We start from the raw sequence: 115343 nt of genomic DNA on the forward strand, positions 1-115343 counted from the left end.
ATGGTGAAAACGGAGCTAGCCCTCGACGGCCGCGCCGCGATCGTTCGGCTGGCGCGACCGAGCGCGCTGAATGCGCTCAGCGGGCCGTTGCTCAACCAACTGGATGCCGCCCTGGACCGGCTTGCCGACCTGCCGGAGTTGCGCGTCTTCGTCCTGACCGGGTCAGAGGCGTGCTTCTGCGTCGGCGCTGATCTCAAGGGACCGCTTACCGATGTCGGCGCGCGAGTCGATCGCATGCACCGGCTGGTCGAACGATTGATCCAGTTCCGCGCCATCTCGATCGCAGCCGTAGAGGGCTGGGCGCTGGGCGGCGGGCTGGAACTGGCGATGGCTTGCACATTCCGGGTCGCCGCGCCCGGCGCCAGGCTCGGCCTTCCCGAAATTCGACTGGGCGTGATCCCGTCCTACGGCGGCACGCAACTCGCGCCACGCATCATCGGCGCCGCCCGAGCGTTGGAACTGCTATGCCTCGGCGAGCCTGTCGATGCGGAGCAAGCGGAGAGGATCGGCCTGGTCAACTGGGTTGCGCCCGAGGCGGGCGGCGCGCTGGCGTTGGCGCTCGACCGCGCGGCGGTCCTCGCCGAACGATCGGCCGCCGCGCTTGGCGCGGTGGTCCAGGCCGTCCGCGCGGGACAGATGCTCTCCCTGCGTGATGCGCTGGCGGTGGAAGCGGACCTTGGCGCCCGCTTGATCGCGAACGGAGCCGTCGACCCTGCCGGCGCCTTCCGGTCCCGGAAAACTAGGTCCCGGTAAAATCGGGTTTACGCTTCTCGCGGAAGGCGGCCACCCCTTCGCCGAAGTCATGGCTGTTGCCGGCAATGCGCTGGTTGCGGCGCTCGCGTTCGAGTGCTGACGGGAAATCGGAAGTGAGGCCGTCCCTCATCGCTTGCCGGGTGAGATGGTAGGCGACGGTCGGACCCGCAGCAAATTTCACGACGATTGCCTCCGCTCGGGCCTCCAGCTCTTCGTCGTCCACGACATCATAGATCATGCCCCAGGCCGCCGCCTTTTCGGCGGGAATGCGCTCGCCCAGCAGCATCATCGCCGATGCGCGGCCCACGCCTATCAGCCGGGGCAGCCACCAACTGCTGCCCGCGTCCGGAATGAGCCCGATATTGACGAACGCCTGAAGGAAATAGGTCGAGCGCGAGGCCACCACGACATCTGCCGCCAGCGAAAGCATGCATGCCGCGCCGACCACCGGGCCGTGCAAAGCCGCAACCACCGGGACCGGTAGCGCGAACATCCGCTCCATGATGGGGTTGTAATAATCCTCCAGCACGGCTCCGGCGTCGAAGCCGGGCGAGCCGACCGGAGACGACCCGGCCGACAGGTCCGCGCCGCTGGAAAAGGCGCGCCCCTCCCCGCTCAACACCAGCACGCGGGCGTCGGGCGATGCGGCCGTCTGGTCGAGCGCGTCGCGAAATTCCCCGAGCAGCGGTCTGCTCAGCGCGTTGAGGAAGCTCGGCCTGTTGAGCCGCAGGCGGGCTACGCCATCCTCGATGGAGAAAGAAATATTCTCAAAGGACATGCCGTTTCGACCTCCGTCCGGTTGGACGCTCCAGGGGATGGGATGCGCCATTACTGGCCGCCGCCCCACTTGTTCCGCGCGCGTCGAAGGTGACAAGACCCATGCTGTCCTTGTGCATGACATGGTGCAGGATCAGACAAGGCGATGGCCATCGAAGAGCAGGATCGCGTCGTCCTGCCGCCATCTTGTAGGCTTTGCTCGCCGATGCGGCGACGTTAGAGTATGTCGTGCGATCCGTTGCTCGGCCAAGCGCTTCCATTTTGCGCGCCGGCCTTCATGCCTGAGCCTGAATATTGTTCGCTCTTGGACGGCCAAACACACAGTTGCACTCGACACCACATGGTCAGCTCCCCCAGAATGGCTTCATCTCTAGCAGCAGGCGGCATGGGACGTTCCATCCCCTTCCGCCCAGCAGGTGGAACGCCTAAGCCATGATCCGGCACATCGCCACATCGCGTCTCTCGATCGCCTATGAGGAAAGCGGGCCGGCGGACGGTCCGCCCGTCGTTCTGTTGCACGGTTTCCCCTATTCGCCGCGCGCCTATGACGGCGTGGCGGCGATCCTCGCCGCGCAGGGACTCCGCACGATCGTTCCCTATCTGCGCGGCTTCGGCCCGACCCGGTTCCTTCACGCCGATATCTTGCGCTCGGGCGAACAGGCCGCGCTCGGGACGGACCTGATCGAGATGATCGCCGCTATGGGGGTCAATCGTCCCATCGTCGCGGGCTATGACTGGGGCGGCCGCGCCGCTTGCGTCGCCGCCGCCGTGCGGCCGGACCTTGTCGGCGCCCTCGTGACGGCCGGAGGCTACAATCTGTTCGGTCGTCCGACGACCGAACCGCTGCCACCCGAAACCGAGCATGTGCTGTGGTATCAATATTATCTGCATACCGAACGCGGACGCACCATGCTGGAACGCAACCGGCGAGGCTTCTGCCGCCTGCTTTGGACGCTCTGGTCGCCCGCCTGGCCCTTCAGCGAGGAGACCTTCGAACAGTCGGCGGCGAGTCTCGACTGTCCGGATTTTGTCGAGGTCGTGTTGCATTCCTACCGCCATCGCAGCGGTCTGGCGGCGGGCGATCCGACCCTTCAAGACCTGGCCGACAAGCTGGAATATGAGCAGCCACCCATCACGATCTCCACGATCGCGCTTCATGGCGACGCGGGCGCGCTGCCCGCTGCGACCATGCCGGCCGGCGACGCAGACCTGTTCCGGTCAAGCTTCGATCGTCGCATTCTAAAAGGGATCGGCCACAATATTCCGCAGGAGGCGCCTGCCGCCTTCGCGCAGGCAGTGATCGATCTCCTGCCGGCCGCGCGGTCATGATGACCGACATGCCGGCTGATCCCAGGCGATGTTGCGCTCCGATCCGACCTCTGGCGCCTGGCGGGCGCGCATCAGTACAAGGCTAATGTCGTTGCGATGTGAGGCTTTGACATCGCGTCGATGATCCCGGACACGAAGCGTTCGGGGTGTTGCCCGCCGACGCCCGTTCCCATCGGGCGGGCAGGCACCGTAACCTGCTTTTCACAGGAGAGTAAGTTTGGCCATGCTGCAAGACAAAGTCTGTGTAATCACCGGCGGGTCGGGAAGCATCGGGCTCGCGACAGCGCGCCTGTTTATCGAGCAGGGCGCGAAGGTCCTGCTGGTGGATCTGTCGCAGGCGGCGCTGGATAGCGCGGTGGCTGACCTGCCGTCCGACGGCGTCGCCACCTGCGTGGCCGATGTGGGCGACGTGGCGCAGACGCGCGCCTTCGTCGACCAGGCGGTGACGCGGTGGGGCCGGATTGACGTGCTGTTCTGCAACGCCGGCAATTCCGGCGTTATCGGCGGGATCGAGGACTATCCCGACGATGGCCTGGACAACGTCTTTCGCGTCCATGTGCGCGGCGCGTTCCTGGGCTGCAAATATGCGGTTCCCCACATGAACGCCGGGGGCTCGATCATCATCAACTCCAGCGTCGCCGGGCTCGGCGGAAGCCCGGGCATCTATGCTTACTGCACCGCGAAACATGCGCAGATCGGGCTGATGCGATCATTGGCGAAGGAACTGGCGGCCAAGCGCATCCGGGTCAACAGCCTCCACCCCGGACCGATCGACAATGCGTTCCAGACGCACATAGAGGACTCGTTCAGCCCGCTGATGGGCGGTGGTGACGCGACCGCGCTGATGAATTCGATGATCCCCATGGGTCGTCACGGGCAGCCGCTCGAGATCGCCAAGGCCGCGCTCTTCCTGGCGAGCGACATGAGCAGCTTCACGACCGGCAGCATGCTGGTCGCCGATGGTGGCTTCACCGCCTGACCCCGGTTGTGCCTGAAGGCAGGCGGCCCGCCCATCGCCACGTCGCCTCCTGCCATCGTTGGCCCCGGTTCAAGCGCCGATCGGGCGACATGCCATCATCAGCGTGCTGAGATAGGTCAGCACGACCTCGTCCTTCTGATTAAAGACCCGGGTCACATAGCGAAGCAGCCCCCTCCCCGGCTTGGACTCGAGCGGCCGCGCTTCCCCGATCTCTATTTCCATATGCAGGCTGTCGCCCGGGAAGACGGGTCGGGACAATCTGAATTCATCCATTCCCAGACCGGCGAGCACCTGGAGGCCGACCTCCTGGAAGCCGCCCATCTGCAAGCGATGCGCCATGGCCATCGTGTGCATTCCGCTGGCGCAGAGGCGACCGAACACGGACGTCGCCGCCGCCGCATCGTCGATATGGAATGGCTGTGGATCATATTTTCGGGCAAAGGCGACGACCTCGTCGCGCTCCACGGCATAGTCACCGAAGCGAAACGTCCGCCCGGGCGCCATGTCTTCCAGCCAGAGTGTGCGGCGCCCACGCGCGGCCTGCCCTTCGATGGCATCATCGCTCACGCCGGCGTTTCCTCCCCGAACGCGTCGGCCGAGCCTTCGTCATAGATGATATATTCGAGCAGCGAACCGTCCGGATCGCGAAAATAATAGCTGCTGCCCGTCCCGCGCGCACCTTCGCGCGTTTCGGGTCCCACCGTAATCGTCACGCCGCACGTCGCAAGGTGGGCCAGCAGTTCGTCGCTGGTGCCGGCCCAGGCAAAGCATAGGTCGCTGTTGCCCGGCGAGACGGGAACCCTGGCCACCAGATCCGGCGGCGCGAGCGCGACAAGGCCGGGTCCATGGACATTCAGCATATGGGCACCGATCCGGTACTGGCGGAACAGCGGCATCGGCTTTTCCACGACCGCGCCAAACACCGCGCTGTAAAAGGCATCGGTGCGATCGAGATCGCTGGAGGCGATCACGCAGTGATCGAGCGCCACCAATTCCCTGATATTCATGGCTTCCCTTTCGTGCCCGGCCGGCGCCTTGGAGAATGCGACACTGGCGACGCGAAACGTTGACCGAGACCGAGGTCGCGCGGCGCTCGCTCGACGCGCAACGGCCGTCGGTAGGACGGATCGGAGCGGTCCCAGGCGCCGCAGACGAACAGCGTCGGATCGAGAGGGGCCTCCCCCGGCCGGCCCTCGATATTCCATTCGACCATGCAGATCCGGTCGGCCACGGCCCAGACGCCCGATCGCTTGTCGATCCGATCGATGTAGCGGCCACCGACCAGATCGCAGATGCTGTCGGACCTTTTGAGTATGGCGAAAAAATAGCTTTCGCAGTGAGCCGTCTCGCCGTCGAGATCGATCAGTTGATTGGTGACATGATGCTGGTGGGTCCCCCAGTTCTGCGCATGCGTCCGGTTTGCATAGTCCACGAAATCGGCGCCCGAGCCGATGAACGCGCCGTGATCGTCGCAGGCGTCGGCATGATAGGCGGATCGCAGCAGGTCCGCGTCATGGCGATCGATCCCGCGTGTGTAGCGCAGCGAAACCTCTCGGATCGCCTCCTTGTCCAGCATCGCCTGGACAGCGGCACCATCAATATCCATTCCGCCTCTCCTTCAGCGGCTCCGGTCAGCTCATGCGCGGTAGCAGAACAGGTTCAGGCTTACCGTCCGCACCAGCTCGTCACGCTGGTTGAAAAGAAGGTTCTCACCCGAGGTGAAATAGCCTTCGCCCAGCCGGGTCTTGCGCAATTGGCTGCACGTCGCAAGCCGCTGCTCTGTCCGCAGCGTGTCTCCGACCCGCAGGGGACGATAAAAATTATAGACTGCGTTCACCACCACGGTCTCCGGGCAGTCGGGCGGCGGAAAAGGCACCCCGCCCCGGATCATTTCCTGGCGCAGGGCCGACATCAGTTCCATGCCGTGCAGGCCCTGCACGATGGGCGCGGGCACGTCCGCGCCGGGCTTGCGATAGCCCAGCCCGACGCCCAGACTGCTCCCGGCACCATAGAAGAGACCAATCGGAGGAGAAACAAGACCGCCCACGAACGATTCGATCGCAAAGTCTGAGTCCCAGTAGAGCGGGTTCCAGTCCTCCAGCGCCTCGCACCACAGATGCACGTCGCTCGCCTCCAGAGGCTCGCGCGGCTCCCAATTCCCCTCGCGCACCTCGCCCATATAAGCTTTGGCGAAATCGGGCATGTCATCGTTAGGCACGACGAGGTCATCGGGATCGCGGCCGCGCTCGACATGAGGCAGGCTGCCGTCCGCAGACGGCAGCGCGACCGTGACCTTCGCGCTCGCCACGCTCGGGCTGCTGCCGTTGGCGATATTGAGGTCGACATCGACGATCGCGCTGCCATCATCCAGCCGCCGCTTGCCCACCACCGATCCGCTCACCTGCAACAGGTCGTTCCGCAGGCATTGGCCCGTCATCCTGAATTCCATGCGCCGGATCAGGCCGAACGGCCCGGTCCAATCGGTGACCGCGCGGCTGAAGAGGCCGCCGATATGCGGCGTGGCGGCGAAGGCGTCTTTGATGCCGACCGCGCGCGCATAGTCCGGATCGAAATGGACATAGTCATAAAGCCCGGTGGCCCGCACGAACGCGACAAGTCGGAGCAGACTGAGTTCATATTCGAACCCAGGCAGTTGCTGCCCTTCCGCCATGTCTTCCCATCGCAGCATCGGATAGTCGGTGATCGGCATGTCAGTTCATCTCCGCGCCAAGGCGCAATCGCAGGAAATCTGATGTCAGATCGAGGCCCGAGGCGATGCGGGCATGTCCCAGACGGGCGCCCCAATAGCTTTCGGAACCGAAGGCGAGCTGGCACAGCTTGAGCCGCCGCGTGTAGAGTTGGAGGTCGAATTCCTCGGTCGCGCCGATGGCGCCGTGAATGGCGTGAGCGATGTTGCAGACATGAGACGCCGCTTCGTTGGCGCGACATTTCGCCGCAGCCACGCGCGCCAACTCAAATGTCGTTCCGACGAACGCGTTCCGCGCGGCAACCTGCGCCGACAAGACCTGTTCGGCAAGGACGGCCAGCTGCTGCTGGATCGCCTGGAACTTGCCCAGCGACCGCCCGAACTGCTGCCTTTCGCCGGCATGGCGCAACGACATTTCGAGAACCCTCCCCATCGCACCCGCCATCAGCGCGGAGGTCACCGCTGCGGCCGACAGCATCAGGCGGTCAGCATCGGGCGCGAGCAGGCCAAGGACTTCGCCCTGCTCGATAGCGGTGGCGCAGCGCAGGCGGAACAGGTCGTCACCGCTGACTTGGATCGCCACCAGAGTGGGAACCCCATCGCGATCGACCAGTGCATGACTGGCGAGCCCGGCGCCGGGCAGGACGGCGGAAGCCGGCGCGAGCAGGATGGCGGCGCCGGAAGGCGGAGCCACTCCCTGCTCCCCCAGCATGGCGCGCGCCACCATGGTTTCGGCGAACGGCGCCGGCACGCAATATTCGCCGGCCGCCAGGATGAGCGGAAAGGCCTGTGCCAGGCCTAGGCCCGCGCCCCCGGCGCTTTCAGGGAGCATCGCATCGGCGAAGCCTGATTCATCGAGCGAACGCCATAATTCCGTCGCGTCGCTTCCCCGTTCGATCGCGCGGATCGCCTCCGGTGTCACAAGCCCGCCAAGCTGGCGGCGGAAGGCGTCGGTCAGGAAATCATCATCATCGGTCATCGCAGGCCGAGCCCCCTTGCGATCATGCCCCGCAGGATTTCCCGCGTCCCGCCGCGCAGCGAGAAGACATGGTTCAATTGCATCAGATAGGCCAGCGTCCGCAGAAGCTCCGGATCGGCGGCTAGGTCGGGCCGCGCCGCGACAGCGTCCGCGATCTCCGCAGGAATCTGCTGCTCGACTTCCGTGCCCATATCCTTGAAAAGCGCGGCCTCGGTAATGGGGGATCCGCCTTTGGCGAGCAGCGCCGTCATCGCGACGGACATTTCGCGGAGCGGCGCCAGCCTCGCGACGATCCGGCCAAGCCGGGCGGCGGACTCCGCATCCGTCGCATCGCCCAGCAGGCGCGCCCAGAGGTCGAGCAGAACGAGGCTCGAATAGATGCGCTCCGGCCCGCTGCGCTCGAACGCCAGTTCGGCATTCACCTGCTTCCAGCCATTGCCCTCAATGCCCACCAGCGCATCCTCGGACAGGTGGACATCCTCGAAAAACACATCGTTGAAGTCGGTGTCGCCGGTGCCGATCATGATCGGCCGCACGGTGACGCCGGGCAGGGAAAGATCGATCAGAAACTGGGACAGACCGTTCTGCCGATCTTCCGACGTGCCGGAAGTTCGCACGAGCGCGATCATGTAATGCGACTTGTGCGCGTAGGTCGTCCAGATCTTCTGCCCCTTCAGCGTCCACCCTCCGCCCGGCGCCCGATCCGCCCTGGTGCGCACGCTAGCGAGGTCCGAGCCGGAATTGGGTTCGCTCATGCCGATGCAGAAGAACAGTTCGCCATTGCATATCCGGGGCAGGATGCTGCGCCGTTGTTCCTCGGTGCCGTAGTGCAGGAGCAGGGGCGCGCTCTGGCGGTCGCCGATCCAGTGCGCCGCGACCGGCGCGCCGGCGGCGAGCAGTTCCTCGACCAGAACGAAACGGGCGAAGGCATCAAGGCCGGCCCCGCCATAGTCGCGCGGGATGGTGACGCCGATCCAGCCGCGCGCGGCCATGGCCTTGCTGAAATCCGCGTCGAAACCGGCCCATGTGCGCGCCCGGATGTGCGTGGGCACGCCCGCCAGCTTCTCGCGAATGAAGGCCTTGACCTCGGCGCGCAGCGCCTCCGCGTGCGGCGGCATGACGGCAGGGGGGAAATTTTCTAGTGTCAGCGGCATGCGCTTGTCTCAATCATGGTGGCGTGGATCCGCTTGTCTGGATTCGTCCGGATCGCCATAGCGGATCGCTGTTAGCCGAGCCTGCAGAACGACTAGTCTGCAATGGAACCGCGAGCCCCTATCGCACGCCTCAGTCGCTCAGCAGAGCAGACAGGCCCCCGATGTCCTGGAGCGCCCGCAGCATGTCGTTGAGATGGGTGCAGCCAGCCGTGCCCCGTAACCGTGCAAGCACCTGGCGGCGCAGATCCGCCACGCCGCACCCAATCAGCGCCTGCGCCGTCGCCGGCGCCGCATGGCACGTGACGTAGGGCAGAACATGGGGCATGACCGAAATGGAACGAAGCGTCATCGCCGCGCCATCGAAGCGCGCGGCCAGTCCATATTCGTGAAAGATCACGCGGCGGGCTTCCTCTCCAGGTATCCCGCTGCTGTCCTGGAACCAGGCGTCGACCACAATATCTTCCGCCTCACGCCAAAGATCCGTCCGCCTCAGACGCCATTCATTGGGATCGGCCGTTTCCACAAGTTCATGAAATCCGAGGGCATCCGAAGTCGGCACGGCTGGAGCGCCCCAGGGATGATCGGCATTTTCGTCTATGCCGCGCCCGTCTGCGGTCATCACTGGAGAACCGGGTATATAGCTGAGGCACACGCCCTCCACCGGCCGGCTGGTTCTCGGCTCGCTGCCCGTCCGCTCGGCATGGCCCTGGATACCGCCGTCCCAGGCATACCAGGCGGCGACGGACATGAAAACTGCGCCGGCCAAATCATCCAGGAGACGGAACAGCCTTGTTTCCCGCCGTTCCTCCTCCGGCATCGCAACGGCGAGCGCCTTGCGCAATTCGCCGCCCGGACGTAGCCCGGCAAACTGGTCCAGCCTTCCGGCGGACGCCATATCCGCAAAAGCCGCGATGCGGCCATCGCCCGTGATCCGGGTTTCGATCCTGTCCTCGCCCAGGATCATCGCGTCGCCATCCAGCCCCGTCGCCAGGTCGCGCGCCCGGCCGAATATCCGGCACCCGCTTTCTCGATCCATCGTCCAAATGGCCTGTTGCGAACTGGTGCGTCGAACCGAGCCGGGGCGGCGCGGCGGCTGGGGAGCCGACGGACGATTGCGCGCCTGCGCCTCAAGTTTAAGCGGATTAGGTTCGTCGAGCACGCAATCTTCCATTCTCCGGTCGCGGATGACCGATTCGCCATCATAGGAGGACAGCGCCCGCTAAGACGTCTCGTTTTTTTCCGATGCGGTTGAGACATTTTCATCCGTCATCTCGAACCGTCCGGCGAGCCAGGCCGCGAAGGCGCGCGCCAAACGCACATTGCCACCTTCATTGACCAAAATGCCCAGCGGTGGACCCAATTGACATTCAATCGAAAATGGCTCGATCATCAGGCCGCGCGCGGCATAGGCCGAAACGAGGCTGCGCATGCCGATCGCGACGCCGTGACCCTCCATGACGGCCGGGTAAACCAACGCCTGGTTGTCGAGCGTTATCGCTGGGGCCGGAACCTCCTCCTCGATCCCCGCCGCGTCGAACCACGCGCTCCAACCTTTCAGATTGGGTATGGTGTCGATGAGGGGGATCCTCAGCAGGTCGGCCGGGACGTTGACAGAATGCTCGGCAAGGAAGGCCGGGCTACAGATCGGCGATATCCTGATCGGAGCCAGGAATATCGCGCCATCCCGCTGCGTGGCGGGCGTGAACGCGACGACACTGACATCCACGCTGGCCGAACGGCGGCGACCGCTGCTCAGCAGTTCCAGCCGAACCTCCGGGTACAAGGACGTGAAGCCGCCCATCAGGGCAAGAAGCCAGCCATTGAACAGCGGCGGCGCCGCGACCCGCAGGACCGGGCGCATGGCCCTGTCGCGCGTCAGCATGGTCGCCTCCCTCAAGATCCGCATGCCGGGCCGCAGCCGTTCCAGCAGCGCGCTCCCCTCGTCGGTCAGTTGCAGGAGGCGATGGCCCCTGTCGAACAGTAGAAATCCAAGATCCTGCTCAAGCGCCTGGATGCGATGGCTGATCGCCGACACCGTGACGTTAAGACGTTCGGAAGCAAGACGAAAGTTCAACACTTCCGCCACGCACAAGAAAGTCTCGATGCCACGCAGGGAGGGAAGTCGGCTTGCCATGGAGATCTTATCCGCGGCGGCCACGCTCTTGGCAATCGCGCGAACGTCACCGCGCGCCTTTACGCCCCAGGCAAAATGATCGCGGCGACCATGACGTTTGCCTCTGGCTGCGATATCGCCGCCAGGGTCGCATGTCGAACCGATATGGGCGCAAGTCGTGGCGATATCGCAGGCAAGAATCGTGCCGCAGCCGCAGAGCCCAAAAGGAGAATCGCGATGCTGAAAATGGTCATTCTGATCAGGAAAAAGCCCGGCATGAGTCGGGAGGACTTCATCCATCATTACGAGACGAGCCACGCCGTGATCGGCAAGCGCCTGCTCGGTCACTTGTGGACCAGATATGTCCGCAACTATCCGCTGTCGCTCATGGACTATCAGCCAGAGGAAAACAGCGTCGAGGACAGCTACGACGCGGTTACGGAAATATGGTTCAGGGACCAGGCGGCGGTCGATGAGATGGCGCGCATCATCAACATTCCGGAAAACAACCGCCTGATTCTGGAGGATGAGGAGAAGTTTCAGGACCGCCTCAAGACCAGATTGCTGATGGTCGAGGAAGTCGACAACGGGACCACGCTGCCCTGATCGGGCCGGCCGCCGGCGACCTGCCTGCCCAGGCTGTAAATGGTTCCGGAAGGGCGGTGCGCCACGCAATTGAGTGAGGGTTTTGAAAGTCTTCACCGCCATTTCATTTTGCGACAAGCGGCGCACCATCTGTGGGCAAGAGCGGGCTTTCCACTCTAGCGCGGGCGGATTACCATCATTTCCACAAGGCGCGTGCAGACGCCGACGGATCGGAATTGCCGATAGCGTAGATGAAATGCATGAAACCAGCGGCCTGTGTCTAGAGCCGACACTGCCTTAGCCGCCGTCATGATATCGGATCACGCAAACGGTCATATTCAGCGCCTTCGGTCTTCACGCAACTATCCTATCGACCGGTGGCCGAAAGGTTCGCCGCATAAGATCGAACATATAATCCGAGAGGCGCCTTCCAATGAATCAAGCAGTCGATATCACCAAATATGGCAACCGCAGCTATGTCCGAGCGGTGCACGGCACGCAATTCGCCGACATGCCGCAATATGTCGATTATATCACGCAGGCGGGCGAAGATGTTCCCTGGACGGCGGCGGAACGGGGGACGCACACACCCGAAAACCTAGCGCTTCCCTACGAATATTATCTCGATCCCAAATATGTTCCGGAAGAGATCGAGAAGATCTGGAAGAAAAGCTGGCAGGTCGCCTGCCGCGAAGAAGACATTCCCAACATCGGCGACCGGATCGCCTATGATGTCGGCACCCTGTCTTTCCTGATCGTGCATTCGGGGGACAATGAATTCAAGGCGTTCTGGAACAGCTGCCGCCACCGCGCGCGTCGCCTGTGCAGTGACAAGGCCGAGTCTGGCGACATGATCCAGTGCCCCTTCCATGCCTGGAGCTACGACCTTAACGGAAAGCTGACCTGGGTGCCGCGCTGGGAAGAGTTTTCGCAGGTGACGCCCAAAAACTACAGCCTCCGTCCCGTCCAGTGCGACAAATGGGGCGGCAACGTCTTCATCAATCCAGACCTCAACGCTCCTTCGCTGGCGAGTGCGATGGGCGTGATGCCCAAGCATTTCGAGGACTGCCCGCAGGAGGACCGCTATACCGCCGCCCACATCAAGAAAAAGGTCAAGATCAACTGGAAGTCGGGCCTTGAAGCGTTCCTGGAAGGCTATCATGTGCTGACGACCCACCCCAGCGGCATGCCCATCTTCGGGTCGACCTATACGCAGACCGATTGCTGGGATGACGGGCAGGCTGCGGTCAGCCGGCTGACCACGCCGGCCCTGGTTCCCGATGGCTGGGTGCAGGGCGAAGTGACGCCCCGCCTTTCGCTGGAACTCTTCTGCAATACATACGGCCTTCCCCTGCCGCCGGAAGATCGTGGCGACACAGTCGCCGACGCGCGCGCCTATGCCGCAGAAAAGACGATCGAATTTCACCGCGAACATACCGGCGTCGATTTCACCGGCCGGTCGATCTCCTATCTCGTCGACATGCACCAGTGGTTCATGTTCCCCGCTTTCTTCCCCTGGTGGGGGGAAGGCCTGTCATGGTGGTATAATTTCACACCTCTGGGCGACAGTCCGGATGAATGCATCATGGAAATTCGCCACCTTCGCCCCATCGTCAAAGGCGCGCCGCCGCCGACCAGGGCGGAGACCGTGTGGATCGACTTCGACGAGAAGGGCCGGGACTACCCCGAAACAGGCCAGGTCGGGTACATCATGGACGAGGACATGGAGAATATGGAGGAGGTCCATCGGGGCATGAAGGCGGCGGACCCTCAGGCCGCGCGCCCCGTTCTCGCCGCCGAACAGGAAATCCGGATCCGCCATTTCCACGAGGCCTATATGCGGGCGATGGGTATCGCCATCTAATCCTTCGACCGCTGCGCCAGCGACGTTCCGCCTTCCCTCCCGCTCCTATGCGGCTGTCGGAGTAGCGAGAATTGTCTGCTGTCGCAGCGGCGACAGGTGGTGCTGGCGCGTCTCGGTCTGGTCGGCATGATCGACTGAACGATTCGTCAACAACCCACGGAGAATTCTAGCGCCATGGATTCCTTCGACATCGCGAAGGCAGGCCGCGCGGTCGTGCCGGATGCTCAATGGCCCTGGTCCCTGCGCGCCGGAGCCGGCGGCGGTTCCCGGCGGGTTGGCTTACGGCGTGGCGGCCGGTTCACGGAACGTGAAACGATCCTCGCCGCCCTTCAATAAGAACAGTTCTCGGAGAGTGTCATGGTCAAGATCATCTATTTCCTGAAACGCAAGGAAGGCATCTCGCACGAGCAGTTTCGCGAGCATTACGAGAACAGTCATGTCGTGCTCGCCAAGAAATATGTCGGGCACCTGATGAAGGACTATATCCGTAACTACCCGACTTTCGCGCTTCTCAACCCCAGCAACCATCCGGCGGGCTCCGTGCCCGAGCCCTATGACATCGGCTACGACTGCATCACCGAAATGCATGTCGAAGATCAGGCCGCGGTCGACGAGATGGGCCGCGTGTTCAACCATCCCGACGTGAACCCTATATTGGTCGAGGACGAACTGAAGTTCCTCGATCGCGACAAGATCGTCATGATCATGGTGGACGTCGTCAACAACGGGACCCAGCCCGCATGAGCGAACCGGCTTCTGCCTCTGCATATGGCCTGGCGCGCCGCGATACCATGGTCGAACTGCTGGAACGGGCGGCCAAGGCCCATGTCGACCGGCCGTTCCTCGTCATCGACGGCGTGCCGTCCACCTATGGTGATATCGACCGGCGCTCAAATGCCCTGGCGCGCGAACTGGCGGGGCTCGGTGTGCAGAAGGGCCAGTGCGTCGTCACACTGCTGGACACGAGCGCCGACGTGTTCGACTGCTGGTTCGCGATCAACAAGCTTGGCGCGATCTGGGTGCCGATCAACACCGCCTATCGCGGAGAATTCCTGCGCCATCAGGTCGCCGACACCGAAGCGCGGATCGTGATATGCGACGACAAATATCTCGAACGCTTCGTCCACATCGCTGATCAGCTAACCGATGTGCAACTGATCCTGACGCGCGGCGGCGCAATCGACGCCGGCTGCGCCATTCCCATCAAGCCGCTCGACAATTTCCGTGGCAGCGACCCCAGCCCGCTGCCGCTCGCGGTCATACCTTCCGATCTTGCCGCCCTGATCTACACGTCGGGGACCACCGGGCCGTCCAAGGGCTGCATGATCTCGCACAATTATCTCGCCGCGGCAGGGCGGATCAACCGGCGTCACACGATCCTGGAAGAAGGTCGCACATTGTGGACCTGTCTCCCGGTGTTTCACGCCGCCGCCCTGACCGCGGTGATATCGGTGATGGATGAAGGCTTCGCCATCGCCGTCGCCAGTCAGTTCTCTGTCAGCCGCTTCTGGGAAGATGTCGAGGCCGCCAATGCGGTTTCGGCGATGCTGATGGCGTCGATCTTCCAGTTCGTCGCCGAAGCGCCGGAATGCGAGGCGGAGAAGCGCTATCGCGGCAAGCTCAAGATGGTCTTCGGCACGCCGATCAGCCCGCCGGTGCGGCAGATCTGGCATCAGCGCTTCGGCGCACAGATCGTATCGAGCTGGGCCTATGGCCAGACCGAAGCGATCCGCATAACGGGCGTGCCACTGGACGAAACGCCTCCCGAGTTGTGCGCCGGGCGCGCCGTGGACGAGTATGAGATCAAAATCTTCGACGAACTCGACCAGCCTGTGCCGGATGGCGCCGTCGGCGAAATCGTCCTGCGCCCGCGTCACCCCGACATCATGTTCGCCGGTTACTGGAAACGCCCCGACGCGACGGCGGCGGCATGGAAGAACCTGTGGATGCACACGGGTGACTTAGGCCGGATTGAGGGCGGCCATCTCTTTTTCTGCGACCGCGCAAAGGACTATCTGCGGTCACGGGGAGAAAATATCTCCAGCTTCGAGGTTGAACGTTCGTTCCTGGCGCATCACGCGATCGCCGAAGTCGCGGTTCACGCGATCGGTGTCCAGACGGGCGAAGACGACATCAAGGTGACCGCCGTGCTGCGCGAGGGCGCCCTCGTGACAGAACACGAACTGTGCCTATGGACGCTCGACAACCTGCCGCACTTCGCGGTGCCACGCTACATCGAGTTCCGCGGACAGTTGCCCAAGAACCCGACGGGGCGCGTGCTGAAATATCAGCTGCGGGACGAAGGCTGCACCCCCACCACATGGGATCGGGAAGAGGCGGGCATCATCGTCCGCCGCCGGAAATGACCGACCGAATTTCTGAACAAGGATGATCTGACGATGCGTGCATGGAAAATCGAGCAGCAAGGCGGCACGGGTGCCCTGAAGCTTGTCGATATGGACAAACCCACCGCCACGGGGACCGAGATACTCGTCCGCATGACTGCACCGGGGGTGGTCCCGTTCGACGTCGCCGTCATCAACGACGAGAATGAAGCGAACTTCCCCCCCTGCTCGCTGCCACTCGTACCAGGCAACCAGGGCGCCGGCATCGTTGAGGATGCGGGCGGCAGCACCCGCCTCAAGGTCGGCGACCGGGTCATGTTCGGCGCTTTCCCCTATGGCTTCATGCGTGCGGGCAGTTGGGCGGAATATTGCGCGGTCGAGCAGGATCATGCGTGGAAAATCCCGGATTCCGTGAGCGACGGCGCCGCCGCGCAGGCGTCCGTCGCCTATCCGACGGCCTATCGCGCGCTCATCGAAGCGGGTTTCGAAGCCGGCAAGACGGTGCTCGTCCCCGGCATCGGCGGCTCTGTGGGCAATGCTGGTTATCAACTCGCGCGCGCACTCGGCGCCGCGAAGGTGATCAGCACGACAAGCTCGAGCGCAAAGGCGGAACAGGCGCGGGCGGCGGGCTTCAACAATGTTATAGACTTGTCGACTCAGTCGATGGTCGAAGGCGTCCACGCCCTCAACGATGGCGAAGGGGTCGACATCGTCATCGACTCCCTGGGCGGGAAAATTCTGGCCGAAGCCGCCAAATGCATTCGGCGCTACAGCAAGATCATCTGCCTGGGCTTTGCCGCCGGCCGGGAAAGCACCATCACGCTTGCCGACTTGATCCTGTATCGGGGCAGCATTCAGGGATATGGCGTCTACACCTGCACGCCCGAGGAATGGGCCGATGCCTGGACGGTGTTCACCGGTCTCGCCGATGCGGGCAAGATCGCGCCCCTGTTCAATCGCAGCTTTCCGTTCGAACAGGCGGCCGATGCTTTGGAGTATGTGGCCAAGGCACGGCCTTTCGGCGGGGTCGCGCTGGAAATCTGATCGGGCGGTCACCGTCGGGGCGCAGCGTGAACGGCACGCCAACCCTCGCGCCGCCGGCATCCAGGTTTCGCCGCTTGGCGGCGCACCGCATCACGCTGAGGAGGCATGGATGGACTTGATCGAGACCTTGGCGGCCATCGCCGAAATACGGGATCTGAAAGCGCGATATTTTCGCGGCGTCGATGAAAAGGACGAGGCCCTGCTCCGCGACGTGTTCGCCGACGATATCGAAATCGACTATCGCGGTTCCACCACCGATCCCGTGACGGGAACAGGCATCGCGCCCGAAGCGACGGACGATATTCTTCGCGGTGGTGAAGCCTCCGCCCGGCTGGTGGCCAGCGCGCTCCAGGGCGTCGTTTCCGTCCATCATACGTCGGAGCCGGAAATCGAAATCATCGATGCGGAAAATGCGCGCGGGATCTGGCCGATGGTCGATCGGCTGAAATTTTCAGGCGACGGCCCCTATGCGGAGTTGATTGGCTATGGTCACTATCATGAGACCTATGTCCTGGAGCGAGGGCGCTGGCGTATCCGCACGCTCCTCCTGACCCGATCGCGTCTCGATTTCATACCACGAGCCTGAGAATGGGGCCTGAGGCCGTGCCTCACTTGCCTTGAAAGCGCGGCGGCCGTCGGTCGATGAAGGCCGCCGTCGCTTCCTTGTAATCCTCGGTCATCGACGCCAGTATCTGTGCGCGGTTCTCCAGTTCGATCGCGGCCGTGAAACTGGGCGCATCGACATTCTGCCAGACGAGCCGCTTGGTATGTTCGGTGGCGAAAGGGCTGTTGACGAGAATTTGCCGCGCGAGCGCTTCTGCCTCGTCCATGAGTGCTTCATCGTCGGTCAGCCGAATGACGAGGCCGATCCGTTCCGCCTCCTCCGCCTCGACGGTCCGGCCCGTTATCAGAATCTCGAATGCCCGCGACGCCCCGATCAGTCGCGGCAAGAAATAGCTCATGCCCGATTCGCCCGCCGTCAGCCCCAGCCGCACCGCCGCGTTCAGAAAGCGCGCTGAGCGCGAAGCGAGGCGAATGTCGGCCGCGAGCGCCAGCGCCATCCCGACTCCGGCACAAGGTCCATTGACGGCGGCGATCACCACCTGCGGCATCGCGCGAATGCGATCGACCAGGCCGGCAAACTGCTCCTGCCAGTAATAGCGTTCGACCAGGCCGCTGGGCGCGGTTCGGTTGCGCGCGTCCGCCGCGGCGACATCCTGGCCCGCACAGAAACCTCGGCCGCTGCCCGTCAATATGACCGCGCGAACGGTCCGGTTGACCGCGATCACCGCCAGCGCCTCGTTCAGTTCGACCACCATCTCGCGCGTCAGGGCATTAAGTCGCGCGGGACGATTGAGTCGGATTACCGCGATCGCTTCATCCAGCTCCTCCACGAGGAGCGACGCCTCTGGCCCATCAGTCACTACGACACACTTTCTGATCGCCCGAGAAGATGTCAGTGTGCGCTCGCCAGCGCCTGTCGGCACACGTCCGTGGCGATACGGTCGCGCAGGTCGTCAGACGATCCGCCGATGATCCGGTTCATCAGCGCGCGCTTGAGGAACAGGTGCGGGTTATACTCCCATGTGAAACCGACGCCACCGAACAACTGGATCGAATCCTCCGCCATCGCGGCAAAGGCGTCGCACGCCAGGATGCGTGCCTGTGCAGCCAGGACGGCCCAGCCCTTGCCACGTACGGCGAAGACATTGCTGGCCTGCGTGGACAGGGAACGCGCGAGCTCGATCGCCACCTTATGATCGGCGGCGCGGTGCTTGAGCGCCTGGAAAGAAGCGATAGGCCGACCGAACTGCTGGCGACCGAGCATATAGTCCACCGTCTCCGTAAGCGACTGGGTGGCGGCGCCCACGCTGTCCCATGCCAGCGCGAGTTCGGCATGCGCCTGCAGCGCGGGCAGTAGCAAGTCGCTGGCGAACCTGTACATGACTTGCGTCACGCCGGTGAGCGCCACCTCGCCATAGGAGCGACCGAAATCCCAAGTCTCGACCCGATTGATCGCGACGCCAGGCGCCGAAGAGGCGATCAGCCACGCGCTGCCGCCCGCCGGATCGACCACCAGCAAATGGGTCGCCCCGACCGCGCCCGGCACCGCCGGCAGGCTCGCGCCGTCCAGCCCCTGCCCCTTCGGAAGAATGATGGGCGCTATGCGCCAGCTCTGATCGATCACGCCGGCGATCACACCGGCGGCGTTGTCTCCGCCGACCGCGTCCAGCCCGTCCACGGCGGCCATGGTCGTTGAAAGCCAGGACGGCGCCAGGCTGCGGCCCAGCTCCTCATAGATCGGCGCCAGCACATCGAAACGCTGACCCAGTCCGCCCGACGCCTCCGGGGCCGCAAGCTGATACCAGCCCAGCGCGCTCAGTTCCGCTTCCAGCGCCTCGGCGGTCCCGCCCTTGCCTTCCCAGGGTGCGCGGCGATCGACTTTTTCCGTCAGGAAGCGGCGGGCGGTATCCTGCATCTCCGCAGGGTCGATGAGCATCTCCTGCATGGCTGACGTCACCCCAGTTTCTCCCTTGGCATGCCCAGGACGCGCTCGGACACGATGTTCCGCTGGATCTCGTTGCTGCCCCCGGCGATATTATACTGATAGCTGTTGAGGAAATCGAACATCCAGTTCCCCGTCTCATAACCGGCGCCCAGCACATAGCGCGTGTCGCGCATCGCCGACATGCCTTTCAGGCGCAGGCCGAGCGCGGTGAAGTCGCGCGACAGGCGCGAATAGGCGAGCTTGAGGATTGACGCATCACCGACGGCCTCCCGCCCGGCGATCCGGTTCGCCATCAGCGTCGCCAGCATGGCCCGCATACCCTCGATACGTGCGGATATGTCGACCACGCTCCGCGCCGCGCCCGGGTCCAGCGAACCGGCGTCTCCCGTGCCGCCGGTGGCGGCACGGACCAGCCGCCACAGCGACAGCGCCATGCGCTCCGTCAGTTCGACCAGGGTCAGGCCGCGCTCGGACGACAGCGTGACCTGCGCCACCTTCCAGCCCTCGTTCTCCTTGCCGACGAGATTCTCGACGGGAATTTCCACCTCGTCGAGGAAGATTTCGGCGAATTCCTCGTCTCCGGTGATCTGCCGGATCGGCCGCACATCCACGCCCTTGGACTTCATGTCCATCAGCAGGAAGGTGATCCCAGCCTGTTTGGGGCCGCTGCTGTCGGTGCGGACGAGCAGCAGACACTGGTCTGCAAACTGCCCGAGAGTCGACCAGATTTTCTGGCCCGAGACGATATAGCGATCACCCTTACGCTCGGCGCGCGTGCGCAACCCCGCGAGGTCCGACCCTGCGCCGGGTTCGGAAAAGCCCTGGCACCAGATCTCGCCCTTGAGGATCGCCGGCAAATGCCGGGCGCGCTGCGCCTCCGTCCCGCATTCGACCAGCGTCATGGCCGCATGATAGAGCGACACGAAGAACAGGCTCATGCGCGGCGCGCCGCCGCGCGCCAGCTCTTCGAACATGGCGATCTGCTCGGCCAGCGATCGGCCGCCACCGGGCCATTGTGCCGGCCAGTGCGGTGTCGCATAGCCCGCTTCCACCAGCTTGCCGAACCATTCGCGCTGCATCTTCAGAAAACCGTCGATGTCATCGCCCCGCTGCCGCTCACGCCAGTCGTCGGGCAGGTTCTGCGCCAGCCATTGATGGATTTCGGTCCGCAGGTTGGCGATCGTCGCCTCTTGGCTCATGGCTGCACCTTTATCTTCGCCTAATTGCCGTCGAACTGGGGAGCGCGTTTTTCGAAGAAGGCATCGACAGCTTCCTGATGATCGCGCGTGGTATGACACAGCGCCTGCGCCGCCGCCGATGCCTCCAGGATGGCGGACAGACTGGCCAGCCGGCTCTCCCGTATCAGGCGCTTGGTCATACGCACGGCATGCGGCGGATTGGCGGCGATCTGTGCCGCCAGCGCCCGAGCCTCGTCCATCAATGCCTCCGGCGCGACGACGCGCGACACAAGGCCGCAGGCCAAGGCCTCGTTCGCATCGATCATCCGCCCGGTAAACGCCATTTCGCTGGCTTTCGCCCAGCCGATCACGCGCGGGAGAAGCCACGCTCCCCCGTCTCCGGCAACCAGACCGATCTTCACGAAACTTTCCGCGAACTTCGCCTTGTCCGACGCGATGCGGATATCGCACATGCAAGTGAGGTCGCATGCCGCGCCGACCGCCGGGCCGTTGACCGCCGCGATAACAGGCACTTCGATGCTTTCGAACAACAGCGGAAGGCGCTGGATGCCATTCCGATAGTTCCGCCGGGTCTTGGCGGGCGACGGGTCGTTGAGACCGCCGCCCAATTTCATGGTCGATAGGTCCCCGCCGCTCGAAAAGGCGGAACCGGCGCCCGTGATGATGACTGCCCGGCACGCCATGTCGCCATCCGCGCGTTCGATCGCCGCGCACAATGCGTCAATCGCCGCCGGGCTGGAGATCGGATTGCGCAACTCCGGCTGGTTCAGCGTAAGCGTAAGAATACCGTCCGAAAATTCGGAGAGCAGGATATCGCTCACCGCGGTGGCATCCGGATCGCCCCGTCGATGCGGATCGTTTCGCCGTTCAACATCGGATTTTCGATGATCTGCTTCGCCAGCATCCCGAATTCGGCGGGCCGTCCGAGGCGGCGCGGGTGCGGGATGGCGGCGGCCAACCCTTCGCGCACTTCTGGCTTCACGCGCTGAAGGATCGGCGTGTCGAAAGTGCCCGGCGCGATCGTGCAGACGCGAACCTGATGACTGGCCAGGTCGCGCGCGGCCACGATCGTCATGCCCACGATGCCGGCCTTGGCGGACGCGTAAGGGATCTGGCCGATCTGGCCCTCGAACGCGGCAACGGACGCCGTCATGATGACAACTCCGCGCTCGCCATCCACGGGTTCATTCTTCGCCATGCGGGCCGCGCCAAGACGCAGCACGTTGAAACTGCCGATGAGATTGATCCGGACCACCGTCTCGTACACCTCCAGCGAGCCCGGGTTGCCCTCGCGATCGACGACGCGGATCGGACCGCCCCGACCTGCGCAGTGGACGACGGCGCGCAGCGTTCCCATGGCCTCCGCAGCGTCAAAGACGGCGTTCATCTGGTCCGTGTCGGTCACATCGGCCTGGACGAACCTGGTCCCGCCACCGATCTCTGCCGCCGCCTCGTCACCGTTCGGGGCGAGATCGGCGATCACCACCCTGGCCCCGCCGGCAACGAGCAATTCGGCGGTCGAGCGGCCGAGACCCGATGCACCGCCAGTGACGACTGCCACTATATCGTTGATATTCATTGAATTTCCCCGCTTAAAGTCGTTCGATGATCGTCGCGTTGGCAAGGCCGCCTGCCTCGCACATCGTCTGCAATCCGTAGCGCCCGCCGGTTTCGCGCAGACCATTGACCATCGAAGCCATGAGGCGGGTTCCCGATGCGCCGAGGGGATGACCGAGCGCGATCGCGCCACCGCGCGGATTGAGCTTGGCCGGGTCGGCGTTGATTTCCCGCTGCCAGGCAAGCGGAACACAGGCGAAGGCCTCGTTGACCTCGAAATGGTCGATCTGGTCGATGCCGAGACCCGCCTTGGCTAGCACCCGCTTCGTAGCCGGGATCGGCGCCGTCAGCATGAGCAGCGGATCGTCGCCGATGACGTCGAAGGCCAGGAAACGCGCCAGCGGCTTCAGCCCGAGACGGTTGGCGGCCGCCTCCGACATGATAAGCGCCGCCGAGGCGCCATCGGTGATCTGCGAACTGTTGCCGGCGGTGATCGACCAGCTGATTTCCGGGAAACGCTCGGCCAAGGCATCGTCGTTGAAGGATGTCTTCAGCTGCGCCAGCCCCTCTGCCGTGGTGGCTGCCCTGATGGTCTCGTCCGTGGTCACCACGCCGTCGGGCGTTTCGACCGGGACGATCTCATGCGCAAGGTTGCCGGCCGCTCTGGCGGCTTCCGCGCGCTGATGGGATTGCGCCGAATAGGCATCCATCTCCTCGCGCGAGATGCCCCAGCGCGCGGCGATCAGTTCGGCCGAGATGCCCTGCCCCACCGCGCCAGGGAAACGCGCCTCGAAGGCGACGCCATGGGGATCGGCGCCCATGCGGGCCGAAAACATCGGCACCCGGCTCATGGACTCGATGCCGCCGGCGATGACGATGTCATAGGCGCCCGCAGCAATGCCCTGCGCCGCGAAATGAACCGCCTGCTGGCTCGAACCGCAGCGGCGGTCCACCATCGCGCATGGTACATGCGTGGGATAGCCAGCGGCCAGCCAGGCCGTGCGGCCGACCGGAACCGCCTGCTCGCCCGCCTGGCTGACGCATCCCATGATCAGGTCATCGACGCTGCCGGGATCGAGATTGTTGCGCTCGACCAGCCCGACAATCACCTGCCTGAGGAGGTCTGCGGGATGGAGCGCGGACAGCATTCCGCCCGCCTTGCCACGCCCGATCGGCGAGCGGACGATATCGATGATTACAGGGACGTTTGACATTGGAATTCCACTTCGATCGTCTGCGGCGGTACAGTCGGCCCGACCGTCCCGGCATTTGGTCTTGGCAAGGGCCGGTCCGTGGCACAACTGCTGCGCGAGCCGGGAAAATGGCGATTGCAACTCAGGACAAGATGTTGTCCGCGTCCATCCTGTAGGGCTCGGTCGGTTGCCCCTCCCGGAACTTGCGCGCCCAGTGCGGATCGCCGATCATGGCACGGCCGACGGCGACCAGATCGAACTCCCCGGCCTTGAAACGTTCCAGCAGCGGTCCGAAATCGGAAACCACGGCCGCCGGCTTGTCGCGGTCGTACATGCCCGAATTGATCCCGACGCCGCCCACGGCCATGGACATCTTGCCGGTGACGCGCTTGGCGACGCCAGCCAGACTGGCGGAATCACCGTCGAACGCGGCCCGGTTATAGTAACGCACGCTGGCGTCGAAGACGTCGACGCCGGCATCGGCGAGGGGCTGAAGCACCTCGCGCAGCTCATCGGGATTGTCGGCAAGGGTGGCGCGGAAGTCCTGCTGCTTCCATTGGGAGAAACGGAAGAAGATGGGAAGGTCTTCGCCTATCGCCGCGCGGATCCGGCGGACGATCTCGGCCGGAAATTCCGATCTCCTGGCCCGCGACCCACCCCATTTGTCGTCGCGCTGGTTGGTGCCCTCCCAGAGGAAATTGTCGAGCAGATAGCCATGGCCGCCATGAAGCGCGATCCCGTCGAACCCGGCGTCCACCGCATTGACCGCGGAGCGGACGAAGGCGCTGATCGCCCCTTCGATCTCCGCTTCACCCATAGCCTCGCCGATACGCGGGTCGGCGGGAATGCTTTTCGGATCGATGGAGGTCATGCGGCCGAGCGGACCCCAGATGCCGGACGGACTGACGCTGGGGACATGCGGATGCGGGCCCGTATTGGGTTTGCGCATGGCGCCCTGATGCCAAAGCTGCGGTATGATCTTCCCGCCATGGGCATGCACAGCCGCGACCACTTTGCGCCAGCCATCGACGGAGGCCGCATTCCCCAACAGCGGAATATTGTCTTCGCCCAGGCCCGCGTCGCCAACGGCGGCCGGGTGATCAACCGCGATCCCCTCGGTCACGATCAGGCCCGCGCCGCCTTCGGAGCGACGACCATAATAGGCCGCGACATTCGGGGCGGGAACGCCATCGGGGCAGAAGCCCCTGGTCATCGGCGACATCACGATGCGGTTGCGCAGTTCCACGCCGCGAATCCGCAAAGGCTGGAAGAGCGCCTCCCTGTCCGTCTGCTGTTCCACGATCATCGATTTTCCTTCGCGATTAACGGCTTTGGTGATTAGCCACATCCTTCGCGCCAGCATCATCGTGTGCCAAGGCGGCCCGGAGCCAAGGCAATTGCCAGTGCAATTCAGGGCAAATCAGTTCACCCTGCGGTCGTGCCCCTGCCAAAAGGGTTCGCGGAGCACGCGGCGAAGCAGCTTGTTGCCGGCATTGCGCGGCAGGGCATCCACCAGAACGAGCCGTTTGGGCAACTTGAAGCGCGCCAGCTTGCCGTCGAGCCAGGCTAGCAGGGCCTGGAGATCCGGCTTCGTCCCCGGGCGGAGCAGGACGAGCGCCACCACTTCCTCACCCCAACGTTGCGAGGGCGCGCCGACGACGGCGACGTCAGCGATATCTGGGTGACCGAAGATGGCGTTCTCGACTTCGGTGGGGTAGATATTCTCTCCCCCGCTAACGATCATGTCCTTGGCGCGGTCGAGCACGAACAGATATCCATCGGTATCTATGCGGCCGATGTCCCCGGTCCGCATCCAGCCATCGGGGCCGAATATGTCCGCGTCGGCGTCGGGGCGTCGCCAATAGCCTGACATCACGGCAGCGGACCGCACGACGATCTCTCCCGTCGTTCCAGGTTGCTGAGCGGCCCATTCGTCGTCGACAACGGCGATTTCAACGCCCGGCATGGCAGTCCCCGCGGATCGCAACCGGCCCGGAACGGCCGAGACGTGATCGTGCGGCTGAAGCGCGACCACGCCGCCCGCCGCCTCTGTCATGCCATACATCTGGACAAACCCGCAGCCCAGCCGATTCAGCGCCTGGCGCAGCAGCGCTTCGGGTATCGGGGCCGCTCCGTAGGTGATATAGTGAAGCGACGACAGGTCGGCGTCGGCCGACGCGGGATGTTCCAGCATCATCTGCATCGCTGCGGGCGCAAGGAGAATGTGACTGATCTGCTCCCGCGCGATCAGCGCCACAACGCCGCCGGCGTCGAACTCCCGCGCGATGACGATCCTGGCCCCGGCGTAGAAGCCGAACAATGCATAGGCTGTCCCCGCGATATGCGCGACGGGCAAAACCAGTCCGACAGTGCAGCCGCGCGCGGGAAACCAGTCTAGGCCCGCCGCATAGCCCGGCGCGCGCAGGGCGAGCAGGTTGCGATGGCTGAGCATTGCCCCTTTCGGCCGTCCCGTCGTGCCGGACGTATAGACCTGAAAGACGATCGCGTCGGGATCGGAACTATTGGCTGGCAGCGAGGGACGCGGTTCCACCGGTGCCATCACGCCATGGTCCAGCATCCGGTGCGCGATGGAAGCGCCATCCGCCACTATCGCGGCCGCCGGCGCGAAGGCCTCGTCGCTGAACAGGCAGGCCATGCCGGAGTCCTGGACGATGAACGCCCACTCGTCTTCCGCCAGCCGCCAGTTCATGGGAACAATAACCGCCCCGATGCGCGCCACGGCGAACAGCAGCGCGAAATAATGATCGCTGTTCTTGCCAAGATAACCGATCCGGTCACCGCGACCACGGCCGTCGGCGACGAGCCGTCCGGCGAGATCAGATGCCTCGTCCCGCAAGACGCCATAGGTCTTCGCGCGCCACTCGAAGACGGTGGCCGTCTGACCGGCATCCACCTGCGCATAATGGTCGAGGATCGACCATAGGCTGGTCAGCCGGGCGTGGTCGATCTCCGGGCGCCTGGTCACGCGCTCAGCGCCCTTTCCAGACCGGCTTGCGCTTCTCCGCAAAGGCCGCGGCTCCTTCGCGCGCATCCTCGGACGCAAAGATCGGCGCGGTGATCTCGAGCTGGCGATCGAACATCTCGGCCTCGGGCCACTCCAGGCTTTCCCGGAGCACCCGTCGGCTGACCGCGACCGCCATCGGGCCGTTGGCCGCGATGAGTTGGGCCAGCTTGACGGCCTCCGCCAATGCCTCGCCCTCCGCGACGATGCGATTGACAAGCCCCGCCTCCGCGAGGCGCTGCGCGGGGAACATCTCGCCCGTCAGCACGAATTCCGATGCGAGCTTGATCGGCATCTGCCGAGGAAGGCGCACCAGGCCGCCGGCGTTCGCCACCAGGCCGCGCTTGACTTCCGACAGGCCGAATTTTGCGCCGCTTGACGCGACCACCATGTCGCAAGCGAGCATTATTTCGAAACCGCCCGCCAAGGCATAGCCTTCCACAGCGGCGATGAAAGGCTTGTTCAACTCCGCTTGCGTTATCCCCGCAAGGCCGGTTCCGGGCAACCGCACCACTTCACCGCGCAAAAAGGCCTTAAGGTCCATCCCCGCGCAGAAATTGCTGCCGGCGCCTGTGATGACGGCGCAGCGGATTTCCGGATTCTCATTGATCCGCTTCACCGCAGCCTCAACCCCCAGCGACGTTTCGCGATCGATCGCGTTGCGCGCCTCGGGACGGTTTAGAGTGATGATGGCGACACCATCCTCGACGTTGAATTCAACTGACATTCCGTACTCCCTGACGTTTTATCCTGGATTGAATCAGATCGATCGGGCGATCAGCAGCTTCATCACCTCGCTCGCCCCGCCATAAATCCGGAAGCCGCGGGCATCCTTGTACATTTCGGCGATGGGATATTCGAGCATGTAGCCATAGCCACCAAAGAGCTGGAGGCATTCGTCGACGACGAACGCCTGTGCTTCGGTCACGAAGAGTTTCGCCATCGACGCGGTGGCGGCGTCCAGCGCACCGGCCAGAAGGCGTTCCGTGCAATGATAGAGGAACGTCTTGGCAACCGTCGCGCGCGTCTTGCATTCGGCGAGCTTGAACTTGGTGTTCTGCTGATCGAACAACGCGCCACCGAACATCTTGCGGGCCTTGCAATGCTCGACGGTGAGTTCGAGCGCGGCCTCCATCATGCCCATCGCCTGCCAGGCGATCACGAGCCGCTCCTTGGGCAACTGCTCCATGAGCATGCGGAACCCTTGCCCCTCGCCCCCTCCCAGCAGGTTTCCGGCAGGCACGCGCATGTCGTTGAAGAAGAGTTCGGCGGTATCGCGACCTTCTTGTCCCAGCTTGTCGAGCAGGCGACCGCGTTCGAACCCCTCGACCTTGTCGACTTCGACGGCGAAAAGGGAAATTCCCCTGGCGCCGGCGCCGGGATCGGTCTTCGCCGCCACTATGACGAGCGAGCAGCCGTGCCCGTTGGAGATGAACGTCTTCTGACCATTAATGACATAATGGTCGCCGTCGCGCCGCGCGGTGGTCCGCATGCCCTGAAGGTCGGACCCCGCGCCCGGCTCCGTCATCGCGACCGCCAGCAAGGTCTCGCCCGACACCACCGAAGGCAGCCATTCGCGGCACTGTTCAGGCGTGGCGTAGCGGTAGATATAGGGCGCCACTACGGTCGTGTGCAGCGAATAGGCGAAGTTCAGCGCGTTCTTCCGCCCTTGCTTTTCCATTATGATGGCATCGTAGCGGAAATCCAGCCCCGAGCCGCCATAGGCTTCCGGAATGCTTACCCCGAGTATGCCGGCCTCCCCGGCCTTCCGCCATGTATCTTGCTCGACGAAGCCCTGCTCGCGCCAGCGGCGTTGCGCGGACGGATCGGCGTTCTCATCGAGAAAACGGTCCACCATGTCCTCGAACATGCGGAGGTCTTCGTCATCCATGAATGCCGGACGCGGAAGGTCGAACGCTGCCAAAGCCATCAATCCTGTTTAAGCCGGAACTTCCGGCAGGTTTCAGTTCAGCCGCTATAGCAAATGCCATTCACGCCGCTTGCCTTCAGCTGCATTCGGACATGGCGCGGCTTGCAATTGGCGCGGTAGCTGTCGATGCCTGACCACCGACTGGATAGACTATGCCATGATCTGGAGAGGCAAATGACGAACGTCTATGATGTGATTGTGGCGGGTTCCGGCTCGGCCGGCATGACGGCGGCGGTGCGCGCCGCCAGCAAGGGACTGAAGGTTCTTGTCGTTGAAAAGGCCCACAGGATCGGCGGAACTTCTGCCACCTCGGGCGGCGTGACCTGGATTCCCAACCATGGGCTGGGCACGGACGATTCCCGCGAACAGGCGATAAACTACATCAATGCGGTCGCGAACGGTCCCGTCCGGCACGACCGCATCGACGCCTTTCTCGAAACCGGGCCGCAGATGATCGCCTTTCTGAAGGAGGTCGGCATGGAGCCGATGCCGATGCCCTGGCCGGACTATTTCCCCGAGGCGCCCGGCGCTCGCGCGGACCGGTCGGTGGTGTTCCCAAAATATGACGGACGCCGCCTGGGATCGCTGTTTCCGCTCGTGCGCGAACAATTCACGCGGTTCAAGCTGATGAACCGCTACACGCTCGATTTCATGGAAGCGAACATCATTTCGACCCGGTCGTCCGGCTGGATGCGTGAGGTCGCGAAGGTGATCGGGCGATACTGGTTCGACGTCGGCACGCGCCGTCGCGGCCGGCGCGACCGGTTGTTCAGCCTGGGGGCCGCGCTGATCGGTCCTCTGATCGAGCGCTATGCAGCGATCGGCGGCGAGTTCCGCATCGGCTGGGGCGTGAAAAAGCTTCTGGTCGAGAATGATCGCGTGACCGGCGTGCTGGTCGAGCGATATGGCAGGGAGGAACCGCTGCATGCACGGCACGGCGTCATCGTCTGCGCCGGCGGGTTCGAATGGAACCAGGAACTGCGCAACCGCTTCTTCACCATCCCCGGAAGCACGCGCTTCAGCAGCACGCCGGAGGAAGCGAACAAGGGCGAAGTGCTAGAGGCCGGAATGGCGCTAGGCGCGGCGACCGAATTCACCGAGACCGGCTGGTGGGTGCCCACGATGTCGCTGCCGTTGCCGGCAGTGTCGAATTTCGAGGAAATCCATCAGGCCGTCTTCGATGTCGGGCGTCCGCACGGCGTGTGCGTCAATCGCAATGGCGACCGTTTCGTCGATGAGGCATGCGGCTATGACCGCTTCGGCGACGCCATGATGCGGGATCAGTTGAAGACCGGCGCCAATACGCCATGCTGGCTCGTATTCGACGCGACGTTCCGGTACAAGTTCACCGCCGGCGGCATCATGCCCACCGCGCTCATGCCCGACCGCAAGATACCCGAGGCATGGTGGGATCATTATATTTTCCGCGCGCCGACCATCGGCGAACTCGCCCGCAAGATCGATATCGATCCCGCCAAGCTGGAGAGCGTCGTCGCGCGCATGAACGATTATGCCCGCACCGGCGTCGACACGGAATTCGGTCGGGGCGGCAACGCATATGACGTGAATTTCGGCGACCCGTCGATAAAGCCCAATCCATGCCTTGGCCCGATCGACAAAGCCCCCTTCTATGCCGTTCCTATCAGCCTGGGGGATCTTGGCACCAAAGGCGGGCTGAAATGCGACGCTCAGGCGCGCGTTCTCGATCGTTCCGACCGACCGATCCCGGGCCTCTACGCTGCGGGCAACGCATCGGGATCGCCTTTCGGCAACGCCTATCCCGGCGCGGGCGGCACCATCGGCCCCGCCATGGTGTTCGGCTTCATCGCGGCCGACATGGTCGCGGCGGGGGCAAGCGGAGCGCTGGGACAATTCACGCACAACTCTCAAGCGGCCAACCAGCCGGCATAACAGCCCATAATAGGAGATTTCATGAGCCGTCTCAAAGACAAGGTCGCCATTATCACCGGCGCGGCGCGCGGCCAGGGTGAGGCGACCGCTCGCCTCTTCGCGGCGGAAGGGTGCGCCGTCGTCATGACCGACCTCCTCGAAGCCGAGGGGGAAGCAGTAGCCTCAAGCATCGGCGATCGCGCGCGATACCTGCGTCAGGATGTTTCGAGCGAGGCGGACTGGGCAAATGTCGTTGACCTTGCCCTTTCCGCTTTCGGCAAGGTCGACATCCTCCTCAACAATGCCGCGATCGCCCATTTCGCGGCCATCGAGGATACGAGCAAGGACGATCTTGTCCGTCTGCTGACCGTGAATGTGGTCGGCCAATATCTCGGCATCAAGGCCGTGCTGCCCTTGATGAAGCGCGCACGGACAGGTTCGATCGTCAACATATCGTCGGTGGACGGCCTGCGCGGCACGACGGGGCTGAGCGCCTATGACGCCTGTAAATGGGGCGTGCGCGGGCTGACCAAGGCTGTCGCGCTGGAGGGCGCGCCCTTCAACGTGCGCGCCAATTCCGTGCATCCCGGAGCGATCGACACGCCGATGCTCAATCCTGCGGGCGCGTCCGACACCACACCGATCGCTACCGGCCTTGGCATCCCGTCCGGTCGCGTCGGCCAGCCGGCCGAAGTCGCCGCCGTATCCCTTTTCCTTGCCAGCGACGACGCGTCCTATGTCAGCGGCGCGGAATTGGCGGTCGATGGCGCATGGAGTGCCGGCCTCAACACCAATATCGAGAAACTGGACGACTGACCTGCCGATCTCCCGCGCGCCCGCCGGCGCGCGGGAGATGTCACAGTTTAGAGCGTGTAGCCGCCGTCGGCGATCAACGTCTGACCGGTGAAGTAGCTGGACCGGTCGGACGCGAAAAAGGCCACTGCCTCGCCGATGTCCTCGGCCGTGCCGAAGCGGCGCGCGGGAATGGACTTGCGGAAGCCTTCCCAGAATTCGTGAGTCAGGCGTTCGGCGATATATTGCGCGCCCATCCCCGCATCCATCGCCCCGGGCGCGACGGTGTTGGCGCGGATGCCGAACTTGCCTTCCTCCTTCGCGATGCCCTTGCACAGGGCCTCGATCGCGGCCTTCGGCGCCGCAGATATGCTGTCGCCCGGAATGACACGCCTGTTCGCCATGGACGTGACGGCGACGAGGGAGCCGCCGCCCCCTTCGCGCATCATCGGCAGGACAACAGAAATCATGCGGGCAAAGCCGAGCGTCTCCGCCTCGAACACATCGCGCCACTGCTCCTCGGTAATTTGCGCGATATGCGGTTGATCGATGGCGCACCCGGCGGAATAGACCGCGCACCCGATGGGACCGCATATTTCGGCAACCTCTTCGATGGCGGCACGCACCGAGTTGGCGTCGGTCGTATCGCACCGAACCGGATAGCCACGGCATGTAGCAGAAATGTCCGCAGCAATCACCTGGGCTCGTTCAAGGCTGTTGTGGTACACGATACCCACCGCTGGCCATTCCCGCGACAAAGCGCGCACGCATCCCGCGCCAAGCCCGCCCGAACCGCCAAAGACGATCGCGCTTTTCTGTACAGCGTTAGTCATGTCACGATGCTCCTCAGGCCCGGATGGTGCTGCCGCCATCGACGGTGAGTTCAAGGCCGGTCGTGAATGTCGATTCGTCCGACGCCAGCCACAGCACCGCTTCGGCGACTTCCTTGGGCTTGCCAATGCGACCCAGGGGATGGATGCGCGCGAACAGTGCATAGGCCTCTTCGCGTTCCAGGCCGGTGCGGCGCAGTTCCTCCTCGAACATTTCGGTCTCGGTCCCGCCGGGGATGACCGAATTGACGCGGATCGGCAGCTTCTGCGCCGCGCATTCCAGCGCGAGTACGCGGGTGAGCGCGATCAGCGCCGCCTTGCTGATGCTGTAGGCGGCGAAGCCGGGCGTCACCCTGATACCGAAGGCCGACGCGATGTTGACGATGCTGCCCGGCGCTCCGTCCCGCTTCATCAGGTCGATAGCGGCCCGGCAGCCCATGAACGGTCCCCGCAGGTTGACGTCCATATGCTGGTTCCAGACAGCGTCGTCGGTATCTACGAGATTGGCGCCGATAGTGACGCCCGCACAGTTCACGAGGATGTTGAGGCGGCCCCACCGGGTGTCCACCCCGGCGATCGCCTCATGCCACTGCGCGTCGCTGCTGGTGTCCAGAACAATCGGCAGAACATCGCCGCCCAGCTCCGCCGCAACGGCTGCCGCCTGCTGCTCCTTGCGTGCGGCGATCGCGACGGTTGCGCCTTCCTCGACAAAGCGGCGGGCGATCGCTAGGCCGATTCCTTTAGCCCCGCCCGTAATCAAGGCGACCTTTCCGGCAAGTCTTTTCATGGATTCTCTCTCCTTCATCGGTGGAGAAAAGCGGCGTGAACCGGAAGCTGTCGCGACGAACTTGGGCGAAATCAGCCGGGTGCATGAACGAATGCGCCTATGGTCAAGGCTGATGCTGTCTTGGGCCAAGTCGCACGGCTATCATGGTGCCACATGGCCTCGACGTCGTCGATTGGGAGCGGAAATGGATTATCAGACACTGGCGCTGGACATAGCGGACGGCATAGCCGAAATCCGGTTTGCCCGCCCCGAACTGCTCAACCGGTTCGACATGCCGGCACATATCGAATTCGCGGCCGCGCTGGAAACAGTCGCGCACCATGTTCCCGATGTCAGGGCGCTCGTCCTCTCGGCGGAGGGACGAATCTTTTCCGCGGGCGGCGACTTCGACGAAATGCTGGAGGCCCACGCGAGCAAAGTGGTACGCGCCGACATGGTGAAATATGCCAAGGCGGTCTTCAACGGCGTGGTCGAACTGCCCGTCCCGGTTGTCTCCGCTATTCAGGGCGCGGCCATCGGTTTGGGAGCGACGATCGCCACGCTGTCGGACATCGTCGTCGCCTGGAAAGGCGCCAAGATCGCCGATACCCATGTCAATGTCGGTCTCGCGGCGGGGGACGGCGGGATCATCAGCTGGTCACAATCGATCGGCGTCAATCGCGCGAAGCGCTATCTGCTGACCGGCGATGTCATCACCGGCGAGCAGGCCTATCAGTGGGGCCTGGTCACGGAACTGGTCGAGACACCGGAAGAGGCGGCGCCGCGCGCGCGTGAACTGGCGGCACGGATCGCGGCGATGGCCCCGGGCGGCACGACGGGAACGAAGCGGACCTTCGCGCGCATCACCAACCTCCTTGCCGCGCAGGCGCTCGGCGCGGGCCTCGAATATGAAATGGAGGCGATGGCGAGCCCCGATTTGCCGGCCACGATCGAAAAGCTGCGTACGAAATAAAAACAGACGGCCGCCCCTGAAGACGGCTGCATCGAATAGCGGAGAGGCTCCAAGATGAATTACACCCATGTCCACACGCCGCTTAAGATCGGTCCGGCCACGATCAAGAACCGTATCTTCAGGCCGGCGCATGCGACGATCCTGGGCAAGGGCGCGATGAGCGACGCCCTGATCGCCTACCATGAAGCGCGGGCGCGGGGCGGGGCTGGCCTGTCGATCGTGGAAGTGGGCTCTGTCCATCCCACCAGTCCGCTGGCCATCGATCTGTGGAAGGCCGAACTGGAGCCGGGCTATCGCAAGCTGGGCGACATGGGCCGCAAATATGACATGAAGATTTTCCAGCAGCTCTGGCATGCGGGCCACCATGGGATGCCACGCGACGGCGGCCCGCCCTGGGGCGTCAGCGCCACGCCGAGCGTGGAGGTCGGCGTGGTGCCGGTCGAGATGACGAAATCGATGATCGCCGAGATCATCGAGGCCTATGCCATCGCCGCCCGCCGGATGGAGGCCTGGGGGCTGGACGGTGTCGACGTCCATTGCGCGCACGGTTATCTCCCGGGCCAATTCCTGTCGGCCAACACCAATCTTCGCACCGACGAATATGGCGGCGCGACGATCGAGGAGCGCGCGCGCTTCGTCATTGAGCTGATGGATGCGGTACGCGTCGCGGTGTCGCGCGATTTCGTTGTCGGTGTCCGCCTGGCGCCTGACTTGACTATCGGCGGCGTCGACGAGGAGCAGAACCTCGCCATCGCGCATATTCTCGAAACACGAGGTCTGACGGACTATATCAACGTCTCGGTCGGAAATTATAACAGCTATACCAAGATGGTGGGCGGCATGCACGAACCCGTCGGCTATGAGCTGCCGACCAGCGTTCCGATCACCCGCAAAGTCAATCTTCCCACGATGGTCGTCGGGCGCTTCCGCACCCTGGAGGAATGCGATCAGGTGATCCGCGCTGGGGACGCCGACATGGTCGGCCTGGTACGGGCCATGATCGCCGATCCCGATCTGGTCAACAAGAGCCTGGCCGGCATGGCTGATCAGGTGCGCCCCTGCATCGGCTGCAATCAGGCCTGCGTCGCGCAGGTGGCGACCGAACATGGCCATCTCGAATGCACGGTCAATCCGGGCAACGGGCACGAACTCTACCGAGGCGACGCCCTGTTGACCCCGGCAACCGAGGCTAAGGACGTGCTGGTCGTCGGCGGCGGCCCCGCCGGGCTGGAGGCCGCCCGGGTGGCGTCCCTGCGCGGTCACAAGGTCACGCTCGTCGAGGCCAGCCCGGTACTGGGGGGAAGCCTGCGCGCGGCGGCCAGGGCACCGACACGGCACGGCATGATCGATATCGCGACCTGGCTGGAGGCGGAGGTGTTCCGCCTTGGCGTCGACGTCCAGCTGTCGACCTATATGGACGTGGAGGATGTGACCAACAGCGGCGCGCAGGCCGTGATCGTCGCGACGGGTTCCTTCCCCCGGATGGACGGCGTGCAACATTCCCACCCCGGCCAGCCGATCCGCAATTTCCATCGGCGCAATGTCATCTCGGCCTTCGACCTGTTCATGCAGCCGCCTGCGGATCTGGGCACGACCGCTGTCGTCATCGACGATGTCGGCCATTACGAAGGCCTTGCCGCGGCCGAGCAGCTGATCGCCGCCGGCCTGTCCGTCACCTATGTTACGCGGCTGCGTATGTTCGCGCCGCTGGCGCAAGGTCCGCTGATGGTCGAACCTTTCCTCACCCGCATGCGCGGCAAGCCGTTCGACTATCTGATCCGGCACCGCGCGGTCGAGTTCACCGACAACGCGGTGGTGGTCAGCCCGACCCATTTCACCGACGATGCGGATGTGCGGCATATCCCCGCCGATACCGTGGTCTTCGTTTCCGCTAACGAACCAAATCGCGACCTCTACGCGGCGATCACCGACCGCAACGCCGACGTGCGTGTGATCGGTGACGCGAATTCGCCGCGCTTCCTCCAAACCGCCATCCGCGAAGGCCATCTGGCCGGCGCTTCAATTTAAGGGTCTGACCTCATGGGAATACTTGACGGAAAAGTGGCGATCGTCCTGGGTGCCTCCGCGCCCGGCGGCTCGGGCGCGGCTATCGCGCGCCGTTATGCCGAAGAAGGCGCCCGACTGCTGGTCGGCGCGCGTAGCGAAGGTCCGTTGCAGGATCTGGCCCGGGAAACGGGCGGCATCGCGATGCGGTGCGACGTTGCAAAGGAAGAGGATGTCGCAGCCTTCGTCGCCAAGGCCGTGGAATCCTATGGACGTCTCGATGTCGCGGTCAATGCCGCCGGCCTGCCCATGGGCGGCACCATCTCCAAAGCGCCGATCGACGATGCGCGCGCCGCGATGGAAGTCAATTATTTTGGCTGCCTGCACTTCATCCGCCACAGCGCCCGGGCGATGAAGGAAGGCGGGTCCATCATCCTCTTCTCGTCGATGTCGGCCGCTCAACCCATGGAGTTCGTCTATTCCTACGGTTGCGCCAAGGCGGCCACCGACTGCCTCGTGCGTTATGCCGCGATCGAGTATGGGCGCAAAGGCATCAAGGTCAATTCCATCCTGCCCGGGCCGATCCGCAGCGACATGGCTTCCGGTCTCTGGGAAGTGGAGGGGATGGAAGCGGTGTACACGCGCGAAATCCCGCTGCGGCGGATCGGCGAGACCGCCGACTATGCGGATGCCGCGCTGTGGCTGGCCGGACCGTCTTTCGTGAGCGGCCTCAACCTCCCCGTCAGCGGCGGCAATCATCTGACGCGGATGCCTTACCTCAACGAACGGCCGGACATGACCGGCCCTGATAACACGAACGGCTCTTGATCGACAGACAGGGACATACGGGAATGACGACGGGTTCGGGCGTTCTGGAACTTGCGGGCAAGCGCGCGCTCGTGGTGGGCGGCTCCAGCGGTATCGGCAACGGCATCGCGCAGCTTTTCCGTGCGCAGGGTGCTATGGTGCGGGTCTGGGGCACCCGCGCATCGGCTGCGGATTATGCGGGCGACAAAGGGTCGGACCTGTCGGGTCTGGATTATGAACAGGTCGATGTATCCGACCCGGATGCGATCGAGGGGGCGGCCGCTTTCCCCGAAGGCCTCGACATTCTCGTCCTCGCCCAGGGCGCGGTCGTCTACCGCCGCAAGGAATATGATATCGACACGTTCCGGCGGGTGGTCGACATCAACCTGGTCAGCGTCATGCACTGCTGCACGCGCTTCTACCCTGCAATCCGCGAGCGCAAGGGGTCGGTCATCGTCATCAGTTCGATCGGGGCGTACAAGTCCGTGGTCGGAAACCCGGCCTACGCGGCGTCGAAAGCAGGCGTGGTCGGCCTCACCCGCACGCTGGGGGACGCCTGGGCGCGGGAAGGCGTGCGGGTGAACGGCATCGCGCCGGGCATGATCGCCACCAAGATGACGGCGGTGACGACCGACCACCCCGACCGGTTGCAAGCCGCGCTCGACACGATTTCGCTCGGCCGCCTGGGCCTGCCGGAGGATGTCGCGTCGACGGCGCTCTTTCTCGTGTCGCCGCTGGCCAGCTACATCACGGGGCAGACCTTGGTCGTGGATGGCGGGCGCAGCTTGTGATCGGGGCGGCATTCTTGCGCGAGTATCGAAGCCCCGCCCCCGCCACCCCTCGAAAAGGATATTAGCATGGTTCAGGAAATCCGCGAGACAGGCGCCCGCATGCTCGGCATCCACCATGTGGCGATGGCCACGACCGATCTGGACGCGACGATGCGTTTCTATAGCGAGACGTTCGACATGCGGCTGCTCGCCAGCGGCGAGTGGGACGACGTCCCAGAGTATGACGCGATGGTCGGCTTGCCGAAATCGGCCGCGCGGTTCGCGCTTCTGGGCAGCGCCAATCTCGCGTTGGAGCTTTTCCAATATCTGACGCCCGCGCCTGGCGCCGCCGAGACCGACAGGCCTGTGAACAAGCCGGGCATAACCCATCTCGGTTTCGCCGTGGCGGATCTCGACGCGGAATATGAACGGCTGAAGCGCGCGGGCGTGCGCTTCCACGCGCCGCCCATGACATCGTCCGGCGATAGGCCGATACGCGCCGTGTACGGGCGCGACCCGGAAGGCAATGTTTTCGAACTGCTGGAATTCGGGGGCGAAACCCCCTTCGACTACAAGCCCTCCTCGCCTGCTTGGCAGAGGACATAAGCGCGCGGCCCGTCGATCAGACCGCCGTCCCGATGCTATCGAAGGAAAATGCCATGTCTCGACTGAAGGGGAAATGCGCACTCGTTACCGGCGCGTCGCGCGGGATCGCCGAAGTCACGGAAGCGAATTTCGACCGCCTGTTCCAGACCAATGTCAGGGGCACATTCTTCGTCACCCAGCAAGCCCTGCCGCATCTGAGCGATGCCGGACGGGTCATCACGATCAGTTCGATGGTGTCGCTCGCCGCCTATCCCGGCTCGATCGCCTACGCCATGTCGAAGGCGGCGCTGATTTCCTTCACCCTCTCGCTCGCGGCCGGCCTGGCCGGGCGCGGCATCACGGTGAAGGCCGTCGCGCCGGGCGCGACGGCAACGGATTTCATCGCCCCGCTGCTGGCTGACGCCAAGGCGGCCGCCTTCTACGCCCGCGCCGCCGCGCTCGGCCGGATCGGCGAACCGGGGATGTCGCCGCCGTCGTCGCCTTTCTCGCGTCCGGCGATGGCGGCTGGATCACGGGCCAGGTCATCCAGGCGAGCGGCGGAATGCATCTCTGACGGACGATCGTCGCCCGACGCCGCAAGGACGTGGGGACACAATGACGATGTACCCCCGAGGGACGGCCGCGATGGCGGAAGCAGGAGAGCAGGATATGACGACCACGGCGCAATCCACGAGCAGCGACGGCACGACCCGCGAGGCCGTCTCCTTTTGCCGGATTTGTTCGGGCGGATGCGGCGTCGTGATGACGATCGACCCGGACGACCGGATCACCGGCGTTCGTGGCGACAAGCAGAACCCCCTCACGCGCGGCTATGCGTGCTTCAAGGGCCTACAGCCCGAACATTCGCATCATGGCCCCCGGCGTCTTCTGCGCCCCCGCAAGCGGATGGCGGACGGCTCCTATGTCGAACTCTCGTCCGAGCAGGCGCTTGACGAGATCGCCCGGAAGCTCGGCCCCATCCTCGACCGGCATGGCAAGGACGCGATGGCGATCTTCCTCGGCAATGGCGGCATGTTCAACATCGCCGGTTTCTACATGCTGCCGGCTTTCCTGGCTGCCTTTGGTTCCGACCAGTATTTCTCCACGCTGACCATCGACCAGTCGGGCAAGGTCGTGACGATGGGGCGGCTCGGCGCATGGGGGGCGGGCTATCCCCATCTGGACGACATGGACGTCGCCATGTTCTTCGGCGCCAACCCGCTGGTCAGTCACGCATCGCTCGGCTTTCTTCAGGAAGATCCGGTACGCCAGCTCAAGCGCGCCCGGGAACGCGGGCTGAAGATCATCACGATCGATCCGCGTAGGACCGAAACGGGCCAGTTCGCGGATATCGCGCTTCAGCCCTACCCCGGTCAGGACGCGGCGATCGCCGGAGGACTGATCCGCTTGATCCTGGAGGAGGGCTGGGAAGACAAGGGCTTCTGCGAACGATGGGTGGGCGCAGAGCGGATGGCCGCGCTGAGTGAGGCGGTCGAGCCATTAAGGCCGAACTATGTCGAAGGACGCGCGGGGCTCAAACCGGGTTCGCTGCGCCGCGTGGCGGAGATGTTCGCGCGCGATGCCCGCAGCGGCTGCGTTACGTCCGCCACGGGGCCGTCGATGGCGCCCTATTCCAACCTTGCCTTCCAGCTGATCGAGACGCTGAACGTGATCTGCGGGCGCTACCTGCGCGAAGGACAGAGAGTGCATCAAGTCAACGGCATGGGTCCCAATGGCCCGCTGAAGGCCCAGGCCCTTTCCCCTTCCCGCTTCTGGGAAGCCTCGGGCGAAAGCCGCATAAGGGGCGCACGCAAACTGTTTCAGGACCGCTGCACGGCCACGCTGGCCGACGAAATCCTCACGCCGGGCGAAGGGCAGGTCCGCGCGCTCATCGTCGACGGCGGCGATCCCGTGACATCATGGCCCGACCAGCAGAAGACGGTCCGGGCGCTGGCCTCGCTCGACCTTCTGGTTTGCGTCGATCCCTGGCCCACGCCCACCACCGGTTTTGCCCACTACATCCTGCCTCCGGTGATGCAGTATGAACGCGCCGACCTGCCCATGTACCTCCCCGGTTTCGCCAACTGGGCCGGTGCATGGTCGCAATATACCCCGCCGATCATCTCGCGGCCGCAAGGATCTGATCTGGTCGAGGACTGGTATGTGTTCTGGGATCTCGCCCGGCGGCTGGGTCGCACGATCACCTATAATGGCGTGCGGCCGCTGAACATGGAGACGCCGCCCACCACCGACGAACTGCTGGACCTTGTCCTCCATGGCGCGCCGCACAGTCTCGACGCGCTCAAGGCCAATCCCCACGGCTTCCATGCCGACATTGAACAGGAGACGGTGCTCCCGGCCGATCCCGACTCCGCCGGCTTCTTCGAACCGATGCCACCCGACGTGGCCGCCGAATTGCGCCGGTTCCTGGACGAAGGGGGCGCGCCCGGCGCGTGGCGGCGGGACGGTCGGACCTTCACCCATCTGCTGTCGACGCGGCGCATGCGCGACCTGTTCAATTCGAATGGCCGTTTCGTGTCCACGGTCCGCAAACGCACGCCTTACAATCCTGCCTTCCTCCACCCCGACGAATTTGCGCCGCTCGGCCTTTCCCCTGGTGACAAGGTGGAGATCGAATCCGCGCACGGCCGTGTCATTGCAATCGTCGAGACGGACGCGGAATTGCGCCGGGGCGTGATCGCGCTCGCGCATGGCTGGGGCGACGCTCCCTGCAGCAACGCGGGCGTCGAACAGATCGGAACGCCGGTCAATCGCCTGATCGACACCGATCACAACCATGAGGCGGTGAACGCAATGCCGCACATGTCGGCGGTTCCGGTCAATATCACGCCCATATGCTGACGAGGGATGTCTCAGCCGCTGCTCGCGACGCCTAGATCGTGGGAGCCGAAATCCGGGCGGGCATCATCGTGACGGCATTGTCGATCACGAACTCCCCCGCTGTTACGTAACGCGACTCGGGCGAAGCGAGATAGAGAACCATTTCGGCCACGTCCCTTGCCGAACCGAACGCGCCGTTGGGCAGCGGCTTCCAGCTATGCTCGCGCCGCTCTACCTGCTCGGGCGTCGCGGTTTCGCCATGCAGGTTGGTATGAATATGGCCGGGAAGGACCGCGTTGCACCGGATGCCATAATTTCGTTCCAGGCAATGGGTCGCGATCGCCTTGGTCATCGACCGCACGGCGCCCTTGGCCGCGCTGTAGGCGAGCACTGCGGAAAATCCCTGCAAGGCGGCCGTGGACGAGATGTTGACGATCGAGCCGCCGCCTTGACGCGCCATCAGCGGCATGGCGTGCTTGCAGCCCAGAAAAACGCCCTCCGACATGACCGCGTTCTGAAGGCGGAAATCGTCCAGCGTGCAGCTTTCGATCGTTCCGGCTCGCAGGAGCCCCGCATTGTTCACCAGGATGTCGAGGCGGCCGGCCACGCTTTCGACCGCGCTCATCAACCCGGCCCAATCGTCTTCGCGGCGCACATCCAATATCCTGGCTTGGGCCGAGGGGCCGATCATGTCGGCCGCTGCCCGGGCGCCCGGCGCGTCGATGTCGGTGACGAACACGGTCGCGCCTTCTTCGGAAAGCCGCATGGCGGTGGCCAGGCCCAATCCTGAAGCCGCGCCGGTCACGACGGCCACCAGGCCGGCTACCCTTCCCTCGATGCTCATCCCCGTTGGTCTCCTGCTTTTCGAAAGCCGACATGCCACCGGTCGGTCGGCGACGAGGATTAGCGCAAAAATCAACGCCCGCTCCAGGCATTGCGTAATCGGGCAGTGAAGGTCAGGATCATTGCAGGTCGGGTCAATCAGGCCCGCAGGGAGTACCTCGCGCAGTCCGACAAGCCCTTCACCATCGGCGCCATCTATCGGCTGATGACCACCGGGGACACACGCGGTTATTTCCGTAGCGCGCTCGATGATCCCACGCTGCGGCTATCAACCGGATGCCGCAATGCGCTTGCCGATTTTACCTCGGGCGCAGAGAATACCTTCGCCGGCATTGTCCAGACGGTGACCTCCAAGCTCAGCCTTTGGCGTGATCCGCCCGCAGGCGGTCCAAGACCGAAAACAGCCGCCGCAGCGAACCACAAACCAGGTGCGGGATAGCAAGGAGAAGCCGGACCAGAGCCTCGACCTGGCCGAACGATTCCGGCGGCAATCCCACGCAGAAAACGCCAAGGATCCTGCGCTTCGGCGCGCGCAGAGCCATGTGGCCCACGCCCTGGTCATCGCGGCGGGCAAGTTCCCGCAGGATGAGGATCGGCAGCGCGGGTTTGTCGACAGGCGCAAGGAAGAGGTGGCGGTCAGGATCGAGAAAGGGGAGCAGATCGCTGGCGTGCAGGTGCGGCAGCAGCAGAATGAGCGCATTCGCTCCATGGAGCAAAATCAGATTCTTCAGCGAAATAGATCGCCCATCCGTTGACACCACCCGTCACGCATCCGACCGGTGAACGGTCGCAATGCAAGAAACGGGGTTGGCCGGAATGTTCTGGTTCTCAAGCGACGGACGAATGCGCATTTGGGTCGATAAGTGGATTGGGGTTCTCGGTCGGCGTCATAGCCTCGGTGAGTTCACCGGGGCTTTTCGCTTTCTTGGGGAGGGAACATTTTCAATCCCAATTTGCCCTGCCCTTCTTTGGTTTTAGTTCCGCCCTCCAGCGCAGAAAAATTTCTGCTTCAAAGATCAAGGCTCAGCTCTCTGGTCAGGTTGGAGCATGCTCATACCTTTTGGTCTTGCGATAAGGTCGCGTGCCGGGGGCGAACCGATATCCCGGACAAAGCGGACATTCTGGACAAACCGGACCGCTGGCCTTATATCGATAGACGAAGGAGTGACTGTCGTGCAGGCGCAATTGCATAGTACCGATACCCGCGCTGGCGTCCGCCAGCTCGTGGCGACCGAGGTCAATGAACTGCTGACGCGGCAACCGGGCCTCGCTAAGGCCGTGGCAGCCAACACAGCTCAGATTGTGGCGGCGGTCGCAGCGGCCGTCGTATCCCTATCGCCCGCTCAGCAGAAGCGACTGAAAGGCAAGAGTGCTGATGTCGCAGATCTGATTGCAGCGTTCGCGCGGGACGACAAGCCCCTGGAACGGATCGTCATTCCTGAACCCACCGAAGTCGAAACCGGCAAGGGCAGCGGTTTGGGTGAATTGATCGATAGTGAGGAAGGCAGTCGTCGGCTGTCCGCCTATGCGACCCAAGTTCCGCTTGAGGAATGGGCCGGACCTGTCGCTGGGTCAAGCACGCTCCACGAACGCGGCATCGCACGTTCGACACTTCACGATTGGCAGAAGCGCGGCGAGGTGATCGCGCTGCTCGCTGGGGCGCGCAAACACGCCTTCCCACTCGAGCAGTTCGTGGACAACCGGCCAATCATCGGCGTGGCGGATGTTCTCGAGATTGTCGGCAATCCGCGTCGTGCCTGGCTTTGGCTGGTCCAGCCCAGTCCGCTTCTCGGCAATAAGCGCCCGATCGACCTGCTTAAGCAGGACCGCAAGGAGGCGGTGGTGGAAGCCGCGCGCACGGTCTTCGAATATCCGTGACGTTCGACCCTGCGATATTGCGAGCGCTTGCCGTCGGCATTGATGTGACCAGCTATCTGCGAATCATCGAAGCACGCCATAGTGGCACACCGATGGGGATGGGCTATGGCAAAACGCGCTTTGCCAGCCCTTCCGACAGCTTTACCATCCTGTACGCGGCGCAGAATCTTGCCACCGCGTTGGCCGAGAAGGTGATCCGCGACCGGTTCCAGGGCAGAAGGGACCGCGTGCTGCTCCAGGCTGATATCGAGGAACTGGCGGTCGCAAGCCTGAGCGCCCGGAGTCCGCTCAAATTGCTGGATCTTCGCACCAGCGGCGCGAGCCGGCTGGGCATTCCAACTGATGCTGTGCGCGGGCGGGCGCAACAGGCCGGACGCAGATTCAGCCAGCAACTCTATGATAAGACGGATTTCGACGGCATCGTCTACATGTCGCGCATCACCAACGCCGAATGTGTCGCGGTCTACGATCATGCTGTCACCGCCAAGCTCTATCCGGCTTGCCCCACCGAAAATTTGACGCGCATTGGTGATCTCGTACCTGTCCTGGCATCCCTGAATGTCGAACTCAGACTATAAGCGGCGCAAACGAACAGCCTGAGAGCACTGGCCTAGCGATTCTCACCCTTGACGAATCTCGCCGACGAATGGAACATAAAGGGAACATTTGAGTCGATATGTTCCATGGCCTGCCCCGCTTCCAACCCTGATCGGCCCCGCGCCGCACCTCTTGCCGCCCTGCTCGCCGAGCTTGGGCAGGCCCGCGCCAAGCGTGGCCCCGCCCTGCCCTTTGGCGTTGACGCGCTCGACGGATGCCTTGCCGATGGCGGACTGGACGGGGGTGCATTACATGAAATTGCCGCCGCTTCCGCAACGCTGAACGATGATGCTGCCGCAACACTGTTCGCGGCCGGCATCGCCGCCCGCTTCGCGTCTCAGCCCGGCTTTACCGTCTTCTGGGCACTCACCAAGTTCGACCTCTATGCGCCAGGGCTGGAGCAGGTCGGGCTAGGCCCGGAGCAGCTTCTCTATGCGCAGGGCACGAGAGACAGCACCGTCCTTGCCATGGCCGAAGATGCTCTGCGCGATGGATCGCTCGCCTGCGTCATCGCGGAGGTCAAATCGGCCGACCAAACTGCGACCCGTCGGCTCCAGCTAGCCGCTTCCGACGGCAAAACACCAATGCTGCTGTACCGCCGCCACCGTGTCCGCGAACGTTGCCCATTGGGCGGCCTTTCATCAGCCATGACCCGCTGGCGGATCGGCTGCCTGCCCTCGGCGCGCCTTCCCCATCCCGGGGTCGGACGCGCCCGCTGGTCGGTCGAGCTTGTTCGGCAGCGTAACGGCAATCCCTTCTCCCTCGAACTGGACGCGTGCGATGATCAGGGTCGCCTCGCTCTATCTGCCGCAGCTCCCCATAGAGCGCTTGCGGCGGCTGGGCCGGTCAGCCGCGCGGCCTAAGCCCGCTGGCCTGTCGATCCGCCGCCGCTTTGCCGAGCCGATCGACGATAATCCGGGAGCCTGTTCGGTGTCGAAGGCAAGCGGTTGGCGGCCCGGCGCGCGCTGGGCGCGGGATGATGGGCAGCGTCCAGACCAGAGCGCAATCGACGCATTGCCCGCGCACCAACGTCCGACCATGCGCGAGATGGGACGCCGCAGTGAATCGGCCGAGCATCCCTTCAAGGCCATGCCGGTGGACGAAGCCGGGGCTAGCACCCCGTCTGCTCCGGCCCTCACATGGACGACCCTCTGGGGACGGCCGACCATTCTGATCGCGCGGACAGGTCAACGCGATGTAGTGACCGCCGTCTGCCCGGTGGCGCTGGAGCTTGGGCTGCATCCCGGCATGGCCGCCGCTCACGCCCGTGCGCTGGTTACTGATCTCGACGTACGCGGTGCGGATCCCGACGCCGATCGCGCCTGGCTCGAACGCTTGGCTAACCATGCCGTTGGCCACTGGACGCCAACGGCGTGCGTGGCCGGCCCTGACGGACTTTGGCTCGATCTCACCGGCACGACCCACCTCTTTGGCGGCGAGCCGCGCTTCTGCCGCCGGCTGCTGCGGTTCCTGGAACGCTTGGGCTTCACCGCCAGCATGGCCATTGCCGGTACGCCTGGCGCCGCCCATGCACTGGCGCGCTATAGCGGCGCGGCTATCACCTTGCTGCCGTCCGGCACAGAGACCCAGGCGATCGCCGATCTACCATTAGCCGCCTTGCGCCTCGAACCCGAGGCGCTGCTATCGGCTGCGCGCTTTGGCATAGAGCGTATCGGCGACCTCTACCCCATGCCGCGCGGGCCACTGGCCAAGCGCCTAGGACTCGCCACCGTCCGGCGGCTCGACCAGGCTCGCGGCATGGTGGCGGAACCGATCGTCCCGGTCGTGCCGTTCGAGTCGCCGCGGGTGGAGCGGCGATTGCTCGAACCCATCGGCACGCCGAAGCCATTAGTCAGGTGATCGGCGATCTCGTCGATGATCTGGTCATCATCCTGCAGGAGCGCGGCGTGGGGCTGCGCACGGCGCATCTCACCTGCCTGATCGTCGATGGTACGGAGCAACGGATCGCGATCGGCACCGCGCGTGCCACGCGCGAACCCAGACATGTGAAACGGATGCTCGCCATGCGGGTCGAGAAAATCGATCCCGGCCTTGGCATCGAAGCGATGGCGCTCAGCACGCCCAGAGTCGAGGAGTTGAAGGCGCAGACGCTGGAAGCCGGGCTGGGGGCCAGCGATCGCCCCCCCGACATTGCGCCACTGGTCGACCAACTTGCGGGGCGGATCGAACCCGAGGTCCCGTTCCGTCTTTCCTCTCATGAAAGCGATGTGCCCGAGCGCGCGGTCAGGCGGATCGAGCCTTTGGCAAAGCCGCTTGGTTGGCCGACTTGGAAGCGGCCGGTACGGATGCTCAGGCGACCAGAACTTCTCTCCCATGTGGTCGCTCTGCTCCCCGATCATCCGCCCCGCCGCTTCACCTGGCGTCGGACCGACTATCGCGTCGTCGCGGGCGACGGCCCGGAACGCATCCATGGCGAATGGTGGCGGAGCGCCCGTGAGATGTGGGCGGTTCGGGACTATTTCCGCGTGGAGGCCGCTGGGGGTGAGCGGTTCTGGATCTTCCGCCGGGGCGACGGTGTCGATGCGCCGACCGGGGATCTGAGCTGGTACATGCATGGGCTGTTCGGCTGATGCCCCGTTATGTCGAACTTCAGGTGACAAGCCATTTCTCGTTCCTGCGCGGCGCGTCCTCTCCCGAGCAGCTCTTCTCCGCTGCCGCGTTGCTTGATCACAAGGCGCTCGGCCTTGCCGATTGGGGCAGTGTCGCGGGCGTGGTGCGGGGATGGGATGCACAAAAGGCAACCGGCGTGCGGATGGTCCCCGGCGCTCGCGTCGATCTCACGGACGGCCGCGCCCTGCTGCTTTATCCGACCGACCGTCCCGCTTGGGGCAAGCTGACGCGGCTGCTCTCGGTCGGCAAGGCGCGTGGCGGCAAGGGCCGCTGCCTGCTAGACTGGGCCGATGTGGCAAACCATGCCGAGGGCATGATCGCCATACTGGTCCCAGACCTGCCCGATAGCGAGACGCTCGCCGACCTCTCGGATCTTTGGAGCGTCTTCGGCGACCGGGCCTATATGGCGCTGTCGCTGCGCCGCCGCCCTGATGATGCAGCGCGCCTGCATGAACTTGACGCGATGGCGCGGACGGCGCGCGTTCGCAGCGTCGCGACCGGCGACATTCTCTATCACAGCCCAGAGGCTCGCCCGCTCCAGGATGTTATGACTGCCATTCGCGAGCGGACCACGATCGACGGCCTGGGGTTCAAGCGCGAGCGCTATATGGACCGCGATCTCAAAAGCCCGGAGGAGATGGAGCGGCGGTTCACCGCCTTTCCCGATGCGATCGAGGCCAGCGCGGAGATTGCCGACCAATGCCGGTTCGATCTGGGCGAGATCCAGTATCAATATCCCTATGAGCAGGTGATGGAGGGGCGCACGGCGCAGCAGGCGTTGGCGGCGCTGACAGAGGCAGCCACCGCCCGGATGTTCCCCGCCGGTCTTCCACCTGCTTACGCCAAACAGCTCGACCATGAGCTGCGCCTTATCAACCAGCTCGGTTACGCCCCCTATTTTCTGACGGTCAATTCGATCGTCGCCGAGAGCCGCCGGCGCGGCATCCTTTGTCAGGGTCGCGGATCGGCGGCGAACAGCTGCGTCTGCTATATGCTCGGCATCACCTCGATCGATCCGATCAAGCATGAGCTGCTGTTCGAGCGCTTTGTTTCTGGCGAGCGGAAGGAGCCGCCCGATATCGACGTCGATTTCGAGCATGAGCGGCGCGAGGAGATCATCCAATGGATCTATGAGACCTATGGCCGCACCCGCTCGGCGCTGACGGCAGTCGTGACCCGCTACCGTACGCGCGGCGCGGTGGCGGAAGTGGGCAAGGCGCTGGGACTGCCGCGCGACCTCACCAAGATGTTGACCGGGCTGGTCTGGGGCTGGTCAATGGACGGGATCACCGACGAGCAGATCGAGAGCCTCAACCTCAATGCCGAGGATCATCGGCTGAAACTTACGCTGGAACTGTCGCGCCAGTTGATCGGCACGCCGCGCCATCTCTCGCAGCATCCCGGCGGCTTCGTGCTGACGCAGGACCGTCTCGACGATCTGGTCCCGATAGAGCCGGCGCGAATGGAGGATCGGCAGATCATCGAATGGGACAAGGATGATATCGACGCGCTGAAATTCATGAAGGTCGATGTGCTGGGTCTTGGCATGCTGGGCTGCATGAACCGCGCCTTCAACCTGCTGGAGGAGCATAAGGGGATCAGGGTCGGCATGGCCGATCTCCAGCATGACGATCCCGCCGTCTATGCGATGATCCAGCGCGCCGACACGCTCGGCGTCTTCCAGATCGAGAGCCGGGCGCAAATGTCGATGCTGCCCCGGATCAAGCCCAACAGATTTTATGATCTGGTGATCGAGGTGGCGATCGTCCGGCCCGGCCCCATCCAGGGTGATATGGTCCATCCCTATCTGCGAAGGCGTGAGGGCAAGGAAAAGCCGGAATATCCCAAGCCCGAACTGAGGGCCGTGCTCGAGAAGACGCTGGGTGTGCCGCTGTTCCAGGAGCAAGCGATGAAGGTCGCGATCGTCGGCGCGGGGTTCACGCCCGCCGAAGCCGACCAGCTCCGCCGCGCCATGGCGACATTCAAGCTGACCGGCGGGGTCAGCCATTTCTACGACAAGCTGGTGAACGGCATGATCGCTCGCGGATATCCCAAAGATTTCGCCGAGCGCACCTTCAAGCAGATCGAGGGGTTCGGCAGCTACGGCTTTCCCGAAAGCCATGCGGCGAGCTTCGCCAAGATCGCCTATGCCTCCTGCTGGATGAAGCATCATCATCCCGACGTATTCTGCGCGGCGCTGCTCAACGCCCAGCCCATGGGCTTCTATGCCCCGGCCCAGATCGTTCGCGATGCCCGCAATCATAGCGTCGAGGTTCGGCCGGTTTCAATCAACCACAGCCATTGGGACTGTACGCTTGAACCGGCCCGTGGAAAGTACAAAGCCGTGCGGCTGGGATTTCGGCAGGTGCGCGGCCTCGCCAATATTCATGGCGCGGCAATCGTCGGCGCACGCGGACCGGCCCCGTTCGAGAGCGTCGAGGAAGTCTGGCGGCGCGCGGGCGTGCCGCGCGCCGCGATCGAGCGGCTGGCGGAGGCCGATGCCCTTTCCTGCATTGCGCAGGATCGGCGGCAGGGCCTCTGGAAGGTCAAGGCCTTCCCCTCTTTTCCGCCGCTGATCAACGGGAGGGGAAGTTCTCCCCCGAAGGTCAGGAGGCGAACGTCACGCTGCGGCCGATGACCGAGGGGCGTGAGGTGGTGGAGGATTATCGCTCGCTCCAGCTGTCGCTGCGCAACCATCCCCTCAGTTTCCTGCGGCCCCAGCTCCACGAGATGCAGATCGTGCGCTGCGCGGATCTTCGATCGATCCGCGACGGGCGCAATGTCGAAGTGGCCGGCGTCATCCTCGTGCGACAGCGGCCGGGTTCGGCCAAGGGCGTGCTGTTCGTCACCATCGAGGACGAAACCGGCGTCGCGAACGGCATTCTTTGGCCTAACAAGTTCGAGATCTATCGCCGACAGGTCATGTCCGCCTCCATGATCGCGATGCGCGGCCGCCTGCAGAAGGAAGGCGAGATCATCCATATCATCTGCGACCGGATCACCGATCATGATGACATGCTGCGGTCGATCGGGCGCATGGATTTTGCAGTCCCACCGGGACGCGGTGACGGCGCCAGCCATGGCGGCGGTCCTGATCCACGCGATGCTGGTTTTCGCAATAGGCGCACTTTTACACCGCCGCCTTTTCCCGCGCACGATACCCAAGAAGATGTGGTGCCGATCCGCAGCCACGACTTTCATTAACCGACAGCCGGCGAGTGGAGCGCCCTATGCGTTGCAGATATCTTCCCCTTGGCATCGTTCGCCATTTGTTCTAATGTCATTCAATCGCACGCTCATCCGACGACAAGATTCCTTGGATCCGCTTCTATGTCGAGACTGCATTGCATGGCTGCGGGCCTCACCGAGGTCGCGCAGCATCTCCAGGCCGAAATGCCGGCACCCATCGAGCTTCCGCCCGAAACGACTGAAGGGGCGCTCGGCCTTATTCTGTTCAAGAATAGAGACCGCCGCATCCTGCGTGCCGTGACCTGGGGATTCCAGCGATTGACCCGCGAGATGCGTGAGCGTGGCGACGAGCCAACCCGCATAGGCCTTGTTGCCGATCTCACCAATCCCATGTGGGACCAGATGGTGGCCGATCCCCGCTACCGGTGCCTCATCATCCTCACTCATTTCGCCAACCCCGACGGCGTGCCGGGCGCTCGAACCCGCACCTGGTTTTCGCTCAAGCGCGATCCGTTCATGGCATGGGCCGGCTTCTGCCGGAACATGCCAGGCCAAGGCCCCGTTTATGCCGGCATGACTATGGACGCCAATGACGCGGTGCAGCCGACCAATGACCGCATGCCGGTCCTGCTCGACCCACATCACTATGACAGCTGGCTTCATGGCTCGATCGAAACCGTGATCGGGTTCCAGTTCGGCAAGCCTATTCCCGTCGAGCGCTTCCGCGTGGAGAAGACCGAAGATCTGTGGAACAGCGGCAAGCGCTCGCCATCGGCGGACAAGCAGCTCGCGCTCATCTGAGATGAGCCGGGCCGCCCAGCAGATCGACCTCTTCGCCCCGCCGCTGATTGCGGGCCTGCGCTATGAGACCGGCTTTCTAACCGCCGCGGAAGAAGCGGAGCTCATCACCCGGATCGATGCGGCGCCGCTCGCCCCGTTCCGGTTTCAACAATGGACTGGCAAGCGCCTCACCCACAGCTATGGCTGGAGCTATGATTTCGAGCGGGGCAGCTTTGGTCCGGCGGATCCCCTGCCCGGCTGGCTGCTGCCGGTGCGCGATCGCGCCGCACGCTTCGCTGGGTTGCTGCCCGACGCACTCGTCCAGGCCTTGCTCACCCGCTATGATCCGGGCGCCGGCATCGGCTGGCACAAGGACCGCCCGGTGTTCGAGCATGTCGTCGGCATTTCGCTGGGGGGACTGGCTCCCATGCGCTTCCGGCGCCGCACGGCGACCGGGTTCGAGCGCCGCACGGTGTCGCTGGAGCCGCGCTCCCTCTATCACCTGACGGGCGAAGCGCGGCATGGCTGGGAACATAGCATCGCCGAGCAGGATGAGCCGCGCTGGTCGATCACCTTTCGCAGCCTTAAACCGGCCTGATGTCGGCCGGCCGTCCAGCGCCCAAATATCCTGTCACGCCTAACGGCCGCTATTTCGTCGTGCGTGGCGCCATATGCGCCCTGCCTTTCAGGCATCCTCTCCTAAAAACTCTGTATGGCCGGCCTTTTTTTTGGTTCAGTGCTCGCCTTCATGCTTTCGCACGGCGGCGCATGGGCCTGTCACTAAGCTCAATCCAGACCGGCGCATGATCGCTCGTCTTCTCCCATCCGCGCGGCGCTGTATCCACCTCGGCTGCGATCAGCCGCGCCTTCGCCTTTGCGTTCAGCAGCAGATGGTCGATCCGCAGGCCCGCATTGCGCTCGAAGGCAAAGCGCAGATATTTCCAGAAGGTGTAGATGGTTTCGTCCGGATGCAGATGCCGCAGCGCATCCGTCCAGCCCTGCTCGAGGAGGCGCTGATAGGCGGCGCGCACTTCGGGCGCAAAGAGAGCATCATCACGCCAGCGATCGGGCGCATAGACGTCGAGGTCTGTAGGCATGACATTATAATCGCCGGCCACCACCACCGGCGCGTCGAGATTGATGAGCGATGCCAGATGCGCGTGCAGCCGGTCGAACCAGCGGAGCTTGAAATCATATTTCGGACCAGGCCGGGGATTGCCATTGGGGAGGTAGAGCCCGGCGATCAGAACGCCGCCGACCGCCGCCTCAATATAGCGGCTCTGCTCGTCATGGGGATCACCCGGCAGACCGCGACGGGTCTCATGAATTTCGCCGACGCGGCTCAGGATGGCAACGCCGTTCCACCGGCTCTGGCCGTGCCAGACAGCATCATAGCCGGCATCGCGGATCGCAATCTCGGGAAATTTCTCCTGCGGGGCTTTGAGTTCCTGTAAGCAGACGATGTCGGGCTCGGCCTCATAGAGCCAACGCAGCAGCACCGGCAGACGTCCGTTCACCCCATTCACATTATAGGTCGCGATCTTCACAAGTCGGGAAGCTCCTGATCCGCCCGGCCCCAGCCGGCCAGCGCTTTGAGCTTCGCGCGCTTCAGAAGAACAGCGGCGTCGCCGACATGAAAGTGGCTGGGCTTGTCGATCGTCTCCATTTCCTTCCAGCTCAAGGGCACGGCCACGGGCGCACCCGGCCGCGCCCGCGCACTGTAGGGCATGACCGCGGTCGCACCGCGCTGGTTGCGCAAATAGTCGACAAAGATCCGACCCTTGCGCTGCGCCTTGGGGAGCGCGGCGGTGAAATGGTCGGGATCATTCTGCGCCACCGCCTGCGCGAGGCGATGCGCGAAATCCTTGACCTCTAACCATTCAGCGCGCGGCGTGAGCGGCGCGATTACATGCACGCCCTTGCCGCCGGTCAGCATGGGGAAGGTCTCAAGGCCGATGCCGGACAATATCTCGCGGAACTGGAAAGCGGCGGCGCGTACCGCCTCGAAGTCGAGGCCCTCGTCGGGATCGAGGTCAAAGACCAGCCGATCGGCCTTTTCCACATCCTCGATCCGCGCGCCCCAGCCATGAAATTCAATCGTGCCCATCTGCACGCAGGTCATGAGGCCGTCGGGGGTATCGACGTAAAGATAGGGTTCTTCATGCCCATCTTTCTCCACGATGCCGACATGTCTGACGGCATCGCCGAAACTTCCGGCATCATGTTTCTGAAAAAAGCATTTCTTCGCCCTGCCCTGCGGGCAGCGCACCAGACTGATCGGACGCGAGCCCATCCAGGGCAGCATCAGCGGCGCGATCGCCGCATAATAATCGGCAAGCTGCCCCTTGGTGATCTGACTTTCAGGGTAGATGACCCGCTCGCGGTTGCTGATCGGAACGGTGACGGGCGCGGCATCATGCTGCGGCTTCTCGACCACGACCGCTTCGGGCTTCTTGTCCTCCCGAAGGCCAAGATAGCTCGGATGGCGCAGCGTCCCCTCATTGGTCATTTCGGTGAAGGCAATTTCCGCGACCAACCTGGGCTTCAACCAATGGGCGCCCCTCACCTCCGCGCGCGGCGCCGTTACCGTCGCCGTCTTCACCTCCAGCGGCCTCATGATGTCCATGAGCCGGAATTGCTCGCTCGTATCGAAGCCAGTGCCGACCTTGCCGGCATAGCGGAGCGCGCCATCCTCATGCACGCCCAGGATCAGCGAACGAAAGCTGCGCGACTTGTCCGATGGCGTCCAGCCGACCACCACAAACTCCTGACGCTGGATGCATTTGATCTTGAGCCAGCTGCCGATGCGCGAACCCACATAGCGGCTGTCGACCCGCTTGGAGATGACGCCTTCAAGCTGCGCCGCGCAGAATTGATGCAGAAGCTTCTCGCCATTGCCGATAATATGATCGCTGTAGCGCAGCCGGGTCGAGCGCCTGGGCAGGATGGCCTGCAACTTCTTCTTCCGCTCCGTCAGCGGCAGCTGGCTTAGGTCCTCTCCGTTCAGTTCGAGGAGGTCGAAGGCGAAATAGTCGATGCTGTCCGGCGCGCCCTTCAGCGCTGCCTGCAGCGCCTGGAAGCGTGAGCGGCCCTCATCGTCCAGCACTACCGCCTCGCCATCGATGAGCGCGGAGGTGACCTTGAGCTTCGCGGCTGCCTCGACGAGGCCGGGAAAACGATCCGACCAGTCAAGGCCGGAGCGCGTAAAGGCCCGCGCTTTTCCGCCACCGATTGCCACCTCGACGCGGTAGCCGTCATATTTCATTTCGTGGAGCCACTGGTTGCCGGTCGGCACTGTGTCGACCAGCGTCGCGAGCTGCACGGGACGGAACGCGGGCATGGTGCCGACACGGTCGGCATCGGCCCTCCCACCGCCCTCTTTCCTGCCTGTCGTTCTGGTTCGCGTTGCCATGCCTCATCTCGCACGCTGCTCAACCTTACTACTCATCGCCTGATCGACTCGTTCCGTCTCAGTCGCGGTGCCCGAAGACAAGCCGACGCCTGAGCCGTGAAACGCTAGCCAGGATTCCGCGTTGAATCACGCAAGGATCATGAAGGAGAGAGGACATGGCTGACGACAAGACCACCCGTGGACCACAAGACCGTTCGCGCATCGCACTCGGTGAAGACTATGAAGTGCAATATTGGACCAACCGGTTCAATGTCAGCAAGGAACGACTGGAGGAGGCGGTCAAGGCGACCGGAAACAGCGTCGATGCGGTTGCCGCCTATTTGAACACATAGCCGCCTTTGACGGGGCGATCGGTGGTGCTACGCTGATAGGCCAGCCAAGGAGGATCGTCTCATTTGCAACCTCTTTACCGTGCGCAAAAGTGCCGCCGAGGTGGCCGCGCATTTCGGCGTGGCGGCGCCGGTCACTCAGTTCAATGCACCCGAAGAAGTTTATCCGGGCACGCCAGGCATGGTGGTGCGAGAGCAGGACGGAGCGCGTCTTCTCCAGAGCATGACGTGGGGCTGGCCTGTCCGCCTGAAGGGCATGAAGCCGGAGTCCAAGCCCAAGCCGGTCAACAATATCGCCGATCTGCGCAAGCCCTTCTGGATCGGGGCCGCGCGCAAGGCCGAATTTCGCTGCCTCATTCCCCTCACCCATTTCGCGGAAGCCGAAGGGAAGACGGGGGCCAAAACTCGGACCTGGTTCTCGCTGCACGACCGCCCGATCTTTGCCTGGGCAGGCCTTTGGCGCGACAGCGCGGAATGGGGCCCGGTATTCTCAGGAGCGATGACCGACTGCAATGAAGCCATCCGCCCGGTTCATGACCGGATGCCGGTTCTCCTTCATGAGGATGAATATGCACTTTGGCTCCATGGGGGGTTTTGACGACATCATCGGCTTTCAGGAGCGCTGCTTCCCCGATGAACAGATCTCCATGCAGCGAACAAGCGAGCCGTGGAACAAGCCTCGCTCTGCGCCCTCGGTCGCCGCGACGCTGTTGTGACGCCGGAACAGGAGCGATGGGCCGAAGCCCTTGCTATCGAGCGCCGTTTTGGCGAGCAGGCGACGGGGCATATTGCGGAGCGCGTCACTGCGCTGGCGGTGGCCGCAGATGATGCAGGCGTAGCCCGGTGGATCGCGATCGCCGATCGCTTCGACCAGCTTCGGGATCGCCCGGACGGGCTTCTCCAATGAGTGCGGCGGCGGAATCAGGACAAGGTAACACATGGCAAGCTCGGAATCTGTGGATGACCTTCTGGTGCAACCCCTCTTCATTGAAATGGTGAAGGCCATTTACGAAGCGGCGGCTGGGACGCAGCTACGGCAAGGGCATACCAATCTCGCCCTCGACGCGCTGAGCTTTGTCTGGGCCATGCTACAGGAGGCCGACCCGGATTACGCCGATGATGATAGCCTGAGCCTTGCGAGCGCGCGGGCCGGCGCCGACCAGCTGGCCTTCCTGACCTTTCTTCGCGATCATAGCCGCGAGACCGGCAAACATATGCTGGAGGGAATGGCAGCCAGCCAGGTGGCGCCGACGCAGCCAACCGAAGAAGAGGATTCCCAATTTTCCCGGCTCGTCCATGATCTCCAAATGGCGATCATCAATGCGAGCAATCCCAAAGATTTCCAAATGAGCGAACAAGGGGAGACCGGCGCCTTTGTCGCGCTCGATTTGCCCACGGCGGCGCAAGCCCTTGCCTATGTCACCGGGTCGTTCGCCGCCCAATCCGGTGACATCCCGTCCCTGAAGGCCCGCCGGCTCTTTGCTGACGCGCTGCGCGATAATTTCCTCAATGCCTTCAAGGAGGTCGAGCAGCAAATGGCCGCGCTCAAGGCCGTGCCGATGGGCCCCGGCAAGGATCGAACCACTCATTAAGTGCTGATCTGCGCCAGGCTGGACAGAATCAGACGGCTGCACCTAGACACTCGCCATGGCCCATGAACTCAGCCTTCTTGTCGTTGGCGCATTGCATCCCAATGCCGATGGATCGAACAGGCTGTTCGAAATACGGATGCTCAATCCAGGTGACCCCATTCGGTTGGAACTGGAGCCCACGAACAAGACTGATCCGAGCGCCGTATCGGTTAATTCGTCGCGCGGGTACCAGATCGGCTATCTGAGCGCGGATCGCTGTGGCTGGGTGGGTGGCAAGATCCGGCAGGGCCAGGATGTGCGTGCGATCTTTCAGCAGGCGACCAGAGATGGCGCGGTGATCCGCATCCACCTTGATGGGCAGGACCCCACCCTGCCCCCGCCGCCAGAGCCGGAGGCGCCAGAGCCGGGCGCGCCGCACTACGAGTGTGATCCGGATTCTGGATTTTGGCCCGACTATATTCCGCCAGAGGAATGCTGATCACTCAGTTGAGAGCCGGCGCGGCGAGTTAATTTGCGTAGAAGATCGTCACCATGGCGGCTGTGCCACGTTGCCCATCATTTACATGGCAGAATGAACCGTTTGGCACCACTTGCGATCGCGCCTCCAGCGGAACCGTTCTGCTAGGGTTCCGGCAATTCCCCCAGATCTAATTTCGACCAAAGTGAGACTTTCGCGGCTTTGCTACTTGATCCGCAACCGGACATTCCATCGCACCGCGATTTCCTACAGCTAGTTGCGACGTCCAATCTTTTTGGAGGTGCTTTAGGGTGCGATGGAACCGAGGATGTTCGATGCGCTTCGCCCGATGCGCCTCGTAGCTCCGCCCCACGCGTCACCGGCGTTTCCTTCGCCATGAGGATAGATCAGGTTAAACGCTTCTCGATGGACAATTGTTGAGGTTCGGCATCCAAGCCTCGTTACCCGGACTTCACCATTTGAGGCAGTTATTCTACGAGCCTCCACCGAAAATACGATAAGCTTGTTGTTCGCGCATATGTCGGATTTTGTGAACCGCCACTGCGGGTTTGTTTCTGCTACTGCGCTGATTTTCAAATTCTTGATCGGAGCAAAAGCGGATGATTTTGCTTCCGATCTAAGCGCAATCGCAAGATATGTGGCTATACCTCGCTCATCATTTGACTGGACGGTCAGGTTGGCTGAGCCATTGTGGTGGAGGCGCGGATCTAACGCTACACGCACCCAGAGCCTGCCCGACGAGACTGCAGGTAAGCTCTCCCCGTAGGGGATGGCAGCGCTGACTGTCAGAGGCAAGCTCGCGCCTAGGCTGGTGATGACTCCCGACACACAGCCCGCAAGCTGGAGTGCAACGCGCCGTCGTCCCGACGCGACTGTGTGAGTCAGCCTGTTTCGCCTGCCTATCAACGGGGCGGGATGACCATATCTCATTCAGCGCACCCAACATGAGGTTTGGAGTGAAGTCGGAATGTTAGCAGTTGGAGAGGTGAGCGGCCAGTCCGCTATCCACCCGTTGCCGCTGTACCGGGCGCATGTATCGATCCGCGTGGCCGCTATGTAGCCCGTCGGTTCTGGGTCGGATAGCTGCCCAGCAGCAGGCGACCATTTATGGTCGTTTCATTGAAACATGTAATTACCTGTAAGCTGCCCTTGGTGCAGCTCAATCATGAAAGCTGAGCGGGAACATGTAGTGACGAGATCTGGGCATTCCTGAAGGGAGGTCATCATCCTTTGATCTGATTTCCACCTGCCTCTGAGGCGGAAAGCAGGTTAGCACGTGCTCGTTCCAAAACATCGGTCGTGAGTTCGTGTTGGCCGACTACAATCCCGGCTGAGGCGGTCACGACGCCAACCCATTCTCCAGTGTCGCGCAACCTCAAGCGCCGTTGCGACATGGCAAGCAGCGCCTCTTCAGCGATTACCCGCGCCTGCATAATGGCGGTGTCTTTCAGGATCGTGATGAACTGGTTTCCAGACCATCGGACCAGCTCCTGTTCCTGAAAATGTTCTCGCAGCGTAGCGGCAAGAGCATTAATTATGTTGTCTCCAACCGATCTCCCAAACTTTTCGTTGAATTCTTCGATGTCATCAAGCCCAAACATGATGATCACGTAACTTCGTCCATCAGTTGTCAGCCTTCGCAACAGATCCTGAGACCCATCCCTATCTAGGGATCGTGTCAGGACATCACGGCTATTGCTTGGTGGATCACCATCTTTTCCATCAACCCGTTCCTGCAGCTTTGCTAGGTTAAATCGAAGCTCCGCAAGCTCCCGTTCTGCCTCAGATAGGCGCGTCACAAATTCACCTGATGCAGCCGGCCATTCACCTGCTTGCGTTACTACGTTCGCCACATCTCGCTCTAAGCCGCTGGTCACCAGATGAGCCTCGGAAGTTAGAACACCTAACTGTTGCGTTTGCTGTGCGATCACTTTCTCACGCGCGCCGAGGTCCGAATTACTGTTTGAGAGAAAGCGCCCAACTAGAGAATCAACCTCTTTGCGGCTCAACCGAACGCCGCCATCGGTCCGCGTATCAATCTCACGTGACAGTTCAGGCAGGGCTCTTGTAACATATGTTAGGGCTAGGTCATAGTTAACGACTGTCGGTTCGAGTTGCTGTAACTCGAGAAAATCAAGCGATTTCCTAGCTTGTTCAAATGTTATCGCCACGACCCACCACAATGTTTTATTTATTTCACGGTCGCTTCATAGGGTCGAGCAGTAGCACTGTCAAAGGGACCCTGTCGGACATTAAGGTGCCGAAGTGGTCATTCCGCTTTCCACCCATCCCGGCGATTGAGCCGGGTTAAAGGCGTGGCGAGTGGCACCGGTGCTGCCGGTCCGGTTATATCCGTATGAAATCCAACACGAGAGCGGTGCTGAGGGGTGGATTTCCGTCTGTCCGGTTCCGAGAAGAAACCGACGAAGGCTGACATTCGCTTCGCGGGTTTATCTGGCGGCTCGCGACCAACTCAAGCCGGTCCTTGGCCTACCCCAGCGCTCTGCGGATCAAGAACCTCCAAATTGGGCCAAGAGCCGCCCGTCTGCTCGTCCGTGGCGACTGCGAGCACCGGACCCGATCACACGGCCGAAAAGTCATCAAGTGCAGCGTTTAGGCGCTGCATATCGGCGCGGGACAACACTTCTCCGCGCTCGAGTTTTTCGCGAGCAGCACGGAGAAGGTTCTCAAGTTTCTGCAGCCTCATAAATCCGCTGGTTGATGCTAGCCATGTCGCAGCAGCCGAATTCGTCTCACTTCCAGTTGCGTTCATCATTGCTCCAATCTGAGTTGCAGTGCTTCCGCCCGTCCGGGTACGCGCTTAATTGTTCAGCAGAGCAAAAACTCCCGCACCCGCAATCAGAACGAGCAAGCCATTCAGAATCACGGCACGTAAAAGGGTGTCATCCCGAAACAGGTCGGCAGATAGTTGCAAGGCGCTGAGCCTTCGTGGAACGTCGCCCGTCGATGGCGGGGCAACTCTTCCAGAAGGCGCCCGCCTTCATTTTCCCAATTATCGGCCGCAGCCTCGTCTCTTCGTTCATGCTCCCGTAATAGCGAAGCCGCGCGAAATGCCTGCTCTCGTGCCGCGCCCAAGGCAAGTCCCTGACGCTCGACGCTGGCATGCAGATCACTCTGTCGCAATGATGATAGAGAATTTGTCGAGATGGACATGTCGCTCTCCTCGCCAAACGGGAGCACAAGCATCTCTCAGTCACGGCATGTCTGGAAAATCAGAACCGCGATACGCCAGTATACCACATGGTGCTGCGGGCACCTAATGGACTTGCTTGACCTGATATGCGGGCGAAAATGCGACTAGATCGCTCGCGGGATCGTTAACAGCCAGCCTGTTTGGAAAAGGAATGACATAAGTCAGTGAGCAGGCTGGAACCGATTGAAAGCTCCTTCGCTCTGGGTGTAGAGGGACCAGATGAAAAACTATAACATCAATATTCGAACGGAGTCGCACATTGCCGAGACGTTGAAGGTGGATAGCGATGACCTGACCGGCCTCCGAGTGGAACTGGCCCGATTCGTAGGTGAGTTGTTAAAAGACCATGCTGAGTTGGTTTGGGTTGATGAAGATTGGCAAATCGATGTGACCGACGAGAGCGGATTGATTCTCTACATCATGCAGATCAGCGCAATGGAGACCCCCGCAACAATGACTAAAAAAGGCCTAAGGTCATGGCATTCCGCTCGCTCCACGCTACGAGGCTGGGTGGGTAGCTGCGATCCGCAAATATCGTGGCAATCGACCGACGCGGTTCGTCTGATATCTAGCGCATCTGCAATAGCTGCCCGATGCGGCGCTTGTCGTGTTTGACGGCCTTGTTCCGGGATTTGCGGCCGGGGATGCAGGGGGTGATGCCCTTTTCCTGCAAAGCATCGCGGAACCAGTCGGCATCATAGCCACGATCAGCGAGCAACCATTGGGCTTTGGGAAGTTCGTCCAACAGGGCGGCGGCACCGATATAATCGCTGACCTGCCCTGCGGTCATGAAGAAACTGATTGGGCGGCCGTTCGCATCGGTAACGGCATGGAGCTTGGTGTTCATGCCGCCTTTCGTGCGTCCGATCAGGCGTCCCGCGCCCCCTTTTTTACCGCAAGGCTCGATGCCGTGCGGTGGGCCTTGAGATATGTCGCGTCGATCATCACCGTCCAGCGTTCGGAAGCCTGAGGCGCTGCCAGACCTTCCATCATCCGAAGGAAAACGCCCTTGTCACCCCACCGCTTCCAGCGGTTGTAAAGCGTCTTGTGTGGGCCATAATCCTTCGGCGCATCCCGCCAGCGCAACCCATTCCGGTTGACGAAAATGATCCCGCTCAACACCCGGCGATCGTCAACACGCGGTTTGCCATGGCTCTTGGGAAAGTAGGGCTCAAGCCGAGCCATCTGCTCGTCCGTCAGCCAATACAGGTCGCTCATCTTCAATCTCCTCGCGGAGCCTGAATCAGATCGAGTCGATCACATCAATGGGTTCCTGACCCTAACCCGTGAAAGCGTTTCTGGATCGCCCGGTCAGCGATCCAGAACGATTATCAGGTTAGCCCATGCTATGCTTCAAGGCACTCGCGCGATCATGACCCGCTTTGACCGACTGATATGCCCGCTCGACCACGGCACGGGATGAGGGATCGAGGTCGGTATCATTGAGAGCAGCCTGGAACTTCGCCTTGATGTAATCCTCGCCGCGCTCGACCTCCTGGATGATCGCCTTGTCGTCCTTGCCGGTGAAGGCTTGCTTCAGATCCATGAACGTCCGATGCGCGGCCGCGAGGAAGCTGCTGTCATCCTCGGGGTTGCCACCCAGACGGCGTACTTCGGACTGAAGCGCGGTGGCTACCTCGCTGCGTTCGCCCGCGAACTCCGAAAACATAGTCGAGAACTGGGAATTCTCCGCGTCTTGCGCTGCGTCCTTGAAGCCTTTCATGCTGTCGAGCGTCGTTTTAATGAGGCTGTTGAGGGTAGATATGGTGCTGTCGGTGCTCATAATCTGCTCCTGCAAGTGGAACTGCCAGAACGGTCGTGGGGCGTGAAGGGTCCGCGTTGGCCTGCGATCCAGCACAAGAGCGTTCGAACACCCGTTGATGCTCCCAATCGATGCTAGTGCGCAATGGGGGCCGGCTGGCGACGCGGTGCGTCCCTGCAACATGGAACCAGGGGCGCGCCTGCGGATTCTTTTTCCAGCAGACCAGGAGAGCATCGATGGCTGATAATAAAAGCAAACGTGGTGGCGCCGACCGGCGGCAGGTGTCGTCATCCGAGGGATATGAAGTGAATTACTTTGCACGCAAGCACGAGATCAGTCGTGCTGACGCCGAAGGCCTGATCAAGCGGATCGGAAACGATCGGGCTAGGCTCAACGAGGCGGCCGAGAAGCTGAAGAAAAACGGTTGATCGCAGCGGTTGAGCCCTCGCCACTCACTCCTCAATTTTTTGGTCGTGAGCCTGAAAGCGTGGCGCGTGCACTGATAGGAGCCACGATATTGGTGCACGGCGTCGGAGGGCGCATAGTTGAAACTGAAGCCTATGATGCGGCCGATCCCGCGTCACACAGCTATGCGGGCGAGACCCGGCGCAACGCGGTCATGTTTGGACCATCAGGGCGGGCGTATATTTACCGCATATACGGGCTGCATTGGTGTCTCAACCTGGTCTGCGGCGTGCGTGGAAGTGCTGTTCTGATACGTGCACTCGAGCCGACGCACGGGATCGTGGAAATGAGCTCACGCCGGCGCACCAACGACTTACGCCGCCTGTGCTCGGGGCCGGGCAAGCTTTGCCAAGCGCTGGGAATTGATGCTTCTTTCAATGGGGCACAGCTCCTCGAGCCCCCCTTCCAGCTTTTCAGGGGTGAAGCATGCCCCGCGGTGATCGGGAAACGAATAGGCATCAGCGTCGGTGTGGAAACGATGTGGCGCTTTGGACTGCAAGGCTCTCCCTTCTTGAGCCGCCCGTTTACGACAAATGGAACGTCCTGACCGGGACCACGGCGGTCGAGACGGCCGATAGCAGTCCATGTCCGCCGTCCCGTCACCTTCTTTCGCCGGCTCTGAATCACCGTCCCTATATTGCGAACCGAGCTCTCGATAGCAACTGATCTGGTCGCCCCAGCCGAAACAATGCCCAGCCGAGAATGGCGGAGCATTGTTTATCGTTGTCACCCCTTGGAGGAGATGAAGTCCGTCTCTCTACAAGTTCTGGCGAGATGTAGTATATCGGCCGCGCTCTGCATCGATTTGCGCAGTTGTGTAAGGATCGGCCTCCGGATCAAATGCGGTCCAGCCGCTTTCGCGATAGGCAGCGCCCCGAGTGGTGGCGTCCACCGAATTATGCTGGACCAGAATAGCCTCAGCTTCGGCTCTCCGTTCGTCAGGCACACGGGCACTCACCAAAGTCCCTCCGCGACGGACGCCTTCCGAGTAGACTTGCGCCTCGTCCTCGTCGTGGCCAGCGTGCTTCAGAGCACCCACGATGCCGCCAGTAGCAGCACCGCCGACGCCGCCGATGGCCGCGCCTGCTGCCGTCGAAGCCAACCACCCGGCCGCGACGATCGGCCCCAAGCCCGGGATGGCGAGTAGGCCTAAGCCCGCAAGCAATCCGCCCACACCGCCAAGAACAGCTCCCGTTGTTGCGCCGCGGGTTACATCTCCGTCCTCATTGACGCTGTCATTGTCGCGATCATGTCTGCCATAGGCTTCCTTGTTAGCGACGATGCTGATGTCGTCATGCTGAAATCCTGCGCTTTCCAAAGCGCGAACAGCGCTTCGGGCCTCGCTGTAATTATCGAAGAGTCGAGTTACGGTCTTGGTCATGTTGATCTCTCCTATTACTTAGTGGCCGGCAGGATGCTCACGTTGCCCTTGTAATCAAGTGCGACATGGGCCTTTTTTCCCTTCTTTGTCGCAACACCTACCCAGCGGCCGTTATCGTCTTTTTTGAGATCGCTGATTTTTGTATAGCCAGCTTTTGTCAGCCGACCCCTCGCCTGATCTTCGGTGAACGAATTCGCGCCCTCTGCCGCGTGCCCGACATGGGCAACGGCGCTGTCCTTGATCGCTGGGTTACTCTCTTGCGCGACGGCGGACCCTCCGGCTGCGGTGAAGACTGCCGCGGCAAATATCACTGTCATTTTCATCATGGTCTCTCCTGATTTCCTGGAGCCCCCAACGCAGGAGAGCCGGAAAGGGGTCCGTGCGCTTGGGTAGGCCCTGAGTAATCTTCCCTCTCGGTTCATACTAGCGAGGTCAGAATCACGATCGGCCGCTGGAGAAGCTCGATCCCGAAACATTATGCAGTGCAGCAACGAATCGCTTAACAGAGGCGTTAGGTATGTGCAGGGTTCGCCTGCGCCGGAGATTATGATGCGCCTTGGTTCCACTATCACACAGCTGGCTGTGCTGAGCAGGCCACCATCACCCGTCAGCGAGGACATCGGGGAGGATCGTTTGACCTGCCTGCGTGAGTTCGGCTCTAATCCCGGCGCGCTGCGGGCCAAATATTATGTTCCTGAACGACTGTCTGCAGCTGCGCCCCTGGTTGTGGTGCTCCATGGCTGCACTCAGACCGCCAGCGGTTATGACCGCGGCTCAGGATGGTCGCAGCTTGCGGACGAATATGGTTTCGCACTGCTGTTTCCCGAGCAGCAGCGATCCAACAATCCCAACCTCTGCTTCAACTGGTTCTTGCCGAGCGATTCTAAACGCGACAGCGGGGAAGCGTTGTCGGTCCGGCAGATGATCGGAGAGATGGTCGAGACCTACGACATTGATCAAAGCAGAATTTTTATGACCGGCTTGTCTGCGGGAGGAGCGATGGCGTCGATCATGCTGGCGAGCTATCCCGAGTTGCTCGCCGGCGGTGCGATCATCGCGGAGTGCCTTTTGGCTGCGCCAGCTCAGTTCTTGACGCTTTAGCGCGTATGCGAGGGAAGGGTTTTCCGCCGGATGATCGGCTGGCTAAATTGGTTCGCGAAGCATCCGATCATAACGGCCCTTGGCCTTCGGTCTCAGTCTGGCACGGCAGCGCAGACAAGACCGTCTGCCCATCCAACGCGGAGCGCCTCATTGCGCAGTGGCGCGGTGTGTACGACCTGGGAGGCGCGCCGGATGAGCGGGAAATTGTCGATGGCTGCGAGCGTCGGACTTGGCGAGATCGCTCGGGTCGCTCTGTTATAGAGGCGTTCCAGATCACTGATATGGGACATGGGACCCGATTCATACGGGCGGACCGGAGGGGTGTGGAGCGACCGCTCCATACATGCTGGAGGCGGGGAGATCTTCCACCCGTCATATCGCTCGCGCTTGGGGTCTGGTGGCAGAGGAAATTTCACCGGCGCAGCCGGTCGCAATCGGGTGTCTGGAGCAAGCTGAGCATATGGCCTCAGGACGATCTGACAGTCCGCCATTGCACCCGGTTCGAGCGGCGGGCGAATGAAGATCCCTTCGAAGGCGAGCCTGAGCGCGATCATTGACCAGGCATTTCGGGCTGCAGGACTTCTGCGGTAAGAACGAACATGCCCGATCGAGCAGGACAGCCATCGGCAGTACATTCGGTTGCCCGTCAATCCCTTGCATGTAAACTCGCCGCCGAGCACCGCCGGATGGCCGCGTCACCAAAGCCCCAGCCTTTAGCATTTCATGCTGACCGGGAAATCTGAACGTCGCTTGGCGGGACCCAAAAGATGACTGCTGGTCGCATGACATGTGAGCGGCAGTGTCAGAAAGGTGGCGGGCTCCGCTTCTGCGCGCTCTGCAAGCGGTAGCCGATTTTATGCCTTTCCACCATTGCGGCTCGTGCCGCCAGTCGCGCTCAGATCTCTCTATGCTCCTGGTCACGAGAAGCTGCTGAAAGGGGGTGGCACGAGTTCGCCAACGCGCTAAATTTCGGAACGCGGAAGAGTTTTGTTCCAAATCGTGTTGCGCCATTCCAGGCTAGCGCGAACGGCGTCGCAGCATTAGGAAGTAACACGTCGGAGACCCACATGAACTCAATCCAACCGCGCAGTGCGACATCGGACCGGCGCATTGCCTTGCTGATCGACGCAGACAATGTCTCACACAACAAAATTGCTGCCATGCTGGCAGAATTATCAAAATACGGCGTGGCGAACGTTAGGCGCGCCTATGGTGACTGGGCAAGCCCGAGCATGAAAGGATGGACTGCCAGGCTCCACGAGCATGCTATCCGGCCTATCCAGCAGTTCAGCTATTCTAAAGGTAAGAATGCGACCGATATCGCGCTGGTGATTGACGCGATGGAGTTGCTCTATACGCAAGAACTTGACGCTTTTTGTATTGCGTCGAGCGACGCCGATTTCACCCCGCTGGTGATGCAATTGCGCGCGAACGGACATGACGTATACGGCTTCGGTGAGCGGAAGACCCCCGATCCATTCGTCAATGCCTGCACAACTTTTCTCTATCTGGATCGGCTCGGTGAAGAGGGAAGCGCGACCGCAAAGCCCGAATCGCCTGTGGTTGCCGAGTCCGTGGATGCCACCGCCGAAGCCAAAAAGGCGCGGAAATCAACTTCCGGAGCCAAGGCTTCAAAGCCGCCACTAAGCCAGGATGCCAAGCTGGTCGCGGTCCTCCGCGGTGCGGTTGAAGCAACCGCCGGTGACGACGGCTGGGCGCCGCTTGATGCCGCTGGCGGCGCAGCCAGGCGGCAAGCCCCTATCGACCCTCGCAATTATGGTGCCCGTAATTTCCCGAAACTTTTTGAAGCTGTCGGCCTGTTTGACATCGTGAAGGCAGAAGAGACGGGACAGAGTTATGTGGCCGACAAGCGAAACAAGGAGCGGACCACAAAGCCACGTTTTTAGCAGGGACTGACATTTGCGGCCATAGCTGTGAACCAAAGTTCATCGCGATCGCTTCTTTCGTCCGCGGCAGGCGGTTCCGCCCAGTGAGCAGTTTAATGGGTTCCTCGCAGGCCCCATCCGTGAAAGCCAGGAGCGGCAGGCGGGGGAACATGCCCTAGGAAATTCGGCCGCTCTGCATCCTGCTGTCGCTGAGCTTCCTATCGTCGGAAACACGAAGAAGCGGACACTTTTCTCAGCAACAATCGTTGCTCACACTAACCTGGGTTCTAACCGAGGTCGACCTTTCGAGCCCACAGGAACAGGCCCCGGCTAACTCCGTTTGACGTTTTTGCCAATTACGCGGAGCAGGCATGACGCAATCTGAACATCCATCCAGTACCGGCAGCCGGTTTGAGCTACTGGTTCAAAGCGTCACTGATTATGCAATTTACATGCTCGATCCCCAAGGGATCGTGACAAGCTGGAACGCTGGGGCTCAGCGGTTCAAGGGCTATGATCCGCACGAAATAATAGGCGAGCACTTCTCCCGCTTTTATACTCCCGAGGATCGCGCCCGCGAGATTCCGAAAGTTGCGCTCGAAACCGCGGTGCGTGAAGGGCGATTTGAAGCAGAAGGCTGGCGCGTGCGCAAGGATGGCAGCCGCTTTTGGGCCAACGTTGTCATTGATCCTATTCGCGAGCCCAATGGCGATCTTGTGGGCTTCGCCAAAATCACCCGCGATCTCACCGATCGCCGGGCTGCGGAGGAAGAACTTCGCAGGAGCGAGGAGCGGTTCCGCCTCCTGGTACAGAGCGTGACCGATTACGCGATCTATATGCTTGACCCCGAAGGTCACGTCAGCAGCTGGAACCCCGGCGCTGAGCGGTTCAAGGGTTATGCCGCCGAAGAAATAATGGGAGAGCATTTCTCGAGGTTCTACACCGAAGAGGACCGGAAAGCCGGAATCTCGCGGACGGCCCTCGAAACGGCAAGGCGCGAAGGGCGCTTCGAAGCTGAAGGCTGGCGGGTTCGCAAGGATGGTTCGCGGTTCTGGGCCAGCATCATCATTGATCCCATTCGTGACGAGCAAGGCAAATTGGTCGGATTTGCCAAGGTGACCCGGGACTTGACGGAGAAGCGCGCTATCGAGGAGCAACTTCGCCAGTCACAGAAGATGGAGGCGATCGGCCAGCTGACCGGCGGCCTGGCTCACGATTTCAACAACCTTCTGACCGGCATCAGCGGCAGTCTTGAGATGATGCAGGTGAGGATGGCCCAGGGGCGAGGCGCAGAGTTAGAGCGATATTTCATGGCGGCTCAAGGTGCGGTTAAGCGCGCTGCGGCGCTCACCCACCGCCTGCTCGCCTTCTCCAGGCGGCAAACGCTCGACCCCCAGCCGACGGGCGTTAACCGTCTGATAAGTGGGCTCGACGAGCTCGTGCGCCGAACAGTAGGACCCAGCGTGCAGGTCGAAGTCGTTGGGGCTAGCGACTTGTGGCCCATCCTGGTAGATCCTAACCAGTTGGAGAACGCGATCCTGAACCTGTGCATCAATGCTCGCGACGCCATGCCAGCTGGGGGGAAGCTAACCATCGAAACTGCGAATAAATGGTTGGATGAGCGCGCGGCTCGCCAGCAAGATCTCCCAGTTGGTCAATATGTTTCGATCTGCGTGAGCGACACCGGGACAGGAATGACACCGGACGTCGTGGCCAAAGCCTTTGATCCGTTCTTCACAACTAAACCGCTCGGGGAGGGGACGGGCCTTGGCCTGTCGATGGTTTATGGTTTCACGCGACAGTCCGGCGGCCAGGTCAGAATTTATTCCGAGGTGGGTCAGGGAACAACCATGTGCCTCTACCTCCCGCGCCACGATGCCGAGGGGGTGGTGGAGGATGCGGAAGTGCGTTTGGCTCCCGCCGAGCCCACGGCTGAAGGGGAGGTCGTCCTTGTCATTGACGACGAGCCCACGATCCGCATGTTGATATCAGAAGTCTTGGCGGAGTCTGGCTACGCAGTGATCGAGGCGCCGGATGGTCCAGCGGGATTGCGAGTTCTGGAATCGAACGCGAAAATAGATCTGCTGATAACAGACGTCGGTTTGCCGGGAGGTTTGAACGGCAGGCAAGTGGCCGACGCTGCACGAGTGGAGCGGCCTGACCTGAAAGTCTTGTTTGTCACGGGATATGCGGAAAATGCAATCATCGGAGGTGGTCGTTTGGACACGGGCATGTATGTCTTGACCAAACCCTTCCAGATGGACGTTCTCTCCAACCGCATTCGTGAAATAATCGAGATGTAGGCGGAATGCGGATCACAGGCTGCGGGTAATCAGCGGATCGTGACTGACATCATGGTCAACGTGCCCAACCTATATGGGGGTCTTAATGCCGCAGCATCTGTCGTGCGGTGGCCCAGGAATCCAAATCGAGGCTGATCTCGGTCCAGCTCCGTCTCATCTAGAGACGTCTGACGAGAAGTGCAAAAAGCTGATCCAGGTTCTGTTGGGCATCCTGCACGATCGGGTTGCCTGCGTTGCCGGGTAGGGAAAGTGGCCTGCTCATGATGTCGTGCAAGCTTCCTGTTTCCGCGTCGCTCAGCAAGTTCGCTTTTCGTAGTACGATAGCAAGGCTCAAAATTCCATTAAAGGATGCAACGTCAAGGGCTTGCTGCGCCTCCAACATCTGCTGCGCTGTCAGATCATGTTCTCGTTCGGCCATGCTACTTCTACCCAGGGCTGATTAGCGCGCTGGTTACCCATGGCGCTTTTGATGGCACAGGCAAACGCGAGGTGGTGTTCGTATGATTTGGTAAGCTGAACTGCATTGCGGATGGTGATCGCAAGCTGCGGCTCCCGTCCTGTACACTCAAGAACCTGTGAGATAGCCACAACATAGTGGTCTCTCATGATTGCCGAAGTCCCCCGGATTTGCTTCAAGTCAACCCAACCGAGAGGGCTCAGGATGCGCTTCGAGTGCGACCTTAGAAGAGGCAAATGGCGGACGCTGTCGCATCCGCCACTCTCTGTTAGGCCGCCTGCAGATTCACAGCAGAGGTCTTGCCGCGACGGTCGGTTTCTAGCTCATAGGACACGCGCTGGTCCGTATTGAGCGTCACCATGCCGGCACGCTCAACGGCCGAGATGTGGACGAAAGCATCGCCGCTGCCATTTTCCGGCGCAATGAAGTCATAGCCCTTGTCGCTATTGAAGAATTTCACGGTTCCGGTGATCATGATGGGTATCCTTTATCCCACGAGTGACGGCCACGCGCCAACAGCGGCACATTCCGGCGTCTTGAAGCTAGTAAAGGATAAAGGGAGGAGCCGAGGCGGCCCATCATCCGTCGCAGGCGACGTTCAGCAATCCCCATGTAAGCGGTGTGCGCGGAAAACGGAAGGGGACATGAGGGGTTTGGTGTAAATTAACGATGCTCGCCTCCGCTGGCGCCCAGTGTCGAACCCTGGCGGGGGCGAGAGCAATGCGCAAGGATGCTTTCCGGTCGCGAGATGATCCGCTGCATCTTCAAAACTGAGCTGCTTAGCAGCTGGTTCGACTGATTCGCAGTCGGCCAGAGTATCGTCAAATTGCGCTTCCGCTTGCGTATTATACTCAAAGTTCCAGATCGCGCCGTTCGATTTCGGCGACCAGCGCCTTTTGCGCCAAGGTAAGATGTTCATGATCTTCAAATGAGCAATAGGCTCGCATCAATTCTTCGTCGAGCATTTGCGAGATGGATCGAGTGTCCTGCGCTTCTGCCATGTTGCAGATCCTCTCGCTTCTCTGAATGGCGCCGGGGTTGAACGATGATCGACTTCTCTTTCCGCGCCGCCGGTGATGCGCAGCACGGGGCAGACCTTAGGCGCTCGGCAATATTGATCGGGTGCGGCTGCGCGTCGCTGCTTCGCGGCCCTCGCGGTGGAGGACATTGATGATCTTCCCAAACGCCCGCGCTTGCTGTTCGTGCTCGTTCCTCTTTTCGGGACAGGCTGCGCTTACGGCCCGGCTTATCTCCGTTGCCCTTCTAAGCTCGAGGTCATCGATGCTGTTCATTCGTTACTTTCGCGGGCGGGAAGGGGGCAGTTGGCGAGAAAGATAGGAGGAGGACCGAATCACATCGCCTGCAATCAGCTTGCTTTTCATCAAGACGCGGAAGGCCTCTGCGTCCCTGGGATCGAGCATCACCGCGCGCGAGCCGCCGGAAACTAGGGGTTCTACCGTAGACAAGCGGAATGCGTGGGTTCGGCAAAGTTCCTCAACGGCATTTGGCGTCTCCAGGACGTTGACAACCCGGCTCATGCAAACGGGCCAATCGCGCCAAAGGGAGCTGGACTAAATGGCGTTGACCCGTCCGCCCGCACGGAGCGGTAGAGGAGCCGATGATCGCGAATGCGGCGCGCGTAACCCCGGGCCAGTCCCTGATGTGCAATTTGCGCCGCTCCACAGGTCGCGGACTGGGCACGCAGAAGTTCTTCCTGCTCGCGCTTTAAAAGATAATTTAAATCTTCCATAAATGCTCCTCAGCTTGGCAAGCGGGAGCACGATGGTCTCTCAGTTACAGCGATTGCCTGCGGCAAATTTCGCGTAATATGCAGCCTATATCACAGGTTGTGCTTGTTGTCCCCAAAAATATGATTTCAGATTATCCCGAAATTTTATGAACCTGATATTATCTGGGTCCGGCCTATGTTAATTAAGTTATCATATGGATTGCGAAGTTTCACTAGAACGACTTCCTTGCGATCTGCGTTTATATTGCAAATATAGAACATCTGCGCGTGGTAGCGGGCCTGCGGGCGACGTGCCGCGTACCTCTTTACACTGCAGGATTGCTCTCGGCCTTTCTCGGAATGGCTCGAGCGGAGATCAGGTGGCGGTCTTTTTTATGCGGTAGTAAAAAAGCGGTACGCTAATCGGACTGCACAGCTAAGGGCGAGGCAGCGGAGCGCTGAAAAGCTGATCCGTGCTGGGCCGGGATCGAGTTCTGGGTCGCACCTCTCTCTTCCGGTCCAGCATAACAGAATGGACTTGTAACGGTTTTGTGCCGGTCACCTATCTCATTAAGTCACCTTGGCTTCGAAGGCGAGCGGGCTGATGCCGCCCAGATATGAATGGCGGCGGCGGGTGTTGTAGAATCCGTTGATGTACTGGAAGATGGCGGCTTCTGCCTGACGCCGCGTCGGCGAGCTCTGCCGCCAGATGAGTTCGGCCTTCAGGGATTTGAAGAAGGTCTCGACGGACGCATTGTCGTAGCAATTTCCTTTGCCGCTCATCGATGGACGCAGGCCATAGGCCTGCAGCTTTTTCTGATAGTCGTAAGAGCAATATTGGCTGCCGCGATCCGAATGGAAAAGGCAGCCCTCGGGAGGCTGGCGCAGGCGCACCGCCATATCCAACGCCCTGATCGCCAGGTCTTTCTTCATCCTGTCACTGACAGCCCAACCAACGACACGTCGGCTATGCAGGTCGAGAATGACGGCAAGGTAGAGCCAGCCTTCTGAGGTCCAGATATAGGTGATGTCGCCCGCCCACTTACGGTTGGGCGCATCGGCGGCGAAGTCGCCGTCCAGCCAGTTCGCTGCGACCCCCAGGCGATGGTGGCTATCGGTTGTGAGCTTGTGCTTGCGCGTGCGGACCGGCTTGATCCCGTTGATCTTCATCAGCCGTCCTATCTGGCCGCCGCTGGGCGCCGATCGCGGCAAGGAGCGCAGGATAAAACCAGCAACGCAGTGCCATTACTTATCGTCCCGTTCAAGCGTGTCCAAACCCAGATTGTCGTTTCGGCCCCTGAGCCACAACAAGAGTGCGCCGAACATCCCATATGCCGCGCATAGCCTGACAAAACCGCTTTGGGTCAGGCCGCTCAGCAAAACGATCACCAACAGTCCGAGAACCAGAAACGCCGCCCAATTGCCGTGGTGCAAGCGGTTTGCCACACCTGACGCGAGCCAGCACACCAAGACGACAACCAAGAGACTGCCGAAAATGGCACCAATGGCCTCAAACGTTCCGGCAATCAGTAACATGGGTCGTCCTTCCAGCCTGATCCCGCTAGAGATGCTATCTCGCAGCATCCTCTCCCAGCCAGTTTATATCGTAATGCGATATAAATATCAAGCGCCAGCTCCTTTCTTTGTTCCGCCGACGTGCCGGGTCCGCTCCGTTTCTCCGGCACGAATCCTGTGTCGTGCCTTGAGCAAATCTTGGCGCGAGAGAATGCCGACAACCTTGCGGCTATCGGGATCAACGATGGGAATGCGGCCGATGCCGGACTGAACGATCAAGTCGGCCACAACGCCGCTGGGACTGTCGGGAAAGGCAGTAGGCTGTGACGCATCAGAGAGGCTTTCGGCAAGCAACGTCGCCTGATCACAACCCTCCACTTCCCACCGCAATACGTCGCTGCGCGAGACAAGACCCACCAAGCGCCCGCTCTTGTCGATGACGGGATAGCTGCGATGGCGAGCTTCCTTCTCGAAGAAGTCGATGACCTCGCACACCGGCATATCGCCAGCAAGCGTCTCCGGTTCGGCGGTCATCAAATCCCTCACCTGCAACAGATCCAATGCATCGACGCTATATTCCTGAAGGATATGCCGCCCACGCCGCGCGATCTTCTCCGTCAGGATCGAACGGCGCATCAACAGGACGCTGATCGCGTAGGCGGAGACCGCTACCGCGATGCAGAACGGAAGTGCCGCGAACTGCCCGGTCAGCTCGGCCGCGAACAGCGCCCCGGTTAGAGGCGCGCGCATCGCGCCGCTCATAATGCCAGCCATGCCTATCATGGCCCAAAAACCGGGGTCTCCGGGCAGGAACTGGCCCATGAGGCAACCCAGCGCCCCACCTAGGATCAAAAGCGGCGCCAGCACGCCGCCTGACGTTCCTGATCCCAACGCAATCAGCCAAACCAGGCCCTTCACCACCAGAAGCATGATGATCGCGCGCATTCCCAGGCTATCGCCCAGCAGGGCATGGATATTGCCGTAGCCCGCGCCCAACACTTGAGGCTCGACCAGGCCGCCTAGCCCGACCGCGATCGAACCCAAAGCAGGCCACCACATCCAATGCACCGGCAGATGATGAAACCCGTCTTCGATCCAATAGAGTGCCTTTGAAAGCAAGGTCGCCTGCAGACCCAGCAGCAGGCCCATACCCAATGCACAGGCCAGCGACCATGATCCGGTTGGCAGCGCGAGATCAGCCGCGAACATCGGGCCATCGCTAATAAGCAGCGGTCGCCATGTGAAGGAAACGAGGACCGCAAGGACAACCGGCACAAAGCTGCGCGGCTTCCACTCAAACAACAGCACCTCGATCGCCAGCAATATGGCGGCGAGGGGTGTCCCGAATATAGCGGTCATTCCCGCCGCCGCGCCGGCAACGAGCAATGTCTTGCGCTCCGCTGCGCTCAGGTGGAAGCATTGCGCGAACAGCGAGCCAATTGCCCCGCCGGTCATGATGATCGGTCCTTCAGCGCCGAAGGGTCCGCCGCTCCCAATGGAAATCGCGGACGATACGGGTTTGAGAATTGCCACCTTCATCGACAGTCGGCTTTCACCGAATATTATTGTCTCGATCGCTTCGGGTATCCCGTGTCCGCGTATCTTTTCCGAGCCGAAGCGGGCCATCAGTCCGACAATCACGCTGCCGATCATGGGGATGACGAGGACAGCTATCCCGATGGCATTATCCGCCATGTTGGCTTCCGCGAACGACAGGCGTCCGAACCAGAACAGGTTTGTCGCCAGCGCGATCAGATTGAGGAGAACCCATGCACTTACTGCGCCGCCACTCCCAACGAACAGCGCCATTGCGGCCAGCATGATCATGCGCCGATCTGCGCTATGGTCGCCCAGCCTGATAGCCTCGGCAGAAGAGGAGGCTTCCCGAATCATATAAAAACCCTCTTTGTAGAAGTAGCTCGCCGCAGCTATATCGCGGTACGATATATTTCAATAAGAAGGTGCTATGGAAGCGAAAGAAGCAGAGTTGAATGATGCCGATTATGCCGCGCTGGCGGATTTGCGGTTTGCCCTGCGGCAATTTCAGGCTTTCAGCGACGAACGGGCAACGCAAGAGGGCCTGACGCCCCAACAGCATCAGGCCCTCTTGGCACTACGCGCTGCCCCCATTGATGACGCTACAGTTGGTTTCGTTGCCCGACGCTTGCTGTTGAAGCCGCATAGCGCAACGGGCTTGGTCGATCGGTTAGAGAAGCAGGGGTTCGTAACCCGGCATTCGAACGATGATGACCGGCGGCGCGCCCAATTGCGGCTGACGCCCCAAGCCTTGGAGATTCTGTCGAAACTCTCGAGCGCCCACAGGAACGAACTGCGGCATCTCGGCCCCCTGCTCACTGAAATGCTGGCCCGTTTCGTTTGACATGCGGGATGTAGAACGAAACAGCTCAGGCTGATTGTCCGCCGGAATTCAGTTGGTAGCGGCCATACGCGTGCCAACAAGGATTCTCGGAGCGTCACATGTCCGAAAATGCCTGTTGCTTGTGCCATCATGACGTGAGCCGGGTTCCCGTGACCTCATTTGGATATGGCGGCCTCTGGCGAGAAGCGGCCGTTCCCCGAATGGACAGATGGTCTCGCTATCATTAGCGTATGACGAAAGCATGCATCTTAATTCAGAGCATCCATCGGCGAATGCCGCTAAAATCCGCGTTATCCAACACACCGGAAACCGACATGGCTAGTTGAAGTATCGACCGGCTGAGGATGTCTTGCCGCTGGCCGATAGCGTTGGCAATATTCCTCAGCGCACAGATGCGAACCGCCTTTCAAAACTTTGCGTGGGATAGCGAGCGGATCGTATGGGTCGACACTATGCTGTTTGAGGCCGCCGCGAGGATTCGCAGGAAAACAGCATGAGTTTTGCGACTGCGAATCTGGGTGGGAATACCAATCCATTGTCCATTCCCACACATTTCCGATCATATCAAAAAGGCCATAGCTATTGGCGGGGTAAGTCCGCACGGGCGAGGTGCGGTCCCAACCATCAGCCAAACTATTGGCATGCGGGAAAGGTCGGGTTTGCCAGCTATGGCCGTGTCCGGTTTCACCACCGGTCAGCTTCCGAATTCCTCGCGGCCCAGCGGTTGCGGCGCCTCAGCGCGGATGGCCAAATGCCAAGGGCAGCATTGTTTCGGCTCCTGTTCGGCGAATGCTATGGTCAGGATCTGGTATTCCCTTCGATGCGCCCAGTCGCGGCTTGGCTGGCGATCACAGACGACGCTGTACGCGACGAGATGGTGCGCCGAGAGCCTGAAGCGTTGATGGATGACGGCGACCCGGAGAGTTTTCCGATCAGTGCGCGCTCCCGTATCCTTGCGGCCTATGTCGAACGTTATGGAAGCGATGGCTGGCGCGGGGTGCGCATTCCCTATCCTCAGGTATTGCGTTTCGCGTCGCCCGATCTGTCGCCTACCGTCCGCAGGCTTTGGCAGGAACGAAGCACCAGCCCAGAAGTCGGCGAACTACTGATCGACCTCATTCAGGCGGCGCGCATGGAAGACTGCTGCGATATCGCAACAGAAGTGGCGAATGATCCCGAAGCGTCGCCGACTGACCGTGTAACGGCTGTCACGGTTCTTGCAGAGATGACGGCACCGGGCGAGCTGTCGAGCCTGATCGCGTCATTACTGAGCGAGCCGCACTGGCCATCGCGCGTGAAGGAAGGGGTGATTGACCCGCTTTTTCCCAAGCATCTTTTGGCAGAAGACTTCGTCCGGCTTCTCGGACAGATCGATGTCGACAAACGCAGTGTCGGCGGGATCGAATGGACACTGCCAAGGCTGATACCGCATTGGACGCTCCCTGACGGTGAGGTCACCTTGCTGCGCGACTTGATGGCGCGGCTGATCGAAGACAGCATCAAGCGCGTCGAACACTGGCCGCATTACGCGAGCAGATATCGGCACCTCACGTCGGCGCTAGCAGCATTTTGCCTGCGTCAATTCGACGACACCCGTCCACCTCCCGAGGGGCTGGTCGAGGCCGCCGTGATCGCCACCCGGCTGAAGGACAATGAATTTGGCGATGAAAAGCCTGCAGAAGAATTGATCGAGCGGCTCCGCCTTGGTCCTAGAAGCTGGCGAAAATTCATCTACTCAGCGGAGGGGCACTTTTGCGCTGCTCATGTGCCGGCGCGCAATGACGACGAGTTCGGAATGAACATCGCCTATGGCTCGACCGTGGGTGCGATTGACTACGACGATTTCGACTGGTTGTTGGAGGTGGCGGCTGACACCGGACTTGATCAGCGTATCCGCGCTGCGGCTTTCCGCGACGCCCTCTATCTGCTTCGTGTCGATGGCCAGCCGGTTCAGGACCGGGTCGCAGCGCTCCGCGACATTGCCAAAGATCAGCCTTCGTGGTTCGAAAAACTGGAGCAATGGCTCGTTCCTGCAAAGCCGGATAGGTCCTACGCGGCGCAGGAAGCGAAGTGGAAGAAGCAGGCAGCGGTACGCAAGGCCAAGGAAGCGGCGGCTGTCCAGACGTGGCTCGACTGGCGGCAGGATATCTTGCGCGATCCAGACGCCTATTTCGCGAAGACGAGCAATTCCAGAATCGTTTGGGATTTTGCGCAAGTTCTTGAACGTGACCCCGAAGACCTGGGCTGGCGCGCCCATTGGAACGGCGCAGCGATCTCGGCCCATTTCGACGATGCGATCACCGAACGGGTGCGCGCAGCGTTCTGTGCTTACTGGCGCACCATCGAGGTTCCGCTGCGCAGTGAGCGTCCAACCGACGAGCGCAATACCGTATGGTCCAGCTGGATCCACGCGCTTGCGGGGGTTTATGCAGAGGCGGAGCAACCAGACTGGGCACGAGATCTCTCACGCAAGGATGCCGCGACAGCATCCCGCCTTGTACCTGTTGAACTCAACGGCGTCCCGCCCTGGATCGCGGGTCTCGTGGCGCACCACCCTGAAGCTGTCGATGCTACACTTGGCAAGGAGCTTTCAGCCCAGTTGGATGACGCCGTCAGTTTCGAATTCCCGGGACTGCTCGCGGATTTCTCGCGGGCTGACCAGCCTGTCCTCGAGTTCTTCGCGCCGCGTGTATGGGCTTGGTTGCGGACGACCGATGCTGCGTTCGACGGTGAGCAACAGCAGGCTCGAATGCACGATCACCTTGAAAGGGCGATTGATTATCTGCTTCGCAGTTCATTCGATCGGTCACAGCTGATCGCGCTGGCGCATAACCGGCTTTCAGGTGGCCTTGGGGAGCCCTTCGCGCTGCTCTGGGTGATGCTCTTGCTGAACACCGCGCCGCGACAGGCTATTGCGTTACTGGAACAACAGATTGGAACGCTCGATCCGCCAACCCGGTACCCCCTGTGCGAAAATCTGTTCGCCACCTTTGGTCATCGCCGCAGCGCGCGCTTTTGCTCCGATCTTTCGGGCCAAGACTTCACTCCTGCCATGCTTCTTTCACTGGTCAAGTTGGCTTATGCCGAAATCCGCCTCTCCGATGACATCGACCGGGCGGGTGGCGGAGTCTTCAGTCCGACTGCCCGCGACGAGGCGCAGGATGGCCGCGGAGCAGTGCTGAGTGCTCTGCTTGCCCGCACTGGCGCTGAAGCTTGGGCCATCAAGCAGGCCATGCGCAATGACCCGTTGTTCACCCATTTCAAAGACAGGCTCGACCAGATTGCGCGCGAGAAAGCGGCCAGCGAAGCTGAGGGGCCTCCACTGGCCGATCGCGATCTTTCGCAGATCGAGCTTTATGGCGAAGCCCCGCAGGCGGATCGCAACGGCATGTTCCGGCTGATGACGGATCGGCTTGCAGATCTTAAGCACGATATCGCTGCACACGAGTTTTCCGAGCGATCGATCCTAGTCGGTATCGACAAAGAAAAGGATATGCAGGTCTGGTTCGCCAAGCGCCTCCAGGAGCGCGCGAATGGAGCTTATCGTGTCGATCGCGAGGCGCTGGTGGTCAATGACAAGGAAACGGACATCCGTCTCCTCTCGGTGCGCTCGAATGCGCAGGCCGTCATCGAATTGAAACTCGCCAACAATGGGTATTCGGTCGTCGATCTCGAGCGGTCTCTGGAAGACCAGCTGGTCGGCCAGTATATGCAACATGATGATTGCCGGGCGGGCTGCCTACTTGTGACCATGAGAAAACGCCGCACTTGGCGATGCCCGGATACCGAATCCGTGATTGATTTCTCGACCCTGCTGAGGCGGCTGCAAAGCTTTGCTGCCGACCTTGAGGCACAATTGAACCATCAGGTGAAGCTAGCGGTCGTTGGCATTGATTTAACAGGCTAATGCGCGCTTTGCACCAATCTTGCGTCCGGCGTTACAGGGACACCCGCTGGCGAGCGGTGGGAACAAACTCTGATAATCCCATGACACATCTCCGGTGGCCGTGATGGCCGCAGAAAAACGCTTCAGATTAGGCCGAGCCCTTGTCGTCGTGTAGCACCCGATTTCTGTTGCGATTTAGGATTCCGCAGCGCCAAACTATCGCATAAAGCGCGCTGATTCGACTCGGCTCGTTTTTGATTCCGTTAGGCGCGCCCAGAATGGAAGATATTATACAGCGGCAGCATTGATTGTTAGCATGGAGAAGCGGGCATGAGCGTGGAAACGGGGGATATTCAAGGCTGACATGGCGCGTAGCGACCTTCTCATCTCTCTGGTGCGCGCCGGCGCTGCAGGCGATCGGGAAGCCTTGCGCTCAACGACCGAAGCGCTGGTCGCCGACGAGCGCGCCAAGAAGCATTATATCGTCGCCGATCGTCTCCAACGCGCACTCTCCGCAGTTCCTGTCACCCCTCCGGCGCTGACGGCCAGTTCCCCACATCTTAATCCGTCGAATGGGCGTGAGGCGATACTCGAAGTCACGGCTCGCCTCCAGATCGACGATCTGATCCTGTCTCTGCCGGTCAAGGAGAGCGGGCGCCAGCTTATCGAGGAGCATCGGCGCGCCGATGTTCTGCGCGCGAGCGGCTACGAGCCGCGGCACCGGGTGCTCCTGTCCGGGCCTCCGGGCAACGGGAAAACCTCTTTCGCCGAAGCCATCGCCGAGAGCTTAGGCCTGCCCTTCTATGTTGTGCGCTATGACGCGCTGATTGGCAGCTATCTGGGCGAGACGAACGCGCGCCTGCGCAGGCTGTTCGACTATGTCCGTACGACGCCCAGCGTCCTATTCTTCGACGAGTTCGATGCGATCGGAAAGGAGCGTGGCGACACGCACGAAACCGGCGAAATCAAACGCGTCGTCTCCTTCCTGCTCATGCAACTCGATCAGTTGCCAAGCTACGTCATCGTCGTTGCCGCGACCAATCACGGTGAACTTCTCGATCGCGCCGTCTGGCGTCGGTTCCAGATGCGCCTGAGCATGCCCACTCCTCAACGCAAGGAAGTGACCGTATTTCTCGATCGCATCTTGTCTGATTGGCCCGATGCTCCCAAGATGACGCCGGCGCGTATCACAACGAAGCTTGGCACGGTAAGCTATGCCGAGGCTTTGGACTTCTGCCAGAATGTCAGAAGGCGCCAGATTTTGGGGTTGGGGGAGCTTTCCGTTGATGATGCCTTACGCGCCGAACTCGAGCTTTGGGCCTCGCGGGTAACTCCGGAGGCGATCAGTGCCGAGCGATCCGACCAAGCCTCTTCTGAGGCTGCCCGTCCCAGCTGATCAACCGCGCGCCATTGGGCGCGCCATGATGACCCCGAGGCCCGACGCGTTTCCGCGCGATCGCCAAACGGCAGCATTTGGTCCCAAGTTCAGCAGACTTGCCGATATTCTCGCACGCGGCGCCGATGCGCTCGAACTGCGGGCAGACGCTGCCGGTCTGGCGCCTGAGCGCCTCCTTGTCTTCGAAGTGCGCGGCTCGATCTCCGCCTTTGCAAACGCCGTCCAGAATGTCGCGGGCCTCGAACTAGTCGATGAAGAGGAACTCGAAGGCGATGAAGAGGACAAGCAGCCCTTCGCCTATTTGCTCGTCCCTGACATGGGGGCGTTGCGAAACCTCCTTACCCTATGGCAGCGGTGGCAGACCGGTCGGCTGATACGCGGCGAAACTCCATGGGCGAATGTCTTCGAACTGCTCAAGGATCTGCGGCCATGGGGACCGCTGGATCGCGTCCACGCAAGCGACGCGACCTTTCTTGCCTCCCTCATCGACGGACTGGACGATGATGAACTAGTGCGCATTGAGGTCGAGCTGGTCTATCGCGTTCAGGATCGGATCGCAAACGAACAGGAGGCCAATGTCCGGGCCGCGATCACCGCGCGCGACGGCCGTATCGTCTCGCAGGCCCGCATAGCGGATATTGGCTATCACGCGCTGCTAGCCGACATTCCCGTTTGGGCCGTCCGCGAAATCGTGGAGCGACGCGCCGAAGGCGTGGCCGGGCTCGAGCCGATCCAGCACATCCGGCCACAAAGCGCCTCGACCTCAATCGAACTAGGCGATGTAGCCGAGGAAGAAGCTGTCGCGCTCCCACAGCCCGAATTGGGCGAGCCAATTCTCGCTCTGCTGGACGGCGTGCCGGTCGCGGCGCACCGCATGCTCAGCCGGCACGTCGATCTCGACGACCCCTTCGATCTCGAACCCTCGGCACTCGTGGCCAATCGCTTTCACGGCACGGCCATGGCATCGCTCATCGTCCACGGCGATCGCAACGGCACGGGCCAGGCCTTGCCCCGCCGGATACATGTCATGCCCGTCATGGGTGATCATGACGATTTCCCGCGCGACAGGCTCGTCGTGGATCTCATCTACCTCGCCATCGTCCGGTTGCGGGAGCAGCGACCGGGCGTCGTGATCGTCAACCTCTCGCTAGGGAACAGGAACCGGCCTTTCCATGGCCAGCTTTCACCATGGGCGCGGCTGCTCGATCGCCTCTCGAACCGATTCGGCCTTCTCTTCATAGTCAGCGCCGGCAACGCGATCGCCGACTTCGGCGTACCCGCCTATGCGAACGGGCTTGCCTACGAAAGCGCCGATGGTGCCCATCGCGCTACATCGATGATAAATGCGCTTCATAGTCTGATCGGCGAGCGACGGATGTTCTCGCCGGCTGAAACCATCAACGGCATTACGGTGGGCGCCTGCAACAGCGATGCGGTGACACCCGCCGACCGGGCGCTTGCGCGAGCACTGATCGACCCGTTTCCCGATCACGACACCGCCAATCCCTCCAGTTCGCTCGGTCCCGGCTTCGCCCGATCGGTGAAGCCGGACATCCTGATGCCGGGCTCGAAGGAGCATATGCAAGTCGTGCGCAACCACACCCATATCGAGGTCCGACCCGGCCGTGCTTCGCGCGGCGCGGGCCTCAAGGTCGCCGCACCACCCGTGGCCGGCCGCGAAAATCAGGACGGTTACACGAACGGGACCAGCGCCGCCGCCGCTCTCGCCTCGCGGACATGTCACGAAATCCACGACGCTCTCGAAGCCGAATATGGCGCTGAATTCCTCGCCATGTCGCCGCTCCAGCGTGCCGTTCTCCTCAAGGCGCTCCTCGTCCACCCGGCACGCTGGCCTCGCGACGTAGCTAGGCTCATCAAGGATACGGTCGGACCGTGGGGACGCGGTCAGGCTCCGCGTCAAAAGGATAATATCCGGCGGTTCATCGGCTATGGCATGGTCGATGCCGAGGATGCTGTCGCCTGCGCGGCGGACCGCGCTACCTTCTTTGCTGTTGGCAGTCTGCATCGCGACCGTTCGGTGACCATAGCCGTTCCCGTTCCGCTCGCCATCGGCGGGAAAAGTCAGCCACACAGTCTCTCGGCGACCCTTGCTTGGTTCACGCCGGTATCACCGGGTCGAAAATCCTATCGATCCTGTCGACTCAAGATTCTCAAGCCTCCCTCGATCACCGATCTCGGTATAAGTCCTCATGGCTGGCAGCCCGATGAGAACCAGATCAATCGCGGCACAATCTTCTCGCGTTGCTGGGAAGGGAGCGACGCTCCGGTCGTCACTGCCAATATGACCGTACCGCTTACGGTTCAGCGCGATCCCGACCAAGGAGCAGTAATCGACGACGCAGTGACGTTTGGGCTTGCCGTCACACTGGCGATGCCCGGCGAGGTTGCGCTCTATGATGAGGTTTTTGCGCGCGTTCGGCCGACAGTCAGAGCGGGCGCATAAGGAGAGGCAATTCGCGCGGCTCGGGCCAATTGAACGTCGGCTTATTTCGGTTCGCAATTTTGAAGCTGACAGTCGCGAAAGTCCCCAAGGCGGTCAGGGTTTATACGGTGACTCGCTCAGGCCCGACCCAATCGTTGCTGCCGTGAGTAACCTTGAATTTGTCTGCTGTGATGCTCGGCGGCAACCTCAGTACGGACCGAGCCAATTCTCGATGCCTAGATCCGCCACCCGTTCAAACTCTCGAACATTGTCCGTTATGAGGGTGGCCCCGAGACTTAAGGCATGCGCGGCAATCAGCATATCATTGCCGCCGATGGGCTGACCCCGCTTTTCCAAATCTGTACGAAGCCGCCCGTAATGCGTGTCGACGTCATCGCCAAGAGGTAGCACCGGAAGCAGGGAGAGCACCGCCTCAAGTTGCCGCGTCAGCCGCTCGGATCCGCGACGCTCCGCGCCATAGCGCAACTCACTAGCTACAATGATGTTCGTCGCCACCGTCACCTCACCGACTACGGCAATCCGCGCCGCAATCACGCCCTGCGGATGCCGGATCAGGTCCGATAGAATATTCGTGTCGAGCAGGAACATGCCTCAAAGATCGATGGGTTCAGGAGCGGCATCATGAATTGAGCCAAAATCCTCATCGATCGGCGCAAGCGTCGCGAGCAGCCCCAGAAGAGAAGTCCCGGGCGCAGGTTCAATGATAATGCGCGAACCTTCTTTGCGCATTATCGCATCCTCACCAGGAAGCTCAAATTCGCGGGGGATGCGCACCGCTTGGCTACGCCCATTCTTGAAAAGCTTAACGTGACGCTCGACACCCATAGTAGCTCCTTGGCCTATGCCTATAGCATATGCCAATTATCACTTCTAGCAAAAGCAGCTTGCAAAGGTCATAACCCAAGCTCACCGCCCTAGGCCTGGGGGTACTCGTTCTGCGGGCTTTCGCTCCTCTTTGTCCGCTTGTTGCTGCTCTCTCGCAATGCGCACGCGCTCAATCGCATCCTTAAGCACGCGATCGGGAACGGTTTCAATCGATGGTCGATCTTTCAGGAACGATCTGAGCTCCCGCGCCAGTTCTTTGTCACGCGGGTCCTCTGAACCATCAAGGCGAACGGCCGCGCCTTCGTATCGTTCTCTGATATCAGCCCAGCGCTGCTTTGCCTGCGCCAAAAAACTAGGCGATTGGGCCTTTCCCATCGCGATCGCCAGGGCTTCCCGAGCCTGCCGCAAATCGGCTTCGGTCGGCTGCCGCGACACACCACGCCGGATTTTCTCCCGCATTTGCGCGAGCGCCATGCTCGTGCCAGCCCTGCCCTGCCCCCGCGTCCAGCGCGGCGTCGCTTCGCATTCGACACCCCGGCTCCGCAGCGCTTCGGCGAAAGCCTCCCGAAATTTGAACAAATCCTCCCGTCGGGGATCGAACCGTTTGCCGTCCATGCCCTCGGCCTCAACCGTCATATGCACATGCGGGCGCGGCGTGTCGGTGTGGAGCGCCATCAGATAATCATGATTGTCGCCCAGCATCCGCTGCGCCGTTTCGCGCACCGACTGCCTCACCGTCTCAGGGTCGGTACCCTCCGGCATCGAAAAGACCATGGAGACTGCGGACACAGTCGCGCGCTGGCGCCAATATAAGGGTTCGGACCATTCCTCCGCGAGCTGCTGGACATCCGCTTTATCCGTGAGCAGTTCGCCGTCGCGAGTTTCCAGCGCGATCCCACCCTTACGCCCGATATAGGCGAGGTGAGCGCCAAGATGGTCGGCTCCCTTTTTGCGGCCCGTCACCTTCACCAGCACCTCGGGCGCCTTTCGAACGACGCGGGCCAGCACGGAACGGGCATCTGCACGGGGCGCCACCACCTGTCCTACGTCCTTGCCGAACTCCTTCTGGTTCAGCAGGCGCTCAGCATATTTGAGATTGGGATCACCAAACACGCGCGGCTTGAACGTCGGCTTCAGCACGCCCCACAGTTCGTCCTCGCGCTCGCCGAACGACATCAGTCAGCCACCTTCCAGTAGCTGAGGTCTCCCCGCAGGGCTTCACCCAGGGCCGCGATCTGGTCGCTGACCTCCTGACGCATCTCGATGATGCGCCGAAGCTCGCCTTCGATTTGCAGCCCATTGTCGGCCAGCGCGACCGCATTGCCGGCACGCGTGGCCTGATTGAGGTTGCGGCCAATGCGCTGCAACTGCTTGCGCACGAGGCCGAGGCTCTCACGCAAGCCCGCGTCGACACTGCCCTTCAGACCAAGATGGCGGCGGGTCAGGGCCTTGACCCACCCCGCCCGATCCGTTCCGCGCTCGACCGCCCGTGTTTCCAACACCGCCATCTCGGCATCGGTCAGGCTGATGGTGACGCGGTTAGTGCTGCGCTCCGCTTGCGGTTGCACAAGCGGCGCATCGCCCGCCTGCCGGAGAACCTGCGCCAGGACTGACCGGAGAAGCGCGCTGCGCCCTCCCCTGCCCGCCGCGAGCGCGTCGAAAGCGTCGAGCGTGGCCCGGTCCAGCCGAATGGTGAGGTGCGTTTTGCCATCCTGAGCTGCGTTTGCAGTTGTCATCCTCGTCCCTTGTCCGCGATGCCACTGTGTTACAACTGCGACCCTAACCCCTATCCTGCCATCAAAGCAACCTCTTAAAAAACCATGCGAATCTGTGGCCCGGGCCACTGTGCTCTACCATGGCCGGAACGCTCGAGAACGCGGAAAAGAAGGGGTGCGCAGATTTAGCGATCGAAGCGGACGAGGCGCGGCTGGCCTTCGCCGTCGAAGTGAATCAGCGCCTCAACAAGGCGGCCACTCTTGCCGCCGACAACGATGGCGCGTGACCCATCGGGGCACTCCGCTCCCGGGCGGGACCGCTTCGGCTCGGTTCGCCCTCCCGGTGCTGCGGGTACCGGGCGGCGCTCCTGAGATAGGCGCAGCACCTGCGCCACGTTGCCAGCTTCAAGATCAACTGACGGCATCGGCGCAGGGCGCGACAGGCTTTCGCAGCCAGCAACCGTGACCAAACCCGGAGGCGTGGCATCGAGAAACGCCATCACAGCTTCGGGATCGTTGGCGGCGGCTTTCATTAATGCAACGGCGCCGCGGACCGGAATATCATTGAGGCGAGCGATTATATAGTCGGGCGCCGACGCGAGGCTATGCAGGCGGGAGAGCCGCGCCCGGTCTCGACCAGTGGCGCGGGCGAGATCTGCGATGCTCATGCCTGACCCGACCTGATCGGCAACGAACGCGATCATGTCCGATACGGACAGCTGTTCGCGCTGGTCGTTCTCAATGAACTGGTCGATCCTGATCTGGGCCGCATCCAGAACCTCGCGGATGATGGCGCGGACGGGCTGGCCAAGCTGCAAGCACGCACGCCAGCGCCGTTCCCCAAACTGGATCATGTAGCGCCCCTCATCGTCCGCCGGTGCGACGATGATGGGCTGTAACTGCCCTCTGGACTTAATGGTCTCGGCCAGCGCGTCGATCTCTTCCTGGCGGATCGCGCGGCGCACATTATGGGGATCAGCATAGACCAGCTACGGGTCGAGCAGTAGCACCCGCTCTTGGGCAGCAACTTCGTTCTTGGCGGCGAATATGTCGAAGTTGCCGAAATCCATCAGGCGCAAATCCTCTGCAATGCTTCGTCCAAAAACGCCTGCATCGGCGGCAGGGACGATCGGACATCCTTATCGAACCGCCAGACCGGAACGCCGGCCTGCACCGCCTGGCTGTAGTGGGCGCGATCGGGAAGATGCGTGGAAAACAAGTTGCGGCCAATCTTGGCCTTGAGCTCAGCCAGCATCGCCTGCTGGTTGCGGTCATTGGCCTTGACCCGGTTGGCGACCAAACCAGCAACCCGGATCGGCGTCTGGCGGCCGCGCTGATTGACGGTCTGGATCGAGTTGGAAAGTTGCCGGGTCGAATCGGGTCCGAAGGGTCCCAGTTCCACTGGCACTATCAGATCGTCACAGACCATCAGCGCTGCGAAGTTGATCCAACTCCACGCTGGCGGCGTGTCGATCACGCAATAATCATAGGCCGCCTTCAACGCTGGGAAATTTGCGCGGAAACAAGTCAGCGCTTTGCCATAATCAGCATCATATTCTCCAGCCATGTGGTTGGAGTATATGGCGCGCTGCAATCCCTCAGGCGCGGCATAGTCCGGTTCGAACAAGGGCTTGCACGAGCCAAGCTGCTCGAAATCGCGCAGTGCGGTCGACGCATTGCACTGCCGATCAAGGTCCAGCACCAGTACACGGTGCCCTGCATCGGCCAGATGCCAGGCGAGGTGACAGGCGATCGTGGTCTTCCCCGCGCCGCCCTTTTCGATGTTCACGGCGATCGTCTTCATCGACGGTCATTCCACCACGATTGGCGGGCGTACCACCAGGTCTCGGCATCCTCATCGCGGATGCGAGGCCCTCTGCTCTTGCTACCCGCGCTGGGAAACATCGCGACGAACAGCAGGAAAAAGAAAAGGCCTGCTTGCGCTACACCGCTCATGTCCTCCACCTCCTTGTAGATTGGCGGGCGGTGGCGCGACCTCGTCGCGCCGCCGCCCGCGCAGGAGCAATCAGCCGGCGATGAGCCGAGCTGACGCATAGGATAATCGCGCGGCGGCGATAACTCAACGAATCCAACAAAAGATTCAGAGGCTTAAAGCGCAACCCAGATCGGCTGGGTCAAGCCGGGAGGGGCCGCAAAAGCAGCCCCTTTCCTTTACCGGTCGTGATTTTCGCTGGCCTTTGCGAGGACCGCCAAGCCATCGGCGATCAGTTCAACCGTGTAGCGTTTGCCGTCAGCCGTGTCGTAGGAGTTCTGCCGAACCCGTCCGGTGACGTGGATCAGATCTCCCTTGTCGATCTTGGTCGCGCGCTCGATCAGGCGGCCGAAGAGCGTCACCTCGTTCCAATGGGTGTCTGTGACCCACTCACCATCTTCCTGGCGGTTGTAATTGGCGGCGACCGAAATCTTCGCCACCTTCTCATGCTCCGTGACCTTGTTGACGCGGCCGATGATGCGAAATTCAGCGATGTTCTGCATGGGACATTCCTCTTGCTCGATCAGGCCAATTCCTGATGGGGTCGTCACGGGAGTAAGGCTGACGCGATCCAGAAAATAAACGGAGGGTCCGCACCGCGGAAACCGTAGCCCTCAAAAGGGCGGTTATTTTCTTGATCGTAGAAGGCGGCCTGCGACCATACCCCATCGCAAACAGGAATTGCGCGGTTGAGCAAGGGCGGATGACACAGAATATCGTTCAAAAGCATCATCATAGCTCAAGAGAGGACGGCAGTCCTGTGAAGTGGCATCAGCGTCACTTGAACATCGCTTGGAAAATCCAGGGTGCGCCGCCCGAACAGGAGGAACGTGACGGTCACCCAAAAAGCCACGTTCCCGCACTCTGAGAAGGCACTGTGCCGTGTCGAGGGTGCCTGAATTTGATACCCGCAGGTCGTGCACAGGCCAGAACAAGGAAACGGACCTGACTGCCGTGCGTGGCCTGCCGGTCCAAAGGCCATGGATCTGCGGGGTTCGATGCCCGTCAACTCAAATCGGCGCGGAAATAGGAAAGTGTGAGCGTCACGCCTTCCCCAATCGGATCAGTAGCTATCGTCAGCTTGCCAGGAACGGTATGAACTATCCAGCCGCCGATGGTGGCCATTAGCTCCCCTTAATCGCCTTGGTCGATCCCCGTGAACCGGCCCGCAGTCATGAACGATGGCAGGACCGCCAAACATGTCGGGCTGGACGCCAATGGGCGGCAAGGCGGCCGCGACACCGCGCGGCTCACGCAGGGCACGGCGCGCCATCACGCCGCTCCCTTCGCATGACGCTCGGGCAGATATATTCAAGGATGCCCCTGCTCTCGCGAACATGGCTGCGCGCATTATCCAGCCTTTCGCGCTTGGTGATACAATAGCGATAGCGATTGGGTTCGCCTTCGATCGGCGTGACGCTATACTTGATCTGTCCGCTCTCCCCGCTGGTCCACCCTTGAGCGATGATCGTGGTAAGATGCCGCTTGTTGGTGGCAGTGAGGTGCAGGCCTTCGACCAGTTTGATCGCCATCTCTTTATCCTTCCTGCAATAGTTGGTGCCGGTGGCATCAGCCAACGGCGACACGGACGCTCAAGAACGCCGGGGGAATGGGGGCAGCGAGAAACCGCGCGAGTGGTGCGGGCGCAGCGGTCGAAGCCCCAAGCGAGCCACGGTCGGGCTGATTCTCGTTGCAGGGAAAGGGGGCGGCGCGCCCCTTTCCCGGGCGGTCAAGAAAAGCGCTGGCGCCGTGCGCCCGCTCCGTTTGGGCGCATCTGGTGCTCACAGGGCCAAACTCCCTTCGCGCAATTCAGCCGGTTCCTCGCCCTCTGTTCCTTCCCAAACGATCTTCCCATCCTGCCAGATGGTGACAAAGCCTCTGGTCCGGCATTGCGCCGGATCGGGATCGGACTTGCGCTCGAAATTAAAGCAGCGGTTGCGTCCCATGGTCCCGGCAAAGGCGGTCGGGCCGCCCTCCCGGTGCATCACGCGAAAGCAATGACCGCTCGGTTCCCTGACGCGGCGGCCATAGCCGCCCTGCCATGCGCGATAATCGGACTCTTCGCGTCCACTGGGCGGATGCCAGTGAACACGTCGAAGACATGCCGCATCCGCTGGCAAGCGGGGCGGCTCCGCTGCCGCCGCGCCATCGTCGAGCGGCGGCCCGCCATTATGGCGGAAGCCCGATGCGCTCATGGTTGTTCTTCCTTCGGTCGGACATCGCCCTGTGTGATGGTGAAACCGGCGCGGGCGAGTTCATCGCCCACGGCGCGCTTGCGTGTCGCGCCCTCCCCTTGCGATGCGATGTAGGAGCAACGACGATGATGAAAGACAAAGCCCGCACGTTTCGGGCAGCCGCGAAATTTCTGGTGGGTTCGTTCGCTCCAGTCGCAGGTTCCGCCAGAGTTGCGGAGGGCGGCAACGGCATGGACAGCACCGTAATTTTCGTCACGCCAGCGAAGTTCGATCTCGGTGGTAGCTTTGGACATCGGTCGATCTTTCAGAAGAAGCGAGGAAAAGGGCTGCGCGGTCGGCCGCCCGATCGGGGTCAGGCGGCGCGCGCGATGTCGGGTTTGGCCATCCGGGCAAGGATGAATTCGCTGGCCGCCTGCGCGGCGGTCGCCGCGCGGAAAATGGCGCGCTTATCGTTGCGAAGGGCGGTCAACCACGAGGCGATATAGGCGGCATGGTCGTCACGCTCGGTCGGTTCCATCCCGAGCTGCGCGCAAAGCATGGCCGCGCCGACCTCTGCGATCAACTCTTCTGCCGCACGGATTGCCGTCGATTTCCCATAGTCATAGAGGGTTTCACGGTTGAGCCGGGATTGGTGGCCAGTCGCGTGGATTCCCTCATGGGCAAGTGTGGCGTAGAAAGCGTTGCCGCTCACGAAATCAGCAAAGGCAGGCATGCGGATGCTATCGGCGACCGGGTTGTAACAAGCGCTATTGCCGCCCTCGCTGTAATGAACGCCATAACGGGCAAAGGCTGCCTCCAGTTCCAGGTCGCGCTGGTCGCGGTTCTTCACTTCGACACGCGGAACGGGATATTTGGTCATGTCTAAGCCGTCGATTTGCTCGACATTGAAAACGACATATTTTTTCAGGTAGCTGCGGGCGCGGTCTTCGCCCTCCCCTGCCCCGTCCTGCCCGATTTCCTCATCCTTGGGCGTGAAGCTTCCGGCATGGACGACAAGGTTTCCCTTTTCTCCCTTCCTGACCTGCCCTCCCAGTTCGCTGGCCTGCCGATAGGTCATCCAATAGGGATTGGTGTAACCGCGCGTCATGGACGCGGACCACAAAAGCAGCACATTCACACCGCGATAGGCGGTTCCCTCATGGCGCAGCGGAAGCGAGGCCGCCCCCGATGCCCAGCGTGGCGACCATGGGCGGGTGCCAGCTTCGAGCATAGCGATGATCTGGTTGGTGACTTCCTCGTAAACATCGATGCGCTCGGCCTTGGTGCGGGGCGCTGCGGTCGTGCGGGTCATGTCGTCTATCCCTTGTCTTTAAAAATGGAGCCGAAGGCGATGGCGCGCCATCGGCTTCTGCCTGCTGGCGAAGCGGGTCGGGGAATGGCGCAATTGAGGGCTGATCGCGGCGGAGGGGCATCACCCGCCTGCACGGAGCGCAGCGCAGGAAGGCGGGGAAACCGCCGCGATCACCAAGCGGGGCCGCGCAGCGGAGCCGACGGCCAGGCCCTTGCGCCAGGGGGCCGGAACAGGCCCCAGCCTAGCCCTCTTCATGGATAGGAAAGAAGCGAGAAATGCGTGGCTGCTCTCCAAGAGCTGTCCCCAGGAATCCTATTATCAAGCCGTTAGGAGTCGCTTTGCGCGATGCTGATTTGTACCTGCCGGATATTCACCTCTCCCTCCGATTCGCATTGCGAGTTATCGATATGACGCAGGAGCAGGAGCGTTAGGCAGGCAATAGAATCATTTTCAAAACGCCGCTGCTTGCAGCGGAGGTGATTCCTGATTCTAAGGAATTCAGATTCAAGCCAACAAAACGTAGTAATCTCATTATGTTAGCTCGAGCTACCTGACCTGACGGGGGATGTTACCTGACTTATTGGGGGCTTTGACCTGTCCTTGCGGGGGACCTTGCCTGCCCTGTCGGGGGCTTCCTGACTTATTGGGGGCTGCCCAGAATGAACGTCTTTGTGTCGCCTACGGCTATATGCCGCTCAATACTCTGGACGATTGAAGCCCGCACGAATGGCTTATGTGCGACTCGGCTGTTTAGCGGCCTCTCGGGACGATCGGAAAGAGATTCTATCCTGACCTGCTGGGGGACCAGCTGTGCGATATCCTGACCTGACTTGACGAGAAAGGTCAGGTCAGGCAGCTTTCCGATTCTCTTGAGGCTCTTGAAAATTTGGTATGGCATGGAATCCGAGACTGACAAAATCGCGGACAATGAGGAATTAGAGGAGTCTCCAGAAGCACCTGGCCGGGCGATGCGGGTCGCGGCAGCCTTACGTGCAAAGGGCGGTGACGAGTTTGCAAAGCCAGGAAGCATCATCGAAGTTAAGTTCGTCAAAGGAGAGTCTTTGAGCCTCACGGCATCTCGGCTGTTGGCATTGATGATCCTGACTGCTGGCGGTGATGCCTGGGAGGATAAGCCGCATAGAATGCGGAAGGCCGATATTCGCCGCGGCCATAAGGGAAATGAGCGGATTACCGACATGCTCCAGGAATTGCACCGCACACTTTTTGCCGTCGATGATCGTTCCTGGCGGGGAAAGAAAGCCACTACCCTCTTCTCGCTAATCTCCCGGTCTCGGGAAGAAACCGAAGAAAATGGTGGTGAGGCAGGATGGATCGAATGGGAATTTACTCCAGACGCTCGTAAGATGATTCAGGCATCGGAAACGTACGCTGTCCTTAACAGGCAAGCGGTATTAGGTTTTCGCTCCAACTATGCGTTGAAGCTTTACGAACTTGGGGCACTGCGCCTTCATAGACGACAGGCTACATGGAAGGGCGACATGACGGCCTTGCGTGCAGCCTTGGGAATTCCGCCTGATGTATATACCGACTTTGCACAGCTAAGGCGCAAGGTTCTTGAAAAGGCGAAGGCCGAGATCGACCAGCTTGCGCATTTCAGAGTGGAATGGCGGGAGATACGCCAAGGTCGTACAGTCGCGGAAATCGAATTCCGGTTTGAGCCCAAAGGGGCACCTGAGGTAATCGAAACAGTCGACGAACTCGACAGGCATTCGAGTGGCAGGAAGGAACGACGGGACGGTACGGTCGAGCAGGTGGTATCGACCGACGGAGGCAAGTCCATTTCCGCGAAATCAGCGCGTACTGTGAAGATTGAAGAGCCTCTGTTTCCTCGTGGGTCAATCAGTTTCGGCCATGACGAAATCGCCGGGATCGCGCGGCAGTTTGGCGGCGGTTGGGATGTAGAGCTGATCGCCCAGAGCTTCAGGGATCATATGGGGTCTCGTCTCGATAAGTTGCGGGGAGCCAAGCTTACCGCGGCGTGGAAGGGATTTTGTGAAAGCTGGGTCACGCGTCGAGGTCGTGCCTGACCAAAATTGCACGCGTGCAATTTCCGCCCCCACCGAGTCAGGTTATAGCAGTTTCGGCAGTGATAATCCGAAAATTGGAGCGCTAACTTTCGCAATTTCTGAAATTATTGACCAAAAAGCGCAAGCTGGTGTACCACATGCGGGATTTCGAAAGGACTACATGTGTCGAACGCACTTGAAATTGATGGGGTGGAGCGCCTTGTCTCTGTCGCCACTCTCGCAAACCGAACTTCATCAGTCCTGGAGAAGCTTCGAGACTCTGCCAAAAACGCGCGATCGGATGATAGACGCGAGCCTACGTTTACAATCAGTAAAGCCGCTGAACTCGTGGGGAGAACACCCGCTGCCATTCGGGATGCCGAGAAAGATGGAAGACTTCCAGAACCCACTCGCAACGAAAACAATCGCCGGGAAAGGTACACGCTGGCGCAACTAAACGACATGCGGGGTGTCTTTGGAACGCGTCCATATCGCAGTCCAGAAGATCCTTGCTGCGTAGTCGCGGTCCAGAATTTCAAAGGTGGCGTCGGTAAATCAACGCTTTCCGTGCATCTCGCGCAATATTTAGCTATTCGGGGCTATCGCGTCGCGCTGATCGACTGTGACAGCCAAGCTTCAGCAACCACATTGTTCGGCTACATTCCCGACCTTGATTTGGACGAGAATGACACCCTGTATCCCTTCCTTCGCGAAGGAGAGCGCACGTCTCTCGATTACGCTCTGCGAAAGACGCATTTCGACGGCCTGGAGCTTATCCCGGCCAATCTTCGCTTGTTTCAGTCAGAATATGAATTGGCCGCCCGCATGGCGCGTGGCAGCGGCGCGCTACTTGATCGCCTGCGCGAGGGGATTGGGAGCATCTCGGATCGTTTTGACGTTATTGTCATGGACCCGCCACCGGCCTTGGGTGCGATTTCACTCTCTGTTTTGAGAGCTGCAAATGCGTTGGTGGTTCCCTCACCGCCGACGGTCATGGATTTTTCGTCCACCGCGGCCTTTCTCTCAATGCTCGACGAGACGATTGAGGAACTTGCTGAGCGAGGGATGGCGCCCGAACTCCAGTTCCTGCGATTTGTTGGGTCGAAGGTGGACGAGAATAAGTCGATGCAGAAGGAGCTTTTGCAACTGATGCGGACGCTTTTCGGGCACGCGATGGTTCGTACTCCGCTTAAGGACTCTGCTGAAATCGACAACGCGACTGCACGGCTGATGACCGTTTATGAGCTTGATGGACCCGCAACCAGTTCGTCGGTTCGCAATCGATGCCTCAATTATCTCGACGGGGTGAACAGCGAAATTGAAGTGGATATCAGGTCGATGTGGCCCAGCCATCAGGCGCGTCTCCGGAACGAGGCGCTAGCATGAGCCGGAAAAATTGCATGCGTGCAATTCGAGAGGAAATTGGAAATTGCACGCGTGCAATTTTGGCTGAAAGGAGGTTTGGGTGAGCAGAAAGAACAGCGGTTTCGCGGCCGATCTAGCAGCTGGGATCGACCTGACCGAAGAGTCTGCACCGGTCAGGCGATCTAGCATAGCCGCGAACGTGCTTACGGGTCGGTCGAACCGGCTTGCTGATCTTGCTTCTGGCGCAGTCATCAATCGAGTTCATGAACTCGTTGATCCCGCACGCTGCCGAATGTGGGAAGGTCACAATCGGGACTATGCTCTGCTCACTGAGGAACGTTGCGCCGATCTTATCGAGAGTATGAAGGCGCAAGGGCGGCAGGAAATTCCAGCTATTGTGCGCCGTGTGACTGGAGACAGCCAGTTCGACTTTGAAGTGATCTGTGGAGCCCGTCGGCACTGGTCGATCAGTTGGCTACGCGCGCACAACTATCCCGATTTCAAATTTCTGGTCGATGTCCGCGAAATCGGGGACGAGGAAGCCTTCAGGCTGGCCGACATTGAGAACCGCGCTCGAGATGATCTAACCGACTATGAGCGAGCAAAAGACTATTTGCGCGCACTGAACACCTACTACGACGGCCGTCAAAAAACGATGGCCGAGCGTTTGAAAGTCACCGAGAGCTGGCTTACCCGTTACCTAGATCTGGCACGGCTTCCGCGCGAGCTGACTGTAGCTTTTGTAAATGTCCAAGAGCTTGGCATCAGAAATGCAATCGCACTAAAGGGGCTCCTCAAACCCGAGGATAAACGCGAAAAGGCATTTGCAGAAGCAGCGCGCTTGGCCGCCGAGCAAGCCGGGGAAGGGAGGGCACTCCCCGTGCTTGACGTGATCAAAGCGCTGACCATCGCGGCTGAGACCCCCAAAAAGTCAGGCTCCCCCAAAAAGTCAGGAAAGCCCCAAACAGTTTCAAGCCCAGGCGGGAAGCCCGTCCTTAAAATTTTGGGATCGGACCGTAAAGGCATCCACCTCACCTTGCTCAACAAGGGGGGCGCATCGCGAGACGATGTTGAAGCGGCACTCAAGGATATACTCGACACTCATTGGGGCTGATTGCCAGGCGGCGGCGGGACTGGTGACGAGCTTGACCGGAACGATTGACCTGTTCGGTGATCCTGTGCATCGTGGGAAAGGAAGGAGAAATTAGGCAGCGCGGTCTAAGCCATCCAATCCTGAGCACGAAAGCGGTCACGGCGCTTAGCACGTTTGCACTACGAATGGCCTGGGGTGGTGCGGTGCGCGTCTATGCAATGAACTTGGGTGAGCTGATTTCTGATGCAAGATTCGGATCGACCAAGCGGTGCGTCTCGTACTCGCAAGTGAGGTACCGCGAACTTTCTCGACTAGAACAAACCATGAAGTGCGGCTAAATTGCCCTCAGAGGCTCGTACAGAGCGACAGCGCGTCCCAGGTCACACGACAAGGAGAGGTTTCGTTTCGGCGTTCAGCGAGGCTCTGAGAGGAAGGCATTGTCCCCGAGTTCGTCCCAGAATGTGGGTTCAAATGGGTCGGCGGCAGAGACGCGCCGTCCGAGAGGGGAGGGGGCTGCTCCGCCAACCGGAACTATGTAGCTACGGAAGCTGGCCTGCCCCGTCCATTCGATCAGCAGGCCTTCGGCCTCGGCGGTTGAGAGCAGCTTGATCGCGCCCGCCGAGGTTAGATCGAGATGCTTCGCCACCTGGCTGCTGGTGACCGCCGGACGCGCCATGGCGAAGAGGATCAACTCCTTCAATCTGCCCGGCCGTCGGCGATCGCGGATATGACCGGCGGCGCGCTGGGCATAGCCGCGTAACCGGAGTTCGAGTTCAAGGTGCGCGTTGGCGCCGGCCAGGATGGCGCCGAGCCAGAGATGATCAAGCTCGGCCCCTTGGGCGATCTTCCATCGGCCACCCGCCAGTTTAAGACCCAGCGCTGTCAGTCCGCCGTGGGATCCTTTCCAGCGGCCCGGCCCCCAGCGATCGCCGATCAGCAGGCTTGCGATGGCATCGCCGCGGGCGAGGGGCGCAAGCTGGCGCCATAGCAACGCGATCCGGCCGGCATGGACGAGGGGAGGGGAGGGGGGTAGGGCTTGGCATGCCTTGCTCCAGGCGTCGATCGCTGGGACCAGCTCCCAAACTTCACGACGGCCCGGGACATGCTCCTCCAGCGGCTCGCGGTCAGTGCCGAGCCAAGCCAGCAGGGCGGCGGGATCGGCCATCAGCGCATCCAGGGTGATGGACCTGCCGATGGCGTACTTCCAATGGGTGAGGTCATAGGTGCCCGTCACCACCCGTCCCCGCGCATCGATTGTTACTGCCTCATCGGGCAGTTCATAGGCATCGATCGCGGCGAGTGCCTGCCGTTCGGCCAGCGCCATACGAGCTTTCCACGGCCCGCGAACCGGGCTGAGCCGCAAACGCTCCTCGATCCGCGCCAGTGCGGCCTGTGCGTCGGCATAGGTCGGCAGGATGGCTGGATCGCAAAGGGGAGGGGGGTGACTCGTCATTGCCCTAGCCAAACGTCCTGAAATGACCCTGCTGTATGCGCTCAGCGGAGTTTCGAAAAATGACCTCAAATTCCGCCTTACACGACCAGATATTAAACCGAAATGCCATTTAGGAAAGTCTGCTGTGATCAAGAAGAAAAAGGATCACTGACAAGGGCCATTATCGTTGATCCAAAATGTCACAACTTCTATAAGGGAGCCGAGCAACAGGTGGAGAAAAGGACGTGGCGGGTGCGCCGAAGCCGGCTTTGCAGGGCCTGAGAGTTTTTCTCGACACGCCCGCCGGCGCTGATCCTATCCCTGTTCCGCTCGCGGCGCAAAGGGGCGATGGTGCGAGCCACGCGATCCGCGGTCGCGTGCCAGGCGACTTGGCGGTAGCTTCAGCCCCCGGCGAGGCCGAGGCGCCCATTGGGCCGCTGGCCCAAGAAGGATCCGCTGCGCTCGGGATCGCTGATCCCGTCGCACCGCTGGCCGCCCGCGCGGGCGCTCTCCTGTCGGCCGTCGTCCTGCCGGCGCAGGGACAGCGCTGGGCCTATGGCGCGCGCAAGCAGCATGTCGTCCAGCGCCGGGCCGAGCGGGCGGCCGACCAAAGCCGCACGTCGCTCGAGCGGTTCGAGGCGGTGCTGGCGTTCCTGCCGACCACTGGTCGCTCGGGGGTCAACCTCGATCTGGTGCAAGCGACACTCGCCGCCATGGCGGCCAACACGGTGCGCGGCCTGCTCGCGGACATGGCGGGCTTTGGCAAAGCCTGCCGCCGCTCTGGGGTCAGTGCGCTGCCGGCGCAACCGGCCTCGGTGATCGCCTTCCTGAAAGCACGCGCGGCGGGGAAGGGCGGTCTCGCCAAGGCGAAGCCGGCGACCCTAGCGCGCATCCTCTGGGCGATCGCGACTTTTCACCGGCTTTTCGATCTGCCCGATCCGACCAAGGATAAGTTGGTCACGCTGACGCTCAAGGCGCTGCGGCGGGAACAGGGCACGGTTCAGCGCCAGGCGCGGCCGCTGCGCTACAAGGGGGCGGTCAGCGATGTTTTTGACGGGGACGCGCGCGGGGTGAGCCTCAAAGCACTCCTCGATGCTTGCCCCGGCGATGAAAAGGGGTTGCGGGACCGGGCTTTGCTGTCGGTCGCCTATGATACGGGCCTGCGCGCCTCCGAACTGGTCGCGATCGACATCACGCATATCTGGCCGTCCAGTGATCCCGACACAAGGCTGCTCCATATCCCACGGCACAAGGGCGATCAGGAAGGGGAGGGGGCGTCCGCCTTCTTGTCGATGCGCAGCGTGCTGGCGCTGCAGGCCTGGATCAGGGTGATGGCCGAGCTTCTGGATGTTCCGGACATGAGAGAGGGACCGGTTTTCCGGCGGCTGTTCGTCAAGCGGCTCAAGCCGGTCGACCCGGGGGTCGCCCGCGCTGCGGCGCGTCAGCAGGCCGCCGCTAGGCAATGGGGGTTGCTGAGTTTGCTGCCGGACGCCAAAACTCCGCGGCGAACCGGCATCGATCCGCTGACGGCCGTGACCTTGGGCAGCGCCGCGCTGCGGCCCCAGGCCGTGACCCAGATTTTCAAGACCCGGGTCCAGGGCGCTTGGGACGCAGGGTTGCTACCGGATCTCACCAAGGAGGAGCTGGCGCAATGGGTCAAGGGGATCAGCGCCCACTCGACGCGCATCGGCATCACCAACGACCTGTTCGCGGCGGGCGAGGATATTGCCGGGATCATGGACGCGCTGCGCTGGAAATCGCCCAAGATGCCGCTCAGCTATAATCGCAACCTGGCGGCTGAGCATGGTGCAGCTGGCCGTTTGCTGTCCAAACTCAAATAATGCGTATTTAGCCAAATAAATTTCGCTCTGCTGCAATCTAAAAGACCGCGGATTACTATCGATAATGGGGTCCTATCGATAGTGACATCGGGATTTTCGCCTCTATCCCTCCATGCGCGCCAAATCCGCCTTGTCCCTGTCCGCGCGGGCACAGTGCCCGTCTAAAGCCAAAGCTGCGGTTTCCGGGGAGATCGTGACGGTGCTCGCGCCGGGCGAGGCCAAACTGCCGCGGCGCCACGCCGGTTCCGCGCAGGATCGCGAGGCCCAGTTCGTTGCCTTGCTCCAGTTATTGACAGGAGAGGGTGCCGCTCTCGACGCGCTAGACTAAGTTCGCCGAGGAATGGGGTGAAATTATCCTGTCTGTTATTGGTGCTTCGTCAGCGGCATTGCTCGCCGTTATTATTGTTACGTGGCATTCTACAAAATCAAATGAGGGTGGTTTAATCGTCCTCGCTTTTTTAATTGGTGCTCCGACCGCTGCCTGCTGCGCTTTTATTGGAACGGCCTTCGGGAAGCTTAGGAATTCTGACAATTCCTCAGACACATGAAGTCGATCAACCCTAAATAGCTGCCAGTCCGTTAACCACCCCCGCCAGCCGTTAACGGTCCCGTTTCGCGCAAGGGGTCGCTCCATTGGCGACCGTCCGATTCGGAACGAGCAAGCTGCCGGACGGCACGCGACCATTCTTTGCCGGGCGATAGGCTCTGCCTCGTTCCAGATAGCGGACATTGCATCTCGAGGTTATGTTCGGCTCATGGGAACGTTGACCTTGGAACATGGCATTGCGGAGTATCAGTGGGCAACTGACGTGGCCTTCGATGGTGTCCGCCTCGAAATCCTCGCACCCGAAGGCGACATGCTATTCGAAGTCAGTGTTCCAGAAGGCGGATCGATCACCGTGAACACCTTCGGAAAAGAGGTCGCGGCCGATATCGTCATTGCAGCAATCGAACTCGCGCGAGGCACACGGTAGCTGCTACCGCCCAAAATAAGCCGCTGACGGTGGGATAAGGGAGGCTTGTAAGCTGCCATTAATTTATTGAGGGCAGATAAGCGGCGGAGGGCATATGGGAAAACTGACATTTGGCAAATTCGCTGGCTTAGCCTTAGGCGCCGCTGTGGTCGGCAGCACGCTAGGCACGGCGTTGTTCATAGCCGACGCCTTCTTTGGTCACCCAAACAAATCGCCACGGCCTGATGTTTGGGAGATTTTCTTCTTTCCCGTTTTTTGGTTGATGAGCCTTTTCGGCACCATTCCGGGCGCGCTAGTAATTGGACTGCCTGTCCTTTTTCCAATCCGGCATTTCATTGCGCGCCATCCTTATTTGAGCGGCACACCAACTGTCCTAGTGGCTCTGGCGATTTCGTTCGCCCTGTTGGGATGGGCATTCAAGCAGCCGATTGGTGGAGAATACACGGACCTAGAAATCCTCTGGTGTTACTCCGGCAGCGTGGCATTCGGCTTTGTCTTCATGCTGGGGTGGTGGCAGTCGCGTCAATCGAAGAAGCAGACCGGATAGAACGATCTCCATCCGCAAGCCGCCATTCCGCTTTCCACCCGGCATCGTCGCTCCTGCGTCGCGAGTCGCTGCGCTGTGCTGGTAAGCTGCCAATCCGGTAAGGGCTTGGAAAGCTGCCCAGCGGCACGCGACCATTTCTTGCCGATGATCGCCTTCGGCTGTCTTCTTGATTGCAGACATCAAAAAGGCGAGCGATAACACGTAAATGGAGTCCGGCACCCCACTCAATTGGCTTCTCGCTGTAGCGATGCTGGGCTTTGCAATTTTGGCGTGGATGACCGGCCGTGTCACGTTGAGGGGCGGGTGGATTATTATCGACCGCGCCGAACAACCTACGAGGTTCTGGATGCACGTTATTGGATCCGGCTTCTTGGGGGTCTTGCTTTTTGCCAAGGCCATATTCCGCGTGCCCCTGTGACTATCGCGGGCCATAGATGGACAGCCATTCCGTCGATCGACGCCGCCGAAAGCTGTCGTTCATTTTTGCAGGATAATCTGCACTGAGGAAGCCACTGTGACTGGTGCTAGATGACGATCTACGACGATGACGGAGTGCGAACCCCCTTTGGAATGTGTCTAAGCGCGTTTGCCTTCATTGTTGCGGCGATTTCAGCTTTCTTATTTGTCCCAGCGACGGGTTGGGCCGTTTTCGCACCCTTCGGCTGTGAAATGACCTGCACAACAAACGAGCGCTATTGGATCGCTTTAGTCATGTTCTGCCCCATAATGCTGGCCGCAGCAGCGATAGTAGGCTTCCGTGCGGCTTTTGGACAGTTGACCGCTTCAACTATAGGGCTTTCGCTTGTTTCATTCGTCTGCGGCGCCGTCATTATCGCAGTCGATCGGGGTTACGTCGGCTAAGCCATTCGTCCTGCTAAAAAGCCGCCATTCCGCTTCCCACCCCCCGCCAGCCATAAGCGGCCCCGATTCGCGCAAGAGCCGCTCCATTGGCGACCGTCCGGTCCGGAACGGGCAAGCTGCCGGACGGCACGCGACCAGAAATTGCCATTCTATCGGAAGACGAAATTGCTTGATTGCGGACGTGGATTGGACGCGGCTAAGCTGTGTTCAGCATGGCTTACGAGGGAATAGAGTACGAAACGGGCCTGCGTTGGCTTTATCTGGCTGGCGTCGCTGCGATCATTGCAGCCGTTCTCTTTCTGCGACCACAGCCAGTTCCACCTCCAGCAAAAGCTGTCGTATTTGGCTGTTACACAACATCCTTGGGTGCGCCGATTAGGCTCGCGGCGGATGGCATGGAGATACTCCAGAACGGATTTCCGCGCATTGGGTTTCACTTGGAGCGCCATAAAACCGGCATCGCGCTTACGGCGGAGGCACCTATCACTGTGAGGTGGTGCCGGATATCTGGACAGGGTGATAAGCTCATCCCGACCTGAAGGAATGGACGGGAATGAAGACGACGAGCAAGCGCTGCAGCGCCGATTTCAAAGCCAAGGTGACGCTGGAAGCGATCCGTGGGGACCTGACGCTGACAGAACTGGCTGCCAAGCATGGGGTCCATCACACGATGATCGCGGCCTGGAAGCGGCAGGCCATCGACGGGATGGCGGGCACGTTCTCCGGGGCGAGCGATGCGGCCAAGGCAGTCAGCGAGGGCGAGGTGGAAAAGCTGCACGCCAAGATCGGGCAACTGATGGTGGAGCGGGATTTTTTAGCGAACGCCTTTGGTCGATGAGCGTGGATCGGAGGCGGGCGATGGTCGAACCTGCTCACCACTGCCTGTCGATCTCGACGCAATGCCGCCTGCTGCAGATCAGTTGTTCGTCCTATTATTACGCCCCGGTTCCGGAAACGGACGAGACGCTGGCGCTGATGGCGGTGATCGACACCGTGTTCATGGACTGCCCCTGGTATGGCAGCCCCCAGATGGCGCGGCATCTGCAGCGCCTCGGCCGTGCGGTGGGTCGCCGTCGGACTCGGCGGTTGATGGCGAAGATGGGTCTGACGCCGATCTACCAACGGCCCCGAACGAGCGATCCGCACCCACAGCACCGGGTCTATCCCTATCTGCTGCGCAAGCTGGCAATCGAGCGCCCCAATCATGTGTGGTGCGCGGACGTGACCTACATTCCGATGCGCCAGGGCTTCCTCTATCTGGTCGCCATCATGGACTGGGCGAGCCGCAAGGTGCTGGCCTGGCGGCTGTCGAACACGATGGATGCGGGATTTTGCGTCGAGGCACTGGAGGAGGCGCTGGCTCGTTTCGGCAAGCCCGAGATCTTCAACACCGATCAGGGCAGCCAGTTCACCAGCAACGCCTTCACCGGTGTGCTGCGCGCAGCCGAGATCAAGATCAGCATGGACGGTCGGGGACGCTGGATGGACAATGTCTTCATCGAACGGCTCTGGCGGTCTGTGAAGTACGAATGCGTCTATCTGCACGCCTTCGAGACCGGATCTGAACTGCGTGCCGGCCTGGGCCGATGGTTCGCCTATTATGACAAGCATCGCCCGCATTCACGCCTTGCAGGGAAAACCCCAGGCGAGGCATATGGGCAAATCGGCGCTTCAAATCCTGGGGGGCATGCCCCCCAGGATTTGATCACCCAAATGGCGGCATGAGAACAACACGGATGAGCTTAAATTAGCCGCCAACCTGTCCAAAAAGGTGCAACCACCTCATCGATCTGGCCAATGCCGTCATCGTCGATGTGGAGGCCACTACCGCCATCCGCCAAGCCGAGGTGACGGTGCAGCGAACGATGATCGACCGGACGCAGGAACGCTTCGGCATCTGGCCACGACGCCTGGCCGCCGATACGGGCTATGGCGATGCCGCCAATCTTGCCTGGCTTGTCCATGAGCACGGTATCGAGCCCCATATCCCGGTCTTCGATCATGTGGGCCGTCGAACCGACAGCTTCCAGCGTACCGCGTTCCGCTACGATCACCATAATGATCTCTTTGTCTGCCCTGGCGGAAAGCAACTGGTCCAGCACCGCAGAGACTATGCCATCCCGCGGCCCGGTGTCGATAAGGACGGCTTCATGCGCTACCGCGCCAGCAAGCATGACTGCGACGCCTGCGCCCTCAAACCGCAACGCTGCCCCGGTCAGCCCATGCGCAAGGTTGCCCGGTCAATCCATGAAGGCGCGCGCGACCTGGCAAGGGACCTCTCCAAGACCGATGCCTATGTCACGTCCAGGCGCGAGCGAAAAAAGGTCGAGATGCTGTTCGCCCATCTCAAACGCATCCTCAAGCTCGATCGCCTGCGCCTTCGAGGTCCCAACGGTGCAAAGGACGAGTTCCACTTGGCGGCCGCAGCCCAGAACCTGCGCAAGCTTGCAAAGCTCGTTCCGATCCTGCCAGCAATCACGCCAGCTTGAGCCGGACAGCACGGCTCGACCCTATGTCAAAGACTGACAATCCCCGACTTCTTCAACACTATCGGTCGTTGACGAACGGACTTGCGCCACAAGCGAGTGAGACCGGGCGGCGCTGTGCGGCCGCCCGGCGCATTGTTACCAGTTGAAGCGCAGCGATCCTACCACCGTCCGAGGGCCGCCATAATAGCAGCTGTTGAGGAAGGGGCAGGCGCTGATATAGGTCTTGTCGAACAGGTTGACGGCGTTGATCGAGGCGTTCCAGCCTTCGAGGCCCAGCTTCGACAGGTCATAACCCAGCATTGCATCGACCAGCGCGAAGCTGTCAGTGTGGAAGCGCTGGAAGGTGGTCACGCCGTTGATGACTGCATAGTTGGTCGTGCCGTCCGATCCGCTGACGTAGCGCACGCCCGCGCCGACGCTGAGGCCGGACAGGGCGCCAGCGGCCTTGTGCGCCCTGCCGAAATTATAAGTCAGGAAAGTCGATGCGTTCCATTTCGGCGTGCCCAGCTGACGCGTGCCGGTCGTCGTCGGCGTGCCGCTGTTGGTCGCGGTTGCGGCGATCGCCGGGGTGCCTTCGGTGATGATTGCGTCGGTATAGCTGGCGGTCGCGACGATATCGAAGCCAGGGATGACTTCGCCGCGCCCTTCGAACTCTACGCCGCGTACGCGGGTTTCGCCGATCTGGACGGTGGCGTTGGCGGGAATGCCGCCGGTCCCGGCACGCGGGTCCGACACCGGATTGCCCTGCCGCTTGAGCTGATAGACGGACGCGGTGAACAGCGAGTTGATCCCTTTGGGCTGATATTTCAGGCCCGCCTCATATTGATGGCCGGTAATCGGCACGAACGGCGCGGCTTCGGTCGCCGTCACATAGCGGGTGCCCGCCTGCGGTTCGAAGGATTCGGAATAGCTGACATAGGGCGACAGGCCGAACTCGAACTCATACAGAGCGCCCAAACGCATAGTGAAGGCGCTCTGCGTGAGCTTCGTCACCGGTGCGGCGCGGGCGGCGGCGGTTGTCGGGTTGAGGTTGAGCGAGGTCTGCTCATACCAGTCCTGACGTCCGCTGGCGATTAGCTGCAACCGGTCGATTGCCATCTGATCCTGGAAATAGACGCCCAACTGGTCGCGCTTGCCATAGGTGTTGGTGTAGCTGGCCGACAGAATTTTCAGGTCAAAGCTCGGCAACGTACCGCCATATACCGGCGTGAACAGGCTAAGATTGGGCATGCTGGTTAGCGGATTGCTGGTCACGCCGCTGTTGAATTGCTGCACATTCTCGCCGGTGATGCGCTGATAGTCGACGCCGACCAGCAAGTTATGCCGGATGAAGCCGGTCGCGAACTTCGCATTCAAATGATTGTCCATCGTCAGCGTATTGAAATCTTCGTCCGCGCCGCCGCCGCCGCGAACGATGGTCGAATAGTCGCTGTTGCGATTGGTCCCAGTGCCGGTCGTGGCAAAGCCCGACGTATAAATCTGGCGGTAGGACAGCTTGTTGTGCTGGAAGCGGAAGCTCGACGCGAAGCTCAGATGCTCGTCGAAATCATGGCGGAGGAAGGCCGCGATCGACTTCGCCTTATGGTCGTAGCGTTCATAACCCGGATCGCCGGTGTTCATATTGCGCGGCAGCGTGCCAAAGGGGTTGGGCAGGACCGTGCCCGCAGCAGGCGTGCCCGAATAGCCGCCGCCATGGGGGGTGTGCTGATAGGTCGCGATCAGGGTCAGGCTGGTCGCATCATCAGGGGAGAAGGTCAGCATCGAGCTGACATGCCAGCGCTCGCTGAACGTGTCCTGCGCCAGATTGTCGCTTTTCTGCCAGCCGCCGACGATGCGCGCCTTCAACCGGCCTTCGCTATCGAGCGGCTGGTTGACGTCGGCGACGACGCGAAACGTGTCATAATTGCCGACCTGACCCTCGAACCTGCTGAAGGCGGTTGCTTCGGGCATTTTGCTGGTCAGATTGACCAGACCGCCGGGGGTGGAGTTGCCGTAGAGAACGGAGGCCGGTCCCTTCACAACATCGATACGATCGACACGGTTGAAATCGATCTGCGGCGTCGAATAGGGGCCTGCGATCAGGCGCATGCCGTCGAGAAATACGCCGGGGGAAAAGCCGCGCAGCACCAGCTGGTCGTAGCGGGTCGCAAGCGCGCCGCGCTGGTTGGTCGATACGCCCGCGACATAGCCAAGCGCCTCGTTGATCGACAGCGCATTGCGGCGGGTTAGTTCCTCGCGGTCGATAATGGTGATGCTTTGCGGGGTGGCGATCAGCGGCGTGTCCGTCTTTGTGCCCGTGCTGGCTTTGTTGTCGTTGAGGCCGGTGACGATGATGGTCTCCGCACTCGTCTCGGCGGCTTCCTCGGCTTGGGCGAGGCTGGGCGCCAGCGGCGTAAACATGGCGGTCGCGGCCAACAAAGCGGCCTTCCGATGGTATCGCATAAATCCCCTGTAGATTGCGAATGATAATGAGTCGCGATTGCCACTATGGTCATCTTTGGTTATGCGCAAGCGCACGTTGTCTCAGGGGATCAGTGTGTTCGGCCAAAGTCTGTCACAGTTTTTTCTACTGTCGCGCCGGGGTTGGCGCATGTCTGCGCGGTGTTTTACGGCTCTGGTCGGGGGCTATGCGGCGGCGGCGGCGATGGCGTCGCTGCTGGCCCGGCTGCTGCCGATCGCCCGGGTGGAAGCGACGATGTGGGGCATGATCCTGTCCTTCCTGATGTTCGCGTCGCTGGGCCTGTGGGCCTTCCATGAGCGGCGTCTGTGGAAGGTCGCGCTGGTCATCTGGGGCAGCACGCTGCTGTCCGCCGGGATCGTCATGGCGATGGGGATACGACCATGAGCAAAGCCTTTTCGGGCGAAATGCGTCTGCGCCAGTCGATGGCGTGGATTCACACCTGGCTGGGTTTGCTGGCGGGCTGGATATTGTTCGCCATGTTCCTGACCGGTACCGCCAGCTATTTTCGGCCGGAGATCACCCAATGGATGCAGCCTGAATTGCGCCTGGCGCCGGTCGCGCCGCGCCGGGCGGCGGAAACCGCTGTCGCGCACATGCAGGCGACCTCGCCCGACGACCAGCAATGGTTCATCTATCTGCCCAACGATCGCACGCCCGAAACGCGCATCTTCGCCATGCCAAAGCCTGATCCTGGGGCGAAGGAACCGAAAAACCGCAGCGCCGAGATCAAGCTCGATCCGGCCACCGGCGCTGCTCTGAACGCGCGCGACACGTGCGGCGGCGAGCATTTCTACCGCTTCCATTTCCAGCTGCAACTACCGCATCCCTGGGGACGCTGGCTTGCGGGGCTGTGCGCCATCTTCATGCTGGCGGCGATCCTGTCCGGCGTGATCACGCACAAGCGCATCTTCGCCGATTTCTTCACCCTGCGCTGGAAAAAGGGGCAGCGCAGCTGGCTCGATACGCATAATGTCTCGGCGGTGCTGGCGCTGCCCTTCCACGCAATGATCACCTACACCGGGCTGATCGCCCTGATCGTGATGTACATGCCATGGCCGATCGCGGCCAACTACGCCAAGCACGCGGATTTCTACGCCGACGCTTATGGCAGGGAGGCGGATGGCGACGCGTCGGGCAAACCGGCTGCGTTGAAGCCGATCGGCCCGATGGTCGATGCCGCATCGCGCCAGTGGCAGGGTGGCCGCCCGCGCACGATCGTCATCCGCAATCCCAATGATTCCGCCGCGACAGTAACCATTCTGCGCAGCGGGGCGGATCGGCTGAATGCGCGGGGGGAAAGCATCACCTATTCCGGCGCGACCGGGGCGAAGCTGTCGCAGTCCTCGCCGCCGGGCGCGGCGCTGACGACGGCGGGCGTGATGCTGGGCTTGCATCTGGGCAATTTCGCCGGGCCAGTGCTGCGCTGGACCTATTTCCTGCTGGGGCTGACCGGGACGGCGATGGTCGGCACCGGATCGCTGCTGTGGACCGCCAAGCGTCGCAAGCCCGGTGCGAAGCCCTTTTTCGGCTTCCGTCTGGTCGAGCGGCTGAACATCGCCACCATCGCCTGCCTGCCTGCGGGCATGGCCGCTTTCCTGCTCGCCAACCGTCTGATCCCGGCGGGTTTGGAAGGGCGGGCGGCGCTGGAGGTGTCGGCTATGTTCTGGACATGGTTCGGGCTGGCCGCGCTGACGCTGCTGCGCCCCGTGCGGTGCGCCTGGGTCGAGGGGCTGGCGCTGTCCGCCGCCGCCTTCGCTGCCCTGCCGCTGGTCAATATGGTGATGACGGATCGCGGGCTCTTTACGAGCATCGCTTCAGGGGACTGGCTATTCCTTTCCTTTGATGGTGCCATGCTGGCCATCGCCGCTCTGCTGGGCTTTGGGTCATGGCGGGCCGCGCAGGTGCGGGTCGCTCCGCCACGCCGACAGCGTAAAGCAGCCGCTGCCGAATTTCGTCCGAAGGAATTGCTCGATGTCGCTTGAGCCGGGTCTGATCAGCTATGCGGCGCTCGCCAGCCTGGCGCTGTCGGTAATGAAACACCGGCCTACCCCTGCGCTCGCGTTCATGCCCTTACCGACCATGGCCCGCGTGACGGGGTGGTTGTTGCTGGCGGTCGCGTTGCTCCTTTCCCTCTGGAGGTTCGGCGGGCCGCAGGGCGTGGTGGCGTGGATCGGCCAGACCTGCGTGGCGGGCGCTGTTTTCGTGCTGATGCTATCGTGGCGGTCACACGCCGCCTTTACATTGGCCGTCGTGGGTTTCTTCGTCGCTGTGGCGATGGCGTTCGCCTGATGATCTGTCCGACGGCAACAGGCACGAAACATTATGAAATATACTATTGCGACGCATAAGCACAACCTTAGACGCTCCTCAAAATATGAAGGGGTGATCATGACAAACCATTTATCCTTTTACCACTGATCAGCCGCGACGACATCACGGTGACCGCACAACTGTCTTAAGCGCCCGTCGCGGCCAAAGGCGGACATAGCGCCGCTCGAAAATAGTCAGGCCATTTCCGTCATTTCGTAGGAGTTGATGGAGGGGCAGGGCGTGCGCTGCATTGCCGACGCCCTGTTGAATGTCGCTGGCGTTTCCCGCAGCAATAATTACGGCTTTTTCGACGGCTTCAATATCCGCGGCTTCAACGCTTCGACCGGCGCTACCTATTTGGACGGGCTGCTCGACGATACAGGCTATGGCACGTCGGAGATGACGGCGCTGGAACGGGTCGAGGTGGTCAAAGGTCCGGCGTCCGGTCTGTTCGGTCAGGGGCCGATTTCGGGCATGGTCAATCTGGTCAGTAAGCGGCCACAGCAGGAAGCCTTTCTTGATGTGGGGATTTGGCGGCTCCTATGACTTCAAGGAGATCACGCTCGACGCCAACGGGCCGCTCAACGCATCGGGCACGCTGTTGGGGCGCCTGCCGGTCGTCTACCGCGACCAGGATTTATTCGGGCCAGCGCCGCATCTTTCTGGCGCCGTCGCTGACATGGAAGCCCGATGACCGCACTGCGCTGAAGTTGGTGGGCCGTTATGTCGACGATCATATCAATTCCTTGTCGCCAACTACCGCCTATGGCACGGCGCTGCCGAATCCCAATGGCCCGATCAGCCGCAGGCTGTCGATCAACGATGGCGAACATCCAGCGGTTCAGAATAACGACTATTGGAATGTCGGCTATGTGTTCGATCATAAGTTCAGCGAGAATATCGCCGTCCACCAGTCGCTGCGTTATCAGAATTTCCACAATAACTGGGACAATTGGCTGTTCATCACCGGAATATCGGCCGAACGTCCTACGGTGACGCGGGCTTTTTATGGGCCCTATGATCAGCATGGCAAATATTTCCGGGTCGATACCAACGCCAGCGAACGCTTCGACACCGGGCCGCTCAACCATTATCTGCTGCTCGGCGTCGATTATGGCCGCCGGTCGGGCATGACACCAATTTGTATGACACCAGCATGCCCTATTCGCTAGACCTTTACGATCCGGTCTATGGCACGGTCAGCAGGCATAATCCGGCGGTCCCATCGACCACTTACGCCATCCTGTCCAAGCAGCGCGGCATCTATGTGCAGGATCACATCAAACTGGGCGATGCGTTGGCTGTGACGCTGGGCGGGCGTTGGGACAAAGCGATCAGCGGCACCAACAGCAATGGCACGCCCGCACCGGAAGTGAGTGACAATACCTTCAGCCCTCGCGCGGGCGCTACGCTGACGCTGACCGACTGGGCTTCGCTTTGTCAACTATGCCAAATCCTTCAATCCTCAGGGCACCTACAAGTCGGCCGACGGCACGCCATTGCCGCCCGAACGCGGAGTCAATTATGAGGGCGGGGTGAAGTTGGCGCGCTCCGACGGCGGCCTGACCGGCATGGTCACGCTCTTCAAACTGACGCGCACCAATGTGCGACGGCAGATGCAGTCCTGCCGAACGTCTATGTGCTGACCGGTGAGCAGCGCACTCGCGGCGTCGAGGCGGAGGTGGCATGGCGGCCCGCGCCAGGTATCGAATTTACGGGGGCGTTCACCTATCTGGACGCCATCGCAACGGCGGATAATCGGTTGCGCGTCGGCTCCCGCCTTGGCTCCATTCCGCATGTCATCGCCAATTTTTGGAGCCGCTACACAATCCAAGATGGTCTGCTCGCTAATCTCGGCGCGGGGTTGGGTCTGCACCATGAAGGCAGCCGGATGGCAAGCACCGCCTTGGCGGTGACGGGAGCAGCAGCGCCTTTCGCGCTCAAGGCTTATACGCTGGTCGACGGCGCGCTTGTCAGGAGCCGACGATCAGCATTTTCCTGACCTTCATCACAGTGTGACAGAAATTGGACCGTGCGTGGACGGCCCTCTGTTGGCAAGGGGTTTATCGAAGTTCTGCATTCTGCTGGTCGAGGCGGCGATGTGCGCGGCCTTTCGATGCGGCTTCGTCATGCGTCTGCTCCTTCGTCGTGGGCAGACTCTACATCAGACTGAGGGAACTGTCGGGGGCAGGTCACGGACGGTAATGATATTGACTCGCAATATATTAAATCGTACTGCGCCCCCCACATTTCCGGGGGCTGTTCATGCAAAAGCTTATTGCGCCAATTTTCTCGCTGGCACTCGTGCTGGTGCCGGTAATTGCGCCGTTCGCTCATGCCGCCGAGGCGACGGCATCGGACGAAGAGGGGACGGAGGATGCGAGGAAAACGATACTGGTTTACGGTCATCGCTTTGACGAAGCCCAGACTCGCGCGGCAAGCAACGGTGCGATGGGCACGAAAACGCTGCTCGACACGCCTTACTCGATAACCCTTGTCGATCAGACGGATATCGCCCGCCGCCAGGTCACGAGCATCGGGCAGGTCTTCCAGAACGACCCGTCTGTTTATTCTTCTGCACCATCGGGATCGGTCAATTGGTGGGGCACCCAAATCAGAGGATTAGGCGTTCGAAACTATTATATCGACGATGTTCCCCTCCTGCTGTACTGGGGTGGGGACTTCCCGCTGGAACCGATCGAAAGCGTGTCCGCGCTCAAGGGCCTGACCGGATTCATGTACGGTATTGGCGCGCCAGGCGGCGTCATCGCCTATCGCACCAAGCGCCCTACGGCCGGAGCGATGCTGACCACGGAGGTTGGCTACCGCGCTAACAGCGTCTTTTATGCAAAAGCCGATGCAGGCGGGCCGCTGACACAGGACGGCCGCCTTGGCTATCGCGTCAATCTGGCCGGAGAAAAGGGCACGGTCTATAATAGGGCAGGGGTTAATCGCTTCGTGGCGTCTCTGGCGCTCGATTATGCGTTCAGCCCCGATCTCAAATGGTACGCCAGCGCCACCTATGAAGACAGCAATCTGAAGCACGAGCCGTTCCAGTTTTACTGGGACGAATATGTCGGGACCAAGCTCCCCCGGCCGACTTATGATTATGACAAGCTGCACGTCGCCAACAGCTTCTACAAGGCGCGGACACTCGCGACCGCGACTGGTCTCGACTGGTCCTTTGCTTCCGGCTGGTCTGCGCGACTGACCTATGGATATACCAGCAAGCGGCATCATTCGAACAAGATGTTCGTCTATATGCAGAACGCGGACGGAGACTATAATGGCTATGCCTATAACTTCGCCGAACTGGACAGAAATCACTTTGCCCAGTTCCTCGCGCAGGGCAATCTCGAGACAGGATCGATCCGCCATGAGATCGTTGCTGGGGCGTCCTATCTCGCGACCGACAGCCTGTTCGGTTTCAACGACCGAAATTATTACTGGGGCAATGACTTCGACGGCTCAATCTATCAGGATCAGCCGTTCCGCGTGACGCGCGCTTTGCATTTTGATACCGAGGGCTGGCCTACGAAAGACCGGCAACGCGGTGTCTTTCTCAGTGACACGGTGCATTTTGGCGAGCATGTGCAGGCTGTAATCGGCGCACGCTATACTAGGTACAAGCTACTTGATGTGGATGGAAATCCGTCAGTGGATTCATCCTATCGTACTTCTGCGGTGACGCCCACTTTCGCGCTCATCTACAAGCCTGCACCTCATATGTCGATCTACGGCAGCTATGCCGAGGCAATGGAGCCGGGCAGCCGTGTCAGCGGGGAATATGCCAATGTCGGCGAGGTCCTGAAGCCCACGCGCAGCCGCCAATATGAGCTCGGGGCAAAATATGAGCATGAAGGTTTGAGCATGTCGCTCGCAGGCTTCCGCATCGAACGTGCTGCCACAATCGACCAGATCGTCAACGGTGCTCGCCGCCTGACACAGGACGGCCTGACGCTCTACAAGGGCGTGGAGGCTGTTGCCAGCTATCGGTTCACGCCTCACCTCAAGTTAGGTCTTGGCGTTCTTCGGCTCGATCCGTCCATCCGCGATGTCTCGGGGGGAAATGAAACGCTGCGGGGCAATACTCCTGGTGGCGCGTCCAAATGGCAGCTAACCGGCAACGCGCAATATGATGTCCTGGCTGTTCCAGGCCTCAGTGTGCATGGCAATGTCCGATACATTGGCAAGGCTCCGACAAACGATGCTAACAGTCTCGTCATTCCGTCCTACACTGTGGCCAATGCTGGGTTTCAATATGAAACGCTGGTCGGCGATCGCAAGGTGACGCTCATGGGCAACGTCAACAACCTGCTCAACGAAAAATACTGGACCCAGACAAATATTGGCGAGGGTATCAATGGCGCGCTTGGCGTACGCATTTCGTGGTAGCCCTGATCATTGACGCCCCGATTGCAGACATTCGACCGCTCGAAGCGGCTCCCTAAACGCCAGAAGTGCAACATGGGGCGCACGCTTCATCATCGTGTGCCTGTTCAGCCAATGGCTGCATGGTCGGGACGGGTCCCATGAGGTGCTACCTCGTGGCCTGGTCCCTTACCGCTATTGCCGGACGCATCCCTATGTCTTCACCGCGGCGCAGATAACGACCATCGTCGAGGATGCGGCACGACTGCCGTCGATCTATGGCATGCGCGGCCTGACCTGCTCGACCCTGTTCGGGTTGATCGCGGTGAGGGGCATGCGGATCAACGAGGCGCTCAGCCTCGATACGGGCGACGTCGATCTGGATACCGGCGTCGTTCGTATCTGGTTCGCAAAGTTCGGCAAGGAGCGCCTGCTTCCTCTTCACGACAGTGTTGTCGAACCGCTGCGCGCCTATATTGGCGCAAGGGACAACGGCCTCGAACCGAAGGCCTATATCGCCGATGTCATCGCCAAAATTGCTGGTGATTGGCCTGCTGCCCGTTGGGATGAACTCATGCCCTGGCACTGGCGGCCCGATCAGCAACAGATCGCCGAAGCCGCCTGTTCTGCGGCCTCCAGCCCACGCTTGCGGACAAGACCTGTATCGGCCGCAGGGGAAGGCTTTCCAGGGAGGAGGGGCGAAATCCTACGCTAAGGATTTTGGCCAAAGATAACTCCAGCGGCGAGGCTTGGACGAGGAGGTCAGTGCTGCACCAAATACAGCTTGTCAGCAACGTGCTTCTCTAAGCGCACTATTGGGCGACGGAGCGTCATTCTATCCCGCTATTTGGCGGCGAATCAATGAATGGCACGCCCTTTGCTCTTTGGATGAGCATGGAGCCGATCCTGCTGCTTGCAGGCAGGTTCCTGTGCCCTCAGCCGGAGCCATTCATGCCGCTTTCGTCATTTCGCAGAGCCGATCGTTTTCCCCGTGCGCGCATATTATCCCTTGCCGCTCTTGCATCCCCTGCACTCCTTGCAAGTACGCCGGCTGCCGCGGTCGATCTCGACGCTGGAGACTACGATCCGGCCAAGCCCGGCACCACGCTGGCGCTCGTCTATCTCCAGCACGCAGAGCGGGACGAGTGGCGTATCGATGACGAAAAGCTGCCGGGCGACAATCGCCTCAATAGCGATGTCACGATCGTTCGTGTCGTTCACTACGTCGACATCGGTGGTGTGACGGTCGCCCCGCAGGTCCTGGTTCCGGTCGCTGGATTGCGGGGACGCGGAGATCGCGCGACGCTCGGGAAAGCCAGCGGACTTGGCGACATCATTCTCGCGGCGCCGATCTGGCTCGTGAACAAGCCGGAGAGCAACACCTATTTCGGCATCACGCCCTATCTCTATCTGCCGACAGGTGACTATAAAAGCTCGCGGACGCTCAATGTTGGGGAGGATCGGTGGAAGCTGAACCTACAGGCTGCGGGCAGCGTCCGCATTGCTCCGCGCGTGGCGCTCGATGCGGGCGCGGACATCACCGTCTACGGGAAAACCGGCAATGACTATGCCGGCGGCCAGATGAGCCAGAAAGTGGGCTATCAGGTCCAGAGCTCGCTTCGCTACTTTCTGTCGAGCGCGGTCGACCTGCGAGCGGGCATTTCCCACGCGGACTTCGGTAAGTGGACCCAGGCCAGCATTATCAGTGCGGCGACGACCCAAACGAAATTCTGGGTCGGATCGGCGATCAAGCCCTTCGGGCCGACGCAACTGATCCTGACCTACGGGCGGGATCTCGACGTGAACAACGGGTTCAAGGAGGCCAACCGGATCAACGTCCGGCTTCTCTATGCCTTCTGAGCGCTGCCGATAGACTGCTGCTATGGCAGCAGTCTATCGGCAACTCGATGTTCGCCAGGACAAGCGGACTGAGAAAACCCGTCTGTTTCCGCCATTCTTGCGAATGGCACGGTGCTTGCTCTTCCTCCTTTGGTTGCTGCCGGACGGGCAAAATGGAGCATGCAAGATGACGACGGACCACCTATCATCCAACGAGACCTCCCTCAGTCTGACCGCCATGCTCGGCAACGTCTCTCTGGCACCGCTACTGGATATGGCCGAGCTGGCCGTGGCCGAAGGCGAAACCGTTGCTCGCGCGCGGGTGGATTTTCCCGCGGCGCTCGCGGTCGAGGGGATTCATCTGTGCTTCGGCGGCCTCTCTGTGCTGAGCGACGTGAGCCTGACGGTGGAGCGCGGCGAGACGGTCGGGCTGATCGGGCCGAACGGGGCCGGGAAGAGCTCGCTTCTCAATGTGATGAGCGGCTTCTACCGTCCCGATAAGGGCAAGGTCTTGATCGATGGCCGGACGGCGGGAGGGCTCGCGCCGCACCGGACCGCGCGTGCCGGTGTCGTGCGGACGTTCCAAAATCTCGGCCTGTTCCAGGGGATGAGCGTTCTCGATAACGTGCTCGCCGGGCGCACGCTGCACATCCGTGCGGGTTGGCCGCACTATCTCCTGCGCCTTCCTGCGGCCCGGAAGGAGGAGAGGGTCAACCGCGAACGGGCGATGGAGATCCTCACCCTCCTTGGTCTCGACCCTTATGCAGATCAACGTGCCGCAACGCTGCCTTACGGCGCGCAGAAACGAGTGGAGCTTGCTCGTGCCCTCGCGATGGAACCGGCTACCCTGCTGCTCGACGAGCCGCTGGCGGGCATGAATCCGGCCGAGAAGGCGGAGATGGCTGAGGCCATTCGCGCGGCGAACCGCCGACACGGCACGACGATCATCCTGATCGAGCATGATGTGGGTATCGTCATGGGGCTTTCGGATCGGCTCGTCGTCCTGGATCGCGGGCGCAAGATTGCCGACGGGCCGCCCGCGGACGTCGCGGCGATGCCCGAAGTGATGGCGGCCTATCTTGGCACCGCGCGGAACACCGCCGGGAAGAAAGCGGCATGAGCTTTTTCCTCAATGTCCTGGTCGGCGGGGCTCTCGCCGGCGTGATGTATGCGCTCGTGGCGATCGGTTTCGTCCTCATTTACCGGGCGTCGGGCGTTTTCAACTTCGCGCAAGGGACGATGATCCTCTTCGCCGCGCTCACCTTTGCCAATCTGGTGGAAATGGGCGCGCCGATGCTACTCGCCTTCCTCGTAACGTTTGCCCTGCTGATCGGGAGCGCTTTCCTGACCGAGCGCCTGGTGCTGCGGCCCTTGGCAAACCGGTCTGTCATAACGCTCTTTCTCGCGACGCTGGGCCTTAGCTATATCTTCGAGGGCGTCGCCCAGATCGCGTGGGGCACGCAGGTCCATTCGCTCGACATCGGTTTGCCAGATGAACCAGTCGATCTTTTCGGCCTGTCGATCAGCAGCTTCGATCTCGCGGCAACGGCTATTGCGGCGCTTCTGGTCGTCGGCCTCGCCCTCTTGACGGGGCGGACGGGTCTTGGCCTTGCCTTGCGCGCCGTCGCGGCCGACCCGCTGGCGGCGCTTTCGATCGGTATCCGGCAGGAGCGCGTGACCGTTATCGCCTGGAGTCTCGCCGGCTTCGTGGCGCTGGTCGCGGGCCTGCTCTGGGGTGCACGTTCGGGC

At 61.5% G+C, this 115343-nt stretch carries 105 protein-coding genes and 8 pseudogenes (1 of these 113 running past the window's edge); 63 read left to right on the top strand and 50 right to left on the bottom strand.

Translation table 11 applies throughout. The annotated features are described in order from the left end of the window. Positions 1-753, top strand: coding sequence for an enoyl-CoA hydratase/isomerase family protein (locus ACN9MX_RS21535; protein ID WP_426387820.1), 753 nt, complete (start codon positions 1-3; stop codon positions 751-753). Here the strand turns inward: ACN9MX_RS21535 and ACN9MX_RS21540 are convergent. Beyond that, complete coding sequence (locus ACN9MX_RS21540; protein WP_426387821.1) at positions 740-1531, bottom strand: enoyl-CoA hydratase-related protein; 792 nt, start codon at positions 1529-1531, stop codon at positions 740-742. The genes ACN9MX_RS21535 and ACN9MX_RS21540 overlap by 14 nt on opposite strands. A gap of 431 nt (positions 1532-1962) precedes the next feature. Here ACN9MX_RS21540 and ACN9MX_RS21545 point away from each other — a divergent pair, with 431 nt between their 5' ends. Continuing rightward, positions 1963-2859, top strand: coding sequence for an alpha/beta fold hydrolase (locus tag ACN9MX_RS21545; RefSeq protein WP_426387822.1), 897 nt, complete (start codon positions 1963-1965; stop codon positions 2857-2859). Between the two features lie 223 nt (positions 2860-3082). Beyond that, positions 3083-3838, top strand: a complete 756-nt coding sequence (locus ACN9MX_RS21550; protein WP_426387823.1) for an SDR family NAD(P)-dependent oxidoreductase — start codon at positions 3083-3085, stop codon at positions 3836-3838. A gap of 69 nt (positions 3839-3907) precedes the next feature. Here the strand turns inward: ACN9MX_RS21550 and ACN9MX_RS21555 are convergent, their stop codons facing one another. From ACN9MX_RS21555 to ACN9MX_RS21590, 8 genes are all read right to left on the bottom strand, one after another. Further along, a complete protein-coding gene (locus ACN9MX_RS21555; RefSeq protein WP_426387824.1) occupies positions 3908-4405 on the bottom strand; it encodes a MaoC family dehydratase in 498 nt (165 codons plus the stop codon). Then, positions 4402-4845 (bottom strand): VOC family protein, encoded by a 444-nt coding sequence (locus ACN9MX_RS21560; RefSeq protein WP_426387825.1) that lies wholly within the window; start codon positions 4843-4845, stop codon positions 4402-4404. The genes ACN9MX_RS21555 and ACN9MX_RS21560 overlap by 4 nt, the downstream gene beginning before the upstream one ends. Next, on the bottom strand, positions 4842-5444 hold the full coding sequence (locus tag ACN9MX_RS21565; protein ID WP_426387826.1) for a nuclear transport factor 2 family protein: 603 nt from the start codon (positions 5442-5444) through the stop codon (positions 4842-4844). The genes ACN9MX_RS21560 and ACN9MX_RS21565 overlap by 4 nt, the downstream gene beginning before the upstream one ends. Before the next feature lie 30 nt (positions 5445-5474). Next, positions 5475-6548 (bottom strand): hypothetical protein, encoded by a 1074-nt coding sequence (locus ACN9MX_RS21570; protein ID WP_426387827.1) that lies wholly within the window; start codon positions 6546-6548, stop codon positions 5475-5477. Between the two features lies 1 nt (position 6549). Continuing rightward, positions 6550-7524 (bottom strand): acyl-CoA dehydrogenase family protein, encoded by a 975-nt coding sequence (locus ACN9MX_RS21575; RefSeq protein WP_426387828.1) that lies wholly within the window; start codon positions 7522-7524, stop codon positions 6550-6552. Then, entirely contained in the window at positions 7521-8678 is a 1158-nt protein-coding gene (locus tag ACN9MX_RS21580) for an acyl-CoA dehydrogenase family protein (protein ID WP_426387829.1), read from the bottom strand. The genes ACN9MX_RS21575 and ACN9MX_RS21580 overlap by 4 nt, the downstream gene beginning before the upstream one ends. A gap of 130 nt (positions 8679-8808) precedes the next feature. Further along, a complete protein-coding gene (locus ACN9MX_RS21585) occupies positions 8809-9837 on the bottom strand; it encodes a DUF2889 domain-containing protein (protein WP_426387830.1) in 1029 nt (342 codons plus the stop codon). A 60-nt stretch (positions 9838-9897) separates the two neighbouring features. Continuing rightward, positions 9898-10812, bottom strand: a complete 915-nt coding sequence (locus ACN9MX_RS21590; protein WP_426387831.1) for a LysR family transcriptional regulator — start codon at positions 10810-10812, stop codon at positions 9898-9900. 216 nt (positions 10813-11028) lie between these two features. On the opposite strand from ACN9MX_RS21590, the gene ACN9MX_RS21595 reads away from it, so the two are divergent. The 6 genes from ACN9MX_RS21595 to ACN9MX_RS21620 all read left to right on the top strand — a co-directional run bounded on the left by ACN9MX_RS21595 (position 11029) and on the right by ACN9MX_RS21620 (position 17215). Next, entirely contained in the window at positions 11029-11397 is a 369-nt protein-coding gene (locus tag ACN9MX_RS21595) for an EthD domain-containing protein (RefSeq protein ID WP_426387832.1), read from the top strand. A 412-nt stretch (positions 11398-11809) separates the two neighbouring features. Next, complete coding sequence (locus ACN9MX_RS21600; protein WP_426387833.1) at positions 11810-13240, top strand: aromatic ring-hydroxylating oxygenase subunit alpha; 1431 nt, start codon at positions 11810-11812, stop codon at positions 13238-13240. A 357-nt stretch (positions 13241-13597) separates the two neighbouring features. Continuing rightward, entirely contained in the window at positions 13598-13984 is a 387-nt protein-coding gene (locus tag ACN9MX_RS21605; protein ID WP_426387834.1) for an EthD domain-containing protein, read from the top strand. Then, entirely contained in the window at positions 13981-15606 is a 1626-nt protein-coding gene (locus tag ACN9MX_RS21610; RefSeq protein ID WP_426387835.1) for an AMP-binding protein, read from the top strand. The genes ACN9MX_RS21605 and ACN9MX_RS21610 overlap by 4 nt, the downstream gene beginning before the upstream one ends. 33 nt (positions 15607-15639) lie before the next feature. Further along, positions 15640-16629: a quinone oxidoreductase family protein gene (locus ACN9MX_RS21615; RefSeq protein ID WP_426387836.1), complete on the top strand. Its 990-nt coding sequence runs from the start codon at positions 15640-15642 to the stop codon at positions 16627-16629. Positions 16630-16738: 109 nt separating this feature from the next. Then, positions 16739-17215, top strand: coding sequence for a nuclear transport factor 2 family protein (locus ACN9MX_RS21620; RefSeq protein WP_426387837.1), 477 nt, complete (start codon positions 16739-16741; stop codon positions 17213-17215). Positions 17216-17237: 22 nt separating this feature from the next. On the opposite strand, the gene ACN9MX_RS21625 is transcribed toward ACN9MX_RS21620, so the two are convergent. The 10 genes from ACN9MX_RS21625 to ACN9MX_RS21670 all read right to left on the bottom strand — a co-directional run bounded on the left by ACN9MX_RS21625 (position 17238) and on the right by ACN9MX_RS21670 (position 28033). After that, positions 17238-18053 (bottom strand): enoyl-CoA hydratase/isomerase family protein, encoded by an 816-nt coding sequence (locus ACN9MX_RS21625; protein ID WP_426387838.1) that lies wholly within the window; start codon positions 18051-18053, stop codon positions 17238-17240. A 32-nt stretch (positions 18054-18085) separates the two neighbouring features. After that, positions 18086-19150: an acyl-CoA dehydrogenase family protein gene (locus ACN9MX_RS21630; RefSeq protein WP_426387839.1), complete on the bottom strand. Its 1065-nt coding sequence runs from the start codon at positions 19148-19150 to the stop codon at positions 18086-18088. Beyond that, on the bottom strand, positions 19147-20337 hold the full coding sequence (locus ACN9MX_RS21635; RefSeq protein WP_426387840.1) for an acyl-CoA dehydrogenase family protein: 1191 nt from the start codon (positions 20335-20337) through the stop codon (positions 19147-19149). Before ACN9MX_RS21635 ends, ACN9MX_RS21630 begins: the two co-directional genes overlap by 4 nt. Positions 20338-20357: 20 nt before the next feature. Beyond that, positions 20358-21158, bottom strand: a complete 801-nt coding sequence (locus ACN9MX_RS21640; RefSeq protein ID WP_426387841.1) for a crotonase/enoyl-CoA hydratase family protein — start codon at positions 21156-21158, stop codon at positions 20358-20360. Then, entirely contained in the window at positions 21155-21916 is a 762-nt protein-coding gene (locus ACN9MX_RS21645; RefSeq protein ID WP_426387842.1) for an SDR family NAD(P)-dependent oxidoreductase, read from the bottom strand. The genes ACN9MX_RS21640 and ACN9MX_RS21645 overlap by 4 nt, the downstream gene beginning before the upstream one ends. Positions 21917-21929: 13 nt before the next feature. After that, entirely contained in the window at positions 21930-23108 is a 1179-nt protein-coding gene (locus ACN9MX_RS21650) for a thiolase family protein (protein WP_426387843.1), read from the bottom strand. A gap of 121 nt (positions 23109-23229) precedes the next feature. Next, positions 23230-24393 (bottom strand): NADH:flavin oxidoreductase, encoded by a 1164-nt coding sequence (locus ACN9MX_RS21655; RefSeq protein WP_426387844.1) that lies wholly within the window; start codon positions 24391-24393, stop codon positions 23230-23232. Positions 24394-24507: 114 nt separating this feature from the next. After that, entirely contained in the window at positions 24508-26073 is a 1566-nt protein-coding gene (locus tag ACN9MX_RS21660; RefSeq protein WP_426387845.1) for a long-chain-fatty-acid--CoA ligase, read from the bottom strand. Positions 26074-26077: 4 nt separating this feature from the next. After that, a complete protein-coding gene (locus ACN9MX_RS21665) occupies positions 26078-26836 on the bottom strand; it encodes a crotonase/enoyl-CoA hydratase family protein (RefSeq protein ID WP_426387846.1) in 759 nt (252 codons plus the stop codon). A gap of 33 nt (positions 26837-26869) precedes the next feature. After that, positions 26870-28033 carry an acyl-CoA dehydrogenase family protein gene (locus ACN9MX_RS21670; RefSeq protein WP_426387902.1) on the bottom strand — a complete coding sequence of 388 codons (1164 nt, stop codon included), beginning with the start codon at positions 28031-28033 and terminating at the stop codon, positions 26870-26872. A gap of 180 nt (positions 28034-28213) precedes the next feature. Between ACN9MX_RS21670 and ACN9MX_RS21675 the strand changes: the two genes are divergently transcribed. Beyond that, positions 28214-29950, top strand: a complete 1737-nt coding sequence (locus ACN9MX_RS21675) for an FAD-dependent oxidoreductase (protein ID WP_426387847.1) — start codon at positions 28214-28216, stop codon at positions 29948-29950. Positions 29951-29971: 21 nt separating this feature from the next. Next, complete coding sequence (locus tag ACN9MX_RS21680) at positions 29972-30745, top strand: glucose 1-dehydrogenase (RefSeq protein ID WP_426387848.1); 774 nt, start codon at positions 29972-29974, stop codon at positions 30743-30745. Between the two features lie 47 nt (positions 30746-30792). Here ACN9MX_RS21680 and ACN9MX_RS21685 read toward each other — a convergent pair whose 3' ends face one another. Together ACN9MX_RS21685 and ACN9MX_RS21690 are read right to left on the bottom strand one after the other, a co-directional pair. Continuing rightward, a complete protein-coding gene (locus ACN9MX_RS21685) occupies positions 30793-31554 on the bottom strand; it encodes an SDR family NAD(P)-dependent oxidoreductase (protein WP_426387849.1) in 762 nt (253 codons plus the stop codon). 13 nt (positions 31555-31567) lie between these two features. After that, the gene (locus ACN9MX_RS21690; RefSeq protein WP_426387850.1) at positions 31568-32338 is read right to left on the bottom strand and encodes an SDR family NAD(P)-dependent oxidoreductase; all 771 of its coding nucleotides are present in this window, start codon (positions 32336-32338) and stop codon (positions 31568-31570) included. A 184-nt stretch (positions 32339-32522) separates the two neighbouring features. On the opposite strand from ACN9MX_RS21690, the gene ACN9MX_RS21695 reads away from it, so the two are divergent. The 7 genes and pseudogenes from ACN9MX_RS21695 (at position 32523) to ACN9MX_RS21725 (ending at position 40318) form a co-directional block, all read left to right on the top strand. Further along, positions 32523-33290 (top strand): enoyl-CoA hydratase/isomerase family protein, encoded by a 768-nt coding sequence (locus ACN9MX_RS21695; protein ID WP_426387851.1) that lies wholly within the window; start codon positions 32523-32525, stop codon positions 33288-33290. Between the two features lie 54 nt (positions 33291-33344). Then, positions 33345-35318: an FAD-dependent oxidoreductase gene (locus ACN9MX_RS21700; RefSeq protein ID WP_426387852.1), complete on the top strand. Its 1974-nt coding sequence runs from the start codon at positions 33345-33347 to the stop codon at positions 35316-35318. A gap of 12 nt (positions 35319-35330) precedes the next feature. After that, on the top strand, positions 35331-36122 hold the full coding sequence (locus ACN9MX_RS21705) for an SDR family NAD(P)-dependent oxidoreductase (RefSeq protein ID WP_426387853.1): 792 nt from the start codon (positions 35331-35333) through the stop codon (positions 36120-36122). Between the two features lie 23 nt (positions 36123-36145). Then, positions 36146-36892, top strand: coding sequence for an SDR family NAD(P)-dependent oxidoreductase (locus tag ACN9MX_RS21710; RefSeq protein ID WP_426387854.1), 747 nt, complete (start codon positions 36146-36148; stop codon positions 36890-36892). 66 nt (positions 36893-36958) lie between these two features. Then, positions 36959-37477, top strand: a complete 519-nt coding sequence (locus ACN9MX_RS21715) for a VOC family protein (protein ID WP_426387855.1) — start codon at positions 36959-36961, stop codon at positions 37475-37477. 53 nt (positions 37478-37530) lie between these two features. Then, positions 37531-38030 (top strand): annotated as a pseudogene (locus ACN9MX_RS21720) (SDR family NAD(P)-dependent oxidoreductase). A 95-nt stretch (positions 38031-38125) separates the two neighbouring features. Further along, positions 38126-40318, top strand: a complete 2193-nt coding sequence (locus ACN9MX_RS21725; protein WP_426387856.1) for a molybdopterin-containing oxidoreductase family protein — start codon at positions 38126-38128, stop codon at positions 40316-40318. A gap of 31 nt (positions 40319-40349) precedes the next feature. Here ACN9MX_RS21725 and ACN9MX_RS21730 read toward each other — a convergent pair whose 3' ends face one another. Next, positions 40350-41141, bottom strand: a complete 792-nt coding sequence (locus ACN9MX_RS21730) for an SDR family oxidoreductase (RefSeq protein ID WP_426387857.1) — start codon at positions 41139-41141, stop codon at positions 40350-40352. 105 nt (positions 41142-41246) lie between these two features. Here ACN9MX_RS21730 and ACN9MX_RS21735 point away from each other — a divergent pair, with 105 nt between their 5' ends. From ACN9MX_RS21735 to ACN9MX_RS21780, 10 genes and pseudogenes are all read left to right on the top strand, one after another. Beyond that, the gene (locus ACN9MX_RS21735) at positions 41247-41579 is read left to right on the top strand and encodes a hypothetical protein (protein WP_426387858.1); all 333 of its coding nucleotides are present in this window, start codon (positions 41247-41249) and stop codon (positions 41577-41579) included. Further along, complete coding sequence (locus ACN9MX_RS21740) at positions 41509-41895, top strand: hypothetical protein (protein WP_426387859.1); 387 nt, start codon at positions 41509-41511, stop codon at positions 41893-41895. The genes ACN9MX_RS21735 and ACN9MX_RS21740 overlap by 71 nt, the downstream gene beginning before the upstream one ends. Positions 41896-42304: 409 nt before the next feature. Beyond that, positions 42305-43018, top strand: a complete 714-nt coding sequence (locus tag ACN9MX_RS21745) for a hypothetical protein (RefSeq protein ID WP_426387860.1) — start codon at positions 42305-42307, stop codon at positions 43016-43018. A gap of 44 nt (positions 43019-43062) precedes the next feature. After that, entirely contained in the window at positions 43063-43596 is a 534-nt protein-coding gene (locus ACN9MX_RS21750; protein ID WP_426387861.1) for an RES family NAD+ phosphorylase, read from the top strand. Between the two features lie 105 nt (positions 43597-43701). After that, positions 43702-44478 carry an ImuA family protein gene (locus ACN9MX_RS21755; RefSeq protein WP_426387862.1) on the top strand — a complete coding sequence of 259 codons (777 nt, stop codon included), beginning with the start codon at positions 43702-43704 and terminating at the stop codon, positions 44476-44478. Next, a complete protein-coding gene (locus tag ACN9MX_RS21760; protein ID WP_426387863.1) occupies positions 44396-45475 on the top strand; it encodes a Y-family DNA polymerase in 1080 nt (359 codons plus the stop codon). Before ACN9MX_RS21755 ends, ACN9MX_RS21760 begins: the two co-directional genes overlap by 83 nt. Continuing rightward, on the top strand, positions 45472-46206 hold the full coding sequence (locus ACN9MX_RS21765; protein WP_426387864.1) for a DUF6504 family protein: 735 nt from the start codon (positions 45472-45474) through the stop codon (positions 46204-46206). Before ACN9MX_RS21760 ends, ACN9MX_RS21765 begins: the two co-directional genes overlap by 4 nt. Continuing rightward, positions 46206-49450: pseudogene (locus ACN9MX_RS21770) on the top strand (error-prone DNA polymerase). The gene ACN9MX_RS21765 and the pseudogene ACN9MX_RS21770 overlap by 1 nt, the downstream one beginning before the upstream one ends. Before the next feature lie 126 nt (positions 49451-49576). Beyond that, positions 49577-50236 (top strand): SOS response-associated peptidase family protein, encoded by a 660-nt coding sequence (locus ACN9MX_RS21775; RefSeq protein ID WP_426387865.1) that lies wholly within the window; start codon positions 49577-49579, stop codon positions 50234-50236. Between the two features lies 1 nt (position 50237). Then, positions 50238-50813 (top strand): alpha-ketoglutarate-dependent dioxygenase AlkB, encoded by a 576-nt coding sequence (locus tag ACN9MX_RS21780; protein WP_426387866.1) that lies wholly within the window; start codon positions 50238-50240, stop codon positions 50811-50813. A 148-nt stretch (positions 50814-50961) separates the two neighbouring features. On the opposite strand, the gene xth is transcribed toward ACN9MX_RS21780, so the two are convergent. Next, positions 50962-51762, bottom strand: a complete 801-nt coding sequence (xth, locus tag ACN9MX_RS21785) for an exodeoxyribonuclease III (RefSeq protein WP_426387867.1) — start codon at positions 51760-51762, stop codon at positions 50962-50964. Further along, positions 51759-53627 (bottom strand): DNA ligase D, encoded by a 1869-nt coding sequence (gene ligD, locus ACN9MX_RS21790; RefSeq protein ID WP_426387868.1) that lies wholly within the window; start codon positions 53625-53627, stop codon positions 51759-51761. The genes xth and ligD overlap by 4 nt, the downstream gene beginning before the upstream one ends. A 155-nt stretch (positions 53628-53782) precedes the next feature. Here ligD and ACN9MX_RS21795 point away from each other — a divergent pair, with 155 nt between their 5' ends. From ACN9MX_RS21795 to ACN9MX_RS21815, 5 genes and pseudogenes are all read left to right on the top strand, one after another. After that, on the top strand, positions 53783-53959 hold the full coding sequence (locus ACN9MX_RS21795) for a DUF3606 domain-containing protein (RefSeq protein WP_426387869.1): 177 nt from the start codon (positions 53783-53785) through the stop codon (positions 53957-53959). 61 nt (positions 53960-54020) lie between these two features. Continuing rightward, a pseudogene (locus ACN9MX_RS21800) lies at positions 54021-54672 on the top strand (SOS response-associated peptidase). Further along, the gene (locus ACN9MX_RS21805) at positions 54624-54863 is read left to right on the top strand and encodes a DUF6961 family protein (protein WP_426387870.1); all 240 of its coding nucleotides are present in this window, start codon (positions 54624-54626) and stop codon (positions 54861-54863) included. The pseudogene ACN9MX_RS21800 and the gene ACN9MX_RS21805 overlap by 49 nt, the downstream one beginning before the upstream one ends. A gap of 85 nt (positions 54864-54948) precedes the next feature. Continuing rightward, a complete protein-coding gene (locus ACN9MX_RS21810; RefSeq protein WP_426387871.1) occupies positions 54949-55548 on the top strand; it encodes a hypothetical protein in 600 nt (199 codons plus the stop codon). 55 nt (positions 55549-55603) lie between these two features. Next, entirely contained in the window at positions 55604-56026 is a 423-nt protein-coding gene (locus ACN9MX_RS21815; RefSeq protein ID WP_426387872.1) for an HIRAN domain-containing protein, read from the top strand. A 1223-nt stretch (positions 56027-57249) separates the two neighbouring features. Here ACN9MX_RS21815 and ACN9MX_RS21820 read toward each other — a convergent pair. Then, positions 57250-58197, bottom strand: a complete 948-nt coding sequence (locus ACN9MX_RS21820; RefSeq protein ID WP_426387873.1) for a GGDEF domain-containing protein — start codon at positions 58195-58197, stop codon at positions 57250-57252. Between the two features lie 712 nt (positions 58198-58909). Next, complete coding sequence (locus ACN9MX_RS21825; RefSeq protein WP_426387874.1) at positions 58910-59200, bottom strand: hypothetical protein; 291 nt, start codon at positions 59198-59200, stop codon at positions 58910-58912. 259 nt (positions 59201-59459) lie between these two features. Between ACN9MX_RS21825 and ACN9MX_RS21830 the strand changes: the two genes are divergently transcribed. Further along, positions 59460-59855: a DUF6894 family protein gene (locus ACN9MX_RS21830; protein WP_426387875.1), complete on the top strand. Its 396-nt coding sequence runs from the start codon at positions 59460-59462 to the stop codon at positions 59853-59855. Here the strand turns inward: ACN9MX_RS21830 and ACN9MX_RS21835 are convergent. Beyond that, positions 59836-60458: pseudogene (locus ACN9MX_RS21835) on the bottom strand (IS5 family transposase); the annotation flags it as partial. The gene ACN9MX_RS21830 and the pseudogene ACN9MX_RS21835 overlap by 20 nt on opposite strands. 118 nt (positions 60459-60576) lie before the next feature. Next, positions 60577-61023, bottom strand: a complete 447-nt coding sequence (locus ACN9MX_RS21840) for a PA2169 family four-helix-bundle protein (protein WP_426387876.1) — start codon at positions 61021-61023, stop codon at positions 60577-60579. Positions 61024-61238: 215 nt separating this feature from the next. On the opposite strand from ACN9MX_RS21840, the gene ACN9MX_RS21845 reads away from it, so the two are divergent. Beyond that, a complete protein-coding gene (locus ACN9MX_RS21845) occupies positions 61239-61430 on the top strand; it encodes a DUF3606 domain-containing protein (protein ID WP_426387877.1) in 192 nt (63 codons plus the stop codon). Further along, entirely contained in the window at positions 61427-62014 is a 588-nt protein-coding gene (locus ACN9MX_RS21850) for a DNA-3-methyladenine glycosylase (RefSeq protein ID WP_426387878.1), read from the top strand. The genes ACN9MX_RS21845 and ACN9MX_RS21850 overlap by 4 nt, the downstream gene beginning before the upstream one ends. A 210-nt stretch (positions 62015-62224) precedes the next feature. Here the strand turns inward: ACN9MX_RS21850 and ACN9MX_RS21855 are convergent, their stop codons facing one another. After that, positions 62225-62848: a general stress protein gene (locus ACN9MX_RS21855; protein WP_426387879.1), complete on the bottom strand. Its 624-nt coding sequence runs from the start codon at positions 62846-62848 to the stop codon at positions 62225-62227. Positions 62849-62862: 14 nt separating this feature from the next. Next, positions 62863-63174 carry a hypothetical protein gene (locus ACN9MX_RS21860; protein ID WP_426387880.1) on the bottom strand — a complete coding sequence of 104 codons (312 nt, stop codon included), beginning with the start codon at positions 63172-63174 and terminating at the stop codon, positions 62863-62865. A 220-nt stretch (positions 63175-63394) separates the two neighbouring features. Between ACN9MX_RS21860 and ACN9MX_RS21865 the strand changes: the two genes are divergently transcribed. From ACN9MX_RS21865 to ACN9MX_RS21875, 3 genes are all read left to right on the top strand, one after another. Then, the gene (locus tag ACN9MX_RS21865) at positions 63395-63949 is read left to right on the top strand and encodes an extracellular catalytic domain type 1 short-chain-length polyhydroxyalkanoate depolymerase (RefSeq protein ID WP_426387881.1); all 555 of its coding nucleotides are present in this window, start codon (positions 63395-63397) and stop codon (positions 63947-63949) included. 1067 nt (positions 63950-65016) lie between these two features. After that, complete coding sequence (locus ACN9MX_RS21870; RefSeq protein ID WP_426387882.1) at positions 65017-65856, top strand: NYN domain-containing protein; 840 nt, start codon at positions 65017-65019, stop codon at positions 65854-65856. 350 nt (positions 65857-66206) lie between these two features. Further along, positions 66207-68138 carry a PAS domain S-box protein gene (locus ACN9MX_RS21875; RefSeq protein WP_426387883.1) on the top strand — a complete coding sequence of 644 codons (1932 nt, stop codon included), beginning with the start codon at positions 66207-66209 and terminating at the stop codon, positions 68136-68138. Between the two features lie 157 nt (positions 68139-68295). Here the strand turns inward: ACN9MX_RS21875 and ACN9MX_RS21880 are convergent, their stop codons facing one another. The 6 genes and pseudogenes from ACN9MX_RS21880 to ACN9MX_RS21905 all read right to left on the bottom strand — a co-directional run bounded on the left by ACN9MX_RS21880 (position 68296) and on the right by ACN9MX_RS21905 (position 73732). Continuing rightward, complete coding sequence (locus ACN9MX_RS21880; RefSeq protein WP_426387884.1) at positions 68296-68556, bottom strand: hypothetical protein; 261 nt, start codon at positions 68554-68556, stop codon at positions 68296-68298. A 307-nt stretch (positions 68557-68863) separates the two neighbouring features. Next, positions 68864-69070: a cold-shock protein gene (locus ACN9MX_RS21885; protein ID WP_426387885.1), complete on the bottom strand. Its 207-nt coding sequence runs from the start codon at positions 69068-69070 to the stop codon at positions 68864-68866. Between the two features lie 376 nt (positions 69071-69446). Next, the gene (locus ACN9MX_RS21890; protein WP_426387886.1) at positions 69447-69596 is read right to left on the bottom strand and encodes a hypothetical protein; all 150 of its coding nucleotides are present in this window, start codon (positions 69594-69596) and stop codon (positions 69447-69449) included. Between the two features lie 1298 nt (positions 69597-70894). Then, positions 70895-71509: pseudogene (locus ACN9MX_RS21895) on the bottom strand (IS3 family transposase); the annotation flags it as partial. A gap of 60 nt (positions 71510-71569) precedes the next feature. Then, positions 71570-71860, bottom strand: coding sequence for a hypothetical protein (locus ACN9MX_RS21900; protein WP_426387887.1), 291 nt, complete (start codon positions 71858-71860; stop codon positions 71570-71572). An 87-nt stretch (positions 71861-71947) separates the two neighbouring features. Continuing rightward, on the bottom strand, positions 71948-73732 hold the full coding sequence (locus tag ACN9MX_RS21905; protein ID WP_426387888.1) for a chloride channel protein: 1785 nt from the start codon (positions 73730-73732) through the stop codon (positions 71948-71950). A 73-nt stretch (positions 73733-73805) separates the two neighbouring features. Between ACN9MX_RS21905 and ACN9MX_RS21910 the strand changes: the two genes are divergently transcribed. After that, complete coding sequence (locus ACN9MX_RS21910) at positions 73806-74219, top strand: MarR family winged helix-turn-helix transcriptional regulator (RefSeq protein ID WP_426387889.1); 414 nt, start codon at positions 73806-73808, stop codon at positions 74217-74219. Positions 74220-74509: 290 nt separating this feature from the next. On the opposite strand, the pseudogene ACN9MX_RS21915 reads toward ACN9MX_RS21910, so the two are convergent. Further along, positions 74510-74890, bottom strand: a pseudogene (locus tag ACN9MX_RS21915) (formylglycine-generating enzyme family protein); the annotation flags it as partial. Positions 74891-78469: 3579 nt separating this feature from the next. Here ACN9MX_RS21915 and ACN9MX_RS21920 point away from each other — a divergent pair. Together ACN9MX_RS21920 and ACN9MX_RS21925 are read left to right on the top strand one after the other, a co-directional pair. Continuing rightward, positions 78470-79501, top strand: a complete 1032-nt coding sequence (locus ACN9MX_RS21920; protein ID WP_426387890.1) for an AAA family ATPase — start codon at positions 78470-78472, stop codon at positions 79499-79501. A 25-nt stretch (positions 79502-79526) separates the two neighbouring features. Beyond that, entirely contained in the window at positions 79527-81965 is a 2439-nt protein-coding gene (locus ACN9MX_RS21925) for a S8 family peptidase (protein ID WP_426387891.1), read from the top strand. 186 nt (positions 81966-82151) lie between these two features. On the opposite strand, the gene ACN9MX_RS21930 is transcribed toward ACN9MX_RS21925, so the two are convergent. From ACN9MX_RS21930 to ACN9MX_RS21980, 11 genes are all read right to left on the bottom strand, one after another. Next, positions 82152-82553, bottom strand: coding sequence for a type II toxin-antitoxin system VapC family toxin (locus ACN9MX_RS21930; RefSeq protein WP_426387892.1), 402 nt, complete (start codon positions 82551-82553; stop codon positions 82152-82154). A 3-nt stretch (positions 82554-82556) separates the two neighbouring features. Beyond that, on the bottom strand, positions 82557-82790 hold the full coding sequence (locus tag ACN9MX_RS21935; protein ID WP_426387893.1) for an antitoxin: 234 nt from the start codon (positions 82788-82790) through the stop codon (positions 82557-82559). Positions 82791-82871: 81 nt separating this feature from the next. Next, complete coding sequence (locus tag ACN9MX_RS21940; RefSeq protein WP_426387894.1) at positions 82872-83966, bottom strand: relaxase/mobilization nuclease domain-containing protein; 1095 nt, start codon at positions 83964-83966, stop codon at positions 82872-82874. Next, on the bottom strand, positions 83966-84526 hold the full coding sequence (locus ACN9MX_RS21945; protein ID WP_426387895.1) for a hypothetical protein: 561 nt from the start codon (positions 84524-84526) through the stop codon (positions 83966-83968). Before ACN9MX_RS21945 ends, ACN9MX_RS21940 begins: the two co-directional genes overlap by 1 nt. Before the next feature lie 164 nt (positions 84527-84690). Then, complete coding sequence (locus ACN9MX_RS21950; RefSeq protein WP_426387903.1) at positions 84691-85494, bottom strand: ParB/RepB/Spo0J family partition protein; 804 nt, start codon at positions 85492-85494, stop codon at positions 84691-84693. Between the two features lie 80 nt (positions 85495-85574). Beyond that, on the bottom strand, positions 85575-86309 hold the full coding sequence (locus ACN9MX_RS21955) for a ParA family protein (RefSeq protein ID WP_426387896.1): 735 nt from the start codon (positions 86307-86309) through the stop codon (positions 85575-85577). A 368-nt stretch (positions 86310-86677) separates the two neighbouring features. Further along, positions 86678-87001 (bottom strand): single-stranded DNA-binding protein, encoded by a 324-nt coding sequence (locus ACN9MX_RS21960; protein ID WP_426387897.1) that lies wholly within the window; start codon positions 86999-87001, stop codon positions 86678-86680. A gap of 747 nt (positions 87002-87748) precedes the next feature. Further along, complete coding sequence (locus tag ACN9MX_RS21965; RefSeq protein ID WP_426387898.1) at positions 87749-88030, bottom strand: hypothetical protein; 282 nt, start codon at positions 88028-88030, stop codon at positions 87749-87751. Positions 88031-88279: 249 nt separating this feature from the next. After that, positions 88280-88693: a hypothetical protein gene (locus ACN9MX_RS21970; protein ID WP_426387899.1), complete on the bottom strand. Its 414-nt coding sequence runs from the start codon at positions 88691-88693 to the stop codon at positions 88280-88282. Beyond that, complete coding sequence (locus ACN9MX_RS21975; protein ID WP_426387900.1) at positions 88690-88986, bottom strand: hypothetical protein; 297 nt, start codon at positions 88984-88986, stop codon at positions 88690-88692. The genes ACN9MX_RS21970 and ACN9MX_RS21975 overlap by 4 nt, the downstream gene beginning before the upstream one ends. A 59-nt stretch (positions 88987-89045) precedes the next feature. Then, the gene (locus ACN9MX_RS21980; protein WP_426387901.1) at positions 89046-89984 is read right to left on the bottom strand and encodes an ArdC family protein; all 939 of its coding nucleotides are present in this window, start codon (positions 89982-89984) and stop codon (positions 89046-89048) included. Between the two features lie 968 nt (positions 89985-90952). Between ACN9MX_RS21980 and ACN9MX_RS21985 the strand changes: the two genes are divergently transcribed. From ACN9MX_RS21985 to ACN9MX_RS21995, 3 genes are all read left to right on the top strand, one after another. Beyond that, the gene (locus ACN9MX_RS21985) at positions 90953-92032 is read left to right on the top strand and encodes a replication initiation protein (protein WP_426387904.1); all 1080 of its coding nucleotides are present in this window, start codon (positions 90953-90955) and stop codon (positions 92030-92032) included. 162 nt (positions 92033-92194) lie between these two features. Next, positions 92195-93397, top strand: a complete 1203-nt coding sequence (locus tag ACN9MX_RS21990; protein ID WP_426387741.1) for an AAA family ATPase — start codon at positions 92195-92197, stop codon at positions 93395-93397. 79 nt (positions 93398-93476) lie between these two features. Then, the gene (locus ACN9MX_RS21995; protein ID WP_426387742.1) at positions 93477-94490 is read left to right on the top strand and encodes a ParB/RepB/Spo0J family partition protein; all 1014 of its coding nucleotides are present in this window, start codon (positions 93477-93479) and stop codon (positions 94488-94490) included. 391 nt (positions 94491-94881) lie between these two features. On the opposite strand, the gene ACN9MX_RS22000 is transcribed toward ACN9MX_RS21995, so the two are convergent. Beyond that, a complete protein-coding gene (locus ACN9MX_RS22000; RefSeq protein WP_426387743.1) occupies positions 94882-95922 on the bottom strand; it encodes a hypothetical protein in 1041 nt (346 codons plus the stop codon). A 224-nt stretch (positions 95923-96146) separates the two neighbouring features. Here ACN9MX_RS22000 and ACN9MX_RS22005 point away from each other — a divergent pair, with 224 nt between their 5' ends. The 6 genes and pseudogenes from ACN9MX_RS22005 to ACN9MX_RS22030 form a co-directional block, all read left to right on the top strand. Then, positions 96147-97742, top strand: coding sequence for a tyrosine-type recombinase/integrase (locus ACN9MX_RS22005; protein ID WP_426387744.1), 1596 nt, complete (start codon positions 96147-96149; stop codon positions 97740-97742). Positions 97743-98497: 755 nt separating this feature from the next. Further along, a complete protein-coding gene (locus tag ACN9MX_RS22010) occupies positions 98498-98716 on the top strand; it encodes a hypothetical protein (RefSeq protein ID WP_426387745.1) in 219 nt (72 codons plus the stop codon). Between the two features lie 94 nt (positions 98717-98810). Next, entirely contained in the window at positions 98811-99263 is a 453-nt protein-coding gene (locus tag ACN9MX_RS22015) for a hypothetical protein (protein ID WP_426387746.1), read from the top strand. A gap of 528 nt (positions 99264-99791) precedes the next feature. Next, entirely contained in the window at positions 99792-100124 is a 333-nt protein-coding gene (locus ACN9MX_RS22020; protein WP_426387747.1) for a hypothetical protein, read from the top strand. Positions 100125-100677: 553 nt separating this feature from the next. Further along, a protein-coding gene (locus tag ACN9MX_RS22025) for an IS3 family transposase (RefSeq protein WP_426387748.1) occupies positions 100678-101849 on the top strand; the annotation gives its coding sequence in 2 pieces (ribosomal slippage) (positions 100678-100942 and positions 100942-101849; 1173 coding nt in all). Positions 101850-101899: 50 nt separating this feature from the next. Beyond that, a pseudogene (locus ACN9MX_RS22030) lies at positions 101900-102613 on the top strand (transposase); the annotation flags it as partial. A gap of 135 nt (positions 102614-102748) precedes the next feature. Here ACN9MX_RS22030 and ACN9MX_RS22035 read toward each other — a convergent pair. Then, positions 102749-105055, bottom strand: a complete 2307-nt coding sequence (locus tag ACN9MX_RS22035) for a TonB-dependent siderophore receptor (protein ID WP_426387749.1) — start codon at positions 105053-105055, stop codon at positions 102749-102751. Between the two features lie 148 nt (positions 105056-105203). Between ACN9MX_RS22035 and ACN9MX_RS22040 the strand changes: the two genes are divergently transcribed. The 12 genes and pseudogenes from ACN9MX_RS22040 to ACN9MX_RS22095 all read left to right on the top strand — a co-directional run. Beyond that, positions 105204-105458 carry a hypothetical protein gene (locus ACN9MX_RS22040; protein WP_426387750.1) on the top strand — a complete coding sequence of 85 codons (255 nt, stop codon included), beginning with the start codon at positions 105204-105206 and terminating at the stop codon, positions 105456-105458. Further along, positions 105455-107056, top strand: coding sequence for a PepSY-associated TM helix domain-containing protein (locus tag ACN9MX_RS22045; RefSeq protein WP_426387751.1), 1602 nt, complete (start codon positions 105455-105457; stop codon positions 107054-107056). Before ACN9MX_RS22040 ends, ACN9MX_RS22045 begins: the two co-directional genes overlap by 4 nt. Then, positions 107046-107363 (top strand): DUF3325 family protein, encoded by a 318-nt coding sequence (locus ACN9MX_RS22050; protein ID WP_426387752.1) that lies wholly within the window; start codon positions 107046-107048, stop codon positions 107361-107363. Before ACN9MX_RS22045 ends, ACN9MX_RS22050 begins: the two co-directional genes overlap by 11 nt. 246 nt (positions 107364-107609) lie before the next feature. Next, positions 107610-107930 carry a TonB-dependent receptor plug domain-containing protein gene (locus ACN9MX_RS22055; protein WP_426387753.1) on the top strand — a complete coding sequence of 107 codons (321 nt, stop codon included), beginning with the start codon at positions 107610-107612 and terminating at the stop codon, positions 107928-107930. After that, positions 107902-108078 (top strand): hypothetical protein, encoded by a 177-nt coding sequence (locus tag ACN9MX_RS22060; RefSeq protein WP_426387754.1) that lies wholly within the window; start codon positions 107902-107904, stop codon positions 108076-108078. Before ACN9MX_RS22055 ends, ACN9MX_RS22060 begins: the two co-directional genes overlap by 29 nt. Positions 108079-108417: 339 nt before the next feature. Continuing rightward, a pseudogene (locus tag ACN9MX_RS22065) lies at positions 108418-109030 on the top strand (TonB-dependent receptor domain-containing protein). Then, on the top strand, positions 109024-109386 hold the full coding sequence (locus ACN9MX_RS22070) for a TonB-dependent receptor domain-containing protein (RefSeq protein ID WP_426387755.1): 363 nt from the start codon (positions 109024-109026) through the stop codon (positions 109384-109386). The pseudogene ACN9MX_RS22065 and the gene ACN9MX_RS22070 overlap by 7 nt, the downstream one beginning before the upstream one ends. 263 nt (positions 109387-109649) lie before the next feature. Next, positions 109650-111779, top strand: coding sequence for a TonB-dependent siderophore receptor (locus tag ACN9MX_RS22075; protein ID WP_426387756.1), 2130 nt, complete (start codon positions 109650-109652; stop codon positions 111777-111779). A 142-nt stretch (positions 111780-111921) separates the two neighbouring features. Continuing rightward, positions 111922-112470 (top strand): transposase domain-containing protein, encoded by a 549-nt coding sequence (locus ACN9MX_RS22080; RefSeq protein WP_426387757.1) that lies wholly within the window; start codon positions 111922-111924, stop codon positions 112468-112470. Between the two features lie 236 nt (positions 112471-112706). Further along, the gene (locus ACN9MX_RS22085) at positions 112707-113615 is read left to right on the top strand and encodes a transporter (RefSeq protein ID WP_426387758.1); all 909 of its coding nucleotides are present in this window, start codon (positions 112707-112709) and stop codon (positions 113613-113615) included. A 166-nt stretch (positions 113616-113781) separates the two neighbouring features. Then, positions 113782-114714 carry an ABC transporter ATP-binding protein gene (locus ACN9MX_RS22090; protein WP_426387759.1) on the top strand — a complete coding sequence of 311 codons (933 nt, stop codon included), beginning with the start codon at positions 113782-113784 and terminating at the stop codon, positions 114712-114714. After that, positions 114711-115343 carry the 5' portion of a branched-chain amino acid ABC transporter permease gene (locus ACN9MX_RS22095; RefSeq protein WP_426387760.1) on the top strand. 249 nt of this gene lie beyond the right edge of the window, so only the first 633 of its 882 coding nucleotides appear in the window; it begins with the start codon at positions 114711-114713; its stop codon lies beyond the right edge, outside the window. The genes ACN9MX_RS22090 and ACN9MX_RS22095 overlap by 4 nt, the downstream gene beginning before the upstream one ends.

Origin of the sequence: Sphingobium sp. R-21 (assembly GCF_049913335.1) — a bacterium.
Lineage (GTDB): Bacteria > Pseudomonadota > Alphaproteobacteria > Sphingomonadales > Sphingomonadaceae > Sphingobium.

Excerpts from the sequence above, each read along its gene's own strand:
- ACN9MX_RS21535 (WP_426387820.1), top strand. The coding sequence starts at position 1 with ATGGTGAAAACGGAGCTAGCCCTCGACGGCCGCGCCGCGATCGTTCGG.
- ACN9MX_RS21540 (WP_426387821.1), bottom strand. The coding sequence starts at position 1,531 with ATGTCCTTTGAGAATATTTCTTTCTCCATCGAGGATGGCGTAGCCCGC.
- ACN9MX_RS21545 (WP_426387822.1), top strand. The coding sequence starts at position 1,963 with ATGATCCGGCACATCGCCACATCGCGTCTCTCGATCGCCTATGAGGAA.
- ACN9MX_RS21550 (WP_426387823.1), top strand. The coding sequence starts at position 3,083 with ATGCTGCAAGACAAAGTCTGTGTAATCACCGGCGGGTCGGGAAGCATC.
- ACN9MX_RS21560 (WP_426387825.1), bottom strand. The coding sequence starts at position 4,845 with ATGAATATCAGGGAATTGGTGGCGCTCGATCACTGCGTGATCGCCTCC.
- ACN9MX_RS21565 (WP_426387826.1), bottom strand. The coding sequence starts at position 5,444 with ATGGATATTGATGGTGCCGCTGTCCAGGCGATGCTGGACAAGGAGGCG.
- ACN9MX_RS21570 (WP_426387827.1), bottom strand. The coding sequence starts at position 6,548 with ATGCCGATCACCGACTATCCGATGCTGCGATGGGAAGACATGGCGGAA.
- ACN9MX_RS21575 (WP_426387828.1), bottom strand. The coding sequence starts at position 7,524 with ATGACCGATGATGATGATTTCCTGACCGACGCCTTCCGCCGCCAGCTT.
- ACN9MX_RS21580 (WP_426387829.1), bottom strand. The coding sequence starts at position 8,678 with ATGCCGCTGACACTAGAAAATTTCCCCCCTGCCGTCATGCCGCCGCAC.
- ACN9MX_RS21590 (WP_426387831.1), bottom strand. The coding sequence starts at position 10,812 with ATGGCAAGCCGACTTCCCTCCCTGCGTGGCATCGAGACTTTCTTGTGC.
- ACN9MX_RS21595 (WP_426387832.1), top strand. The coding sequence starts at position 11,029 with ATGCTGAAAATGGTCATTCTGATCAGGAAAAAGCCCGGCATGAGTCGG.
- ACN9MX_RS21600 (WP_426387833.1), top strand. The coding sequence starts at position 11,810 with ATGAATCAAGCAGTCGATATCACCAAATATGGCAACCGCAGCTATGTC.
- ACN9MX_RS21605 (WP_426387834.1), top strand. The coding sequence starts at position 13,598 with ATGGTCAAGATCATCTATTTCCTGAAACGCAAGGAAGGCATCTCGCAC.
- ACN9MX_RS21610 (WP_426387835.1), top strand. The coding sequence starts at position 13,981 with ATGAGCGAACCGGCTTCTGCCTCTGCATATGGCCTGGCGCGCCGCGAT.
- ACN9MX_RS21615 (WP_426387836.1), top strand. The coding sequence starts at position 15,640 with ATGCGTGCATGGAAAATCGAGCAGCAAGGCGGCACGGGTGCCCTGAAG.
- ACN9MX_RS21620 (WP_426387837.1), top strand. The coding sequence starts at position 16,739 with ATGGACTTGATCGAGACCTTGGCGGCCATCGCCGAAATACGGGATCTG.
- ACN9MX_RS21635 (WP_426387840.1), bottom strand. The coding sequence starts at position 20,337 with ATGAGCCAAGAGGCGACGATCGCCAACCTGCGGACCGAAATCCATCAA.
- ACN9MX_RS21645 (WP_426387842.1), bottom strand. The coding sequence starts at position 21,916 with ATGAATATCAACGATATAGTGGCAGTCGTCACTGGCGGTGCATCGGGT.
- ACN9MX_RS21650 (WP_426387843.1), bottom strand. The coding sequence starts at position 23,108 with ATGTCAAACGTCCCTGTAATCATCGATATCGTCCGCTCGCCGATCGGG.
- ACN9MX_RS21655 (WP_426387844.1), bottom strand. The coding sequence starts at position 24,393 with ATGATCGTGGAACAGCAGACGGACAGGGAGGCGCTCTTCCAGCCTTTG.
- ACN9MX_RS21665 (WP_426387846.1), bottom strand. The coding sequence starts at position 26,836 with ATGTCAGTTGAATTCAACGTCGAGGATGGTGTCGCCATCATCACTCTA.
- ACN9MX_RS21675 (WP_426387847.1), top strand. The coding sequence starts at position 28,214 with ATGACGAACGTCTATGATGTGATTGTGGCGGGTTCCGGCTCGGCCGGC.
- ACN9MX_RS21680 (WP_426387848.1), top strand. The coding sequence starts at position 29,972 with ATGAGCCGTCTCAAAGACAAGGTCGCCATTATCACCGGCGCGGCGCGC.
- ACN9MX_RS21685 (WP_426387849.1), bottom strand. The coding sequence starts at position 31,554 with ATGACTAACGCTGTACAGAAAAGCGCGATCGTCTTTGGCGGTTCGGGC.
- ACN9MX_RS21690 (WP_426387850.1), bottom strand. The coding sequence starts at position 32,338 with ATGAAAAGACTTGCCGGAAAGGTCGCCTTGATTACGGGCGGGGCTAAA.
- ACN9MX_RS21695 (WP_426387851.1), top strand. The coding sequence starts at position 32,523 with ATGGATTATCAGACACTGGCGCTGGACATAGCGGACGGCATAGCCGAA.
- ACN9MX_RS21700 (WP_426387852.1), top strand. The coding sequence starts at position 33,345 with ATGAATTACACCCATGTCCACACGCCGCTTAAGATCGGTCCGGCCACG.
- ACN9MX_RS21705 (WP_426387853.1), top strand. The coding sequence starts at position 35,331 with ATGGGAATACTTGACGGAAAAGTGGCGATCGTCCTGGGTGCCTCCGCG.
- ACN9MX_RS21710 (WP_426387854.1), top strand. The coding sequence starts at position 36,146 with ATGACGACGGGTTCGGGCGTTCTGGAACTTGCGGGCAAGCGCGCGCTC.
- ACN9MX_RS21715 (WP_426387855.1), top strand. The coding sequence starts at position 36,959 with ATGGTTCAGGAAATCCGCGAGACAGGCGCCCGCATGCTCGGCATCCAC.
- ACN9MX_RS21725 (WP_426387856.1), top strand. The coding sequence starts at position 38,126 with ATGACGACCACGGCGCAATCCACGAGCAGCGACGGCACGACCCGCGAG.
- ACN9MX_RS21730 (WP_426387857.1), bottom strand. The coding sequence starts at position 41,141 with ATGAGCATCGAGGGAAGGGTAGCCGGCCTGGTGGCCGTCGTGACCGGC.
- ACN9MX_RS21755 (WP_426387862.1), top strand. The coding sequence starts at position 43,702 with ATGGCCTGCCCCGCTTCCAACCCTGATCGGCCCCGCGCCGCACCTCTT.
- ACN9MX_RS21760 (WP_426387863.1), top strand. The coding sequence starts at position 44,396 with ATGATCAGGGTCGCCTCGCTCTATCTGCCGCAGCTCCCCATAGAGCGC.
- ACN9MX_RS21775 (WP_426387865.1), top strand. The coding sequence starts at position 49,577 with ATGTCGAGACTGCATTGCATGGCTGCGGGCCTCACCGAGGTCGCGCAG.
- ACN9MX_RS21780 (WP_426387866.1), top strand. The coding sequence starts at position 50,238 with ATGAGCCGGGCCGCCCAGCAGATCGACCTCTTCGCCCCGCCGCTGATT.
- ligD (WP_426387868.1), bottom strand. The coding sequence starts at position 53,627 with ATGGCAACGCGAACCAGAACGACAGGCAGGAAAGAGGGCGGTGGGAGG.
- ACN9MX_RS21795 (WP_426387869.1), top strand. The coding sequence starts at position 53,783 with ATGGCTGACGACAAGACCACCCGTGGACCACAAGACCGTTCGCGCATC.
- ACN9MX_RS21810 (WP_426387871.1), top strand. The coding sequence starts at position 54,949 with ATGGTGAAGGCCATTTACGAAGCGGCGGCTGGGACGCAGCTACGGCAA.
- ACN9MX_RS21815 (WP_426387872.1), top strand. The coding sequence starts at position 55,604 with ATGGCCCATGAACTCAGCCTTCTTGTCGTTGGCGCATTGCATCCCAAT.
- ACN9MX_RS21825 (WP_426387874.1), bottom strand. The coding sequence starts at position 59,200 with ATGTCCATCTCGACAAATTCTCTATCATCATTGCGACAGAGTGATCTG.
- ACN9MX_RS21830 (WP_426387875.1), top strand. The coding sequence starts at position 59,460 with ATGAAAAACTATAACATCAATATTCGAACGGAGTCGCACATTGCCGAG.
- ACN9MX_RS21840 (WP_426387876.1), bottom strand. The coding sequence starts at position 61,023 with ATGAGCACCGACAGCACCATATCTACCCTCAACAGCCTCATTAAAACG.
- ACN9MX_RS21845 (WP_426387877.1), top strand. The coding sequence starts at position 61,239 with ATGGCTGATAATAAAAGCAAACGTGGTGGCGCCGACCGGCGGCAGGTG.
- ACN9MX_RS21855 (WP_426387879.1), bottom strand. The coding sequence starts at position 62,848 with ATGACCAAGACCGTAACTCGACTCTTCGATAATTACAGCGAGGCCCGA.
- ACN9MX_RS21860 (WP_426387880.1), bottom strand. The coding sequence starts at position 63,174 with ATGATGAAAATGACAGTGATATTTGCCGCGGCAGTCTTCACCGCAGCC.
- ACN9MX_RS21865 (WP_426387881.1), top strand. The coding sequence starts at position 63,395 with ATGATGCGCCTTGGTTCCACTATCACACAGCTGGCTGTGCTGAGCAGG.
- ACN9MX_RS21870 (WP_426387882.1), top strand. The coding sequence starts at position 65,017 with ATGAACTCAATCCAACCGCGCAGTGCGACATCGGACCGGCGCATTGCC.
- ACN9MX_RS21875 (WP_426387883.1), top strand. The coding sequence starts at position 66,207 with ATGACGCAATCTGAACATCCATCCAGTACCGGCAGCCGGTTTGAGCTA.
- ACN9MX_RS21880 (WP_426387884.1), bottom strand. The coding sequence starts at position 68,556 with ATGGCCGAACGAGAACATGATCTGACAGCGCAGCAGATGTTGGAGGCG.
- ACN9MX_RS21885 (WP_426387885.1), bottom strand. The coding sequence starts at position 69,070 with ATGATCACCGGAACCGTGAAATTCTTCAATAGCGACAAGGGCTATGAC.
- ACN9MX_RS21890 (WP_426387886.1), bottom strand. The coding sequence starts at position 69,596 with ATGGCAGAAGCGCAGGACACTCGATCCATCTCGCAAATGCTCGACGAA.
- ACN9MX_RS21900 (WP_426387887.1), bottom strand. The coding sequence starts at position 71,860 with ATGTTACTGATTGCCGGAACGTTTGAGGCCATTGGTGCCATTTTCGGC.
- ACN9MX_RS21905 (WP_426387888.1), bottom strand. The coding sequence starts at position 73,732 with ATGATTCGGGAAGCCTCCTCTTCTGCCGAGGCTATCAGGCTGGGCGAC.
- ACN9MX_RS21910 (WP_426387889.1), top strand. The coding sequence starts at position 73,806 with ATGGAAGCGAAAGAAGCAGAGTTGAATGATGCCGATTATGCCGCGCTG.
- ACN9MX_RS21920 (WP_426387890.1), top strand. The coding sequence starts at position 78,470 with ATGGCGCGTAGCGACCTTCTCATCTCTCTGGTGCGCGCCGGCGCTGCA.
- ACN9MX_RS21925 (WP_426387891.1), top strand. The coding sequence starts at position 79,527 with ATGATGACCCCGAGGCCCGACGCGTTTCCGCGCGATCGCCAAACGGCA.
- ACN9MX_RS21930 (WP_426387892.1), bottom strand. The coding sequence starts at position 82,553 with ATGTTCCTGCTCGACACGAATATTCTATCGGACCTGATCCGGCATCCG.
- ACN9MX_RS21935 (WP_426387893.1), bottom strand. The coding sequence starts at position 82,790 with ATGGGTGTCGAGCGTCACGTTAAGCTTTTCAAGAATGGGCGTAGCCAA.
- ACN9MX_RS21940 (WP_426387894.1), bottom strand. The coding sequence starts at position 83,966 with ATGTCGTTCGGCGAGCGCGAGGACGAACTGTGGGGCGTGCTGAAGCCG.
- ACN9MX_RS21945 (WP_426387895.1), bottom strand. The coding sequence starts at position 84,526 with ATGACAACTGCAAACGCAGCTCAGGATGGCAAAACGCACCTCACCATT.
- ACN9MX_RS21955 (WP_426387896.1), bottom strand. The coding sequence starts at position 86,309 with ATGAAGACGATCGCCGTGAACATCGAAAAGGGCGGCGCGGGGAAGACC.
- ACN9MX_RS21960 (WP_426387897.1), bottom strand. The coding sequence starts at position 87,001 with ATGCAGAACATCGCTGAATTTCGCATCATCGGCCGCGTCAACAAGGTC.
- ACN9MX_RS21965 (WP_426387898.1), bottom strand. The coding sequence starts at position 88,030 with ATGGCGATCAAACTGGTCGAAGGCCTGCACCTCACTGCCACCAACAAG.
- ACN9MX_RS21970 (WP_426387899.1), bottom strand. The coding sequence starts at position 88,693 with ATGAGCGCATCGGGCTTCCGCCATAATGGCGGGCCGCCGCTCGACGAT.
- ACN9MX_RS21975 (WP_426387900.1), bottom strand. The coding sequence starts at position 88,986 with ATGTCCAAAGCTACCACCGAGATCGAACTTCGCTGGCGTGACGAAAAT.
- ACN9MX_RS21980 (WP_426387901.1), bottom strand. The coding sequence starts at position 89,984 with ATGACCCGCACGACCGCAGCGCCCCGCACCAAGGCCGAGCGCATCGAT.
- ACN9MX_RS21985 (WP_426387904.1), top strand. The coding sequence starts at position 90,953 with ATGCGGGTCGCGGCAGCCTTACGTGCAAAGGGCGGTGACGAGTTTGCA.
- ACN9MX_RS22000 (WP_426387743.1), bottom strand. The coding sequence starts at position 95,922 with ATGACGAGTCACCCCCCTCCCCTTTGCGATCCAGCCATCCTGCCGACC.
- ACN9MX_RS22010 (WP_426387745.1), top strand. The coding sequence starts at position 98,498 with ATGGGAACGTTGACCTTGGAACATGGCATTGCGGAGTATCAGTGGGCA.
- ACN9MX_RS22015 (WP_426387746.1), top strand. The coding sequence starts at position 98,811 with ATGGGAAAACTGACATTTGGCAAATTCGCTGGCTTAGCCTTAGGCGCC.
- ACN9MX_RS22020 (WP_426387747.1), top strand. The coding sequence starts at position 99,792 with ATGACGATCTACGACGATGACGGAGTGCGAACCCCCTTTGGAATGTGT.
- ACN9MX_RS22035 (WP_426387749.1), bottom strand. The coding sequence starts at position 105,055 with ATGCGATACCATCGGAAGGCCGCTTTGTTGGCCGCGACCGCCATGTTT.
- ACN9MX_RS22040 (WP_426387750.1), top strand. The coding sequence starts at position 105,204 with ATGTCTGCGCGGTGTTTTACGGCTCTGGTCGGGGGCTATGCGGCGGCG.
- ACN9MX_RS22045 (WP_426387751.1), top strand. The coding sequence starts at position 105,455 with ATGAGCAAAGCCTTTTCGGGCGAAATGCGTCTGCGCCAGTCGATGGCG.
- ACN9MX_RS22050 (WP_426387752.1), top strand. The coding sequence starts at position 107,046 with ATGTCGCTTGAGCCGGGTCTGATCAGCTATGCGGCGCTCGCCAGCCTG.
- ACN9MX_RS22055 (WP_426387753.1), top strand. The coding sequence starts at position 107,610 with ATGGAGGGGCAGGGCGTGCGCTGCATTGCCGACGCCCTGTTGAATGTC.
- ACN9MX_RS22075 (WP_426387756.1), top strand. The coding sequence starts at position 109,650 with ATGCAAAAGCTTATTGCGCCAATTTTCTCGCTGGCACTCGTGCTGGTG.
- ACN9MX_RS22085 (WP_426387758.1), top strand. The coding sequence starts at position 112,707 with ATGCCGCTTTCGTCATTTCGCAGAGCCGATCGTTTTCCCCGTGCGCGC.
- ACN9MX_RS22090 (WP_426387759.1), top strand. The coding sequence starts at position 113,782 with ATGACGACGGACCACCTATCATCCAACGAGACCTCCCTCAGTCTGACC.